This window comes from Bremerella sp. JC817 (genome assembly GCF_040718835.1).
In the GTDB taxonomy this organism is placed as follows: domain Bacteria; phylum Planctomycetota; class Planctomycetia; order Pirellulales; family Pirellulaceae; genus Bremerella.
In genome coordinates, this window is record NZ_JBFEFG010000253.1 from 1 (window position 1) to 115,343 (window position 115,343).

Annotated in this window: 94 protein-coding genes, 1 tRNA gene and 1 rRNA gene (1 of these 96 running past the window's edge); 42 read left to right on the plus strand and 54 right to left on the minus strand. The window is 56.3% G+C overall.

What is annotated here, in order from left to right:
* Nucleotides 1-104: 104 nt before the first annotated feature.
* Nucleotides 105-1,612, minus strand: a 16S ribosomal RNA gene (locus AB1L30_RS03895).
* Nucleotides 1,613-2,278: 666 nt separating this feature from the next.
* Between AB1L30_RS03895 and AB1L30_RS03900 the strand changes: the two genes are divergently transcribed.
* From AB1L30_RS03900 to AB1L30_RS03910, 3 genes are all read left to right on the plus strand, one after another.
* Nucleotides 2,279-2,653: a thioredoxin family protein gene (locus AB1L30_RS03900; protein WP_367012081.1), complete on the plus strand. Its 375-nt coding sequence runs from the start codon at nt 2,279-2,281 to the stop codon at nt 2,651-2,653.
* 171 nt (nt 2,654-2,824) lie between these two features.
* Nucleotides 2,825-3,289, plus strand: coding sequence for a DUF2314 domain-containing protein (locus AB1L30_RS03905; protein ID WP_367012083.1), 465 nt, complete (start codon nt 2,825-2,827; stop codon nt 3,287-3,289).
* A gap of 79 nt (nt 3,290-3,368) precedes the next feature.
* Nucleotides 3,369-4,352: a sugar phosphate isomerase/epimerase family protein gene (locus tag AB1L30_RS03910; protein ID WP_367012085.1), complete on the plus strand. Its 984-nt coding sequence runs from the start codon at nt 3,369-3,371 to the stop codon at nt 4,350-4,352.
* A gap of 108 nt (nt 4,353-4,460) precedes the next feature.
* Here AB1L30_RS03910 and AB1L30_RS03915 read toward each other — a convergent pair whose 3' ends face one another.
* Nucleotides 4,461-5,657, minus strand: coding sequence for a helix-turn-helix domain-containing protein (locus AB1L30_RS03915; RefSeq protein WP_367012086.1), 1,197 nt, complete (start codon nt 5,655-5,657; stop codon nt 4,461-4,463).
* 865 nt (nt 5,658-6,522) lie between these two features.
* Between AB1L30_RS03915 and AB1L30_RS03920 the strand changes: the two genes are divergently transcribed.
* Together AB1L30_RS03920 and AB1L30_RS03925 are read left to right on the plus strand one after the other, a co-directional pair.
* Nucleotides 6,523-7,452, plus strand: coding sequence for a DUF1559 domain-containing protein (locus AB1L30_RS03920; protein WP_367012088.1), 930 nt, complete (start codon nt 6,523-6,525; stop codon nt 7,450-7,452).
* A 655-nt stretch (nt 7,453-8,107) separates the two neighbouring features.
* Nucleotides 8,108-8,599 carry a DUF423 domain-containing protein gene (locus AB1L30_RS03925; protein ID WP_367012089.1) on the plus strand — a complete coding sequence of 164 codons (492 nt, stop codon included), beginning with the start codon at nt 8,108-8,110 and terminating at the stop codon, nt 8,597-8,599.
* A gap of 106 nt (nt 8,600-8,705) precedes the next feature.
* Here AB1L30_RS03925 and AB1L30_RS03930 read toward each other — a convergent pair whose 3' ends face one another.
* Nucleotides 8,706-9,323: a hypothetical protein gene (locus AB1L30_RS03930; RefSeq protein ID WP_367012090.1), complete on the minus strand. Its 618-nt coding sequence runs from the start codon at nt 9,321-9,323 to the stop codon at nt 8,706-8,708.
* Nucleotides 9,324-9,434: 111 nt separating this feature from the next.
* Nucleotides 9,435-11,300, minus strand: a complete 1,866-nt coding sequence (gene glmS / locus AB1L30_RS03935) for a glutamine--fructose-6-phosphate transaminase (isomerizing) (protein WP_367012091.1) — start codon at nt 11,298-11,300, stop codon at nt 9,435-9,437.
* Between the two features lie 203 nt (nt 11,301-11,503).
* On the opposite strand from glmS, the gene kdsB reads away from it, so the two are divergent.
* The 3 genes from kdsB (at nt 11,504) to AB1L30_RS03950 (ending at nt 14,511) form a co-directional block, all read left to right on the plus strand.
* Nucleotides 11,504-12,277, plus strand: coding sequence for a 3-deoxy-manno-octulosonate cytidylyltransferase (gene kdsB / locus AB1L30_RS03940; protein WP_367012092.1), 774 nt, complete (start codon nt 11,504-11,506; stop codon nt 12,275-12,277).
* Between the two features lie 184 nt (nt 12,278-12,461).
* Entirely contained in the window at nt 12,462-14,126 is a 1,665-nt protein-coding gene (locus tag AB1L30_RS03945; RefSeq protein ID WP_367012093.1) for a CTP synthase, read from the plus strand.
* A gap of 67 nt (nt 14,127-14,193) precedes the next feature.
* The gene (locus tag AB1L30_RS03950; RefSeq protein WP_367012094.1) at nt 14,194-14,511 is read left to right on the plus strand and encodes a DUF1844 domain-containing protein; all 318 of its coding nucleotides are present in this window, start codon (nt 14,194-14,196) and stop codon (nt 14,509-14,511) included.
* 84 nt (nt 14,512-14,595) lie between these two features.
* Here the strand turns inward: AB1L30_RS03950 and AB1L30_RS03955 are convergent, their stop codons facing one another.
* The 3 genes from AB1L30_RS03955 to AB1L30_RS03965 form a co-directional block, all read right to left on the minus strand.
* Entirely contained in the window at nt 14,596-14,727 is a 132-nt protein-coding gene (locus AB1L30_RS03955) for a hypothetical protein (RefSeq protein WP_345095013.1), read from the minus strand.
* A gap of 32 nt (nt 14,728-14,759) precedes the next feature.
* The gene (locus AB1L30_RS03960) at nt 14,760-15,827 is read right to left on the minus strand and encodes a DUF1559 domain-containing protein (protein WP_367012096.1); all 1,068 of its coding nucleotides are present in this window, start codon (nt 15,825-15,827) and stop codon (nt 14,760-14,762) included.
* 394 nt (nt 15,828-16,221) lie between these two features.
* Complete coding sequence (locus AB1L30_RS03965; RefSeq protein ID WP_345095010.1) at nt 16,222-16,704, minus strand: division/cell wall cluster transcriptional repressor MraZ; 483 nt, start codon at nt 16,702-16,704, stop codon at nt 16,222-16,224.
* A 336-nt stretch (nt 16,705-17,040) separates the two neighbouring features.
* Here AB1L30_RS03965 and AB1L30_RS03970 point away from each other — a divergent pair, with 336 nt between their 5' ends.
* Both AB1L30_RS03970 and AB1L30_RS03975 read left to right on the plus strand, forming a co-directional pair.
* Nucleotides 17,041-18,333: a beta-ketoacyl-[acyl-carrier-protein] synthase family protein gene (locus AB1L30_RS03970; protein ID WP_367012098.1), complete on the plus strand. Its 1,293-nt coding sequence runs from the start codon at nt 17,041-17,043 to the stop codon at nt 18,331-18,333.
* A gap of 111 nt (nt 18,334-18,444) precedes the next feature.
* On the plus strand, nt 18,445-18,705 hold the full coding sequence (locus tag AB1L30_RS03975) for a hypothetical protein (RefSeq protein WP_367012099.1): 261 nt from the start codon (nt 18,445-18,447) through the stop codon (nt 18,703-18,705).
* Nucleotides 18,706-18,788: 83 nt separating this feature from the next.
* Here the strand turns inward: AB1L30_RS03975 and AB1L30_RS03980 are convergent.
* Nucleotides 18,789-18,874 (minus strand) — tRNA-Leu (locus tag AB1L30_RS03980).
* A 94-nt stretch (nt 18,875-18,968) separates the two neighbouring features.
* Nucleotides 18,969-20,537 (minus strand): SpoIIE family protein phosphatase, encoded by a 1,569-nt coding sequence (locus AB1L30_RS03985; protein ID WP_367012100.1) that lies wholly within the window; start codon nt 20,535-20,537, stop codon nt 18,969-18,971.
* 349 nt (nt 20,538-20,886) lie between these two features.
* Between AB1L30_RS03985 and AB1L30_RS03990 the strand changes: the two genes are divergently transcribed.
* Nucleotides 20,887-21,387 (plus strand): hypothetical protein, encoded by a 501-nt coding sequence (locus tag AB1L30_RS03990; protein ID WP_367012101.1) that lies wholly within the window; start codon nt 20,887-20,889, stop codon nt 21,385-21,387.
* Nucleotides 21,388-21,404: 17 nt separating this feature from the next.
* Here AB1L30_RS03990 and AB1L30_RS03995 read toward each other — a convergent pair whose 3' ends face one another.
* From AB1L30_RS03995 to AB1L30_RS04005, 3 genes are all read right to left on the minus strand, one after another.
* Nucleotides 21,405-22,811, minus strand: a complete 1,407-nt coding sequence (locus AB1L30_RS03995; protein WP_367012102.1) for an NAD(P)(+) transhydrogenase (Re/Si-specific) subunit beta — start codon at nt 22,809-22,811, stop codon at nt 21,405-21,407.
* A gap of 66 nt (nt 22,812-22,877) precedes the next feature.
* The gene (locus AB1L30_RS04000; protein WP_345095076.1) at nt 22,878-23,150 is read right to left on the minus strand and encodes an NAD(P) transhydrogenase subunit alpha; all 273 of its coding nucleotides are present in this window, start codon (nt 23,148-23,150) and stop codon (nt 22,878-22,880) included.
* Between the two features lie 214 nt (nt 23,151-23,364).
* Entirely contained in the window at nt 23,365-24,582 is a 1,218-nt protein-coding gene (locus tag AB1L30_RS04005; protein ID WP_367012103.1) for an NAD(P) transhydrogenase subunit alpha, read from the minus strand.
* 573 nt (nt 24,583-25,155) lie between these two features.
* Between AB1L30_RS04005 and rplM the strand changes: the two genes are divergently transcribed.
* Together rplM and rpsI are read left to right on the plus strand one after the other, a co-directional pair.
* Nucleotides 25,156-25,617: a 50S ribosomal protein L13 gene (rplM, locus tag AB1L30_RS04010; RefSeq protein WP_367012104.1), complete on the plus strand. Its 462-nt coding sequence runs from the start codon at nt 25,156-25,158 to the stop codon at nt 25,615-25,617.
* A gap of 161 nt (nt 25,618-25,778) precedes the next feature.
* Complete coding sequence (rpsI, locus tag AB1L30_RS04015; protein ID WP_367012291.1) at nt 25,779-26,195, plus strand: 30S ribosomal protein S9; 417 nt, start codon at nt 25,779-25,781, stop codon at nt 26,193-26,195.
* Between the two features lie 141 nt (nt 26,196-26,336).
* Here rpsI and AB1L30_RS04020 read toward each other — a convergent pair whose 3' ends face one another.
* The 4 genes from AB1L30_RS04020 to AB1L30_RS04035 all read right to left on the minus strand — a co-directional run bounded on the left by AB1L30_RS04020 (nt 26,337) and on the right by AB1L30_RS04035 (nt 31,380).
* Entirely contained in the window at nt 26,337-27,404 is a 1,068-nt protein-coding gene (locus tag AB1L30_RS04020; RefSeq protein WP_367012105.1) for a DNA polymerase III subunit, read from the minus strand.
* The gene (tmk, locus tag AB1L30_RS04025; RefSeq protein WP_367012107.1) at nt 27,401-28,042 is read right to left on the minus strand and encodes a dTMP kinase; all 642 of its coding nucleotides are present in this window, start codon (nt 28,040-28,042) and stop codon (nt 27,401-27,403) included. Before tmk ends, AB1L30_RS04020 begins: the two co-directional genes overlap by 4 nt.
* Nucleotides 28,043-28,178: 136 nt before the next feature.
* Nucleotides 28,179-29,156, minus strand: coding sequence for a WYL domain-containing protein (locus AB1L30_RS04030; protein ID WP_367012108.1), 978 nt, complete (start codon nt 29,154-29,156; stop codon nt 28,179-28,181).
* Nucleotides 29,083-31,380, minus strand: coding sequence for a TolC family protein (locus AB1L30_RS04035; RefSeq protein WP_367012109.1), 2,298 nt, complete (start codon nt 31,378-31,380; stop codon nt 29,083-29,085). Before AB1L30_RS04035 ends, AB1L30_RS04030 begins: the two co-directional genes overlap by 74 nt.
* A 406-nt stretch (nt 31,381-31,786) precedes the next feature.
* Between AB1L30_RS04035 and AB1L30_RS04040 the strand changes: the two genes are divergently transcribed.
* Complete coding sequence (locus AB1L30_RS04040; RefSeq protein ID WP_367012110.1) at nt 31,787-32,071, plus strand: hypothetical protein; 285 nt, start codon at nt 31,787-31,789, stop codon at nt 32,069-32,071.
* A 107-nt stretch (nt 32,072-32,178) separates the two neighbouring features.
* Here AB1L30_RS04040 and AB1L30_RS04045 read toward each other — a convergent pair whose 3' ends face one another.
* Both AB1L30_RS04045 and AB1L30_RS04050 read right to left on the minus strand, forming a co-directional pair.
* Entirely contained in the window at nt 32,179-32,676 is a 498-nt protein-coding gene (locus tag AB1L30_RS04045; RefSeq protein ID WP_367012111.1) for a ferritin-like domain-containing protein, read from the minus strand.
* A gap of 158 nt (nt 32,677-32,834) precedes the next feature.
* Nucleotides 32,835-35,492 carry a hypothetical protein gene (locus AB1L30_RS04050; RefSeq protein ID WP_367012112.1) on the minus strand — a complete coding sequence of 886 codons (2,658 nt, stop codon included), beginning with the start codon at nt 35,490-35,492 and terminating at the stop codon, nt 32,835-32,837.
* Between the two features lie 635 nt (nt 35,493-36,127).
* On the opposite strand from AB1L30_RS04050, the gene pilM reads away from it, so the two are divergent.
* The 6 genes from pilM (at nt 36,128) to AB1L30_RS04080 (ending at nt 48,780) form a co-directional block, all read left to right on the plus strand.
* On the plus strand, nt 36,128-38,437 hold the full coding sequence (gene pilM / locus AB1L30_RS04055) for a pilus assembly protein PilM (RefSeq protein WP_367012114.1): 2,310 nt from the start codon (nt 36,128-36,130) through the stop codon (nt 38,435-38,437).
* Between the two features lie 3 nt (nt 38,438-38,440).
* Nucleotides 38,441-40,093, plus strand: a complete 1,653-nt coding sequence (locus tag AB1L30_RS04060; RefSeq protein ID WP_367012115.1) for a hypothetical protein — start codon at nt 38,441-38,443, stop codon at nt 40,091-40,093.
* A 77-nt stretch (nt 40,094-40,170) separates the two neighbouring features.
* Nucleotides 40,171-42,387 (plus strand): hypothetical protein, encoded by a 2,217-nt coding sequence (locus tag AB1L30_RS04065; RefSeq protein ID WP_367012116.1) that lies wholly within the window; start codon nt 40,171-40,173, stop codon nt 42,385-42,387.
* A gap of 464 nt (nt 42,388-42,851) precedes the next feature.
* Nucleotides 42,852-46,901 carry a hypothetical protein gene (locus AB1L30_RS04070; RefSeq protein WP_367012117.1) on the plus strand — a complete coding sequence of 1,350 codons (4,050 nt, stop codon included), beginning with the start codon at nt 42,852-42,854 and terminating at the stop codon, nt 46,899-46,901.
* A gap of 198 nt (nt 46,902-47,099) precedes the next feature.
* Nucleotides 47,100-47,576: a DUF423 domain-containing protein gene (locus AB1L30_RS04075; protein ID WP_367012118.1), complete on the plus strand. Its 477-nt coding sequence runs from the start codon at nt 47,100-47,102 to the stop codon at nt 47,574-47,576.
* 22 nt (nt 47,577-47,598) lie between these two features.
* Nucleotides 47,599-48,780, plus strand: a complete 1,182-nt coding sequence (locus AB1L30_RS04080; protein WP_367012119.1) for an AI-2E family transporter — start codon at nt 47,599-47,601, stop codon at nt 48,778-48,780.
* 148 nt (nt 48,781-48,928) lie between these two features.
* On the opposite strand, the gene AB1L30_RS04085 is transcribed toward AB1L30_RS04080, so the two are convergent.
* From AB1L30_RS04085 to AB1L30_RS04095, 3 genes are all read right to left on the minus strand, one after another.
* A complete protein-coding gene (locus AB1L30_RS04085) occupies nt 48,929-49,120 on the minus strand; it encodes a hypothetical protein (protein ID WP_367012120.1) in 192 nt (63 codons plus the stop codon).
* Between the two features lie 416 nt (nt 49,121-49,536).
* Nucleotides 49,537-50,679 (minus strand): cysteine desulfurase family protein, encoded by a 1,143-nt coding sequence (locus AB1L30_RS04090; protein WP_367012121.1) that lies wholly within the window; start codon nt 50,677-50,679, stop codon nt 49,537-49,539.
* Complete coding sequence (locus AB1L30_RS04095) at nt 50,679-50,885, minus strand: hypothetical protein (protein ID WP_367012122.1); 207 nt, start codon at nt 50,883-50,885, stop codon at nt 50,679-50,681. The genes AB1L30_RS04090 and AB1L30_RS04095 overlap by 1 nt, the downstream gene beginning before the upstream one ends.
* A 359-nt stretch (nt 50,886-51,244) precedes the next feature.
* Between AB1L30_RS04095 and AB1L30_RS04100 the strand changes: the two genes are divergently transcribed.
* Together AB1L30_RS04100 and tadA are read left to right on the plus strand one after the other, a co-directional pair.
* A complete protein-coding gene (locus AB1L30_RS04100; RefSeq protein ID WP_367012123.1) occupies nt 51,245-52,288 on the plus strand; it encodes a DUF1559 domain-containing protein in 1,044 nt (347 codons plus the stop codon).
* Nucleotides 52,289-52,398: 110 nt separating this feature from the next.
* Nucleotides 52,399-52,881: a tRNA adenosine(34) deaminase TadA gene (tadA, locus tag AB1L30_RS04105; RefSeq protein WP_345095073.1), complete on the plus strand. Its 483-nt coding sequence runs from the start codon at nt 52,399-52,401 to the stop codon at nt 52,879-52,881.
* A gap of 9 nt (nt 52,882-52,890) precedes the next feature.
* Here the strand turns inward: tadA and AB1L30_RS04110 are convergent, their stop codons facing one another.
* From AB1L30_RS04110 to AB1L30_RS04120, 3 genes are all read right to left on the minus strand, one after another.
* The gene (locus AB1L30_RS04110) at nt 52,891-54,363 is read right to left on the minus strand and encodes an FHA domain-containing protein (RefSeq protein WP_367012125.1); all 1,473 of its coding nucleotides are present in this window, start codon (nt 54,361-54,363) and stop codon (nt 52,891-52,893) included.
* Between the two features lie 217 nt (nt 54,364-54,580).
* On the minus strand, nt 54,581-56,035 hold the full coding sequence (locus AB1L30_RS04115) for an NADH:flavin oxidoreductase (protein ID WP_367012126.1): 1,455 nt from the start codon (nt 56,033-56,035) through the stop codon (nt 54,581-54,583).
* Nucleotides 56,036-56,042: 7 nt separating this feature from the next.
* The gene (locus AB1L30_RS04120) at nt 56,043-58,334 is read right to left on the minus strand and encodes a UvrD-helicase domain-containing protein (RefSeq protein ID WP_367012128.1); all 2,292 of its coding nucleotides are present in this window, start codon (nt 58,332-58,334) and stop codon (nt 56,043-56,045) included.
* Nucleotides 58,335-58,591: 257 nt separating this feature from the next.
* Here AB1L30_RS04120 and AB1L30_RS04125 point away from each other — a divergent pair, with 257 nt between their 5' ends.
* Nucleotides 58,592-58,876, plus strand: a complete 285-nt coding sequence (locus AB1L30_RS04125; RefSeq protein WP_345094961.1) for a DNA-directed RNA polymerase subunit alpha C-terminal domain-containing protein — start codon at nt 58,592-58,594, stop codon at nt 58,874-58,876.
* A gap of 52 nt (nt 58,877-58,928) precedes the next feature.
* Here the strand turns inward: AB1L30_RS04125 and AB1L30_RS04130 are convergent, their stop codons facing one another.
* Entirely contained in the window at nt 58,929-60,197 is a 1,269-nt protein-coding gene (locus AB1L30_RS04130) for a PQQ-binding-like beta-propeller repeat protein (protein WP_367012129.1), read from the minus strand.
* 162 nt (nt 60,198-60,359) lie between these two features.
* Between AB1L30_RS04130 and AB1L30_RS04135 the strand changes: the two genes are divergently transcribed.
* The 5 genes from AB1L30_RS04135 (at nt 60,360) to polX (ending at nt 65,982) form a co-directional block, all read left to right on the plus strand.
* On the plus strand, nt 60,360-61,673 hold the full coding sequence (locus AB1L30_RS04135) for a hypothetical protein (RefSeq protein WP_367012130.1): 1,314 nt from the start codon (nt 60,360-60,362) through the stop codon (nt 61,671-61,673).
* Complete coding sequence (locus AB1L30_RS04140) at nt 61,670-62,107, plus strand: hypothetical protein (protein ID WP_345094956.1); 438 nt, start codon at nt 61,670-61,672, stop codon at nt 62,105-62,107. The genes AB1L30_RS04135 and AB1L30_RS04140 overlap by 4 nt, the downstream gene beginning before the upstream one ends.
* Nucleotides 62,094-62,711, plus strand: a complete 618-nt coding sequence (locus tag AB1L30_RS04145) for a hypothetical protein (RefSeq protein WP_367012132.1) — start codon at nt 62,094-62,096, stop codon at nt 62,709-62,711. The genes AB1L30_RS04140 and AB1L30_RS04145 overlap by 14 nt, the downstream gene beginning before the upstream one ends.
* Nucleotides 62,712-62,945: 234 nt before the next feature.
* Entirely contained in the window at nt 62,946-64,103 is a 1,158-nt protein-coding gene (locus AB1L30_RS04150) for a hypothetical protein (protein WP_367012134.1), read from the plus strand.
* Between the two features lie 145 nt (nt 64,104-64,248).
* Entirely contained in the window at nt 64,249-65,982 is a 1,734-nt protein-coding gene (polX, locus tag AB1L30_RS04155; protein WP_367012135.1) for a DNA polymerase/3'-5' exonuclease PolX, read from the plus strand.
* Here the strand turns inward: polX and AB1L30_RS04160 are convergent.
* The 7 genes from AB1L30_RS04160 to AB1L30_RS04190 all read right to left on the minus strand — a co-directional run bounded on the left by AB1L30_RS04160 (nt 65,979) and on the right by AB1L30_RS04190 (nt 72,889).
* A complete protein-coding gene (locus AB1L30_RS04160; RefSeq protein WP_367012136.1) occupies nt 65,979-66,887 on the minus strand; it encodes a sugar phosphate isomerase/epimerase family protein in 909 nt (302 codons plus the stop codon). The genes polX and AB1L30_RS04160 overlap by 4 nt on opposite strands.
* A gap of 47 nt (nt 66,888-66,934) precedes the next feature.
* A complete protein-coding gene (locus AB1L30_RS04165) occupies nt 66,935-67,927 on the minus strand; it encodes a hypothetical protein (RefSeq protein WP_367012138.1) in 993 nt (330 codons plus the stop codon).
* Between the two features lie 19 nt (nt 67,928-67,946).
* The gene (locus AB1L30_RS04170) at nt 67,947-68,615 is read right to left on the minus strand and encodes a hypothetical protein (protein ID WP_367012139.1); all 669 of its coding nucleotides are present in this window, start codon (nt 68,613-68,615) and stop codon (nt 67,947-67,949) included.
* A 272-nt stretch (nt 68,616-68,887) separates the two neighbouring features.
* A complete protein-coding gene (locus AB1L30_RS04175) occupies nt 68,888-69,382 on the minus strand; it encodes a hypothetical protein (protein WP_367012141.1) in 495 nt (164 codons plus the stop codon).
* A 444-nt stretch (nt 69,383-69,826) separates the two neighbouring features.
* A complete protein-coding gene (locus tag AB1L30_RS04180) occupies nt 69,827-70,471 on the minus strand; it encodes a hypothetical protein (protein ID WP_367012142.1) in 645 nt (214 codons plus the stop codon).
* Between the two features lie 127 nt (nt 70,472-70,598).
* Nucleotides 70,599-72,098 (minus strand): hypothetical protein, encoded by a 1,500-nt coding sequence (locus AB1L30_RS04185; protein ID WP_345094943.1) that lies wholly within the window; start codon nt 72,096-72,098, stop codon nt 70,599-70,601.
* Nucleotides 72,099-72,334: 236 nt separating this feature from the next.
* Nucleotides 72,335-72,889 carry a hypothetical protein gene (locus AB1L30_RS04190; RefSeq protein WP_367012143.1) on the minus strand — a complete coding sequence of 185 codons (555 nt, stop codon included), beginning with the start codon at nt 72,887-72,889 and terminating at the stop codon, nt 72,335-72,337.
* 270 nt (nt 72,890-73,159) lie between these two features.
* Here AB1L30_RS04190 and AB1L30_RS04195 point away from each other — a divergent pair, with 270 nt between their 5' ends.
* On the plus strand, nt 73,160-73,705 hold the full coding sequence (locus tag AB1L30_RS04195) for an ATP-dependent Clp protease proteolytic subunit (RefSeq protein ID WP_367012145.1): 546 nt from the start codon (nt 73,160-73,162) through the stop codon (nt 73,703-73,705).
* Between the two features lie 65 nt (nt 73,706-73,770).
* Nucleotides 73,771-75,096, plus strand: a complete 1,326-nt coding sequence (locus AB1L30_RS04200; RefSeq protein ID WP_367012146.1) for a hypothetical protein — start codon at nt 73,771-73,773, stop codon at nt 75,094-75,096.
* A gap of 44 nt (nt 75,097-75,140) precedes the next feature.
* Here the strand turns inward: AB1L30_RS04200 and AB1L30_RS04205 are convergent, their stop codons facing one another.
* On the minus strand, nt 75,141-76,115 hold the full coding sequence (locus AB1L30_RS04205) for a cytochrome c (RefSeq protein ID WP_367012147.1): 975 nt from the start codon (nt 76,113-76,115) through the stop codon (nt 75,141-75,143).
* 110 nt (nt 76,116-76,225) lie between these two features.
* Between AB1L30_RS04205 and AB1L30_RS04210 the strand changes: the two genes are divergently transcribed.
* Nucleotides 76,226-77,317: an FAD:protein FMN transferase gene (locus AB1L30_RS04210; protein WP_367012148.1), complete on the plus strand. Its 1,092-nt coding sequence runs from the start codon at nt 76,226-76,228 to the stop codon at nt 77,315-77,317.
* Between the two features lie 14 nt (nt 77,318-77,331).
* On the opposite strand, the gene AB1L30_RS04215 is transcribed toward AB1L30_RS04210, so the two are convergent.
* A complete protein-coding gene (locus AB1L30_RS04215) occupies nt 77,332-79,038 on the minus strand; it encodes a DUF1598 domain-containing protein (protein ID WP_367012149.1) in 1,707 nt (568 codons plus the stop codon).
* Nucleotides 79,039-79,311: 273 nt separating this feature from the next.
* Entirely contained in the window at nt 79,312-79,791 is a 480-nt protein-coding gene (locus AB1L30_RS04220) for a hypothetical protein (RefSeq protein ID WP_345094931.1), read from the minus strand.
* A gap of 402 nt (nt 79,792-80,193) precedes the next feature.
* On the opposite strand from AB1L30_RS04220, the gene AB1L30_RS04225 reads away from it, so the two are divergent.
* The 3 genes from AB1L30_RS04225 to AB1L30_RS04235 all read left to right on the plus strand — a co-directional run bounded on the left by AB1L30_RS04225 (nt 80,194) and on the right by AB1L30_RS04235 (nt 82,760).
* Nucleotides 80,194-80,523, plus strand: a complete 330-nt coding sequence (locus AB1L30_RS04225; protein WP_367012150.1) for an Hpt domain-containing protein — start codon at nt 80,194-80,196, stop codon at nt 80,521-80,523.
* An 85-nt stretch (nt 80,524-80,608) separates the two neighbouring features.
* Nucleotides 80,609-81,838, plus strand: a complete 1,230-nt coding sequence (locus AB1L30_RS04230) for a hypothetical protein (protein ID WP_367012152.1) — start codon at nt 80,609-80,611, stop codon at nt 81,836-81,838.
* 22 nt (nt 81,839-81,860) lie between these two features.
* On the plus strand, nt 81,861-82,760 hold the full coding sequence (locus AB1L30_RS04235; protein ID WP_367012153.1) for a hypothetical protein: 900 nt from the start codon (nt 81,861-81,863) through the stop codon (nt 82,758-82,760).
* On the opposite strand, the gene AB1L30_RS04240 is transcribed toward AB1L30_RS04235, so the two are convergent.
* Entirely contained in the window at nt 82,757-84,433 is a 1,677-nt protein-coding gene (locus AB1L30_RS04240) for an HD-GYP domain-containing protein (RefSeq protein WP_367012154.1), read from the minus strand. The two genes, AB1L30_RS04235 and AB1L30_RS04240, sit on opposite strands and share 4 nt — an antisense overlap.
* A 371-nt stretch (nt 84,434-84,804) precedes the next feature.
* On the opposite strand from AB1L30_RS04240, the gene AB1L30_RS04245 reads away from it, so the two are divergent.
* Nucleotides 84,805-85,824, plus strand: coding sequence for a sugar nucleotide-binding protein (locus tag AB1L30_RS04245; RefSeq protein WP_367012155.1), 1,020 nt, complete (start codon nt 84,805-84,807; stop codon nt 85,822-85,824).
* Nucleotides 85,825-85,828: 4 nt separating this feature from the next.
* Here AB1L30_RS04245 and AB1L30_RS04250 read toward each other — a convergent pair whose 3' ends face one another.
* From AB1L30_RS04250 to AB1L30_RS04260, 3 genes are all read right to left on the minus strand, one after another.
* The gene (locus tag AB1L30_RS04250) at nt 85,829-86,956 is read right to left on the minus strand and encodes an aminopeptidase (RefSeq protein WP_367012156.1); all 1,128 of its coding nucleotides are present in this window, start codon (nt 86,954-86,956) and stop codon (nt 85,829-85,831) included.
* A 78-nt stretch (nt 86,957-87,034) separates the two neighbouring features.
* A complete protein-coding gene (locus AB1L30_RS04255) occupies nt 87,035-87,415 on the minus strand; it encodes a hypothetical protein (RefSeq protein WP_367012157.1) in 381 nt (126 codons plus the stop codon).
* A 199-nt stretch (nt 87,416-87,614) separates the two neighbouring features.
* Nucleotides 87,615-88,040, minus strand: a complete 426-nt coding sequence (locus AB1L30_RS04260; RefSeq protein ID WP_367012158.1) for a hypothetical protein — start codon at nt 88,038-88,040, stop codon at nt 87,615-87,617.
* Between the two features lie 410 nt (nt 88,041-88,450).
* Between AB1L30_RS04260 and AB1L30_RS04265 the strand changes: the two genes are divergently transcribed.
* The 4 genes from AB1L30_RS04265 to AB1L30_RS04280 are packed head-to-tail and all read left to right on the plus strand — an operon-like array spanning nt 88,451 to nt 92,766.
* On the plus strand, nt 88,451-89,341 hold the full coding sequence (locus AB1L30_RS04265; protein ID WP_367012159.1) for a hypothetical protein: 891 nt from the start codon (nt 88,451-88,453) through the stop codon (nt 89,339-89,341).
* Nucleotides 89,342-89,381: 40 nt separating this feature from the next.
* On the plus strand, nt 89,382-90,599 hold the full coding sequence (locus tag AB1L30_RS04270) for a formylglycine-generating enzyme family protein (protein ID WP_367012160.1): 1,218 nt from the start codon (nt 89,382-89,384) through the stop codon (nt 90,597-90,599).
* The gene (locus AB1L30_RS04275) at nt 90,596-91,501 is read left to right on the plus strand and encodes a hypothetical protein (RefSeq protein ID WP_367012161.1); all 906 of its coding nucleotides are present in this window, start codon (nt 90,596-90,598) and stop codon (nt 91,499-91,501) included. The genes AB1L30_RS04270 and AB1L30_RS04275 overlap by 4 nt, the downstream gene beginning before the upstream one ends.
* 14 nt (nt 91,502-91,515) lie before the next feature.
* On the plus strand, nt 91,516-92,766 hold the full coding sequence (locus AB1L30_RS04280; protein WP_367012162.1) for a hypothetical protein: 1,251 nt from the start codon (nt 91,516-91,518) through the stop codon (nt 92,764-92,766).
* Nucleotides 92,767-92,768: 2 nt separating this feature from the next.
* On the opposite strand, the gene fliM is transcribed toward AB1L30_RS04280, so the two are convergent.
* The 14 genes from fliM to AB1L30_RS04350 all read right to left on the minus strand — a co-directional run bounded on the left by fliM (nt 92,769) and on the right by AB1L30_RS04350 (nt 107,878).
* Nucleotides 92,769-93,797: a flagellar motor switch protein FliM gene (fliM, locus tag AB1L30_RS04285; protein ID WP_367012163.1), complete on the minus strand. Its 1,029-nt coding sequence runs from the start codon at nt 93,795-93,797 to the stop codon at nt 92,769-92,771.
* A 45-nt stretch (nt 93,798-93,842) separates the two neighbouring features.
* Entirely contained in the window at nt 93,843-95,117 is a 1,275-nt protein-coding gene (locus AB1L30_RS04290) for a glutamate-5-semialdehyde dehydrogenase (RefSeq protein WP_367012165.1), read from the minus strand.
* A gap of 251 nt (nt 95,118-95,368) precedes the next feature.
* Nucleotides 95,369-95,860: a hypothetical protein gene (locus tag AB1L30_RS04295; RefSeq protein ID WP_367012166.1), complete on the minus strand. Its 492-nt coding sequence runs from the start codon at nt 95,858-95,860 to the stop codon at nt 95,369-95,371.
* 24 nt (nt 95,861-95,884) lie between these two features.
* On the minus strand, nt 95,885-96,799 hold the full coding sequence (gene folP / locus AB1L30_RS04300; RefSeq protein ID WP_367012168.1) for a dihydropteroate synthase: 915 nt from the start codon (nt 96,797-96,799) through the stop codon (nt 95,885-95,887).
* A 48-nt stretch (nt 96,800-96,847) separates the two neighbouring features.
* Nucleotides 96,848-97,399, minus strand: a complete 552-nt coding sequence (lptE, locus tag AB1L30_RS04305) for an LPS assembly lipoprotein LptE (protein ID WP_367012169.1) — start codon at nt 97,397-97,399, stop codon at nt 96,848-96,850.
* A 24-nt stretch (nt 97,400-97,423) separates the two neighbouring features.
* Complete coding sequence (locus AB1L30_RS04310; RefSeq protein WP_367012171.1) at nt 97,424-98,707, minus strand: tetratricopeptide repeat protein; 1,284 nt, start codon at nt 98,705-98,707, stop codon at nt 97,424-97,426.
* 38 nt (nt 98,708-98,745) lie between these two features.
* Nucleotides 98,746-99,498, minus strand: coding sequence for a DNA repair protein RecO (gene recO / locus AB1L30_RS04315; protein ID WP_367012172.1), 753 nt, complete (start codon nt 99,496-99,498; stop codon nt 98,746-98,748).
* 56 nt (nt 99,499-99,554) lie between these two features.
* Nucleotides 99,555-100,844 carry a hemolysin family protein gene (locus AB1L30_RS04320; RefSeq protein ID WP_367012173.1) on the minus strand — a complete coding sequence of 430 codons (1,290 nt, stop codon included), beginning with the start codon at nt 100,842-100,844 and terminating at the stop codon, nt 99,555-99,557.
* A gap of 3 nt (nt 100,845-100,847) precedes the next feature.
* Nucleotides 100,848-101,330: an rRNA maturation RNase YbeY gene (gene ybeY, locus AB1L30_RS04325; RefSeq protein ID WP_367012174.1), complete on the minus strand. Its 483-nt coding sequence runs from the start codon at nt 101,328-101,330 to the stop codon at nt 100,848-100,850.
* A 10-nt stretch (nt 101,331-101,340) separates the two neighbouring features.
* The gene (locus AB1L30_RS04330; RefSeq protein ID WP_367012175.1) at nt 101,341-103,446 is read right to left on the minus strand and encodes an HDIG domain-containing metalloprotein; all 2,106 of its coding nucleotides are present in this window, start codon (nt 103,444-103,446) and stop codon (nt 101,341-101,343) included.
* 183 nt (nt 103,447-103,629) lie between these two features.
* The gene (locus AB1L30_RS04335) at nt 103,630-104,592 is read right to left on the minus strand and encodes a PhoH family protein (protein ID WP_367012177.1); all 963 of its coding nucleotides are present in this window, start codon (nt 104,590-104,592) and stop codon (nt 103,630-103,632) included.
* Between the two features lie 185 nt (nt 104,593-104,777).
* Nucleotides 104,778-105,695 carry a phosphatidate cytidylyltransferase gene (locus AB1L30_RS04340; RefSeq protein ID WP_367012178.1) on the minus strand — a complete coding sequence of 306 codons (918 nt, stop codon included), beginning with the start codon at nt 105,693-105,695 and terminating at the stop codon, nt 104,778-104,780.
* Entirely contained in the window at nt 105,677-106,471 is a 795-nt protein-coding gene (locus AB1L30_RS04345) for an isoprenyl transferase (protein WP_345094887.1), read from the minus strand. The genes AB1L30_RS04340 and AB1L30_RS04345 overlap by 19 nt, the downstream gene beginning before the upstream one ends.
* 96 nt (nt 106,472-106,567) lie before the next feature.
* On the minus strand, nt 106,568-107,878 hold the full coding sequence (locus AB1L30_RS04350) for an adenylosuccinate synthase (protein WP_367012180.1): 1,311 nt from the start codon (nt 107,876-107,878) through the stop codon (nt 106,568-106,570).
* A gap of 229 nt (nt 107,879-108,107) precedes the next feature.
* Here AB1L30_RS04350 and AB1L30_RS04355 point away from each other — a divergent pair, with 229 nt between their 5' ends.
* The 3 genes from AB1L30_RS04355 to AB1L30_RS04365 all read left to right on the plus strand — a co-directional run bounded on the left by AB1L30_RS04355 (nt 108,108) and on the right by AB1L30_RS04365 (nt 114,523).
* The gene (locus tag AB1L30_RS04355) at nt 108,108-109,712 is read left to right on the plus strand and encodes a C25 family cysteine peptidase (RefSeq protein WP_367012181.1); all 1,605 of its coding nucleotides are present in this window, start codon (nt 108,108-108,110) and stop codon (nt 109,710-109,712) included.
* A gap of 298 nt (nt 109,713-110,010) precedes the next feature.
* Nucleotides 110,011-113,025 (plus strand): PSD1 and planctomycete cytochrome C domain-containing protein, encoded by a 3,015-nt coding sequence (locus AB1L30_RS04360; protein WP_367012182.1) that lies wholly within the window; start codon nt 110,011-110,013, stop codon nt 113,023-113,025.
* Between the two features lie 34 nt (nt 113,026-113,059).
* Nucleotides 113,060-114,523: a DUF1501 domain-containing protein gene (locus AB1L30_RS04365; RefSeq protein WP_367012184.1), complete on the plus strand. Its 1,464-nt coding sequence runs from the start codon at nt 113,060-113,062 to the stop codon at nt 114,521-114,523.
* A 174-nt stretch (nt 114,524-114,697) separates the two neighbouring features.
* On the opposite strand, the gene AB1L30_RS04370 is transcribed toward AB1L30_RS04365, so the two are convergent.
* Nucleotides 114,698-115,343, minus strand: the 3' portion of a protein-coding gene (locus tag AB1L30_RS04370) for a hypothetical protein (RefSeq protein ID WP_367012185.1). Its footprint extends 641 nt past the window's final position; only the last 646 of its 1,287 coding nucleotides appear in the window; its start codon lies off the right edge, out of view — the gene reads right to left on this strand; the stop codon is at nt 114,698-114,700.

Below are 115,343 nucleotides of genomic sequence, written 5' to 3' on the forward strand. Positions count from 1 at the left end.
TTTCAATATAAATAAGGTAGTGACTTGCTTGAGTGATCGGTGGTCGTCCCACTTTTGGGTTCGTTGGGTTCGTGAAAACCACTTGAACCAAAAGTTTTCCTTAGAAAGGAGGTGATCCAGCCGCAGGTTCCCCTACGGCTACCTTGTTACGACTTAGTCCCAATCGCGGAGTTCACGTTCGGCGCCTGCCTCCCGAAGGTTAGCTTAGCGACTTCGCGTGCACCCCACTTTCGTGGCTTGACGGGCGGTGTGTACAAGGCTCAGGAACATATTCACCGCGGTATGCTGACCCGCGATTACTAGCGATTCCGGCTTCATGCAGGCGAGTTGCAGCCTGCAATCCGAACTGAGCAACACTTTTTGGGATTTGCTCACTCTCACGAGTTGGCTTCCCTTTGTATGTTGCATTGTAGGACGTGTGCAGCCCTAGTCATAAAGGCCATGAGGACTTGACGTCATCCCCACCTTCCTCCGGTTTAACACCGGCGGTCTCTCTAGAGTCCCCGACATTACTCGCTGGCAACTAGAGATAAGGGTTTCGCTCGTTAAGGGACTTAACCCGACATCTCACGACACGAGCTGACGACAGCCATGCAGCACCTGTGCAAAAGCTCTCCGAAGAGCACTTTCCCCTTTCAGGGAAATTCTTAAGCATGTCAAGACTAGGATAAGGTTCTTCGCGTAGCCTCGAATTAAGCCACATCCTCCACCGCTTGTGTGAGCCCCCGTCAATTCTTTTGAGTTTCAGCCTTGCGACCATACTCCCCAGGCGGAGCACTTAACACTTTCGCTACGACCGAGAAACTGTGGGAGGTCCCTCGATCCAGTGCTCATCGTTTACAGCTAGGACTACCGGGGTATCTAATCCCGTTCGCTCCCCTAGCTTTCGTGCCTCAGCGTCAGAAGAGACCCAGTGAGCCGCCTTCGCCACCGGTGTTCCTGATGATATCAACGCATTTCACCGCTCCACCATCAGTTCCGCTCACCCCTATCTCCCTCAAGTCATGCAGTTTCAAACGCAGTTCCACGGTTGAGCCGTGGGATTTCACATCTGACTTGCGTGACCGCCTACGCACCCTTTAAGCCCAGTAATTCCGAATAACGTTTGGTCGGTTCGTCTTACCGCGGCTGCTGGCACGAACTTAGCCCGACCTTCCTCTGAGGTTTGGTCAAAATTTCCTTCCCTCTGACAGCGGTTTACAACCCGAAGGCCTTCATCCCGCACGCGGCATCGCTCGGTCAGACTTGCGTCCATTGCCGAAGATTCTCGACTGCAGCCACCCGTAGGTGTCTGGGCAGTGTCTCAGTCCCAGTGAGACGGGCCACGCTCTCACGCCCGCTAACCATCGTCGCCTTGGTAAGCCATTACCTTACCAACTAGCTAATAGTGAGCAGACCCATCTCCAGGCGCCGGAGCTTTGATCCGTAGATGTTATTGGGCATTACCGCCAGTTTCCCGACGCTATTCCCAGCCTGGAGGTAGGTATCTACCTGTTACTCTCCCTTTCGCCGCTGTCCCCTTAGAAGCAAGCTTCCTTGGTTCTCGCTCGACTTGCATGCCTAATCCATGCCGCCAACGTTCATTCTGAGCCAGGATCAAACCCTTCAATTAAATATTTGCTTAACTCCAAGGCCGAAGCCTCAAAGTGTGTTAGCAAGTTAAAATCGACAGTGCTTGAACTAGCTACTAGTTTAAAAAAGAAATTGAACTAGTTTGAGTTCAAATAATGATCGCTTTCTTCAGCCAGCAAGCTGGCCTCCAAAAGCACAACCACCTTCGTTCTCAAACAGAGGTCACTACCAAATTGTCAAAGATCGTTTTGAGTGCTTTCACACTCGCAAAAGCGTTTTGCTTTTGTCCCTGCGAGCGATGTTGCCCAACTGGGAAGAGAGAAATGTACCAGATCAGGACCGGGCGTCAACGGGCTCAGTGATTTCCACGACGGAATTTCGTGGAAAGAACCATTTAACACGGGAAAACACGGGCGAAATGATTTTGGAATTCTTCCCCAGGAATGTCTCGGAAGGCCCTTTTGGCTCTTCGATCGGTCGTGATCGCGGGTGATTTTGGTGGTCGAAATCGCACTTCGCGGCGATACGAGGGGACGAGAAAGCACGTTTACGCCATGGTTCGGTTGTGCGGGATGTATGGGAGTGGGGAAGATTGACCAGCGGATTGGTCCAAGTTTCCACCAGGAAGGGGCGGTCGGCTCTCTCGGATAAGCTTTACTGGATCATAGAGATGTAATTTCGGACTGCGCTTGGGGGAGAGAAGGTAATGCAAAAAGCAGTCGTGGTGGGCGTGGCAATCCTCTGCTTCATTGCCCCGGTGATTCTTACGGTGGCCAGCTACTCAGGCGGGCCGGTGGATGATCCCAACGTTCAGCCCCGCGATCTTCCTGGAAAGATCCTGTTTTTCAGTGCCAACTGGTGCCCTGCGTGTCGTCATGCTGATCCGGCCTACCAGGAACTCCGAAATGCGGGCTACCCGATTCGGAAAGTCGATGTCGACTCGAATCCAACACTGGCCCAGCAATATGGGATCAGCAGCATTCCGCAATTTGTATATGTCGTCGACGGGATGGAGAAGCGACGAATCAGCGGAAGCACCTCGGCGTCGCGGCTCAAGCGAATGTATCGAGGCGGTTGGTAATAGCAGGCCGAGGCCTGAGTGACGCTCGATCTTGGCTGAGCGTCAGCAAAAAGCCCATTTCTAGTGCGTAATATTATACGCGGAATCAATTGCGAGCCTCCGACGGGGCCTCTATGCTGAATTTCCAGATCAGTGCTGCTGGTTTGACGTCTTTTCAGGAGTTGTTCCTTCGTGCATATCTGTCGCTTGGGATTGTGGTTTGGGTTCGTGCTTGCCGTTGCTGGCTGTGGTTCGCAGTCGGATTCGGCTTATACGGAATACGATGAAGCAGAAATGCAGGCCGCGATTGCTCAGGCGAAATCGTCGGTCAATCAGTTCATCGATACGCTACACAGCGGCAATGGCGAGAACTTCTCCGTCAAAGTCGCGATTCAAGATGGCGACGAAGTCGAGCACATGTGGTTATCGAATGTGAAATATGCCGACGGCAAATTCACCGGCACCATCGACAATGCCCCCGACATGATCAGCAACGTGCAGATGGGCCAACAATGGACGGTGCCCAAAAACGAGATCTCGGATTGGATGTTTATTCGAGATCGCAAAATGCATGGCAACTTCACGATTCGCCCATTGCTGAAGACATTTCCTGAGGACGAAGCGGCGCAGTTTCGTGCCATTCTCGCCGAGCCTTAAGTCCTGAATCGAACGCATTTCATCGGAAATTCGAGTTCCTTTTCACACGTTTACTCATCTCTGACCGGTAGGAATTCTCATGGCCTTTTCTGATTCGATCGCAAGTCGTCGAGGTTTTTTGTCTGCTGCTGCGGCAGCCGCATCGTTGATTCCCTTGAGCCAGGCTTGTGGTGCGGACGAATCCAAGCCTACGGAAGAAAACGGAGCTCGCAAGACTTCGCCAATCATCCTTTCGACCTACTCGTTGTGGCGATTCCATAACGAAGAGTTCCGCGACTTTCACAAGTGCATCGACATTGCCGATGAGTTTGGTTTCGATGGGGTCGAACTGCTGCTGTATCAATTGGAACAGAACGAATTGATCAGCCACTCGCAGATGATGTCGTATAAACGGCACGCTTTGCGATTGGGATTGCCCCTGGTCGGCCTGTCGACGCACCAAGGCTTTGTGACGCCTGACCGAGAAGAACGCCAGTTTAATATTGACCGGACGATTGGGCAGATCGAGATTGCGTACGAACTCGGAATTCCGGTGATGCGAGTGAACACCGGGCGTTGGGGAACGTCAGGCAGCTTCGACATCCTGATGGAAAACCGCGGAATCGAAAAGCCACTGGAAGGTTACACCGACGAAGATGGCTACCCATGGGTGATCGAGGCACTCGAGAAATGCTTGCCGACGGCTGAAAAGTGCGGCGTTGTTCTCGCCTTGGAAAACCACTGGGGGCTGGGGCTGACTCCGGAGGGCATCCTGAGAATCGTGAACGCAGTCGACTCGCCTTGGCTGCAGATCTGCACCGATACCGGCAACTTTCTGGAAGATCCGTACTCGCGTCTGGAAAAGATTGCTCCCAAGACCGTCTTTGTTCAGGCCAAGACCTATTACGGTGGTGGTCAATGGTACTCGCTCGATCTCGATTACCCGCGAATTGGGGAGATCCTGCGGAAGCATGACTACCGCGGTTACATCTCGCTCGAATTCGAAGGGATGGAAGACTATAAGACAGCTCTTCCACAGAGCCTGGCCTTGCTGCGTAAAGCGTTCACGCGAAGTTACAGCTAACCCGATGGGCAGATCACGAATGCGAATCGGCCTGAAGTCGAGAGATTTCAGGCCGTTTTCATGCGCTTTGGGAAACGAGCAGACGAGGAGAAGCTAACTCTCCGTAAACTAGGCTTCGCTCTGCTTGGCGGTGCTGCGATATTCATTCGGCGTTTGCCCGACTTCGCGGCGGAAGAAGTTGACGAAGTTGGCAGGCTCGGGGAAGCCACATAGTTCGGCTACTTTCGTAACGCTATGGTCCGAGTTCACCAGCATTTGCTTCGCTTGCTGCACGCGGATTGCTCGGATCTTTTTGCCTGGCGTAATGCCGTATTCCTGTTGGAAGCGGCGATTAAGCGTGTTTCTCGAGACTCCCAGGCGTCTGGCCAATTCGTCGACGTTGATTCCCTGGCAGGCCTCACGTTCGATGATCCGATTAACCTGAGCGACGACGGCATCTTTGACTAACTCGAAGCGGAACGTATCCCGTTCGATGAAATCCAGTCGTACCTGCTGCACCTGGGGGAATTCGCCATCTGGCGTTTCCAGACGCTGCCGGACCATGTTAAAGGCCTGGCGTCCGATCATCTGGCCGTGGATCTCAATCGAGGAGATCGCTGGCGAGGCGACCTTGCTAACCGTGAAGTTGCCGAAACCCATGACTGCCACGTCCTGGGGGATTCGGTACTCAAGGTCGCGGGCAACCCGGCACAAAAGGGCCGCCAGGTAATCGTCGTCGCAGAAGATCGCTGCCGGCTGGGGCAGTTCTTGCAGGAAGGTGATAATCTCGGCTTCCCGGGCAGGCTGGAACATCCGCTGACGTTCTTCGCTCGGCAGGCCAGGGGCAATAAAGAACTGCGTCGAAATATTCTGTTCGTTGAGACGCTTGGTGATCGTGTTCAGCCAATTGATCTTGAATGGATCATTTCCGAGATTGTGAGAAACAATCGCAGCGTGTTCTCGCCCCAGAGCGGTAAATTTCTCAACCAAGTCGTCCTGCAAGGCGTCCCAATCGAACGCGATGGAAGGAACTCCCTCGCGGATCCAGTTGCTGCCGCAGTTCACCACGGGGATGCCCATCTCAAGCAGTCGACGAGCCCAGGGGGAACCGCTGTAGGCCCAAATGATGGCTCCGTCGAACTCTAGACCGCTGAAATCATGGTCAAAATCGGGGTGAGTGTCGTCGTAGGGCCATTCGAGGATCGAGATATGAGGAAAATCAGCAGCGCCCATGGCAGCACCCGCCGTGATGCGCGCGGATTGCTCGTGTCCCCGGGGCAGGAACAAGGCAATAGTCTTGGTGACCAAGTTAGAGTGGTCAATCATCCGCTGACGCTCCGCATCCGGCTTTTTCGTCATGCAACAAATTGAAAATCACAAATAACGAAATTCGCAATGCTTCGTAATTCACCAGAATACACAATCGTACTTCGTATTCTACTCATCACGTATGAAGATCGCTGCCTTCTGCCAAATTCTGATCCCTACAAACGCTCCTCAGACGGGTTCTCAGGTGAACGTACCGTGGGGTTCTCTTTTTCTATCAGAATCTGACAACCGAATCCAAATGTCAATCGCGAGAAAGAGGGGGATTGCCTTGAACCCTGCTTTGCGTGGGAAATCGCTCCGTTGAGTCTGCTTCAGCGCGAGTCTTCTGCTTTTTGATGGTCTGCGGAAACCCGCACCCACCTTCGGCTATGCGGGCATTGCCTGTTGGGTGGCATGGGCTGTTGCTCGTCGCGATGCCGCTGAATTCTTGGTTGGCGTGTGACCCGGCCGAAATCTTTCCACAACACTTCCTGGTAAGCTGTTGCATTCCGCCTATGGAAGTCGTAGTTTGTTCCATGAAAGGTCTTGAAGAATACTTATCGTACTAATGAATAGTCATTTGGCTCTGCAGAGGGGCGAAGTGAGCAAAGCGTTACCGGAAAACCCGCAGTTGGCCTGCGGAACTCCTCCGAATTGATAACGTTTGCAACAAATTGAAAACTTACAAAAACGGAATTGGCAATGCATTATTGATGGATGCAGTCACAATAGTGCCTGATCGCCCACCCCAATTCATGCAACATGTGGGTCTTGCGGTAGCCTATCCCCCAGGATGCAGTCGATTCCCTACCGGCTTCGATTCGACTCCAGGTCTTCCGCCACCTTCCATCATCTTTCTTACTATGTCCTGGAGTGGATCAAAATGTCGTTGTCGAAGTCAAAGGGATTTACGCTCGTCGAACTGCTGGTGGTTATCGCCATCATTGGCGTTCTGATTGCCCTGTTGCTGCCAGCCGTGCAGCAAGCCCGCGAAGCCGCCCGTCGTATCCAGTGCACCAACAACCTGAAGCAGTTGGGTCTGGCAATGCACAATTATCACGATACCTATGGCTCGTTTCCTTACGGCCAATACAACACACAGCAGAGTGAGAACACCTCGGAGAACCCGAATCGATCAACCTGGTTTGTGGCGACGTTACCTTTTGTCGAGCAATCAGCCATGTACGACACGATTCAGCCACTGATGAGCACATCTGCTGCGAACACTTGGCCAGAAAACGTTCGTAAGACCGTGGTGGAAGGTTTTGTTTGCCCATCCGATCCAAACGGTGGAAAGATCGGCAACGACGGTTTTCAGGGGAACTATGTCGGCAATGCCAATGATAATGTGCTGAATCAGGCAGTGGCCGCGGAATCTAGCGCAATGGGTGGCTTGTTCTTCGTGAAGTCGAAAATCGGACTGCGAGACATTACCGACGGGACGAGCAACACCTTGATGTTCGGTGAAATTCGTCAGAGCCCGCAAATCGAGTGCACGCTGGGCAACTACTGGAATGGCTGGGCGATGGAATCGATGTTTACCACCGTGTTTGGTGTGAACACTCCTTTAGGAGCCGCTCCTGATTTCGTTGCTGCTGGAACCGATGTTAAGAACCCATGGCGAGATACTCAGGGCATACCTTACGCCGACGAGAACACGATGACTTGCTTCGAGTTGCGAAGTGCTCATCCAGGTGGTGTCATGACGACTCGTGCTGATGGTTCTGTGACCTTCATCCCTGAAACGGTCAACACGAACACGCTGAAATATCTCTCCCGACGCGACGATGGGAAGGTGATCGGATCTCTCTAACGAGTTTCTGATTATCTCCGCGTCTAATTCATGGTGCACAACGTGGCATGCTCAGGAGCCTGCCACGACTCGCACTGGAATAAACGCATTCATTGGATCAGGCATCGTGGTAATCGATTCTTACCACGATGCTGCATTCCCATTCATTCCTTTTTTCGTCTTCTATCGGGGTGTATCGAAATGACTCGAGTTTCATTTTCACAGCTAGCCTGCTGCCTGTTGCTTTCGTTCTCTGTGCTACTGTCGGTTGGTTGTTCAAGTGAGCCCCACAAGCTCACCGTAACCGGAACCGTCACGCTTGATGGAACGCCAGTGCACGACGGAAGCGTTATCTTTTCCCCTGCAGACGGAAACGGCGTCGCAGAGAGCGGAAAAGTCATTGAAGGAAACTACGAACTTCAGTGTGTGCCTGGAGAAAAGAGTGTGAAAATCGCTGGATACACAGCGGAAAAAAAAGTAGTTCCAGTGTCATACGTTATGGATCCAGCTCAGTTGACCGCAAACGTCACAGAAGACACGCAACTCGATTTTGAATTGTCCTCAAAGTCTACGCGGCGGCGTCGATAACTGATGGATTCCCTTTCACGATCTTAGAGAGTCAATCCTCTGGGATTGGCCTCGAGCTTTCGCCGACGTTTCATTTGGATTTCTCGACATGTTTCAATTTAACCTGATCCTGGGGGCTTTCTTTGGGATCGTGCTGGTTGTCGGCGGTCCAATTGCCGAGCCATACGCCGCACAAAAATTTGCCACGGACCTCAAGGCAAAGGCGGTCGACATGCCGGGAGATATTGGCCCCGATGGACGTCCAGGAATGCCAGTCAAAGTCATCAGCGAGGTGGACCGGCAAGAGAGTGCTCAGCGTTGGGGGAAGTACCAGGATGGATTGCGATATTTGGCAATTCACGCGGTTGCCTTGACCGTACTGGGCTTGGTCTCTGGTGGACGTTGGGGACAAGTGCTCGGCGGCATTGGGTTCAGCCTGGGGACCCTGTTTTACGGTTGTGGTATAGCCTTCAGTGCTTTACTGAATATGCCCACCTTAGCCGTGTTTGCGCCGATGGGGGCGATCTTCCTGCTGATGGGCTGGATTGGCCTAATGCTGGCCGCTTTTCAGGTCCGAAGAACTCCTACCGCTGTGGCTTAAAGCCTAAGGCCCAGATTCGAATTAGAAAAAGAGGCTCCAGTAAAGTCGCCGGAGCCTCTTTTTCGTTCGAAGCATTGATTCTTAGGTTGTGGTGCCAGGCTGCTGCTTACAGCGGGCGAACGCTCGTCGTCGGAAATTTCACGCCCCCTGGGAAGTCAGGGAAAACGCGTTTGATCGGGACCTGTTTCAGAAACTCGGCGTTGGCAAATCGCCACTGGGTCTGATCCTTCTCTTTGCAGCCCACCAGGTAGTTGTTGATATCGATTCGGCCCAGGTCGCTGTCGATGACCCCGTGCATGGCGATGACCACGAAGTGATGCTGGTCCGATTCCACGAAGGTGGGAGGATCTGGGAAGTCGAGCGTTTCCAGTCGGGCATTGTTTTGCCGGCCAACCTCAACCACTTGCTGCACCGCCTGGCGATGTTTCGCTGCCCCGCCGACGATCTCGACGCAGCGTGGATGTGTCAGTGCGAGGCCCGTTTCGATATTCCCTTCAAAACCGCATCGTTCCAGCTTCTCGACTTCCTGCTTCACACGCTCGACGTCTTGCCAGTTGTTATCGATGTTGGCCGTGGGAACTCTGGGGGCGGGGCTGCTAGATGGCGAAGCGGCCGCAGGGGCAGGGCTAGACGAAGTGGGTTGCAACTCGATGAGAGGTTCGCCTTCACAGCCGGTGAGGTAGACCGCGCATACGGCGACCAGGATCAGCTTAGAGAGGTGCATGAGATTCGAGACCTTGATGGGATGGTGGGGTAGGGACGAGTGCCCGCCAATGGTGGGGCAGGGCAGTTTTACACCACTCGGTCATCAAGTTCCAGCATCAACGGCCGAAAGTTATTCGACCGTCACGCTCTTGGCCAGGTTGCGTGGCTTGTCGACGTCGCAGCCACGAAGCAGGGCAATGTGATAGGCAATGAACTGCAGCGGAATGACCGAAACGATCGGCTGCAGGAATTCTTCTACGGTCGGGATCCGGATCACGTCGTCGGCGTAGTTGTCGATCTCGTGATCGTCTTCGCTGGCAATCGCAATGACGGGACCACCTCGCGCTTTGATCTCTTGGAGGTTGCTCATCACTTTGTCGTAAACCACGCCCTGCGGCATGATGAAGACGCTTGGCGTGTTCTCGTCGACCAGGGCGATCGGCCCATGTTTCAGTTCGGCCGCTGGATAGCCTTCGGCGTGGATGTAGCTGATTTCCTTTAGCTTCAAAGCACCTTCCAGGGCCGTAGGGAAGTTGAAATAGCGGCCAAGGTACAGGAAGTTGTTGGCCGACTGGTATTTCTCGGCGACCTTTTGGGCCTGCTCTTGGGTGTTCAGTGCGGTGCGAACGGCATCGGGCAGGGCCTGCATCGCGCGAATGATCCGATATCCCTGGTCGAAGCTCAGGTGATTCAATCTTCCGAAATAAAGCCCCAGCATTGCCAGCACGGCCAGCTGCGAGGTGTATGCCTTGGTCGAAGCGACGCCAACCTCAGGGCCGGCATGCAGGTAAATCCCACCGTTGGCTTCCTGGGCGATGCTGCTGCCGACCACGTTGCAGATGGCGAGGGTCGGGTGTCCTTTGCGTTTCATCTCGCGAAGGGCAGCCAGCGTGTCGGCCGTTTCACCGCTTTGGGTAATCCCGAAAACGAGCGTTCGTCGCGGAACAGGCGGGTTTCGATAACGCAGTTCCGAAGCGTATTCAACTTCCACCGGAATGCGAGCCATCTCTTCGATCAGGTATTCACCCACCATCGCGGCATGCCAACTCGTGCCACACGCCGTCAGCAAGATACGGTCGACGCCACGAAGTTCCTGCGGAGTCAGATTCAGCCCGCCGAAGACTGCGGTGGCATTGTCGAGATTCAGGCGGCCGCGCATCGTATTTTCCAGCGACTGCGGCTGCTCGAAGATCTCTTTGAGCATGTAATGTTCGTACTCGCCCAGTTCCACATCGCCAGACGCGATCTCGAGTTTCTCGACGTTATGCGAAACCTCGCCCAGGTCGCGGTGAGCAATCTGGAGCGAATCGGCTTTCAGCAGAGCTACCTGATGATCGGTGAGGTAGACGATTTTGTCGGTATAGCCAACCAGGGGCGAAGCATCGCTGGCCAGGAAGTGGGCATCGTCGGAAACGCCAATCACCAGCGGGCTGCCAAGTCGAGCCGCGATAATCAGGTCTGGTCGACTACGAAAGAGCACGCCAACGCCGTAGGTGCCTTGCAGCTTGGCCAGAACTTTCTGCACCAGGCCAACCAAGGCATCGTCGGTCGGGGCTTTGCCTGGGGCGATCGAAAGCTGTTTGTAACCATCTTCCAGCATGTACGCGATCACTTCCGAATCGGTATCGCTGTGGAAGACATATCCTTTTTGCTGCAGGCGTGATTTGAGGGCCGCGTAGTTTTCGATCACGCCATTATGGACGATCACCACCTCGCCTTCAGGGCCGAGGTGGGGGTGGGCGTTGGCTTCGGTCGCGGCACCATGGGTGGCCCAACGGGTATGCCCGATCCCGGTCGTTCCTACCGGCATGTCATCGGCCAGGCGGTCTGCCAGCGAGTCGATTCGGCCGGCAGTTTTCACCACATGAAACTGCTGGTGGCGATCGACAGCGGCGATGCCGGCGCTGTCGTATCCGCGGTATTCGAGGCGACGCAGTCCTTCCAACAGGAAATCTGCCGCTCGAAGATCACCAACGTATCCGACAATACCACACATAACCGACGGTCCTTCCGCGAAATTCTTACCAATCCCGATAAGCTATCGAGCAGAAGGTTAGCAAAAGTGGGGGAGGCGGTGAAAGGCCTGTTAAACCAGTTCGCAAACTGGCCTTCTGACGGTCAGGCGAAAGTTCGTATGCTGTGGGCCTCGTGCCGGGAGGAAAGGCACGTTTTCGCCCCAGAAGCATTCCATCAAACACTATGAAACCAGCCCTCGCCCTTTCGCTGACCAGTCTTGTTGTCATTCCGGCTCGTTTGCATTCGACCCGTCTGCCGCAGAAGCTGCTGCTGGCCGAGACCGGCAAGCCATTGATTCAACATACCTACGAGGCGGCCTGTCAGGCTCAGGGAACCGATGGCGTCGTGGTGGCAACCGACCATGAATCGATCGAGTCGGCGGTGATTGGTTTTGGTGGCGATGCGGTGATGACCAGCGAGTCGTGTGCTAGCGGCACCGATCGTGTTGCTGAGATCGCCCAGGTCCGACCAGACATCGATATCTTCATTAACGTCCAAGGAGACGAGCCCGAGATTTCGGCGGAGGCGATCGAAACGGTGCGGTTCCTTTTGGAGACCAACCCAGACGTCTCGATGGCGACTCTGGCGACTCCGATTCGCTGCCTCGATAAGTTGCGGGATCCCGCCTGCGTGAAGGTTACTTTTGGGGAAAACGGCAGAGCCCTCTATTTCAGCCGAAGTCCTATTCCTTTTGTTCGGGATGGCTTCGAGGGGCAGATCGATGCCGAGCCCCCCGTGTTTTTTCAGCATTTGGGCATCTATGCCTACCGGCGTGACTTCCTGCTGAAGCTCGCCACCGCGCCACCTTCCCCCCTAGAGCAGTTAGAGAAGCTTGAGCAACTGCGGGTCCTGGAGATGGGAGAAACGATTCTGGTCGGTACGATCGCCGAGCCCAGCATCGGAATTGACACGCCAGCCGACTATGCGGCGTTTGTCAGAAAGATAGGCAATTGCTAGGATAGTGGTTTCACGCTAGCGGCGTCGCTTTGGTTTCCGTTAGGTATCGTTTAATCTCCGTTGGCCGGACGTTAAATGGGCTTAATGGCTTGGATTTTTATATCCAGAGTCGGCCGAGGTTTTTCGCCCTGGCATGTCCCTCTCTGCTCCGAAGCATGGACGGTCTAAGGGCCCACGCAACTTCATGGCAAAACATATTTTTGTTACCGGCGGTGTTGTCAGTTCACTAGGAAAAGGGTTGACCAGCGCGTCAGTCGGAATGCTCCTCGAGCAGCGCGGCCTGAAGGTCAAGATGCAGAAGCTTGACCCCTATATCAATGTCGACCCAGGGACCATGAGTCCCTATCAGCACGGCGAAGTTTATGTGCTGGACGACGGCAGCGAGACCGACCTCGATCTGGGGCACTACGAGCGATTCACCAACAGCCCGCTGACGCGCGACTCGAACTACACGACCGGACAGATCTACATGTCCGTGATCAACAAAGAGCGTCGCGGGGAGTTCCTCGGCAAGACCGTTCAGGTCATTCCGCACATCACCGACGAGATCAAGTCGGTCATCCGGAAGCTGGGGGATGACGATACCGATGTGATCATCACTGAAATCGGTGGTACCGTCGGTGATATCGAAAGCCAGCCATTCCTGGAAGCGATTCGTCAGTTCCCGCAGACCGTCGGTCGCGAAAACTGCTTGTTCATTCACCTCACGCTCGTGCCGTACTTGAAGGCGGCCGGCGAGCTGAAGACCAAGCCGACTCAGCACTCGGTCGGGCAGCTTCGCGAAATCGGTATCCAGCCAGACATCCTGATCTGCCGTACCGAGCGGAACCTGAGCCGTGACGATCGCGAAAAGATCGCTCTGTTCTGTAACGTTCCGATCGAAGCGGTGATCGAGGAAAAGGACAAGGACTTCTCGATCTATGAAGTGCCGATCAGTCTGCACGATAATAACCTGGACGATCTGATTGCCGGCAAGTTGGGCCTGCCCCAGGTATCGAGTGTCGATTTGACGCCATGGCAAGAGATTTTGCACACGCTGCGTTACCCGGACCACGAAATCAGTATCGCGGTCGTCGGTAAGTATGCCGAGCATAAAGATGCCTACAAGTCGATCTACGAAGCGATCGATCACGCCGGAATCCATCACAAGTCGCAGATCCGTATCGGGCGTATCCAAAGCGAAACGCTCGAAACGGAAGGTGCCGAGCGGATGCTGGCCGGTTTCGACGGGATTCTGGTCCCTGGCGGTTTCGGCGAACGTGGTATCGAAGGCAAAGTCGAAGCGATTCGCTACGCCCGTCAGCGTGGTATTCCGTTCCTGGGGATTTGCCTCGGGATGCAGTGTGCCGCGATCGAATTCGCCCGAAACGTCGTCAATCTGGAAGGTGCCCACTCGACCGAGTTCGATAAGCACACGCCACACCCGGTGATCTGTCTGCTGGACGAGCAGAAGAATATCACCGACAAGGGTGGCACGATGCGACTCGGCACGCAGCCATGTGCCCTGGAGCCTGGCAGCAAGGCGCACGATGCCTATGCGACCGAGGAGATCTCGGAACGTCATCGTCACCGCTACGAATTCAACAACGTCTATCGGGACCAGTTCCGTAGCAACGGCATGTCGTTTGCCGGCCTGAAGCCCGACAAGTCGTTGGTGGAGATTCTGGAAATCGACGAGCATCCTTGGTTCGTCGCGGTTCAGTTCCATCCGGAGTTCAAGAGCAAGCCGATCCAGGCTCATCCGCTCTTCGCGGGTTTCGTTGGCGCTGCGATCGCTCGCCGTCGCCGCGATGCCAAGAAGGAAGCTGCCGCCAGCGATAGTGCATCGCAACAAGCAGCCGACGCCTAATCTGCGCTTTCTCGCCGTTCCCAAGGCCCTCTCCCGATTCTGAGGAGAGGGATGCAAAGTTGATGCTATGAGCGAAGATCACGATTCGGAAAAGAAGATTGTCGAAGATCAGCCGGCCGAAGGTGGATCGCCGGAGCCGATGCCGCCGGCGGACTTCACGCTGCTGATTTCGATGCTCGCTACCCAGGCCTTCTCGGCTTTGGGCCTGATGCCAGATCCGGTGACTGGGCAAACGGCTCGTCACCCGGAAGTCGCCAAGCATATGATTGACTTGCTAGGGATGCTGGAAGCGAAGACGAAAGGGAATCTCGAACCGCATGAAAGTGCAGCCCTCGAGAGCATTCTGCATCAGATCCGAATGGCCTACGTCTCGGAAACGAAGTAGTTTCGCCAGCGATCGATCATCCGACAAAAAAAGAGCCAGGCCTGATGGGGCCTGGCTCTTTTCGTTTCGAATATTCGTTGCAACTTACCGTGGTGATTCCGGGGCCGACGTCATGTTGGGGTCGGTCGTGTCCGGGTTCTCCGGCTTATCGCTGCCACCGCAACCGATGAGGGTGCCGCAGCTAAAAAGAATGGCAATGATCATCCAGATTCGCATGAGAAAGTCTCCGTTGAAAAGCGAGGGTGTGCTTAGTTATCGAGGCTGGCGATGTTGCCGTCGGCCATGCCGTTCATGCTGAGCCAGGTCCAGTAGGTAATCCCTTCGGTGATGCGACTGACTGAGGCGTCTCCCATCAGGCACATGACCACGCCGGGATGCATGCTGCTGGGGCCTTGCCAGTCGTTGTTGATGTTGCGGTACGAGATGTACGACGGCGTGAAGTGGTATGGAACGCCATCGGAAGGTTGCTTGAACCAGCCATCGGCAGTGGCCGCGGCGCCGGCCGGATCGGCATAGGGTGCTCGGCGGGCAAAACCGTAATTGGCTGTGAAGACGTAGGCAGGCCGGATGACGGCTTCATTCGAAGCGGCTCGGCGAACGCCGGTGCCGGCATTCCAGCGGTCGCCGCCATTCTTGTAGGCGGTGGCATTGGCTTCGGCGACGACGATGGTGTTCGACGTGCCATCCAGGAAGTTCGCCATATCGACCTTATTGCCAATGCAGAAAGCACCGCGCCAATCGCGGCTGGCCGATTCCGAGGGGAGTCCAGGCACGCCGAGTGTAGATGACAAATAATCCGCGCTCAGGTTGGCGGTCGACCACCAGTGGTAGCCTTCCGAGGCAGCGTAGTTGGTCACCGAGACCCCGCCGGTCTGGCTGGTATCGCGGAAGTCGCCGTCCGATGGACAGCGGAGCATCGGAGCCACCGGTGCACCTTGCAGATTGCCAAGACCACCGGGCAGGCTTTGATTCCAGGCCGGAGCCGAGAAATTGAACTGGTCGTGCAGAGCCGCTTGTTCAAACTGCGGCAGCAGCAACGAAATCCACGTGTAATGGCGAGCGGCTTGGGGGTTGCCAGAACCGTTGCCCAGGATGGCCAGAGGTGGCATCACCTTGAAGGTGTCGTGGTAATTGTGCAGGGCAATCCCGATTTGCTTAAGGTTGTTAATGCACTGAGTGCGCCGGGCAGCTTCACGGGCCTGTTGCACTGCCGGCAGTAACAGAGCGATCAGAACGCCGATGATGGCGATGACCACCAGGAGTTCGACGAGGGTAAATGCTGGGCGTGGGCGCAGCACCGATCGAGCGCATTGCATGGCGAGGCTCCTCTAGGATTCCGTTGAAAGAAGAGTTGATGGGATAAGGATCAGGATCAGGAAAGGCGGCCGAGTAGATAGTAGGCCGCTTTTTGTCTGCGGAGGGGTTCTGCGAGGTTCAATATAGGGGCGAGCTGGAGTTTGTGCAATAAAATATTTTTAGAGTGTTTGGGATTAAACACTTGAGTGTGGGCGCAAAAAAAGCCCCGCGGTTGAGTGGACTATTCTCAACCGCGGGGCCGTGGTTTGCCGGGGAATTTAAAGGTAGGCATCCATGCCTGAAAGGCCATCCCTGGTGTCTTGTGATTGATCCGAGTCGTTTACGGAACAAAACAGGGTTTAACGACGTTCGATCAATTCCCTGGCAAACTTAGTGATTCGTGATGTATGGGTGTTAGCCGCTAAGCTGATCCAGCAGAGAACGGAATTCAGGCATCTTCTCTTCGAGATTGGAGAGCCATGCTTCTGGCTTCCAGATTTCGACACAGACGGCGGCGCCGACAATTAAGACTTCGCCCCCAGCTTCCACGCCTAAGAATTCCCGAAATCCCTCCGGTATTAGTAATCTCCCTTTACCAGCCAGCGTGACGTTTCGTTGTCGTGTTGAAAGCAATCGCCCGAGCAGTTGCACGTCGGCGATGCGGTTCTCTAACTTGCCCGCCGCAATCTTGGCATGAACCAGATTCACGCCGGCGTCGAGCTTTCCCTGCCACTGAGGCCCATTCCAAAGGCTGAGGCATCCTGGTCGTTCTTTCACCAGGATCAAGTCGTCCCCATCCGGCGCGACCACATCGGTGATCTGCGTGGGAATCGAAAGCCGGAACCTGTCGTCCAGCGTTCGGCTGTATTCCCCGAGGATGAACTGGTCCGACCCCATGCGTTTTCGATTTCAAAAAGGAAAACCGGCCAAACGCCTTTTTGGGTTAGTTTCCCACTTCAGTGATAGGTTTTGGTCTCCTGTGGGTCAAATTCCCACAGCAAAGAGTTTAGCTTTCGCTGTTCGTTTGGCAACCGTTCTTGAGGGAAAATTGGCAATTCTTTCCGGATATGCGGAATTCCCCCGCGAATGTTCATGCCAGCACTCTTCAAAAAACTGAACTGGTGCCAGATTCCGTGTTTGGGTAACTTTCCCACACGATGGCCTCGAAAGCCCGATCGATAGGGAGATCGTTCGGCGAGGGTGTGTGGCACTTCAGCGGTTGGATAACGCAACGTGACCAAAGATGACGCGAAAGATCCGGTAGTAATAACCGGAATCGGATTGATCACGTCGGTCGGCCAGGATCGAGAATCGACCTGGGCGTCGATACGGCGCGGAACGTGCGGAATTCGCCGGATGACTGGGATTGCTCCGATTGAAGACAATCTGATCCTGGGAGCTCCGGTCGATCTGCCCGACGGCCTCGAGCCGCGGTTGAAGATTTTGACACTCAACGAAATCGCCGCAGCCGAAGCAATCCGAGATTCACAAATTGACATGACGGCGGTCGATCGCACGCGATTTGGCTGCGCCGTTAGTGCCGGGATGGGGGACGCGCGCTCGATCTTCGATGTGATCGATGTGCCTGGCGGAACCTGGCCGGTGGCTGGGGGGATACCGCACGAGCAGTTCTTCCCTTGTACTCCTTCTTACCACGTGGCCCATAAGTTCCAGTTGGAAGGGCCTCGTCTGTCGCATTCCACAGCGTGCGCCAGTGGCCTGGTCGAATTGGCGTGTGCGGTTCGAGCGATCCGCGATGGTCAATGCGATATCGCCTTGGCCGGCAGTGCGGAAGCGATTGATCCATTGTTTGTCGCAGGCTTCCGGAAGATGCGAGTCCTTTCAGACGACGCCGATCCGGTTCGTGCTTGTCGCCCATTCGACAAAACCCGCAATGGCTTTGTCATCGGTGAAGGGGCGGCGATGTTCGTCGTTGAACGCTTGAGTCACGCGTTGGCCCGCGGAGCGAAGATCTACGCCGAGGTTCTCGGCTGTCGGATGCTCGCTGAAGCGCATCACGTGACCGGCATTGATATGGAAAGCGACGCCTTGGAGCGTTTGCTGCGAATCACGCTGAAATCGAGCGATTTGGGTCCACGCGACATTGATTACGTCAATTGTCACGGCACCGGAACAGCCCAGAACGACGTGAACGAAGCTCGTGGTATTCGGGCCGCGTTTGGTCCGTTTGCCAGTCGCTTGTGTGCCAGTAGCATCAAGTCGATGATCGGGCACTTGCTCAACGCATCGGGGAGTGTCGAACTGGCGATGACCACGCTGGCTCTGCGAGACGGATTCGTTCCGCCAACCTCGAACCTGCGAAGCATCGATCCGGAAGTCGATATCGACTGCGTACCGCTGGTCGGGCGAGAGCTGAAGATCCAGCATGCCTTGAAGTTGTCGGTTGCGTTTGGTGGGCACCTGGTGGCAGTGGCCCTGCGGCGATGGAACGATTCGCAAAGCGGATTTGCCTATCCTGATGCGGCTCCCGAAGCCATTCCGGATGACACCCGTCGCGTTGCTTAGTCACGCTTAAAAACGAGACCCCCACGATTCTTTCTGGCTGAATTCGCCACGTGGGGATGGTACGATAGGGGGAACGTCTGATTCCCTTTATCATCCTGTCGAGTTCCGCTGATGTCTGAGTTCAAGCTTCAACCGCTGAAGAAATCGAAGAAGGGACAGGGGCCGGTCTTTACCGACACGGGACCGCTGACCAAGCGAATTGTGAAGCAAGTCGAGTCGTACTTGCCGATTATTCTGGCTCGATTTCAGGCCGGGCAAGACTTCGAGAAAGTGGTCCGCGAGATCGCCAGTCACGCCGGCGTCGAGCCCGATATGGTGGCCAAGTATGTCCAGGCCGTAATCAAGGCCGGGGCGCCGTCGCCTCTTCTCTAATACGAGGGAACTGGACGGGTGTCGTTGGGCTTCGATCGGCGCATGAAAAAAGGGCCTGCGATTGTCTCGCAAACCCTTTGAAGTGGGCCCGACTGGAGTCGAACCAGCACGTCCTAAAGCGGACACTAGGCCCTCAACCTAGCGCGTCTGCCAATTCCGCCACGAGCCCACATTTTTGGCTTTTCACCAAACGAAGCAGTTTACGCGAAAGCCTCGAAAGGTCAAGTGGGGGACACGATTGGCCCCCACAAGTTCGCTTGATCTTAGTTTTCTTCTTTTCGCTTGACCAACACCAGTGTTTTGTCGAGCGAAATCGATTCCGAGCCCCGGTTCAGGCGTTCCTGAACTGCCCGCAAAATCCTCTCAGTTGGCAGGTCGAGGTGGCGGACCACCAGGTCGCAGAACTTGGTTTTCCAGTTCTTCCCGTCGAGCGCTCGCAGGGTCTCGATCAGGCCCGACGACAACAGGGCCATCGCTTCGCCTGGCTGGAGCAGGGCAGTCGCCAGTTCCGGAGTCACTTCGGGGCCACTCCCCAGTGGCTGCGAGTTGCTCCAAAGGGGACGAACCGAGTTCTGTTTGAAAGCAAAGCCTTGGATATGTCCGCATGATCCAGCTTCCATGGTGCCGAGCATTGGGTCGAAGATCGAGTAAGCGAGCGAGGCAAAGTGGTCGCCAGCCGAGGCCGCCCAGAAGGTGCGATTCACTCGGTCGAGCATCACTTCGGCGTTGTGGGCAATCCGGCAGTTGGCTTTGACGGCCGTTGCCAGGCTGGTCGAGGTCATTACGGCGTCGAAGTTTTCGTCGATCGCGTCCCCGACAAAGATTGCCAGCTTACCATCTTCAATCACGGCCCAGTCGTGAAAGTCACCACCCAGGTCGCTCCCTTGCTGCGTCCAAGCCGAAACGTCCCAGCCTTCGACCAGGGGCTTCACATTGGGAAGCTGCGATTTCTGGCGATCGGCGATCTGGTTTCGTTGGCGAGCCAGTTTCTGGGCGCTGCGTCGTTCCGAAATCAACTGATCTCGTTCGAGGTCGACGGCGATCTTGCCCGCGATGATCTCCAGCAGGTTCGTGTCGCGATCGGTGAAGTTGCGGGTATGGTCGACGAAAACCCACAGTGTGCCTAGCGGTGTGGACGACGTGGCTACCGGTACGCAAGCTGCCGAAGGAACGTCTTCCGGGCAGTGCCAATGCGGCAACAGCTTGGTGTCTTCCAGCACAACCGCACTGCCGGCCAAGGCTTCGAGATCGGCGAGGCTGCCTTCCAGTGGGCGGGCAGGGCTTAAGTGGCGGGTTTCTGGCAGGTTAAACGAGGCCCTCAGCTTCAATTGGCTGGTGGCATCATCCAAAACGTAAAGGCCTGCGGCGGTCGCTCCGGTGACTTCGACGGCCGAGGCAAGGGCTGCCTCGAGGCGGTCGGCCAGGTGATCGACGGTCGGGCACGAAATGACCGGGACATGGGTTGCGAGTTCGGCGTCTCGTTGGCGAACGGCCACCCGCAGGCGATCAATTTCCGCCAGAAGGAATTCGAGCCCACCGGCCAGGCTGCCAATGTTTTCCAGCGTGCCGGCGTCGTCAATGGCGACGGTTTCGGCCGTGTGGGCATGCAGTTCGATGCGTGCCGACTTGCTTCCCTGGTTCACATGTTGCTGCGACATGCGCTGCCCCTTATTGGGAGAACGTTCTTCACGAAGCGCGAGTCCAAAGCCGGTCAGGCTTTGCATGGCGTGCGAAATTTGAGTCAGCCCAGGGTACGCTTCCTGCGTATTTGGCTGGCCGACTGGCGGCTCTTCGCGGTGGACTCGCAGATAGTTAGGAATCTGTCGGGGCATTGTGTGGGCCACGTACGGAAGTAGGGAGAGTTAATCTTCGTCCGTGACCATCGATGACCAACGCGGGATCATCCTCCAGGATGAATGGCGTTTGTCGTGGGCTGCATCCATTGCTGCCTATAGCTGCAATCGTCACCCTTGCCGCTACACATTAACTAGTCTTCTTAGATTCTCAGACTCCCGTACTGGATATGCGCATTGCGCAGACCTTACCGTAAGCGCGGTCCTTTTATCAGGTGGTTCTTTGCTTCAGATTTAATCGAAGCGGCAGAGACTGTGACCGAACGTGTCCCGGAGATTACTGAACATCAGAACAGTAGTTAAGAGAAGTCACTCAGGGAGAACGATCATGTTCTGGCACTACACCACCGGCAGTCGAATTGATGCCATTTTTGAGAGCGGGAAACTAGCACCTCGTAGTCCGAGTTGGGCTCCTGGCGGCGACCCAGCCGTTTGGTTTTCGACCAACGATGTTTGGGAACCGAGCGCGAACTGCGCTTTCGAGAGGCCGTCGACGCGGCATCGACTACTCGGAACCAAAGAGATGACCGATTTGTTGTGTGATGGTTTGTTTCGAATTTCGGTTCGCTCGTCGGTCGGCGTCGTGACCTGGGGACAATATTGTCACGAAATGAATCTTGCCTCGCGTAATGTCGAAGCCTGCCGTCGTGTTGCCGCGATTGAAGGATCGCACCCAGGGCGATGGTTAGCATGTCTGGGGGAAGTCAAGGCCAGCGAGTGGCTTTCCGTCGAACGCTGGTATGGCCATCACTGGGGAGTGATCGAAGGACTGACCGAGATCTTGCCCGACTGGTCGGAACCAGCCTTTCAGTTGCAAGCGGCTGGCTAACGCTGGTGAAAGCCGGGTTACAGTTCTTTCATTGCGGTGACAATATCGAGCACTGCTTTCTTGCCGTCGGAGAAGAACATCAACGTGTTTTCCGCGGCGAATAACGGATTGGGGATCTTCGCGAAGCCTGGGCTCAAACTGCGTTTGATGACAATCACCGTGCGAGCCTTCTCGACTTCGATGATCGGCATCCCCGCGATCGGACTGTTGGGGTCGGTATTGGCGAGCGGATTCACGACATCATTCGCCCCGATCACGATGGCGACATCGACCTGGTTCAAGGTTGGATTGATCTCGTCCATTTCTTTGAGCTGCTCGTAAGGCACATCGGCCTCGGCCAGCAGAACGTTCATATGGCCCGGCATACGACCTGCCACTGGGTGAATGGCGTACTCGATCTCTGTGCCGCGGTCTCGCAGAATATTCGCCAGGTCACGCACCGCATGTTGGGCCTGGGCAACCGCGAGTCCATATCCCGGAACGAAGACAACACGCTGAGCATTCTCGAGGATCATTGCAATGTCGTCCGCTGAGGTCGAACGGACGGTCGCGTAAAGTTCGTTGTCCGCCCCAGCCGGACCACTTCCGGTTTGCATCGACCCAAATAGCACGCTCAGTAGTGAGCGGTTCATCGCTTTGCACATGATCTGTGTCAGGATGATGCCTGAGGCGCCCACCAGCGATCCGGCGATAATCAGCACGTTGTTGTCGATCACGAAACCGGTCGCAGCAGCGGCCAGGCCAGAGTAACTATTCAGCAGGGCAATCACCACCGGCATGTCGGCCCCACCGATTGGCATCACCAGGGTAAAGCCCAGGACACTGGCCAGCAGGAAGATCACCAGGTAGGGCCACCCCATTCCGGTTGAAGCCATCGTGATCATCAATACGATCAACAAAACGCCCAGGACCGCATTGAATGCCTGTGGAGCGGGGATTGGCAGCGGCTTCTTGAACCAGTCGATCTCTTGCAGTTTGCCGAAGGCGACTAGGGATCCCCAAAAGGTGACCGTGCCGATGAGCCCGGAAAGTCCGGTCGCCAGCATCACGTCCGCAGTTGCTTCGGCATCGGTCAGGCCAATCAGTTCAGCACCTGCCACCAATACCGAGGCTCCGCCGCCGAGACCATTGAACAGGGCCACTAGCTGCGGCATCTGGGTCATTTCGACCTTCACCGCCAGCAGCACACCAATCACGGTGCCAACGATCAGACCGATCGCAATCAACAACCATCCAGCCCAACTGGCCGTGCCATCAGCGAAGATCAAGTAGAACGTCACAACGACGGCGATCAGCATGCCCAGGCTGCTGACCAAGTTGCCATGCACCGCTGAACGCGGGGAGGCCAACATCTTCAGGCCGAAGATGAACAACACTGCCGCTACGAGGTAGACCAGGTTCACTACGATAATAGAGTCGAACACGGTTGCTCCTTCTTGCTGCTCAATTCGGTCGTGCTGGGGTGCCGTTACAAATCGATCGCATGTCAGTTATCGCTTCTGCTGGAACATGGCGAGCATGCGATGCGTGACCATGTAACCGCCAACCACATTCACCGTTGCCAGGACAATGGCCAGCAGCCCCAGCAGCGATGCGAACCAGTGGGCCTGCAGTGCGGTGGCCAGCAACGCGCCGACAATTGAAATTCCGGAAATCGCGTTTGAGCCCGACATCAGCGGCGTGTGCAGCGTGGGAGGCACCTTGGTGATGATCTCGAACCCGACGAACACCGCCAGCACAAAGATCGTGATGCTGGCGACCAATGCCGTCCACTTGGTGTACTTGGGTGGTTCGCTCGGCACGATCGCGTCATCCTCTTGGGCCAGTACCAGGGCGTTGCCTGCCTGATCGCGTACTTCGGGCTTGGCCGCGTCGTCTTCTTCGGTTTCCGCCACCGGTGTCGCGGGTTCGTCCGCCGAAATGGCCGGGTAGCTGATCAGCCCGGCAAAGACCAAGGCCAGGCAAAGAATCGTCCAACTACGAATCATGGTGACTCTCCGGTTCGGTCGCGGTTTCAGGTTCGGCGGATTCCGTTGGCTTGGGCGGCAAGTTCAGCATCTCGCGAAGCCGTGGATGGACCACCTCGCCGTCGCTGGTTGCCAAGGTGCCTGCCACGATCTCGTCGCTGAGGTTGAGGTTCAGGGCGTTCTCTTTCACCATGTTCAGCAGAAATTTGGTGATGTTGTGCGAGTACATCTGGCTGGCATGGTTCGGGATTTCGCTGGCCAGATTGGTGGGGCCCAGGATCGTGATCCCTTCCAGGTGAATCGTTTGATCCGGCTCGCTTGCTTCAATGTTGCCCCCACGCTGAGCGGCCAGATCGATGGCGACACTGCCGGGAGCCATTCGCTTGATCCCTTCGGTCGTGATGAGCAGTGGTGACTTGCGACCTGGGATCGCGGCGGTGGTGATCACCACATCGTTGGTTGAGCAGATCTCGCCCATGAACTCGCGCTGTTTCTTGTAGAACTCGTCGCCGAGGTCTTTCGCGTAGCCCCCTTTGTCCTGCGAGCCTTCTGACTGCAGATCGAGTTGGACCGACTTCGCTCCGAGGCTTTCAATTTGTTCTTTCGCGTCGGGACGCACATCGTAAGCGGTCACGACGGCGCCAAGCCGTTTGGCGGTGGCAATCGCCTGCAGTCCGGCCACGCCTGCGCCGATCACGAAAACCTTGGCGGGGGAAAGCGTCCCGGCGGCGGTCATCAGCATCGGGTACATCTTCGGCAAGTGAATGGCAGCCAAGAGAACGGAGCGATAGCCGGCGATCGTTGCTTGCGACGAAAGAACGTCCATGCTTTGGGCACGGGTAATACGTGGGATCAGTTCTAACGCGAAGAGCTTGGCCTGTTTATTGGCAAACTCTTGGATCGCCGGAAGGTTGCCCAGCGGATCGCTCATGCCCACGACGATCTGACCTGGCTTGATCAAATCGAGATCGGCGCGACCGGCATCAGGGTTTTCACCATAGGTACGAACTTGAAAGACGACGTCGCCCTGATCGAACGCTTCGGCGCGGCTTTCGATCAGCCGGGCACCTTTGTCGACATAGTGCTGATCAAGGAAGCCAGCGGAAATACCGGCTCCTTTCTCGACCAGAACCGTCGCCCCCGCTTTGACGAGGGCCGGGACCGAGGCTGGCACGAGGGCAACGCGAAGTTCGCCAGGGAAGTTCTCGCGCACGACGGCAACATTCATGTTCGGCCTTTCCTTGGAAGCACGTGGTGTCGATCAATGGCTGCGGAGGCCAAGAGCAGGGCACCGAGGCGCCGAAGGTGGCAATCCGCAGAGGCACGAGTGACGTCGTCTCGAATTGTCCCATCTGCGGATGCCGTTGCAAACCCTTGCGGGGGAGACAGTGCGATGAAGTGCTGGTCGCTGGAATCTTTGTATCGGGGAATTGCTCGAAAGCACCCATATATAAGGAAGGAGCTTTTCAATAGAACTGCGGCCGCAGAATTGCCGTTTGGATAGGGACACCCTGGCAAAGCGGTTGCCCGGGATGCATCGGCGAGAGAAGTCGCTAAGATATTGGTCTTGGTAGTATCACCCGAGATTCGCTGGAACCAGCCCGATTTCTGCTGGCTGACCCTTGTGGGGTTCTGGGCCTCGCGGTAAGATACGTGTTTCTAATTTCCCACTTGACGCCAACTATGCATGTAAGGCCTTGCGGGAACTTAGCTTACGAAAGCCACTTGGTTTTTGTGGTTCGAGCCACCCCGCGAAGTGCAGGATGCCGGCTTGAGCCCCAGCAGTGAAATTAACAGAACGATGACGACCAAAACTTTCCAAGCCAAACCAGGACAAGTCGAGCAGAAATGGTGGCTCGTCGACGGCGAAGACCAAATCGTCGGGCGTTTGGCCAGCGACATCGCCGTGCGTCTGATGGGCAAGCATCGCCCGACTTACACCCCGCACGTCGACACCGGCGACTTCGTTGTTGTCGTCAACGCTGAAAAGGTGAAGTTCACCGGCAGCAAGTGGGAAAATAAGCGGTATACCTGGTACACCGGTTACACCCGTCAGCGTAGCGAATCGGCTTCGGAACGTCTGGAAGCACATCCAGATCAGATTCTGCGTGAAGCGGTTCGTCGTATGCTTCCCAAGAACAAGCTGGCCACCCAGATGCTGAACAAGCTGAAGATCTTTGTTGGCCCGGAACACACGCATCAGGCCCAAAAACCGGAAAAGCTGGAAGGCCTCGGTCAGGTCCGCCAGAAGAAGCGCGGTTAGTTCCCGTTGTCGCAGGTGCGGACGCCGCGGCAAGTTTTCCGATTTCCCCCGAAACAAATCTGGTCAAGAGTTAGCTAGTTATGTCGACTGCGGATCCTCAAACCGAAGCCACCGTCGTGGAATCGACCACGACCGATACGGTTGAAGCCACTCCGGCTCCGATCGCTTACGTCACGAAGACTGACCCAAAGACGGGTGAACACCTGGGTACCGGTCGTCGTAAGTCGAGCGTCGCTCGTGTCCGTCTTAAGGCTGGCAGCGGCAAGATCTCGATCAATGATCGTGAGCTGAACGAATACTTTCCGCACGAGCAAGATCAGAACGCCGTCATGGGGCCACTGCGTGACAGTGGTTACGATGGCAAAGTCGACATCCGCATCCTGGTCTCCGGTGGCGGTCCGACCGGTCAGTCGGGTGCTTGCCGCATGGGCCTCGGCCGTGCTCTGATCAGCTTCGACCCAGAAGTGGGTCACCAGCTGAAGGACAACGGTCACCTGACGCGTGACAGCCGTATGAAGGAACGTAAGAAGTACGGTCTGCACGGTGCCCGTCGTGGTACTCAGTTCTCGAAGCGTTAATCGCCGAGACACCAATACAGAACGATTGGAAAGAGCCTGCATCTTCGGATGGAGGCTCTTTTTTTATGCGCGTCACGAGCCAAAGATATCTCAGTCAGTGCAAGGAAACGCAAGGAACAAAGACAGTTGCGGCATTGGCCGTTACAGCGTTTCGACGAATCCCGAGCGGGCTGCCGTCGCCAGATCGTCAAGCCACGATTCGACCAGCGTGGCAATGTTGGCGTTCGAGTCGAGTTGGATTTCCGCTTCCGCGCATCGTTCCAGGCATGCTGCAGCTCCGTCCAGGCCAGCAGGAATTGCCAAAATCGCCGAACGAATCTCGGGGTTGGTCGAGGCTTCCTCGGTGCCGGCCTTCGTGAGATAGAGCAGTTGATTGCGATAGAAGTCGGCTGCCAGCTCCATGAGGTGCGACAACGCTTCCCGTTTTTTCGGGGCGTCGTCTCCCATCTTGGTCAAATAGTCCGACACATCTTTGCCCAACTGAACGGCATGAAAGTCACGTTTCGCCAGCGTGCTTAACAGTACGTCGGCAATTCCTTGCAGGGCTTCATCGCGAAGCTGGTCGGCCCGAGCCAGGCTTCCTTTGCTCTGCCCTGCCAGTTTCTCGGCTTCTTCCGGCGTCGAGACCCATTGCAGGTCGAGCAGCAGTTTCGAGACGATGTCGAGCGGAAGCGGAGCAAACCGCAATATCTGGCAGCGCGAGCGAATCGTCGGCAGCTGCCGCTGTTCGCTTTGGCTGATCAAGATGATGACGCTATCCGCCGGCGGTTCTTCCAGTGTTTTCAGCAGGCAGTTGGCACCTTCGACATTCAAGTCGTCGGCGTCGTCCAGAATCGCCACTTTGCGTTGCCCCCGGAAGGGACGCATGGCGATGTCGTGGCAAAGTCCCGATTCCATGCGATGTTGGCCGTCGCCAATCAGCAGTTCCACCGGAATGCGGGTCTTATCCTTGGGCCGGCTGACGGTCAGCAAGTCGGGATGCGTGTTGGCGTCGACCTGTTTGCAGTCTTCGCAATTACCGCACGGACGCATGTGATACGCCGGCACGTTCTGGCAAAGGAGCGTTTTCGCCAGCATCTGGGCGAACTTCCGTTTACCGATCGAAGCGGGACCGACAAACAGAAAGGTGCTTGCCAGGCGATTCTTCTGAAGGGCCGTCGCGAACATTTCCCGGATGCGATCGTGCCCCAGCACGTCGTCCCAGTTCATTTCGCCAACTCCTCGAGCCGCTTGGAAACAGCTCCGCGAATCGCCGATTGGATGGTTTCAATGTCTTGCGTCGCATCGATCACAGCGACATGCGGATAGACTTCAGCCTCTTTCAGGAAGCCTTCCCGAACGCGATGCATGAAGGCGACCCCTTTGGCTTCCATCCGGTCCAGGTTCTTACCCAGCCGAGGGAATGCGACATCTTCCGGCAGGTCGAGCAGGATCGTCAGGTCGGGCATCACGTGGTCGACGGTGAACTTGCCGACGCTGCGGACATCTTCCAGATCGATGCCGGAGGCATGCCCTTGGTAGGCAATATTCGCCAGCAGAAATCGATCGCAGAGGACCGTCTTGCCTGAAGCAATTGCTGGCCGAATGACGTCGTCGACCAACTGAGCTCGGGCTGCCATGTACAGCAGCATCTCGGTGCGCGGATGAAGCTCCAGCTCTTTGCGATGCAAAAGAAAGTCGCGAATGCGCTCGCCAGCCTCGGTGGTGCCCGGGTCACGGCATAGGACAACCTCGTGCCCCATGTCGGTGAGCCACTGAGTCAGCAAGTCGCGCTGGGTCGACTTTCCGGCGCCGTCGATGCCATCGAAAGAGATGAACAAGGGGCGAGCTGATTGCGTGTTGATCATGCCCCGGATTGTAAAGGAGCAGCGTTCATCGGCAAAGCATGGGGGCAATATGCCACCCGGAGCGGCTGGCTGCTTCGTGGCGTCTGGCAAGCGGTAGAACGGGCAAAATCGAATTTCTCGCTGTGTAGACGGCGTTCTACGGACTTCCGTCGTAGTTGTCGAGAATCTTTCGGGCATGATCCGCGATCAGCTTCTGCAGCGATTCTGGCTGTAGTACCTTGGCCCGGCTGCCATAACCCAGGATCCACCAACTGATCTCGCGGATTCCACTGACGGTCACCTCGAAGTCGATACTGCCATCTTCGTTCCAGTGGATCTCTTGCGTCTTATGCCACTGTACTTCGGCTACGTTCTGGGCGACCAGCGGATCGAAGCGAATGATAATGTGCTGGTCGGGACCTGGCTCAGGGATCATATGCCAGGCATTCCGCAGAAAGCGGTCGACCTGAAAGTTCTGGGGGATTTCGAAGGTATCGTCCAGGACTTCGATGTTTTCGATTCGGTTCACCTTGAAGGTGCGGACGGCGCGGTGAATCGAGCTGCGGCCAATGACGTACCAGCTATGGCGACTGAACAGCAGCTTGTAAGGGGAAAGCTTCGTCTGGATCACATCACCGTCGAAAATGCTGCGGTAATTGATCCGAACATTGTGCCGATGCCCCGAGGCGTCAACCAGTTTCTGATAGGCCGAGTGGGCCTCTTCCGGTTGGTTGACTGGGTTCAGCTTGATTTCTACTGAGCTCGAGATTTCGCGAAGCTGCTGCTTCATATGCTCGGGCAGGCTGTTTTCCAACTTGGTGGCAGCTCGGCGGGCGGACGAGTAATAGGGAAGTCCGGTGCCGTCCCCCAGTTCGTGGCAAAGCACCATCACCGAGAGGGCTTCTTCCGAGCTGAGGTTGGTGGGGGCGAGAAAGTAGGTTTCTGGGATGTGAAACCGCTGCCCATCAGAATCGAAAGCGAGCGGCACGCCGGCCGCTCGCAATGTTTCCAGGTCTCGAAAGATCGTGCGACGACTTACGCCGCACGCATCGGCCATCGAATTAACGTTTTGCGGCCTGCCACCCTGAAGTAGCTGAAGCAGTTTTAGCAGGCGTTGGATTTTGGCCAGATTCATGCGAGACCGACTTCACGACGCGGCGGGACGACGGCGCGGTGGCTGGTGTCGGCTGCGGCGAACTTTTCGTTTGACGAACTTCGGAAACCAATTCGTTCAGTCCCAGTTTATTCCAATCGAGCTCACTTTTCGATTGGGCCGAGCGGCTGGCCACCTGGGTGGCGGCCGGCGGTTCGAGCGAAACCGTATTGAGCGAGGTTGGAACCTTGGCTGGGGTTGGCGTACCGATCACTTCGCCCGATCCGGTGGCTTCATCTTCGTAGATGATCGTGCCTTCTTCCATGGTGCCGTGGCTGATCGGACCTTGTGGGACAGCTCCGCGGCTGATCACACCTGGGCGAGTGTAGCCATAGTCGAGGTAGGTGCTGGCCGAGCGGCGGCGAGCATGACCTTGGGCGTCGAAGTATGCCTTTTCTGGCCATGGGCCCTCTGCCAGGTAAACGCCGTTGTAGTCGAGCAAGCTACCCTTCCGCATGTGGACGTCCTTGATGGCGATGTTGTATTCGACCAGGGCCTGGAAGTAGACGATCTGAGCGTCGCTGCGGCGGCGTTGTGCGTCGAGCAGCAAGTCCAGTGTCACGGTACCAGCGTCGTAGGCGGCCTGAACCGAGTCGACTTCTTTGTCGGCGGCGATCAAGCGGTTGAGGTTGGTTTGAACCAGGCTGTAGTTCGAGTCGAGGTCGCGGATCGTGTCGGTCAGCAGGTGGCTGACTTCCAGTTCCATGTCTTCGATCACAGCCTTTTCGCGAGCGATCTGCAACTGCACGTTGCGGACGCCAGCCAGTTCCGAGCGGAAGCCAATCGGCATCGAGAACTGCAAGCCGAGCGTGTATTCCTGGTAGTTGCCTTCGGTCAGCACTTCCCAGGCGTAACTCCCCGGTTCGTTGAAGTTCTTGCCGTTTCGGTTGCCGGTGATCAGATCGTCACCCAAGCCAAGGAAGCGGTACAAGGCGACGGCATCCAACTGTGGCAGCAACTGGTTGCGAGCCGTGATGAGTTCCAGCTCACGCTGCTTCAATCGCCACTGTTGACGACGCAGTTCTGGGCTGCGATTCAATGCTTCCTGGTGGATATCGAACCAGTCGAAGGCAACCCAGGCGTCGGTCGGTTCCGAAGCGGGACGAATCAGGCGACCATCGGTGGCGGCCAGACCCATGAAGTAGCGAAGGCTACCTTCCGCTTTGTACAAGTCACGCAGGGCGGCTTCGGTGCGGCTACGGAATTCAAAGTATTGCTGGCGAGCCTGGGCTTCCTTTTCCGCTTCACCACCTTCGGCACCGTTGGCCATGAGGGCATGCACGCGACGCCAGGTAACCAGGGCACTGTCGCGGCCAGTCTTGGCGGCTTCCAGGTTGTGGTAAGCGAAGTAGAGCTGCCAGTAAGCTTCTTCCACGTCCGAAACCAAGTTTCGGATGTTGGTCTCGAAGTCGGCCAGGCTGACGTCTTCACGGATACGGGCGAGCATCACGTTGACGCGGTTAACCTGAACACCGCTGCCGCGAAGCAATGGATGGCGAGCTTCCATTTCAATGTTTGCCAACCACGAACTTGGATAGATCAAGCTACCGCGGTTGTTGTAATCGTACGTGGTGTTTTGTCGCATGAACCACTGGGTACCGGTGGCCGACTTCTTGGTCAGCTCGACGGTTCCGGTTGCCAGGTTCTGGCCGAACTCGGAGATGAAGAACGGGCTGCCGGTCTGGTAGTTCTGTGGGCGGTCGACACGATCCCAGTTGAACGTGGCGTTGAGCTGAGCATCGAATTCGCTCAGGGCACCTTCCACACCGAAGGTCGGATCGGATTCGACGATGGCCGGATCGTAGATCGTCGGCATGGCGTCGTTCCGGGTAACCAGATTGGTCGGGATCGCTGCCGAGGTCAGCGTGGTGCCCGGAATGACACGGAAGACCGCGTTACCGCCAGCGGTACGAATGGCCTTGCTGTTCTTCAGCGAGTCGGCCACGGCTTCCTCAAGCGTCAGGTTCCAGATCTTCGATTCGTCCATCTCGAACGGATCGGAGATCGTGTAAGGAGCCTCGGCATTCTCTACCTCGGTCAGGCGGTTGTACTCGACATCGGCATATTCGATGTCGGTCGCCTTATCCAGGTAAAGACTCAGATCGCCGGATTCTTTGAAATAGAACGGCTGAGTCGGTTGGCAGCCGGTCAAAATCACGGTGCCAACGAGCACAAGCATCCAGGCTTGATGGAACTGGGTTTTCATGGGATACCGAGTCCTGATACGCAGCGTGCACGTCCTTGTGCACGACACTTCGGAGGAAGTAGATCGCTGATAGTGTTGGACCTGTCCCGCCGAAATCATCGGCTGGCATTGGTCGATTCAATTGTTTCTCGGCCCCCCCGAGGCTGAGTTGAACTTCTCTCCCCGGCACGCGAACACACCGGAATGAGAAAACTCAGCACTAGTGTTATCGTCGGCCTAACCGTCAAACTTTGAGGGAATTCCATAACCGTCAAAGTTTTACTTCTTGGAGGTAGCAGTGCTGGCAGAATGGGCCCCTCGCTGAAGAGAGCTTGGCGAGGTAGGGTGAAGACTACGAGCCTTAGCTTTCGCCGCATTTGACTGCGGATCGAAGCGGGGTAAAGAGCGATTCATTCGGGAAAATACGATGGAAACGGCCGAGCAGTTGATGCAGCACGCCAGCGAGCTTCTCGCGATTTTAGAGCAAGGGGCACCCTTCTCACCCGACGATCTGACTGACCTGGTCAGTCACGTTGAAGTCTTCTGCGATCACTTCCCTGCTAGCGAAGAAGCCCCCCGGCCAGTGGCTCGAATGCTGACCGAACTGGTGCCAGCACTCGATGCCGTCAGTCAAAAATATGGTCCGCGAGACGCGAGTCGCATTCAAGACGCCGCCGGCGCATTGTTCGTCGTGATGCTCGAGAAGCTGTAAACCGATCGATTCGCACCGATCGCTCCGCGCACGAAGAAGCCCTCCAGACGCATGTTGCCTGGAGGGCTTCTTCTATATAGTAAACTGAATCGAATCGAAACGTTCGACTAGCTGGCGTCGGCCATGGCGGAGACGTTGATCCGCTTGGCCAGTTTGGTCAGCTTCTTGTCGGCTGTTTCTTCTTCGTTCAGGTTGTCGCCGAGTAGGCTATGGGCATTCTTATAACCAAGTAGCTTCGCCCAAGTGCAGAGGGTACCGTAGGTGGCAATCTCGTAATGCTCGACCTTTTGGGCCAAGCCAATCAGAAAGGCATCCATCACCTCGGGGTCCGCGTCTTCCTTCATGGTTTCGGTGGCCTCTTGGATCAGGCCTGCCATTGCTTCGCACTTCTTTGCTCGGGCCGCTTTGCCAGTTTCTTCGAATGCCTTTTCAACGCGTTTAACGTGTTCTTCCGTTTCCTTCAGATGTTCGCGAAATGCTTCGGCCAATTGCTCTTTGCTCGCCTTCTTTGCCATCTTGGGCAGAGCTTTCAGTAATTGCTTTTCAGCATGATAAATATCGCGAAGTTCGTCGTAAAACGCGTCGGCTAGGTGATCCAAAGACATGATTGCCTCCAAGGTTGGTGTGTTTCAAGGGAGTTCACCCCAACCAATTGCAAGCATTGTGCCAATGGCCGGCGGCACCCAGAATTGCCGCCGTTTCGTTTTAAGCATGATGGTTCCAGAACCATCGTGATAGCACGACCGCCACGTAAGCGGTGGTCTTAAGCCCAAATCACATCCAGCGGGTACCACTGACCCGGAGCCAACTGGAACAGGATCCGGTCGCCGTCGACTTCGCAGCGCGTTATCCGATTGCCATGGAAGTCGCACAAGTGCGCTTCCTTGATTTTACGGAAGCAGCGGATGGCACCTTTGGCTGGGCGGCCTTCCGTTTCCAGCATCTTGGTTTGGAAACCAATCGGCGAACCAGCATCGTCGGTCAGCGGATTCAAGCTGGTCAGCAAGACGTTCTTCGCTTCCAGGTGCAGCAGCCACGAAGACTTGCCGGCGGCTGGCATCGCGGCCGTTTCAAGCATCGGCGGGGCTTGATAAGTAAAGTCCCGAGCGACTGGCAAAGAGTAAGGAAGGTCGAGACCAATCCCAAGTCGGAACTTGCGCTGCGTCTCGCCATGCGGAATTAAAATCGAATCGAGCATATGGCCATGGTTACGCAGATGGAACGGAATCCCTCCGGTCAGCAAGGTGGTTTTGCCGTGGGACGCTTCGATCTCGACGTAGTTCGAGGCTTCGATCCGTCGCCCACTGCAGCGGGTACGAACCCATTGGACGTCGTGATAGGTCAATGCGGCTTCGTCCCCCCAGGCCAGGCGGCAGCAGTAATGCGAATCCCAAGGAAGGGATTTCGGATCAACTTTCAGGTCGAGTTCGATGTCGATTTCGAGTACCCGCGACGATCGCCAGAGTCGATACGTCTGTTTATAAGTTGCCATTACTTCGTCTTCGGCACTGACGATGCGGCCCTGGGTGTGGATCTCGCCCATCGCAGGCGAACTGGTGCCCGGATCGATCTGAGTGACAATCATCCGGCTATAAACTGCCGAAGCATCTGGTCCCAGGTAACGTTCGCCGGCTCCTTGCTTCTTCCCAGGCATGCGCAGCGATAGCTGCTGCGATAAGCGATTGCCGCGGGTCTTGTAATCGTAGATCGATTTGATCCCGCCAGTCTCGGGATGAATATGGACTTCCATGAATTCATTTCGTAGAACGTGCCCATCGAGCATGCTCTTCTGCTTCCGATCAGCTCCTCCGCGCGGGTCGCCTGCGATCCAGCCGTAGCCGCAGCCTGGTACTTCGATCGAAGCAAACTTCTGCTTGCTATCGTGTCCGGATGAAATGACCGGCGATTCGTTGACGGGCAGCTCTGGCAAGTCAGGCAGAAACACCCCACGCGTGCGGAGCGAATTCAACGTGTTGAAGCTGAGGTAGGCCTGATGCTTCGACTGATCGGAACGGGGCAGGGCAGAGGCCATTGCCTGGCATGCCGCTTGAACCGCGAACTCGTCGAGCGGTCCTTCATGTTGGGAAGGATTAGCCGGATCGTGAATTGAACGGATCGGCCCCGTTTCCTCTTTGGCGACGGAAGTGCCTGCCACCAGGTGGGCCAACGCTTCCAGCTTGCTGGCAACATCGAGCCGGGCATTGAATTGTTCGCGGGCCAAATGCTGCGAGATTGGACCTGGCTGGCGACGAACGATCGATTGTTTCAGCCACGGCGTGCGATAGTCTTCTGGTTTGAAATTGCCGTGATAAGTCGCTGTGTCGGTTTCTTCAAAGTAATGTTCGACCGTGGTGAACTCGCCCAGGCTATTGCCATAACGGGCAATTGTCTTCAGGTCTTCGTACCAGGGAGAGGTGATCTTCGGCCAGTGAGCGAATGCCAGCGTCGCGACATGTTCGCCATCCATTGCTTCGCCCAGCTTGGAGAAAAGCGACAGGAATGTTTCCGGTTTGGTCGCATCGAGCGGGAACTTGGCCAGCGTGTCGATTGTCGAGCCGTCGACACCTTCCCAGCGAGCTTTGCCTTGGTTGCTGACGGGAAGCTTGCCTTCGTCGAGCGTGGCGTGAATCGCCCCCACATAACCAAGGCCACGCAGCACCTGAGGGATGAAGGCGGTCATTCCGAAGCGGCGGCGACCGAAAACCTTGGGCGTGTAGCCGAGGGCTTTTTCGTAGGCCTTTTGTCCATGCAGCAGGTTTTCGAGGACCGTTTCGGGATCGAGCAGGTTCAGCGGACCTTCGATCCACTCGCCACCGACGATGCCGATTTGCTTGTCGACGAGCTTCTGCGAAATTGTTTCCTTCAGTTGAGGATGCTCGGCAGCGACCTTCTCGGCCAGGGCTCCAGAGATCCAAAGATTGATCGGCAGTCCCCCTTCAACCTCTGCTAGCAGCGAGTCATTCAGCGTCGACTCGGCAACTAAAACGAAGTCGAGCAGGCTGGCGTCGACCGAGTAATACTGATTGCGTTCCTCCATCAGGACATCGAAGCAGGCCTGAAGGCAACTCTTCGCTTCCTCTTCACTCCCTTCCGCAGCAGCCTTGGCCGCCTCGACCGTTTTGTTTTCGAAGTAGATCTCATCGAGACTGCTCGAATAGCGCATCTGTCGGGTCAGCAGTTCGACCTGAAGATAACAGTAGCCGAGGGCATAGAAATCAGGTGCCAGGCGGGCGGCGACTTCGTTCACCTCGGGAAGTGCCGCTAGCAGCTTGGTAACGATCTCTTGGCGGTCGGTCAGGCCTTTGACCAACACGGCCCCCGATTCCTTCGCCCGCTGACTAAAGCCAGCCGGAAGGTCAGCTTTGCAGATCGACGGAATCAGCAGTGCCAGCCCCTCTAGGCTCTCTGGGGGGGAGTCCACCCGATGCCAATGAGGATTTTTTCCCGCAGCCGCCAGGAAAGCGGGGTGCCACATGGCGGTCCAATTGGCCAACAGGCTTTGAGCATCATCCCCGGTGTGGTAGGTGGGAAAATCCTCGAAGCTGTGACAAGGAAGAAGAATCGCGATTTCCTGTAGCATCATCCGTCGGCCTGGGAGGTTTGGAGATTGGACGCAAGTGATTACCAAATAATAAGTTATAAGGTATACTAGAGAAGCGTCTGGGGGCCAGAGTTGTTTGTATTATGGTGGCTCGGGCGGGCCAAGGGGAGCCGGGAAGGGGATCTCTTTGGTCATTTATCCCATGGGTCGCCCCCGGAATCGGGGATCCGAATTTGGACTTATCTTGTTGCCAGTCAGTGGTTTACATAAAACGAGGTAAATTGCAATTTCGTTGACATTCCGGAGAAGTTCACACTAGAATGAAATCGTGCCGTGTTTGGTGAAACTGACTTCGCCAACGCGTCAAAACACCCTTCTCCTTTAGTTTGCTTGTCTTATTACCTGCGATCTGCGGAGCGTGCGTTATTCGGTGGATGGAATTGCTGGAGATTCTCTAGTGATTTTCTTTCTTATCCGCACGAAGCGCGACGCACTGATTGCTGTGAGGAACAGAGATGGCTGTTGGTAAAGCCGTATGGGGCATCGATATCGGTCAAAGTGCGCTGAAGGCTCTTAAATGCCGCATGCACGAAGACGGATTCTGGATGGTCGCCGAGGCATTCGACTTCATCGAATACCCAAGTCCTTTGAATCAGGCGGGTGCCGGTTCGGAAGGCCTCGTCAAAGATGCGCTACGTGAATTCCTTTCGCGCAATGACATCCGCAACGATACCGTTTCGATTTCGGTCCCTGGTCAGGCCGGTTTGGCTCGTTTTTTTAAAGCACCGCCGGTCGAAGCCAAACGCATCGCCGACATCGTGAAGTACGAAGCGAAGCAGCAGATTCCGTTTCCATTGGAAGACGTGATCTGGGATTACCAGCCAATGCCAGGTGCCCACGAAGAAGAAGGCATCTCGCTGGAAACGGAAATCGGGATCTTCGCGATGAAACGCGATCAGATCTTCCGTTCGCTGCAGCCTTATCTCGACACCGGTATCGACGTCGACTTCGTGCAGTTGACTCCGATCAGCTTGTACAACTTTGTCGCCAACGATCAATTGACGATCAACCCGCTCAAAGAAGAGTACGATCCAACGAATCAGCCGAATTCGTACGTGATCGTCTCGATGGGTACCGAAACAACCGACCTGGTGATCACGAATGGTTTCCGCGTCTGGCAGCGTAGCTTGCCGATCGGTGGCAACCACTTCACCAAGCAATTGACCAAAGAGCTGAAGCTGACCTTTGCCAAGGCTGAGCACCTCAAGCGACATGCGTCCGAAGCTGAGAACGCCAAGCTGGTGTTCCAGGCGATGCGTCCGGTGTTCAACGACCTGGTCACTGAAATTCAACGTTCGATCGGGTTCTTCCAGACTTTGGACCGCAAGGCCAAGATCTCGCGAATCATTCCGATCGGTAACGGCATGAAGCTGCCAGGTCTGGTGGCTTATCTCGGTAAGAACCTGGGTTACGACGTCGTCGAACTGGATGGCTATCAAAAGCTGACCGGCACCGATGTGACTTCAGCTCCGTCATTCCGCGAGAACATGCTTTCGTTCGCCACTTGCTATGGCTTGTGTCTGCAAGGTTTGAAGAAGTCGGCCCTGCGAACCAATCTGCTGCCGCAAGAGATTCTGGTTGATCGTATCGTTCGCCAGAAGAAGCCTTGGGCCGTCGCGGCGATCGCCTGTTTGCTGTTCGCTTGTGCTTTGAACTTCGGTTTCCACTGGCAAGCCTACAATTCGGCTCACATTCCAGAATTCACCCAGGCCACCTCCAAGGTGAAATCGGTCGAGCAGACCAGCAACACGCTCAAGTCGACCGACACCCAGCTGATGACCGACAAAGAAAACCTTGAAGTGATCGGCCGTTACGTGGTCGGTAACGAGGAAAATCGTCGGCTCTGGCCGGAACTGATGAAGGCGATCACGACCGCCTTGCCGAAAGACCCGGATGTTGCTCCTGGTCGCGTTTCGGAAAAGCCAATCGACCAACGCCCTGACTTGCAGATCGAATCGATCGAGTCACAGTATTTCCCCGATCTCTCGCTGTGGTACACCGAGGCGGTCCAGAAGAAATATGCGGTGACGCTCGAAAATCGAAAAGCGATCCTGCGTCGTCTTGAAGAAGGGGAAGAAGCTTCTCCTCAAATTGACGAAGCCGCGGCGGAAGAAGCTGCTGCCGAAGCCGCGGCACCAGCAGCCGCGACCGGCGAAGGCATGCCAGCAGCTGGTCCGGATGTGGTTGTGGGAACGGCAGCCGAAGAAGAAGCCAACCTCGACATCGGTGAAGTGGAAGCGGAACCAGAAGACGAACTGGCTGGACCAACCGCCGAAGAAAGTGGTTGGATCGTGCAACTCACCGGCAAGCATTATCACAATAGCCCTGCGGCCCGTGAGAACATGGGTGCCCAGTACGTGCGTAACACGATCATCGACCAACTCGATCGTGGTGAAGTCGAACTGATCAACGAGAACAGCGAACCAGAAATCGTCTCGATGAAGGAGATGGGAATCTCGCATCCGATCATCGCCGTCGACGAAGTTCCGACGTTCGAGGATATTCCGAATCCGAAGTACGAGCCGCCAGCACTGGGAATGGGTGGTGGCATGTCCGAAGATTACGGCGGCATGCAGCCGGGCAACTTCGGAACCAATCCGAACCAGCCCATTGAGCCACCGATGCTTCGCGTCAAGGTCTATCGTTTCACGGTTCAGTTCTGCTGGCGAGAATCGCCTCTCTCGAAGCGAGAGGAAGCTCGTCGTGCAGCGGAATTGGCAGAAGCAGAAGCAAACGCAGCAAATGCGGAAATGATGGAGAACTAGCACATGGATAAGATTCGTCCCGTAATTGCCGCTCTCAAGAAATATTACTTCTGGGTTTGCTTGACCATCGTGGTCTTCCTGGCGATTGCCGGTTGGTACATGTCGACGTCCAGCATCGACAAGCAGTTTGCCGAACAGAAGCAGGAAATTGAAACACGCCTGAAGTCTGCGAATCAGATTGCGATGACCTCTAACCATCCCAATCAGCAGTACGAAGAAGGCATGAAGACCTGGCTGACGAAGTATCGCGAGAACATCGATCAGGCCTGGGGAAAGAAGTGGGAAGAGCAGCAGTCGGTGCTGACCTGGCCTTCCGAACTGAACGTCGGTGGTAAGAACTTTGCCGACGCGGTCAATGGAATCCTGCTGGGGCGTCCGATCGAAGCCCTGACGGAAGAAGACAAAGAGCTTCCCGTCCGTCTCCGCGAACTCTACCGCGACTATATCAAAGAAGAATTGCCGAAAGTCGCCGACATCATCCAAGCCACCTGGGCACCAACCGCCAACGGTGGTGGTGGACGCGGCGGCATGGGTTTTGAAGGTGGCATGCCTGCGATGGGTGGTATGGGTGGTATGGGTGGCATGGGTGGCATGCCTGGAATGGAAGGGGGCGGTGGTATCGGTGGCATTCCCTTGGCGAAGCAGCCCCTAGTTCAGTGGAACCCAACCAACCAGTCCAACATCCAGTCGAAGAGCTTCGATTGGAGTGGTGGCGGCGGTGGTGGTGGTATGGGCTTCGGTGGCGCGCCTGGCATGGGGGGCGGTCAGATGGGTGGAGGCAATCGCAATTTGCCGACAACCCACGAAGTGCTGTACGCCCAGGAAAACCTGTGGGTGCTGCAGAACCTGATGAAGATCATCGCCAAGACCAACGGCGAAATCAGCAGCCCGCATCAAGCAACCATCAAAGGTATCGACTCGATCGAATTCGGTCGCGAAGTGATGCCGATCCGTTCGCGTGTCGTGATTCCACGTTCCGCCACTCCTTCGGCTGATGGGGACGGAATGGGCGGCATGGACGCGATGATGATGGAAGGCGATCCCGGCATGGGTATGGACGGGATGGGCATGGATAGCGAGATGGGCGGTGACGGCATGATGGGTGCCGACGGCGTCGAGCCTAACCCAGGCGACTACCGCTATGTCGACAAAGATTACAAGAAGCTGCTGGTCGAAGACTTGCGTCAAGCAACCACCGCTCCAACGACTGAGAACTATTACTTGTCGGTTGCCAAGCGTCTGCCGGTTCGTTTGCGTCTGTTCATGGACCAGCGCGAAATCGATAAGCTGCTGGTCGAGTGTGGTAACGCCGACCTGATGGTCGAAGTTCGCCAGGTCCGTATCAATCCAACGTCCAACGGTGCCGCTGGCGGCATGGGTGGCGGTGGTGCACCAGGGATGAACTTTGGTGGTGGTATGGCCGGCATGGGGGGTGAAGATTTCGGCATGCCTGGTGGTGGCGGCCGTGGCCAGAATGGCGACGGTGCCGAACAGAGCGAAAAGATCTTCGACGGAATGGTCGAGATCTACGGCATCATTTACATCTACAACCCGGTCAACAAAGACCTGTTGTGGCCTGAAGGTTCGCGTCCTGAAGGATCGACGACCGAAGGGGAATCGACAGAAACCGCTGGCGTCGCGACGACTAGCCGTTAGGCCGTCCTCGTCGATCCCCTCGACCTTTTCTTCTCTCACAATCGGATGGTTCGGAACAGAATAAGGATTACACCGTCATGAAGAAGCTTGATCTACAGAGCGGCGGGCTAAAAACCAAGCTGATTCTGCATGTCGAAAAGCTCGTCTTCGGATTGGCTATTCTGCTGGTGGCAGCGTTCGTTTATTTCGGAACGCAACAGAAATCGATCACCACGAAGCCAGACGATCTCGTTCAAGCGGCCGAGAAGGCGCGTAACAACATCGAAAAGCTGACCTGGGACGAAGTCGAAGGGGAACGCTGGGTGCCGCCGGAATATCGGACGGCGGCCGTGCGAGCGAGCAAGCCAATTCCGTTGGCTCCCTACGAAACGCCATCGAGCCTGCGGGTTCGCCACAAGGAAAGCATCGAAAAGCGAGCCGATCCGAAGATCATTCCGCTCGAGAAGCTGGAAGTGGTCGCAGGTTTCGCGCCTTTCGCTTACCTCAGCTCGAATCAGGCTGCCAACGGCGGTGGTTTTATGCGGGGTGAAGGTGGCGGTCCATCGATGCCAGGTGCCGGGTACGACATGTACTCGGGCATGTCAGGCGAAGGGATGGGGGGCTCCGATGCTAATTCTCCTCCGACGTTGACGCCAGAACAAATGGCGATGCTTGGTTCGCAAAAGGGTGGAACCGGTGGCGATATCGAAGGTAAGTACTTTGTTGCGATCACCGGTTTGGCTCCGCTGAAGCGTCAGTTGGACTTGTACAACGCGGCCTTCAAAGATCGTGCGAACTACATCGAATCACGCGACTATCCCAAGTACGTTCACTTCGCGGTCGAACGTCGTACCCAGAACCCTGATGGTTCGTGGGGCGAATGGGAAAAGCCATTCAACATCAAACAAGAACGCTGGATCTCGCGTTACCGCTGGGCATTCGTTCCCGACGAAATCGCACCTCCAGAATTTCTCGATCCTGTTCTGAGCTTCCCAATGCCACCGATCCTGCTGTTCGATCCGGACCGCTGGGGACGTCATTCGGAAGTGCCTGAGTTCGAGCCGATGGATCAAATGGCAATGAACGAAGGGAGCGGGATGGGTAACTTCGACGAAATGCCCATGGGCGGAATTGAAGACTTCCCTGGCGTCGATCCAGGCTTCGGCATGGGTGGCAGCGGAATGGAAGGTGGCTACGGTGGTCCTGGTGGCGGTCGTATGCCGGGCATGGGTGGCATGCCAGGGATCGGCGGAATGCCAGGCATGGGTGGTGGCCGTAATGGTTACGACTCGATGATCGCACGCCCTGGCTTCATTCGTCGTCCAACTGGAACTGCTGGTGTTGGTCCAGGCGGCATGATGGGAGGTGGTATGGAAGGTGGGCCTGGCGGCGGTAGCTTCGCGACGTCGCCATTCGATGCCGAGAACAAAATGTTCCGCTTCTACGATACGAGCGTCTCGCCACATAAGTCGTATCAGTACCGCGTGCAGTTATTCCTGGAAGATCCAAACAATCCACAGAACTACCAGGAAGCTCCGCCAGTGCGAGCTCTGGAATCTTCGGTATTAGCTCGTATCGAACCAGAACGTCAGAAGATCATGAAGGCCATGCAGCAGCAAGGCGCCGGAATGTCGCGTCCAAATGGTCAGGCCAACGCGACTGCCCCAGTGCACGAGTTCTGGCGAACGACCGAGTTCAGCGAGCCAAGCCCAACTGTGCGTGTTCCTTCCAGTGCTGATGTGTTGGCCGGTCCGGTCGATGCTGGGCGTACGATCTATCGCCAGGGGTCGCGTCGCGAAGTGATGCGTACCGCGGAACCAACGGCAACCGTTCTGGCGATGCGATGGGATCCACGCGATGTCGTGAAGGCTTTGGTCACCAAAGAACTGAAGGACGTCAAACGTGGTACCACGGTCGAATACAAGGGGGACATGTGGGTCCTCGATCCTTCGACTTACCAGTTCAAGCGACCTTGGGCTTTGGATGCCGATACGAAAGACCAGGAATACACGCTCAAGACCGGCTATACGGTTTTGGATATGCGTGGTGGTGACGACACCGCTGGTAAGTACACCGACGAGAACAACGACAAGTTGAAGACGCCGGGCGAAATCTTGATTCTGGATGATGCAGGTAACATCCATATCAAGACCGAAATTGACGAAGTGAAAGAGTTCACCAAGTTCAACTTCAGCAAGCCGGAAGTGAAACGTACGCGTCGTGAACGGGACGATCCATACTCTTCGGAAGGTGGACCTCCTGGAATGTACGACGACTACGGTGGTGGTGAAGGTGGCTCACGCCGTCGTCGCTAACGCCGCGCATAAGATGAATCCTCGAAAGGGACGTTTCTTCGGAAGCGTCCCTTTTTTTTGCGCCGCCTGATTTCGCGAGAAAAACATCTATTGAGCCGTTTCTGGCTTCCAGGTACCGTTGCTTCCCGGCGATTTTGCGCTGTTGTCCCGGCTGAAAGGCCTTGCTAGCAGAGCATTTAACTAGTTTTCCAAAAATAATCGAGCGCGCCGACAAAGCGACCTTGACCCAGTTTTGGCAAGCCGGTATTTAACCGCCTCACCTAGAAATGCAAGGATGCAGATTCACCAGTACGCGCGGCACGTGGGCGCTGGCAAACGGGCATTTATTGAGCTCGTTGGCTTGCGGTCCCTCGTCATAAACGTGTCGCCGTGAGGGGAAGGATAGGAACACCATGAATCATTCTCGGTCGATCCCAATAAACGCGGATCGCAGGCTGCCACAAGTTCAGACAAGGAGAGTCGCGTTGAATTTGGCCACGCGTGTGCTTACAGCCGGTCTCATTGCCGTGCTGTGCTTCAGCACTGGGAAAGGGGTCGTCGCAAATCCGTTGACCGAGATTGAGCTCGTCACGTCAATGTCGACGACCGGTCAACAACAGGGTTCGCTGTACGATCAGCAGAAGCAGGAAGAGGTTCTGCGGGCCGCTCGCCAGGCGATGCGGGCCCAAGACTTCCAACGTGCCGAAGCGTTGATTCAGCAGGCTCGTCAATTCCAAGTTCCGGCTGACCCAGCTTTCAGCAAGTTCAGCGACTCGCCTGAAAAGGCCGCTCGCGATCTGGCTGAGCTCAAGGCTGCCCAGAGCGATCCAGAAGTTGCCGCTCGCAAGATGCTCGGTCAGTCTCCGGACATGACTCAGCAGATGGCCGCGGAAGCACTGGCTCGTGGCAAGGCTGCCCTGGCAAGTGGTCAGACCAACGCTGCCCTGAACTATTACGAACAAGCCGCCAAGGCTGGTCCCAACTTCCAGTCGGCCGATTACTCGGTGGCTGCCTTCCGTCGCGATCTGATCGCGAGCGGAATTCAGTCGTCGGTGCTCGGTGGCGAAATGGTTTCGACCGAAGCTCCCGCAGGTGGCATGGCTCGTCTGCCCCAGGTGAACGAATCGCCTGAACCGGCAATGACCGCTAACCCATACGCTTCTTCGCAAGGCAACGCGGAAACGGCTCGCCGAATGCTCCTTCAAGCTCGTCTTGAACTGGCACGCGGCAACGTCGCTCTGGCCGAAAAGATGGTTCGCCAGGTCCAAGCCCTGGGGCTCGTCTATCCGGCTCACCAGGACTCGCCTGAGAATGTCGACTATCTGATCCGCAAGCTGAATCAGGTCTCTGCCTCGCCGGTTGGTCCTCAGTCGGCTTTCATGTTTGGTGAAGTGCTGCTGCAACAGGCTGAAGGCTTGATGCTGTATGGCAAGTATGACATTGCCGAGCAGATGACTCGCCAGGTTCAGTCGATGAACCTCGACTTCCAACGTGCTCGTGTTACGCCTGATCGACTGCTGACGGAAATCAGCCGACGTCGAAGCGGTGACGCAGGTGGTTCGGCCGCATCGCCAGCCGCGGCTCAAACTGCTGGTGGCGACGCCCGCTCGCAGGAACAAGCAATCCTGGTGCAAGCCAAGGCCGCCCTCGATCGTGGTGACATCGGCACTGCCGAAGCCTTCACGGTGCAAGCCGCCAACATTGGCAACCGCAACTATCAGCAAGGTGACGTTCGCCCTGACATCATGATGCTGGAAATCAGCCGAGCCAAGGCTTCCAGCCCGGTTCGTCAGGCCAGCGGAACCGAAGGCCCGATGGGTGCCGGTTTCCCGGTTGCTCAAGGTATCTACAATCCAGCCATGGACAGCACTCGCAACATGCCTGCTTCGGCACAGCAAGGTGCGACCGGTCAGGCTGGCATGCGTTACCTGCACGAAGGTGAACAAGCTCTGAGCTCCGGCGACAAGCTGAAGGCTCGCAAGTTGTTCGAGGAAGCCTGGAAGTACGAAGGCCAACTCGATCCAACCTCGCGTCAGCGTCTGCAGGACTACCTCCAGTACCAGACCACTCCAGTTACCAACGGTGTTGCTCAGACCAGCAATCCTTCGCCTCTCAGCGAAATCGATGCTCGTCAGAAGGTGATGCTGACCCAGTTGACCGCCGAGATCACTCGCGAACAGTCGCAAGCCGACGCCATCCGCGAACTCGATCCGAAGGGTGCCTTGGATAAGCTGAAGAAGGTTCGCGTAACGGTTGACGAATCGTCGATCGACGCGGTTGCCAAGAAGCAGCTGTTGGCTCGTGTCGATCGTAGCATCGAATCGATGGAAAGCTACATCGACGTTAACAAGGCTCAGATCGAACTGAACGAGCAGAACGCTGCCGTCAGTGCCGCTGTGAAGCGTGATCGTGACCTCGATCTGGAAGTCAACAACAAGTTGGCCCAGATGACCGAACAGTTCAACGAACTGATGGACCAGCAACGTTGGCAGGAAGCGGAAGTGATCGCTCGCCAGGCTCGCGAAATGGATCCGGAAAATCCGATCGTCCAAACGCTGATCTGGAAAGCAAAGTTCGCTCGCCGCACCTATCAAAACCTGGCTCTGCAGGATGATAAAGAAACGGCCGTCTGGCAGTCGCTGATGAATGTCGACCTCGCGTCGATTCCATTCGACGACAACAATCCCATGGCCTTCGGCGATCCGAAGGAATGGAAAGACATGACCGAGCGTCGCCGACGCTGGTTGGCTGAGAACTCGCAGATCTCGGAAGACGAAGTCGAGATTCGCAAGGCTCTGAAGACCAAGGTCGACGTCAAGTTCAACCGCCAGTCGCTGCAAAGCGTGATGGAAACTCTGGGCAACATGGTCGGCATCAACGTGATGCTGGATCCACGCGGCCTGGCAGCAGAAGGTATTACCTACGACACCGAAATCACCATCAACATGCAGCAGGCTGTTCGTCTGGACAGTGCTTTGAACCACATCCTTCAGCCACTGCGGTTGAGCTATGTGATTCGTGACGAGGCCCTGGTCATCACCAGCGAATCGTTCCGAAGCCGCAATGTTTATCAGAAGGTGTACAACGTCGCCGACCTGGTGCTGCCGATTCCGAACTTTGTGCCAAGCTACAACATGGGTCTTCCTGGTGCCATTAAGGCTGCCTACGAAAGCCAAGGCTTGACCGGTTCGCCAATGGGCACCCTCGGTGGTACGAGCCCAACCTCGTTGTTCGCTCAGAACCAAGACATCAACAGCAACTCGGCTCTCGCCCAGGTTCCTAACGGCTTCATCCCAGGCATGGGAAGTGGTCAGACGGTTTCGGGGCAGCCTCAAGGCAACATGGGCTTCGGTCCTGGTGGCGGTGTCGGTGGTCCTGGCGGCTTCGGTGGTGGTGTTCAGCCTGACTTCGATCAGCTGATCGAACTGATCACGACGACCGTCGAACCAGAATCTTGGGAAGAACTGGGTGGTCCAGGTTCGATCGCTCCATTCAGCACCAACTTGAGCCTGGTGGTTAGCCAGACTCAGGAAGTGCACGATCGTCTGGCCGACCTGTTGACTCAGCTCCGCCGTCTGCAGGACTTGCAGGTGACCATCGAAGTTCGCTTCATCACCTTGAACGACAACTTCTTTGAACGCGTCGGTGTGGACTTCAACTTCGAGATCCAAGACAACACCGATGGCAACCTGTCGGGTTCGCCTAGTGTGACGGTCGGTTACGACCCGAACACCGATACCGGGTTCACCTCGGACCTGGACTTGCAGTTCAACCAGGCATTGTTCCAGAACACGATTCCATCGGTTGGTGGTTTGATTGCCCCGGCTGGTGCGACCTTCGGGTTCGCGATGCTCTCCGATATCGAAGCCTACTTCTTCATGCAGGCCGCCCAGGGTGACTTGCGATCGAATGTTATGCAGGCTCCGAAGGTGACCTTGTTCAACGGTCAAACGGCCTTCGTCTCCGACACGACCCAAACCCCATTCGTTACGAGTGTGGTGCCAGTGGTCGGTGACTTTGCCGCTGCCCAGCAACCAGTCATCGTGGTTCTGAACGAAGGTACCTCGCTGAGTGTCCAAGCGGTTGTCTCGCCAGACCGTCGCTTTGTCCGCCTGACGCTGGTACCGTTCTTCAGCCGAATCGGCGACGTCGAAGAGTTCACCTTCGAGGGAACCACGACCAGCAGCACCGACTCGTCGGTCGTGGATCCTGACGATCCGAATGGTGGTTCGACCAGTGACTCGGAAGAAGAAACGACTTCGGGTACGACGATCCAGCTGCCACAGTTCTCCTTCGTGACCGTGAGCACGACGGTGAGTGTGCCGGACGGTGGTACGGTGCTTCTGGGTGGTATTAAGCGTCTAAGCGAAGAACGTCGCGAACGCGGTATTCCAGTCTTCAGCAAGCTGCCTTACATCAACCGACTGTTCAAGAACGTTGGTATCGGCCGCGAAACGCAAAGCCTGATGATGATGGTCACACCACGAATCATCATCCAAGAGGAAGAAGAAGCGAAACTCGGCTTCCCTGAGTAAGCTTTCCTCGACAACTCGATTATGACCTCCTGCCGCCGTGAACAGTCTTCGGACTCTCACGGCGGTACTTTTTTGCGCCGTGGGTAAATTTGGAATACAATATCGTCTTTCCTGGTACGAAGCGTCTAAAAGGGAGCGGTCCGGCGAAGTCGATGACGCGCCGCTCGTTTTCTCTCTCCAGATCGAAAGGCCCCACGCGTGGCAAAGTTTGTGCTATTGGTCGGGGTATTGTTCGGAATGACCGCCGTTGTGGCTGGGGCATTCGAACATGCCGTCCGCAAGATGATTATTGAAGATACAACCGGGGCCGCCGAAGTCGCTGGTGACGAGCTTTCCGATCCGGCACCCAATGCCGAAGCCGCGAAACGCCTCTCGCAGTACGAGACCGGCGTGAAATATCAGATGTACCATGGCCTGGCGATGATTGCCCTGGGGCTGGTCATGGCGTTTTCGAGCCGCGGCCAGGTGTTGGGTCTGATTACCTGCCTTGCGCTGGTGGTCGGGGTGAAGCTATTCAGCGGAACGCTCTACCTGATTTCAGCATTCGGGATGACTCAACTCGTGATGTTGGTTCCGATCGGGGGTACCATCATGATTCTGGGATGGATTCTGTTCCTGATTACCGTTCTATTGTTTGATCCATTGATCGACAAAGAAGATCTCGAAACGACGTGATTCACCAACTGCGAAAGTTCTCATGAGCCGCTTTGCCAGAATCGAACGCGAGATGCGTGGCCAGACTATTTGTTTGGCCATTGGGGTTGGTTGTCTGGCACTGTGGAGTCTGTACTGGCTGAGCGCAGTGTTGATTCCGTTTGTGTTGGCGATCTTTATCGTCAGTGGCCTGACGCCACTTCTTTCCAGTATTGAGTCACGCTTGTCGGCATCGCGATTAGTCGCAGTGCTGATCGCGTCGCTCTTGGGATTCGGTCTGGTCGTGGTGCTTTGGAGTATCATCTGGGTTTCCGTCGCCGAACTGAAAGAAGACGCCCCGAAGTATGTCCAAGGGGCACAAGCGTGGAGCGATTGGTTTCCGGCCTGGGTACGCAATCCCGACCAGATGTTCGAGGGCTGGGCTTTCAACTCCCCGGCAGAAGAACCCCCCGCCGAAATTGCTGATGCCGCCACGCCGGTTGCTGGTTCGCTGGAACAACAGACAGGCAAGAACCACTACTTCTCGCAACTGTTCGACAACGTCATCAAAGCAAAGCTCGACGAAATCGCCGCGTCGCTTGGCTATGTCTTTCAAACCGGAACGATGGTAGTGATCTTTGTGTTCTTCCTGCTGCTGGGAAGTTCGCAGGCCTCGCTGCCGATGGAAACCTGGAAAGAGATCGACTCGAAGATTCGCGAATACATCATTACCAAGTCGCTGATTTCATTCTTCACAGCGCTCGCGTTCGGTTTCGTGCTATGGATCTTCGGAATCCCCCTGGCTGCCGTGTTTGCGTTGTTGGCATTCCTGTTTAACTTCATCCCTAATATCGGTCCAATCATTGCCTGCTTGTTGCCGATTCCGTTGATCGTTTTCGATCCAGACTTGGCCGTCTGGAAGATGGTGACGGTAACCTTTCTGGCTTCTACGGTTCAGGTGGTCAGCGGTAATGTGATTGAACCGCGCATGATGGGTGAATCATTCGACGTCCATCCCATCGCGGTGCTGCTGGCGTTGATGTTCTGGTCGTTGATCTGGGGCATGATCGGAATGTTCTTGGCGGTGCCGATGACGGCCGTGATGAAGATTCTGTTCGCCAAGTTCGAGATGACCAAACCTCTGGCCGATTTGTTGGCAGGCAGAATCGATGGGCTGAGCTTTAAGAATTTCGGCTTCAGCGCGTCGATGGATACGGGAGAAGAAGGCGAAGGCAAGAAGGCCTAAAAAAGAACGAGGTTCGAGGTGCGTTGCTACTTTACCAGATTCCAAAAGCAAATCTGGCAGAGGGGCTAGACCTGAACCACGATCATTTGGCGGATCTGCTTACCCGCAGAATCATATGCCAACAAGATGTCTGAGATCAGGCGAGTGATTATTCCTCGCCATCGAGTCGATAAGCGACTTCGTCATCTTCTTCCAGATGACAGCCACATTTCTCACAACTCACATGCCCCAGGATATCTTTCGAGCCCTGGACAATACCGGCGCAGTGGGTGCAGCGGTACATCAGTGCATAACAAATCGAATCAGTGTCGATTTGAACGCCATTCAATTTCACAATCATTGGGAAGCCTCATTTCGTTACTGGCAGGCGAAGGGGCCTCAATTGCCGAGCCTGGATTACTTGATAGACGATTCGCTCGGAATGAAGGTTTCTTGGAGACAACTTTTGACAACGTTAGGTGAAATTTGCGGATTCGTACAGGAACGCTACCAGAACGCTATCGCCTGACCGTTAAAGAGCCCTCACCGGGGTGGCAATAGCGAACAGACAAGTGCCAGACCCGCATTCGTTTCCCCACGAAGATGGTAGGCCGTTTGCTGCCGTCACGTTTCGCTGGGCAGCAAGTTAGCTGCATATGTCGTAACGCGCCGAAAGGTTTTACTTCTTCTGGTGAGAAAAACGGAGAATCTTCAAGTGCCGAGCAGTCAGGAAGAGAGATGGACGCCACGCGACGAGATGGGAGCGAGTCGATCGATTTAGTGGTGAAGCGATTCCCACGCATGGATTAACAATTCAGCGGCGCGGTCGACTTCTTCTTCCGAAGTATACCACCCTAAACTTAGGCGAATCGTGCCTTCTTTGTCTTCGTCTGGCACTCCCATCGCCTGAAGCACCGGCGAACAATTGGTGCCGCCGACCGATCCACTGGCGGACGTTGCCGCACAAATTTCAGGGACGCGCCGCAGAAGTTGCTGGGCGGAAACGTGGGGAAAGTTAATGCAGAGCGTGTTCGGGATTCGCTGGACCGCGGCACCGTGAACGATCACGCGATCTGATATCGATGTCATTAATTTCTGTGTCAACTGTTTGCACAGCGATGATAATTTTTCAGCCGATGCATCCAGACTTCGGCCAACCAGGTTGGCGGCCTTGCCCATACCGACCCAGGCCATGACATTCTCGCAGCCAGATCGCAGACCGTGTTCTCCTCCGGAACCATGGATCAAAGGATTGAGCGTGACCCCTTCGCCCACAAAAAGAGCTGCCGCTCCCTTCGGCCCATAGAACTTGTGCGCTGACAAGCTCAAGAGATCGACGCCCAGTTGGTTGGGGTTTACTGGAATCTTGCCTGCTGCCTGGCATGCATCGGTATGCAGCAGAACATCTTTCTGCTGGCAGACTTCGGCCAACTGGCTGATCGGTTGAATCACGCCAGTTTCGTCGTTGGCCAGCATGATCGAAACCAGGCGTGTCTCGGGACGAAGGACTCTCGCCAGCTCTTCGGGGTTCACGACTCCATGTCGATCGACATCGACCACACTCACTTCACAGCCCAGCGTACGGCAGAACTGAGCCGTTTGAGCCACGGCGGGATGCTCGACAGCGGATACCACGATGTGACATGGTTTCTCTTGCTGCAGATAAGTCGCCGCGACCCCTTTGATGGCGAGGTTGCAGCTTTCGGTGCCTGATCCGCAGAAGACGATTTCGTCGGAAGTTACCCCCAGAAGATGGGCGACCTGCCCGCGTGCATCTTCAAGCGATTCCTCGATGGCCCGACTCTGGGCATACAAACCGTCCGGCCCAGCGAAGAATTCTGCCATGAAGGGAAGCATCGCTTCCTGGACACTGGGAGCGATGGGCGTTGTCGAGTTGTAATCGAGAAAGATCGACTTCATTACACTTTGGGGAGGGTGCCCTGGAACCCAAACTCGGTATACGCCTTCGGAAGGACGATCGCGGTGATCTTGATATAGCTGATGGACGCAAATGGAATGATCGCCTGGCGAGCCCCGATCGCGTCTGGTGTTTGTCGCTGGACAACCATCATGGCATCGTCGTAAACGAAGCCGACGAAAGGAATTGACTCATTCAACACCGTCATCACGACCCCCTTTTGCGGCATATCTTTTGGCCATCGCTGAAGGAGATCGAGCCAGATATTTTTCGCGGGTTCCAAGAATGCACCTCAGCAAAAGGGCGTGGGTTTGGGACGAATCGAGACGCCTGTGTAGCTAAATGTCGGAGGGTTAAAGATTACGTTTGCAATAAACTTTCCGCTGCCCTTCAATCCGAAATGGTTGGAGAATCCTGTAAAACCGTTAATTGAAGAGGGTTTGCGTCGCAGGCCCTGTGGCGACAAAGTACTCGACATTCGCCTTTAAATGGGTGATACTAGACATTGGCCATGCACCTGAAAAATACTCTCGTCAGTGACTTCTCACGCTTTAAGGATTTCCGGACATGATCATCCGCCGACACGGCTTCACGCTGGTGGAATTGCTAGTCGTGATTGCCATTATTGGCATCTTGGCAGGTTTGTTGTTGCCAGCCGTTCAAATGGCTCGGGAATCTGCCCGGCGAACTCAGTGCATGAACAACCTGCGGCAGATCGCCACCGCAACCGTCAACCGCGCCACGAAGCATCCTCGAACCGAGATGCCACCAAGCATGGCTTGGAATCGTTCGGTTCCGACTAGCTCTCGTAGTGGTTATGCCGCAGGCAACATCATGAATTGGCCCGTTGGCATGTTGGATGAACTTGGTCAGGGTGGTTTGAAGGAAGCCTATCAGGCAGGCACGGTCACTGGTACTTCCTACAACCCAGCGGAACTGTCGGGCAAGGTTATCTCGACGTTTGTCTGCCCAAGCGACCCGGTTGATCCTGCCGAGTTGAACCCTGTCAGCTACTATCCCAACGGCGGCTATCACAATGTTTACACCGCTTCGCCACGTGACTTGCCGGCCAATGGTGCCTGGAGCGATAAGTCGAACCTGTCAGGTCAGCCAGAGGTAGGCGTGAATTATGGCAACATTAAAGATGGTGCCTCACAGACCATACTGATGACGGAACGCATACGTATCCCTGCATTCGGTGGTGCGGGTACCAACTGGCACGTTGTCGAAGTGATTGCCGCCGACTTGCTGAATGAAAACGGCGCCTCTTCGCTATGGAATGGCTCGATGTCCTCCAGCAGTCCGATTTCGACGGTCCAGCCGATAGATCTGGTCATCTACGACTACGGTGGTGCTGGGCGCACGGAAGGTGCTTATCTTCCGTCCAGCAACCACGGCGACTCGTTCCTTGTTTCGTACATCGACGGATCTGTTGTGACGATGTCGAACGAAATGGCTCAGAACGTTTATGCCCGTCTGCTCACCAGCGATGGCAACGATGCCCGTCTTGCCGGTGATGGTGCGCCATACTACAGCCACGGCAACGCATCCTGCAAGCCAGCAGGTAATTTCCAGGCGACCCCGCTCAGCGGAACCGACTACAACTTCTAGTCGAATCGGCCAGACGCCAGTCCAAGTCAAATCGTTCCAAGAGATCCTTCCCATGCGGAGGGATCTCTTTTTCTTTTAAGGAAAGCAAGAGCGTGATCGATCCGGAACTGATGGAGCAATTTGACCTGCCCGCCTTTCATCAGATGTACATGCAAATGGCCCTCCAACAGGCCGATATGGCGGCGCGGGCAGAAGAAGTTCCTGTCGGCGCGGTGATCATCCGCGAAGGCTCGGTGATCGCCGCCGCTCATAATCAACGCGAGATGCTTCGCGATCCAACGGCACATGCCGAGATGATCGCTATTACCCAGGCCGCCGAAGCCGTCGGAGGTTGGCGGCTGGAAGATTGCATTCTTTACGTCACACTCGAACCCTGTCCGATGTGCGCAGGGGCGATCGTTCAGGCTCGCATTCCGGTCGTCGTGTATGGGGCCCGCGATCAGAAGGCAGGGGCGGTCGATTCGCTATATAACCTGCTGAACGACAACCGATTGAATCACCGTTGCGAGGTCGTTTCTGGTGTACTGCAAGAACGCTGCGGCCAGGTCCTGACCGACTTCTTCCGAAAACGCCGGGCCGAAGGAAAGAAGTAACGCCTGGCTTTATGCCTGCGGCTTGTTCTGTTCCAGGTCGTCCAGCAGCGAAGGCCGCGACGGAAGATACCCGAGCCGGTTCAACTGCGTGATGAAGTTCGTCCGGCACAAGATTCGCCAACGTGTCGGGTCTGGGTGCTGAACCAAGACTGCGTCGATGTCAGGCATTCGCTCGGCAATCTGATCAGGACGATCGCACAGCCAAAGAACCCAGTCACCCGCTTTGCCCAAGTTCGACGACCCGCGTGGACGACCCTGCTGATAGATCCCCAGCGAGTTGGCAATTTCAGAAAGGCTGACCTCGACCCCATCTTGCGGGAAGAGAACGGCCATCGCATCTTGGCCCCAGACCTCGTGGACGTTGCCGACGAGCTTCTCGATGTCGGCGACATGCAGTACCTTGGCCCGCGATGCTTCGTGCGAGAATTCGCCCTGGCAGTGGCTTTCCCAGGTCTCCATGGCAACACGCGAAGAATCGAGAACGATCCCCACGTCGCGATGCCGCGCAAGTCTTCGGAGCAGCTCTGTCGGCGAAGGAACGTTGCCGACCGCATCAACCAGGTGATAAGCGTCACCAATCTCTTGGGCATAGAACGTGGCGAACTTCCGTCGAACCAGATCTTCAAACACCCATGTTCGCAAGGGCGCGTCGGGGGCGTCGCTTCCGCCTTCGATGGATACACGGAACTGCGTTTTTCCGGCAACAAAGGTATCGCCGTCATAGATGGTGGCGTACGGAACGTTCACACCGTTCAAGTGCGATCCATTCTGACTGTGCAGATCGCGAAGCGTGCATTTCTTGTCGGCGCATTCGAGCGAAAAATGAACACCCGAAATGAAAGCGTCACCAACAACGGTGACGTCGGTCATTTGATTGCGTCCGACAATCACTGTTTGCCCCGGCAGCAGCCAAACTTGTCGCTGGCCGGTCGCATCGTGGAACGTCACGTTCAGTCGATGGATATGAATCGATTCATTGCCAGGTGTCACTTCAACTGGACGAGGCCGATACGACGCGACTTCGTGCTGAGTAACATGCGCGATCGATTCGGTCTTCTCGTATTCTTCCGCCGGGGCCACGGGCGGTTCCTCTTCCACGCGATCGAGCGACTTGGGACTCGACGATTCGGGATCAGACGGAACCCGAGCATGCCGCAGCGGGTCGACGACCGTGGTATGAATTTCACCGTCGAAGCGGATTTGAAATTCAGAGCTGCCGGCGCGGATAATATCGCGGTCGTGCAGTTCGACCAGGTTCGCCCGGATACCGTTGACGTAGGTGCCATTGGTGCTGTTCAAATCTCGCAAGCGGCATCGATCTTGATCGCAAAGAATTGCGAAGTGCAAGCCCGACATCGTGCGGTCGAGCGGGATCGATAGGTCAGCGTTCGCCTGGCGGCCAACACGCACGACGGAGCCTTCCGTTGCCGTTGTTACCTCTCCCTGAGCAGGACCTTGCTGCACGGTCAGATAGGCTCGCATGGCGGAATGAACTCTCTCGCAGATTGTCTTGGGATCACCAACGTTTCCTGGCGAACTGATCGTCCTCGAAGCTCGAAACGCCGGGATTTCAGCAAACCGGCATCCGATTCTGAGAGTATAGCTACGAGAGCCTTCTGACTACACCTTCGGCCGGGTTGAAACCACGAAAAAGACGAGGCCGTGAAGGGAGACCTCGTGCAAGTTTGCTTGGGGTGGCTTATTTCGCCGCAGCCGACTTCGCTTCTTTTAGCTGCTGGGCTTCGGGCATCTGCTTATAGAACGGATCGAGCGGGTAGCATCCCGAGACGATCCCGTTACGTGGTGCCGATGTGCAATCGCTAAACGTGCGACAGATCTTTTTGCGGGCCATGGTGCCTTCTTCCAGCGTTGCCTGGGGAAGCTCCGGCAGCGACAACACCATGCGTCCCAAGCCAACACTGTCGACCCAGCCTGCGCGAACGACGGCCTGAGAAACGTGCGGAAGGTATTCCTGCAGATAGGTATATCCGGTACCAACTATCATCATTTCCGGCACGGCCCTCTTCACGTCGCGAACCGCTTCGATCTGACGAACGACACCGACCAATGGATCTTCCGGTGGTGGATAGCCGTCGCTTGGCGGGAAGATCGCCGGGCGTTGGATGTGGGGATTGTAGTAGGGACTGCCTGCTGAAAGATTCACCGAGAAGACGCCTGCGTCGTGCAGCAAGCGGATCAAGCGAATCGGTTCGTCGAGATCCATTTCCAGCGGGTTCTCGGGATTCACCCCGAACCCAAACTGATACGGCAGCAGGTCATCGAAGTTGACCGGCTCGCCTGCTTCTAGGCCCGCATGGAAAGGAATCATGTCGAACACACTCAGGCGAACGCCAATCTGCAGGCCAGGGCATTCCTGCTGAATGCGACGAATGATCGTCAGCAGAAGTCGCGTGCGTCCTTCAAAGTCGCCGCCGAACTCACCTTCGCGAGTACGGGCACTCAAAAACTCGTGCAGCAAATAGCCGTGGCAGCTCTTCACGTCGACGAAGTGGAAGCCGAGCTGCTGGGCGATCTTGGCCGACTGAACGTAGTTATCGATCAGTTCGTGAAGCTGTTCGTCGGTCCAAATCGCACTGTCATCGTCGGCATCGATTCCGACACGGCTGTCAAGGATTGGATGGTGGAAGGCGATCCGCGGCTCGGCAACCGTTTTCACATTCGGTCGGCTGAAACGGCCAGAGTGTGTTAGTTGCAGGCCGATCATCAAATCGGAAGGCTCGCCGATTTCATCGCGATGCGTGTTGACTAACGCGTCGTACAGCTTCTCAAGGCCGAAGCGATTCGACTCGGTACCCAGGGTTTGATTCGGATTGGCTCGACCATCGGCCTGAACGGCAGCTGCTTCGCCACCCCAGATCAGCTTCGCACCACTGCGACCGAAGTTCTCCCAGCGGCGGATTGTCAGTTCGGAAGGGGAGCCATCCCGATTTGCGTCCCAGCCTTCCATCGGGTGAATACACCAGCGGTTGCCCATGGTGAATCCGCCAGCTTCCAGCGATTCGGCCATCGGCGAACCAGCTTCCCGGGTGAGGATCTCGTCATCGCAGGGCAAACTCAAACCCAGCTCGGACAGGCGGTCTCGGAACGTTTCGACCGTTTTCAACTGGGCGACTTTAACGAAGCGATTACTCATTCAATACTCACGAGGTAGAGGCAGGACGAAGCTCGGAAAAGGCAAGGACGAATTTCTTTTGTTCGCCGGTAACAAACTGAACGGTCGCGGTGCGTTTCGCCCCTTCGCCGCTCATCGAAACGATCTTGCCCAATCCGTAAGTCGGATGCAGTACCGCCATCGATTGATGAAATTTGTCGGGGTTCAGCTTAGGGCGAGCCGACCCAGGGCCTTTCACCATATCGGCCGCGGTCATCAGCATTTTAGACGGAAGCGAGTCTGGTACGCTTGGCACGTCTTCCGAAAAATCGCCCGATTCGCAAGTCTGGTCAAAGTCGTCCTCAGGAATCTCGTGGACATCTTCCCAGTCTTGGGTGGGGGGCGTGTACCGGCCAAGGGCAGCCTGGAAGTCCATCTCCTCGCGAGGCAACTCGAACAGAAACTTGCTGGGGACTGTCATCATGCGGCGACCTCGGAAGTCGCGTTGGTTCGCCGTGCTCAGCTCGAGTTCTTCCTGGGCTCGCGTAATGCCGACGAACATCAAGCGGCGTTCTTCTTCCAGTTGCGCGTCGGAATCTTTCGAGCGTTCATGCGGGAGTAGTCCCTCTTCGATCGCCACCATGAAGACCCACGGAAACTCGAGGCCTTTCGCCGCGTGCAGCGTCATCATTGTGACTCGGTCGAGTTCCGTATCGAACTGGTCGGTTTCGTTAACGAGTGCTTTGTCTTCAAGATAACGCTCGAGCGTGCCATCTTCGGGATGTTGGTAGTCGAATTCCCGAGCCGACGAAAGAAGTTCGTCGATGTTTTCCAATCGCGACACATCCTCTTCATCGTCCGAGTTTTCGTACTGAGCCCGATAACCCGTTTCGGTGAGCACCGCTCCGAGAATGTCTTCAACCGGTTCGTTGATCTTCAGCGAGATTCGATCGAACAAGGCGACAAACTTGGCGACCGCCACGGCGGCTCGCTTGTTCAGCGAATCGATCATGCCTGCTTCACGGGCCGCGTCCATCATCGAGATGCCATGGTCCAACGCATGGACCTGAAGCTTGAGGATCGTCGATTTACCTATGCCGCGTGTCGGCGTGTTCACCACTCGCGTGAAGGCCACATCGTCGCGCGGATTGTTGATCAGCATGGCGTAGGCAAGCACGTCCTTGATTTCTTTTCGTTGATAGAACTCGACCCCGCTCACGATCATGTACGGAATGCCTTGCTGTCGCAGAGCCTCTTCGTAAGAACGTGAAAGAGCGTTCACTCGATAGAAGATCGCGAAATCTCGCGGGCGTCGTTTGCCCTGGGCAACCTGGGTGGCGATTCGCGTGGCGATCGCGTGCGATTCTTCGTGACTGTTGGTATACGTCAGCAAGCGGACCGGTTGGCCTGCGGGGCGTTCGGTAAAAAGCGACTTCTTCTTCCGGCGTTTGTTGTGTTCGATCAAGTGATCGGCGACCGTCAGAATGTTCGGTGTACTACGGAAGTTCTGTTCCAGCCGCACGACTTTGACATGCTCAAAGTCTTTCTCGAATCCGAGGATGTTGTTGAGGTTCGCCCCACGCCAGCCATAGATCGATTGGTCAGGGTCGCCCGTCACACCGAGGTTGGGATATTGCTGCGAGAGCGATCGAACCAACAGATACTGGACCAGGTTCGTGTCCTGGTATTCGTCGACCAGGATATAGCGGAAACGCTCATCGAGGGCCGCGCGAAGTTCGGGATTCTCTTGCAACATCTGGGCGACCAGCATCAGCATGTCGTCGAAGTCGACGGCATTGGCAGCACGGAGTTGCCGTTGATATTCCGGGTAGACGTCGCGCACGATCGAACTGATCGCGTTGGCGGAATTCGCTTCGTACCGCTCGGGCAGAATCATGTTGTTCTTCGCCCAACTGATCGCTTTGGCAATCTTCTCTGGCGTGGCGTGCGAAGTCGAAATCTCTTCCTTCTGCAGCGATCGTTTCAAGATCTGGATCGAGTCCGAGGTGTCGTAGATCGTGTAGTTTGGTTCGAGCCCGACGAGGTTCGAGTAGGCCCGTAGCAAGCGTGCGCAGAAGCGGTGAAACGTACTGACCCAGACGGTACTGTCCGGATTTAAACGCTCGACCCGCGACCGCATTTCTTCGGCGGCTTTGTTCGTGAACGTGAGCGCGACGATCTGTGATGAATAGACCCCGTTTCGCAGCATATTGGCAATGCGATGCGTCACAACACGGGTCTTACCACTGCCAGGGCCAGCGAGAACGAGAAGGGGCCCGTCGATGTGGGCCACGGCCTCGCGCTGAGGAGCCGTCAGGCCATCAAAAAGGTAATCGGTCATCCATCAACCTGTGAAACGCGATGCTAGCGAGACGCCTTAATTTAGGTTCGCTAGCACCGTTGGCGTAGTTTCCGTAAATTTTTCCGAAACTGGTATTCAATTCTAAAGAAATGAGTATAGTAAACCCCACGGCGAAACGAGACCCTCGGCGCAGACCCTGAAATGAGATTCGGGGGTCGAGGCTTCGCTGACCAACGCAGCTCTAGGGACGAGCAGCGAACACTTCACTTTTACATCTTGCGATAGGGAGGGAACCCATGCCACGTATTCCTCTGAATGCGGCGGACCAACAACACGATGACCTGTTGGCAAAGCTGGAAATGAGTACTGCGGAAATCGGTCTGACCGTCCGTACTACAAATTGCCTTGAGGAAAAGGGCATCTTCACCGTTCGCGATCTGCTTAATTGCACACCCGCCGATCTGTTGAGTATCTCCAACTTCGGCGAAAAGACCCTCGACGAGGTCTACGCGGCGCTGGAAGGCGTCGGGTTCTATCGTCATACCCGTCAACTGGCTCGCGCAACGGCCGCTGCTGTTTAACGAGTACCTACCTGGTTGCCTCCTTGGGCAACATGGCACTTCCGCCTGGCGCTTAGGGCTCGGAAGGCTTGCCAATCTGAAAACAGCGAACGGGTCCCCCCCGCGTTCCCGTTTCGCGAACCAGCAAATATCCACCGCTCAGCGCGGGCAACGCCCGAACGATGTCGTTGCTCGCGCGAAAGCGGCTGATCTCGCTGAACTTCTTCGGCTCGGGACGAAACAGGATCGCAGTTCCTTCGTTCGTCACCGCAATCAGTTTGCCATCGGCATACAGCAAATGGGCTGTGCCTAGATTGCTCTCTTGCCACATCACCTTGCCGGTCGCCAGTTCGACGCAGCGGAGTTCCGGCCGACCGAGGTCTTCTCGGCCATGGATTCCATACAAGTAACCATCGACCAGGACCGGTGTGTTATACTGGCTCGAAAGTGTGTCGTCGTTTTCCCAGATCGGTTTGAACTGGTTCTTGTCCAGCTCGACTAACTTCGCACCGACGCCATAGCTGGAAGTCACGAACAGTTTGTCGCCACTGACGATCGGTGTCGCGGCGTTCACGGTCGGTCCCCGGGCACCAAATGGAAAGCCATACAAAACGCTGCCCGTAAACGGATCGACCACAACTGTTTGCATCCGCGTGACAAAAACGGCATAAGGTCGACCTGCGATCGACGCCATGACCGGTGACGAATAGCTGGCCGCATCGTCGGTTGCTCTCCATTGGAACTGGCCATCGGCAAGTCTCACCGCGACAATCCCGGCACCATTACGGCCGCCGACATTTACCATCACGGTTTTATCATAAACGATCGGCGTACTGCCAAAGCCAAAGTAACCATCCGGAGCTCCGAACTGCCCGGCCAGGTCGACTTCCCACTTCAGTTTGCCCGATTGACGATCAACGCTCCGCAAGATGCCTGCCGCACCAAACACGATGACTGAATCTTCCGTCACGACAGGCACACAGCGTGGTCCATCGTCCGGATTGATCGAAGGCTGATACGAGGCCCGCATATCGCGAGCCCAGATTTTCTTGCCCGTTTTCAGTTCGACCGCTTCCAGTAATTCCGAGGCCGCCTCGCGATGAAAAAGGTAAACCACACCATCTGAGATTGCCGGTCCAGCGTAGCCGGTGCCTAGATTGCGTTTCCAAACCTCTTGCGGACCACGATCGGGCCATTCGTCTAGCAGGCTTTCGTCCTGGGCGTGACCATTTCGGTCAGGGCCTAGAATTTGCGGCCAATCCCCCGCGCGAGCGACATCTGCCAGGGGAAGCAGGCAAAGGATGGTGCTCAGAAGTTTCCAACAGAATCGAGGGGTTTTCATGAGAGAATCCTGGGGGGCGTTGGTGCCGCGAAGTGCCGAATTCATTTATATTTAGCATGGTATCGCGCCAGCCCGGTCGAGGCCAATCGGCCGGGATCGAGGGGAAGTGCATTTTTGGTTGGTTGGAATCGTCCTTTGCGGCGGATAGTCTGAAAACGCTGTATGCCACGCTGGTTTCGCATCTGGGAAAAGAAACGCGGTTCGCGCCGTACGGTCTCGCGCGTCGTCGCGACCGTGGGCGAGACGTTTTTCTTTTCGGCGCTCTTCTTTTTCGGCGTGATCTTCACGGCGATGACGGTGGCGTCGACGGTGCTGCAAACCTGGCCGATCCGCTCGATGTTCCCGGAAGTCGCTTACGTCGAAGGGGAATGCACCATTCTGGAAACCCGCGTCGTGGTGACCGGAACCGACGAGTACCCACACTACGAACCAGAAGCCCTCGTTCAGTTGGAACTGCCTGATCGCCAGTTCCGGGCATGGACACTGCGTCGCTCCCCAATCAGCTACACCACGCAGCAAGCAGGCTGGGACCGACTCAACGGCTACGAGCCTGGCTGGATCTATCCTTGCTGGTACGATCCCGACAGCCCAGGACAAAGCCTGGTGCTTGAGCGAACGCCTGCCTACGGCTTGTGGGTCATCTTCCTGGTGCTTAACTCATTCATCGTGATTGGCGGGATCGGTTTGATTTATACGCTGCTGTTGATGGGGACTTCGGTCGAACGTCGCAGCGCGATTGCCAATAAAGCGAAGACGATCGAACTGCTGAAGGACTCGATGCCTTCCGCCAACTTTCCATCGATCCCCAACGATGCAAACCTGACTAACAGCCCTGGGGTGCGATTGGCGTTTCGCTTGCCGATTGAAGTCTCACCAGGTTGGTGGCTGCTGGCGACGTTGATCTTCAGTCTGCTTTGGAGCGGCATGGCAGGCGTCTTTTTTATCGCCGCGCTGGGCAAGCACCTTTCCGGGAAGCCGGATTGGCTGCTGACCATAATCTCACTTCCGACCATCGGTATTGCATTGGCGGCAATCTATCAGTTTCTGCATGAGGTCACCGCGCACACACGAGTTGGCCCGACCGGTTTGGAAATTTCGAGCCATCCCCTTTATCCTGGTAAAGAGTACCGCGTCTTCGTGACGCAAGCCGGAAAGATGAAGGTCAAGCGTTTGCGGATCATGTTGATCTGCGAAGAAGCCGCGACCTTCCTGCAGGGGACGGACGTCCGTAGCGAGTCGCGACGAGTGATCGACCAGATGGTTGCCACCGCGCGCGGATTTGAGATTAAACCAGGGATGCCTTTCGAGGCGGACTATCAGCTGAAAGTCCCGGAAGGTTCAATGCATAGCTTCAAGTCGGATCACAACGCGATTCATTGGAAGCTGCTCGTGCAGATCGATGCCGAGCAGATGCCTCAATTGACGCGCAGTTTTCCGATTGTCGTTTACCCGGCAGAATTGGAGCTGGCCCGATGACCGAACCGAAAATCGAAATCACGCTCGATCGGCCCAGTCGTGCTTACTTGCCGGACGAGGAACTGGTGGCCAGCTTCGAGATCAGTGGCATTCGACCTGCGGATGTGCAAGCGATCGAAGCGTCGGTGCTTTGGTACACCGAAGGAACCGGCGAAGAAGATCTCGCCACGCACGACTTCCGTCGCCTGCTTCCACTTGATCGGAACGACGCCGACCTGACCAAGAAGCGAAAGTTTCAGACACGCTTGCCGCGCAGCCCGCTTTCGTATCAAGGGCTGATCGTCAAGATTCGCTGGGCGATTCGGGTCCGCGTTTTCATGCAGCAGGGAAGGGAATACATGGCAGAAGTTCCCTTCCGTTTGGGCGAACTCGAACCGGTCGTCCCGGCTCAAACGCAGCGATCTGGAAGGAACCGTGCCGATGATGCAGCGTAATCCGTTTTCAACGCGATTCACTCGCCCCGGCAGCCTGCCGTTTCTGTTTCCCAAGGGAAGCTCGATCGATCGATTGGTGGCTCGATTTGAAGCGACCGGGTACCAAGGAGCAATCGTCGGTCCACATGGCAGCGGCAAGTCGACCCTGCTCGAAACGCTGCATTTGCGGTGGTCGAAAATGGGCATCACCGAGCAACGTGTCCGACTGACAGCATCGCAAAAGTGCCAGACGATCGAATGGAATACGCTTGGGCCTGATTCGATCCTGGTGATCGATGGCTTCGAGCAGCTATCGTTCTGGCGGCAACGATGGATCCGCTGGCGCTGTCGGCGACAACGTTCGCGATTGCTGGTGACATGCCACGCACCCTGTGGGATTTCGGTCGTACTGCGTACGCAAGCCGATTGGGAACTGGCTCGAACGCTGGCAGGCGTACTACTGGAAAGGGACGCAACGGCTTACGAAAACGAGTTGCGCAAGATCTGGGACGAGCAGCCCGGCGATATTCGGGCCTATTTCTTCCGGTTGTATCACTGGTGCGAGTCACAACGAATCTATCAGCCGATGGGCGATAGCTATCCCCCGCAAAGTTTGCCTGTCTGAAACGGATTGGCTGATCGCTATCTGCTTCGTGCTTGCGATTTCTTCGCCAGATAATCCCGAAGGCGACCTCTCGTGTCGAACTTGGGTAAATCTACTGGATTTTTCCTGTTCTGGCTCATGGCTGTGATCTATTCTTCACCGTCCCATTTAGTCAACACGAGGCAGGAAGCCCGAATTTGGAGGATCGACGGACCGACGACCTGATGCGTTTCCAACCGGAAGGATCGTTCCCGGATGACTGCTTCGCCACTCAAAACCGTATTCACCTGGCTGGTATGCGGGCTGCTTGCCTTCAATAACCCTGGCACCGTCCAAGCTTGCTGGCTGACCGACTGGATGTGGGGCACGAGCGAGGAATATCCTGTCGCTCCACCGGTCATCACGACGAACTACCCGGTTTATCCAGCAACCGTTCAGGCCAACTACCAGCCATCGGTCGTTGGTTCGTGCCCGCCACCTGCTGGCGTGACCACGGCCGGTTATGCACCGCAAATGAACTACAACTCGCAGTATCTGCGGGTTCCTACGACCGTCTATCGCCCGGTTCCTGTTTATCAAAACAACTCGGCCGGTGTGCCAGTTGTTGGATATCAGGGCTGCACCACGACTCGCTACCAGGTCCAACGCACGCCAGCTCCTGGCTATGCTGCTGCCCCGGTCGGTTCAAGCTGTGGTTGTGCTTCGGCAGGCTATAACGCTCCGGTTGCTCCGGCACCGGGCGCGACGATCACCCAGCCAGCTCCAGGCAACTGGGTGCCACGCACCGATCAGCAGGTTCCGCAAACTTACGCTCCGCCGCAGACCTACCAGCCGCAACCGCAGCCTCAGGTCATCCAGCAGCCTGCTCCAACGACTCCGTCGTATGGTGCTGGCGGTTCGCTCTACTCGGAGCCGCCTCCGTCGACGGTTCCTGGTCCTTCGCGTTTCAACTTGGGTCCTACGACTCAGCCACAAACGACCGATCCGGCCAACAATCGGCCTTCGCTGCGACCTGAAATGGAAGGTCCGGCACTGAACAGCTCGAGCGGTGCTTCGTATCAGGCTCCGGCAACTACCATGCCGCCGGTCAACCGCTACATTCCTCAGGGAGTCACCAGCCAGCGGCCAACCGCGACGACGGCAACACCTTCGTCGACGGCCCCGGCAGGCAGCGGTAACTATCAGGTGACTCCAGTGACACCGATTCCAGACCCACAGTTCTCGACTTCCGGACCAAGCAACGAGGCACCTCGCCTGCTTGATCCTCGCGACAAGACGGCTGGTCTCGATCTGCGTGGTACGATCATCCCGGTCGGTTACGAAATGGCTTCGCAGCCTCCACGTAACTCGTATCGTCTGCCAACCGCTTCGATCCAGTCGAACAACGACGGCTGGCACTCGAAGGGCAAATAACGCCGTGCGATGACGAACAGTCTCGCATGTGAGGGGCCTCGAATGAGGCCCCTTTTTTTATGCGCTAGTCGGGGGAGTTGATCGAAACGAATGGCAACCGGTACGCTGGAAGCGGACACCCGTTTATCTTCGAGTCGCAATCGCCATGAACAATGCACAAATCGCCGCCAAGTTTGAAATGTTGGCGGACCTGTTGGAATTCCAGGGAGCCAACTCCTTTCGTATTCGAGCCTACCGCAATGCGGCTCGCACGATTGAAAGCCTCTCGCAGCAGATCAGCGACATCATCGAAGATGGTTCGCAGAAACTGACCGACCTGGAAGGCATTGGCAAAGATCTCGCCGAGAAGTGCCAGGGGTTGGTCGAGACCGGCAAGCTTCCGCAGCTGGAAGAATTGCAAAAGAAGATTCCTCAGTCGGTGCTCGCCATGCTGCGGATCCCAGGGCTGGGGCCGAAGAAGGCGGCGGTTATCTACAAAGAACTCGGTATCGCTACGCTCGACGAACTCAAGCAGGCCTGCATCGAAGAGCGAGTCCGCGCGTTAAAAGGCTTCGGAGCGAAGACCGAGCAGACGATCCTCAATGGCATCGACCTCGCCGCGACCGCCGAAGACCGCGTCTTCTGGGCTCGCGCCGATCAACTCGTACAAAGACTGCGAAAGCACTTGGAAAGTGTGGACGGGGTCGAGCAGCTAAGCTTCGCCGGAAGTTATCGTCGTGGTAAAGAGACCGTCGGCGATATCGATATTCTGACGGTCGCTGACTCGCCGACTGCGGCGATGGATCGACTGGGCGAGTTCCCTGATCTCGACGAAGTGATTGCCCGCGGCGAAACGAAGATGTCGATCCGCCTGGTCAATAACATGCAGGTCGATCTGCGTGTGGTACCAGCCAAGAGCTATGGTGCCGCACTGCAGTACTTCACCGGATCGAAAGAACACAACGTCAAAGTGCGTGGCATTGCCAAGCAGTTGGGGATGAAGATCAACGAGTACGGCGTCTTCAAAATTGAAGAGGACGGCAGCGAGACCTACCTGGCTGGCGAAACTGAGAAAGACGTTTACGCCGCGCTTGACTTGCCTTGGTTTCCGCCGGAACTACGAGAGAACCGCGAAGAATTTAAGCTGGCTGAGACAGGCTTTCCAGAATTGATCACCGTGGAAGACATCGTCGGCGATATGCATATGCATACCGACGCAACTGACGGGCTAAACACCCTGGAAGAGATGATCGAGGCCGCGATCGCCAAGGGGTACCAGTACATCGCGATCACCGATCACTCGAAACGTGTCAGCATGGCGAATGGTTTGGACGCCGAGCGCCTTTTAGCCCAGTGGAAAGAAATCGACAAGCTACGCAGCAAGTACGAAGGGAAGATCGAAGTCCTCAAAGGGCTGGAATGCGACATCCTCGAACAGGGCGGCATGGATTTGCCAGATGAAGTGCTGGAGCAGGGGGATTGGATCATCGCCAGCGTCCACTATGGCCAGAACCAGCCAAAGCAGCAGATTACCGATCGGATTATCGGGGCTCTCGAAAATCCCAATATTGCCATCGTCGCTCATCCGACCGGACGTCTGATCAACAAACGCGAAGCGTACGAAGTGGATCTCGAGGCGGTGTTCCAATGCGCGAAAGAGAATCGCAAGTTCGTTGAGCTGAACGCGAACCCGGCCCGGCTCGATCTGAACGATATTCAATGCCACGCCGCCAAATTGCGTGGCATCCCGATCGGTATCAATAGCGACGCGCACAAGATCGACGGACTCGACGTGATGCGTTATGGAATGATGCAGGCACGTCGAGCAGGATTGACCAAGCAAGATGTGGTGAACACCAAGCCTTGGAAAGAGATCCGTAAGCTTCTGGGACGCGACTAAGCCATCGCTTCCCGCAGGACCTTGATGAACTCGGGACAGGCCTCGCGTGGGTTTTCGTCTTCTTCGTATTCGAGGACAACGAACCCTCGATAGTTGGCGGCCGAGAGGATCTCGAAGACGCGGCGGAAGTCGGTCGGCACTTTCTTTTTGTCAGGCCCCGACACGACCACTTTGATCTGGGCATTCAAGGCGTAAGGAGCGACCTGAGCGAGTTCGCCGTAGATGTCGTCACTGTGGAAATTGCCCGAGTCGAGGTTCACGCCAAACCAGGGACTATCGACCGCGTTGACCAACTTCAGCAAGCCTTCCGCGGTGGCGGTTGGTCCGCCGTGGTTTTCCAGGGCGAGAAACACGCCGTGCTGGCCAGCGTATTCGCAAACTTCCGTCAGGCCTTCCACCATCAGGTCGTGTGTTTCTTCCGCCGAAACGCCTTTCTTCTGATGGCCTGCGAAGACACGAATTACCGGGGCGGTCAGCTTGGCGGCATTTTCGATCCAGGTCTTGGTCAACGCGATCTGTTCGTCTCGCTTCTCACCGGGAGGATGACCAAAATCATTCCCGATCGCCGTGCCAGAGACCGTCAGACCTTGGCGAAAAGCGTGAGCCTTCAGGTCGTACAAATAGTCGGCAGTCACATCCTTGGGGAAGTAGTACGAAGTCAGCTCGGTCCCGTCGAGCTGCATCTTGGCACAGTCGTCGATGAACGTCTTGAGGGTGACGCCGGAGTTCGGATCCTGCAGCAGCTTGCGATAGCTGTACGCGGCCAGGCTGAGCTTGAACTTTGGAGCCGAGCGATTCGGGATGGGCTCGGCGGCGGTGGCCTGATGCCCCAGCATGCCTGCGGCGGCAAGACTCGATGTCGCGGCAAGCCAGTGACGGCGCGTGAGGGTACGGTCGTTTTCCATCGACGAGGCTCCTGGCAGGTTGTTTGAGCAGGGGAGGGGAAGGGACGCTAAACGCCAGCCTGGGCAGGTTTCGGCGTCGCTTGTGTTTTCGCGGTCACCTCGGCAGGCTCGGTCGCAGGCGTCAAAACTTCCCACGGAGCGAATGCCAGGCTGAGGCCAATCATCAGGATAGCAAATTCCCAGTGCCCAGTAACTAGTCCCAGCCCCAGCCAGTGCAGGGTCGCCAAAACCGTCAAAAGGGGCCGCCAGATCTTAAACCAGATCAGCAGTCCAAAGGCGAGTTCGAAGAACACCACCAGATGGGTCCAGCCGAACACGAACATTCGCAGGTTCTTGTCACGCAGGAAGGTGAGATCGATCAGCCGCGTATCAGGCTGGGCAATCATCCACCACATCGCTTCGCCGTTCCACCAGACCATTCCGCCGAGCTTGCTCAGACCCATCATCAGGTAGAAGGCCGAAACGTGGATCTGAATCAAGCGGATCGCAATGTTTGCGGCGTACGAAAGTGGAATCGGCTGCGTGTCTCCTTTGCGGCGACGAAGCCAGGCATCGACCGAGTAATACGCACCGCACGGAGCCAGGCACAAATACAACATCACCGGGCAGAGCAGTGGCTCGATCAACCCGGTTAGCATTGGGGCCCGTTCGGCATACGACAGGACGAAGATGGTCGCCACGATCGTCGAGATGCGCGTTTGAAAACCAGTTAAGAACGCCACAATCGACAGCAAACCAATCGCATGCAGCACATACAGATGCAGCGGCGTATGGGCCAGGTAGAACAGCGACCAATGGCGAACCGCGGCGGAAGGATCGTCGGCACCGGTCAGGCGATAGGTGCGATCGATGGGCAGCACGCCACCGTCGGAAAACCAGATTGCCAGTTCCGAAGTGAACGACAACGCATAGATCAACGCGACCGCGCCGACCACGATACGGACAACGCTGACCGTTTGCGGACTGTCAGGACGAAACCAGAATCGATCCCAACCGCCGGTGACCGATTCGCAAAGTCGATTGAAGTAGGCGCCAACCACGCGTTGAATTCCTGAAGGGTTACTCGACGGGAGCGACGTGTTCGGTCGCCATCTCTTTAATCACCTGAAACGCACCTTCGGAGTCGACCAGCACGGTGGCCCGGTACAGCACGTTTTCGTAAGACGCATCACGCGGATCGGCCGCGAATTGTTGGCCGTCGATTTCCAGTTCCATCGGCTGAGGTCGTCGTCGCACGCATTCGATCAAAACCTTGCCGCCGCCCGCTTGTCGCAGGAAGTACTGCCCAATCCCTTTCGAGATCTCGGCAGGGATGGTGGGATCGTCGACTTCCGCTTGCACGCCGACGATCTTGGCAAGTCGTTCGTAGCGATAAGGATCTTTCAAACCCGAACCAAGCTCGGGACCAGGGATCGTGTAGGTTTGAACTTCGCCAGCCGGGTTGGTGACTTCAACTCGGAAAAAGTGTTCGTAATCGGCCGGCGTGCCGGAGTACAAATTGTAAGGCGAGGCCCGGACTTCAAGGTTCAACGGTTCCGTGTAAAGCTGAAACAAGTTCAGCAGTTTCTCGTGAAGCTGCGACGAGTAGGCACCACCGAGCGAACTGGAAACCACGACCCACATGCCAAACAGGTAGACAAACAACAGCAGCGAGAAAATGCTGCGCGTCGTTGGGCTAAGACCTTGCTCGTCGGTGGGACCAACGTTGGGGGATTGGTTGGCGGGCATGAACCGATTTCTTCTTTTAAAGCATCCGGAAGGGCTGGAACTTCAATTGTAGTTCGTAGACCGACAGGATCGACCTGTTTCCGTAAAATGTGCAAACTGCGTAAGATTGCGAGAGCGAACAAAAAAAGACCCGGCGTTCCTAAGGCGGAAAACCGGGTCTTTTTGTTGAATCTTCTGACAGCGGGCGGGCAACAGGGCAAATCCCGCAACACCATCAGCCGAACTCCTCAAGCGACCGCAGGCCAGGTCGATCTTGAGAAGCGATTCCAGAACTAGGCTTCAGCTGGTGGAGCTGGAGGAGCCTGTTCCGATGGGGATTCTTCAGCAGCCGGAGCTGGTGCAGCTTCTGGAGCGGCACAAGTTGGTTCCGGAGCAGCACAGGTTGGCTCTGGAGCACAAGCAACTGGTTCTGGAGCGCAGCAGGTTGGCTCTGGAGCACAGCAAGTTGGTTCCGGAGCACAGCAGCTGTGGCGAGCCTTCAGGCGAGCGAACAGACCGCAGCAATGCTTCTTCTTGCCGCAGCAAGCTGGTTCAGGAGCGCAGCAGGTCGGTTCCGGTGCACAAGCAACCGGTTCCGGAGCACAGCAGCTAGGTTCTGGAGCACAGCACGAAGCCTTACGGTGATGGCTGAACAAGCCACCGCAATGCTTCTTACCAACACAACCATGGCAACCAAAACCGGCGTCAGCTTGACGTTCGCCGCCGATCAGGGCCATACCAACAACCGCGAAAAAGATCGCGATACCGAGAGTGAAAACACGATTCATTTGAGAATCCTCCAAACTACTTCACTTACCGAAGCGCAAGGGAGTAAAACACGAAGACGCCGTCCGACGTGATCCCCCGACCACGACGGCAAAACGTCGGAGGACTGATTCCGGTGACTTGTTGGGACACCGGAAATCCCGCGAACCAACTCAGCTTACCCTGTTGTGAAACTGTGGTGATTACGCGGAATTTATGCGTTACATAGCATAGGCCGTAAAATTACCAAGCCTGAAAGCCAAGTCAAGCAGTGCGAAGGGGATTTGGAGCGTTTAGAGAAGATTTTCCAAAATGGACTCAAGTCCAGAATTGTGCCTTGCTTGACCTAAATCTGAAGTCGGCTACCCGCAAAAAGTGCATGTGGCGCATGGAAAAAGCCTCGTAACAAGGTGACTGAAATCACCCTTACGAGGCTTTATGTCTTTATCAGTGCCGCTATCAGATGGTTAGCGGTTGAGAGTCGAGGAGTGTGATGCTGGCATCACTTGCGGGCTTCCGGCAGCCGCGTTTCCACGACGGGTCAGTTCGAGTTCGGCCCGTTGCTGCTGAGCCAGCATGTCCAGTGGGTCTTCAAAATTCATGACCAAAGGGGGTTCTCCGGAAAATAATTCGGTCGCCATGCCAGCAACCGCCCAGCCGAAGGATTCCCTGCGAAGGATCCAGACAATCTCGTACGTCTGGCGTCGGCCGGCGTCGTCGACGTCGGTCCAGTTCGATTCAACGTGGCAGATGTCACGGGTTTCGGTGGTATAGATCGTTTGGCCCACGACAAACTTGGCGGTAGCACTGCCCGGAGGCTGCACGGTCAAGTCATGCTTGGCGGTTTCGGTGCGAGCCTTCGTGGTCAGCAGTCGGCTGGTTGTGTTGGCATCGCCCTGACGAAGCGAGACGAGGAACAATTCGACGACCGCTTTCGGATCGCGAACTGCCTTCTGGACTTCATCGTTGACCTTCTCGACGACCAGTTGCTCGTCGGTAGGCTGACCGGCATCGGAACCGCTCTGAGCGGTGTTCGATGGATCGTTAGATTGATTGCAACCGAAGAAAACGATCGCGATCAGCAACAGCCACGCGTGCTTGCTTCCCTGCATGACGCTCTTTCCTTACTGAGATTTCGCGCCGGAGCATTCCGATCTCGTCCGGCTTGGATAGAAGACCAGACGGGAATCTCGCAAAAGCCTCCGTTGCTGTCAACGTCGGTTTTTTCGGGGCGGAAGGTTAGCCTGCCCCGAGGCCTCGGTCGAAGGCATCCTGCTCGCGCAGATAGACTGCTAGCGTCGACTCGAACGTCTGGCTCGAGATCTTGTAGCTAGGGTCTTGATCGGTGTAGTTGTTGCAGTGGGCAACCAGCAAGCGATACAGGAACTTGAACAAGTGCCGCGGCACGCGGAGTTGACGGAATGCCTCGAAGATACGCTGCTTCGAGATCGTTTCGTCGAACATGCTTTGCAGCGAAGGGGCCTCGCCGTTGGAGACCGCCTGAATACGGGCACTGGCCACGTCGTACAGCGCTTCACTCGTCCATTGCAGCGAAGGAATCATATTCTGCTTGTCGAGTCGAGCCCGTTGATAGAACTCTTTGTTCTCGCGTTCGACGAACTGCTGCAGTTCGATCGGCAGCAACAGTTTGACGCCGATCCCGGTCTGCTTGAGGAACTTGTTGTCCAGCATCGGCCAGAGCAGCAGACGCATCAGTTCGGGCGAACCGTTGATCAGGTGCGGCTCGTCTACGCGGTCGACGATCACAATGATGCCGGTCACGTCCAAGGAACGCAGGATGCCGGCAAACTTGTTCAGCATCGCATAGCGGTCGTCGGTCCGGTGGTGCATTGGCAGCGGCTGCGAGGCAAGTTCCCCAAGCGGGAAGTCCATCAGCGTGCGGGCCAGAGGCAGGCGTTCGTGATTGCCCACTTTCACATTGCGATAGATCGCGTGTGCTTTCCAGAGGGCTCGCGTCGCCTTGGTCAGCCAAGGCATCCAGCCGCCGATGAAGCCGATCAGGTACAGCCACCAGGGGGCGAAAATATCACCAGGGCCCAGCAGCAAGGCGGTTAGAATGCCAGCCAAAGCGACCGAGACGCCGACGCCCAGTGAGAACGAGGCCCACGACTGGAACGACCAGACGTGCAGCTTCTTTCGCAGGGCTTTCCAGCGGGATTTGAAAGTTTCGGTGGTCGATTCGTCGTAACAGGCGGCCAGAAGCAGCAGGTCGCGGGCCTGGTTCTGGTCGAGCTTCGAGACGGCCGAATCGTTGATATCGCAGCCGGGGGTCGCCATGCTGTTGCGTGTTGTCAGGATGCGATCGATCAGGCTCGTGACGCCAATCATCAGGATGGCGTCCATGTGATCCCACAGCTTCCAACGTTTCAGCGTGCGGTCTGGGCGACGTCCGCGCCCCATCTGATGTTCGCGAAAGCGATCGAGGTACGGATTGAAGTCGTCGTACTCGATGACGTAGATCTGCTGCGTCGGGTTTTCTCGGTTGTAGCGGGCAATGTGCTCGACGATCTGCAGACGCATGGCCGTTTTGCCGGCACCCTTTTCACCGAAGACGATCGACGTCGAGGGCTCTGCTGGGTCGCCATAGACCTTTTGCCAGGCCGGATGGTAAGTGGTGTCGATACAACCACTTTTGAATACGGTGTCGGTCTGGGCGTCTTCTACGGCGAAAGGGTTGGACTGGATGCCGTAGTGTTCGAGGAACTGGTGAATCTTCATGGATGTGCACGTCGGGGAAGAATCGACAAACTCGTTACCATCGACGAAACCCCGAAAACCGATCGAGTTTCCGCCCTCTACATCACACTAATATAGCCCTGGCCCGAGGCGCGGACGATCAGGCTCGGGAAAAGTAGAAGATTCAGGCAAGTTGTTGCCGGTTGCGCAAGAAAAAAGGGAGTTGAAACCACGATTTCAACTCCCTTATCTTTGCCTTAGGGCCTGACGGTGACCAGCTATTTGATTTTGAAGCTGTTGACCATTTCCATGAACTTTTCTTTGTTCTTCTCGACGGTGTCGGAAGGGCCGTAGAACTTCAGGTAGTACTCACCCTGCTTTTCGGTGGTGAAAATTGCACCCAGCATGGTGTAACCCTCTTTGACTTCCGCCGGAGCGAAAGGACCGCGCTGGTCTTTGAAGTCCCCGGTCAGTTCGACGATGTGAACGGGCGTGTTCGAGATTGTTTCTTCTTTTTCGACGGCGTCCTTGGACATCTTGGTGAACTGGCCCTTCCAACGAAGGACGTTCGCTTCGACACCGCCCGAGGCACCCATCATGGTCACGCGGCCGGAATCTTCGTCGCCGTTGGCACCAGGAACGCGGAATTCGTGCTCGATGATGTTCACGCGAGGCTTGATGGTCTTCCAGCCTTCCGGAACGGTCATTTCCAGCTGGCCTTCGCTGAAGGTGATGGTAGCCGGCTTCTTTTCTTCGGCAGTCTTCTCTTCAGCCAGGGCCGAAAAGGCAGTCATAACGATAAGGCCGAGACACAGCGGCGCGAAACGTTTCATCACAAAAAGCTCCTGAAATGGGGCAAAATCTTCCGGGGGAGAATTCACCCATGATATCGCTAAAGTTCAATCAGATCATCCATATTGCCTGGAGGGCAGGCGAAGTCTGAGAAATTTTACGTCGCACCTGGCGGCTGTGTTCAGAATTTTGCGGAAGAACCATGCCCCAGATGAGGCCGGCTGATTGGTAGAGTCGGTTGCGGTATCATAAACGGAACCCAGCCGAACGGCAGATCGCCTTAAAGCGAAGTCTACAACAAGGATATCACCATGAAGAAGCCCCAGAAGTCGGCCGGTCCCAGCGAAGAGCAGGAAGAAGAATCGGGCCCCTTGGAGATCGTGATTTCCGGAGAGTTCGGCGAGTCTTGTACCGAGATCTACGAAAAGATCCTCGAAGTACCACCCGGTGGCGAATGCACACTTTATTTCGATTCCCCCGGCGGAAGCTCGTACGCGGCGATCGGCCTGGTCAGCTTGCTCAAGCTGCGGAAGATTGAAGCGACCGGGTATGTGATCGGCGAGTGTTCCTCGGCCGCGATTTGGCCCTTTGCTGCCTGTAAGAAACGGTATGTGACGCCCTGGAGTGTGCTGCTGTTTCATCCAATGCGATGGCAAAGCGAAGAGAACATTCCGGTGACTGAAGCAGCGGAATGGGTTCGTCACTATGCCCATCTCAATTCCGAGATGGACGAGATGCTGGCCGGTTTGTTTAAAGCGAAGCCAGAACTCATTGCCCAGTGGACGCATCCGGGCCGCTTCGTAACCGGGACCGAGCTGGCCGATACAGGCTTGGCCGAGTTAATCGAGCTTTTCTGATCGTGAAACAGCGCAGTACCATACGGGCGTTCTTTGGCCCACGGTTCCGACCTGAAAGACCCCCCATGACTTGTCGCTCGGTATTCTTTATCGCGTTCGCGCTGCTGGCTTTCTCGCTGGGGTGTGGTAGTGGCAAGCCAGCCGATCCATATGGTCCCGATGCGACGGCAGAAGACTTTGCCGAGCTGCGGCTGTCGCTCACGGTGAACGATCCCCGCGTGAAAGACGAACTCGAGCGGCTTCAAAATAAGCAGGAACTTCCGGTCCAGTTGGCCGAAGCGTACCGAGCTCGTACGGAACCAACCAGCGGCGAACAGATCGTCAAGTTCCTGCGGGGACGTGACCCGGACTACGTCGACGCTGCTTTGACTGAAACGGCACACTGGTGGGATATCAAGTCGCCAGGGCGAGAACTGTTGATCGATGCCCAGGGTCAAGACTTCCTGAAGAAGTGGAACGTCCAGCGAACGGCCGCTCGGGCAGTTCTATTGCAGCCGAGGGCTCGCTTTCCGATCGAGATGGAACAAGGAACCTTTGCCGATCCAACCTGGATCGGAACGATGCATTGCCTGGCTCGTGCGGAACTGCTGGAAGCCGCCAGTCAGGCCAGCCAGAACAACATGAGCGAAGCGGTAACCGCGGCGGCATATGCCTTGGCGTACGCCGATCAGTTGAATCAGGCACCGTCGCTCGCAGCACGCAATGCAGCCGTTGCGATTCGCGAAGAGACATTCGTGACCCTGCGTGCCTTGATGCGTCACCCGCAGTTCTCCGGCGATTCGCAGCGGACGTTGGAAACGGTGCTGCAGCAAACCGTGCAAGCATGGCCTAGCGACGCCGAGCTTTGGAAAGCGGATAGGGCGTTCGGGCTACACTTTCTGGAAGTGATCCGTTCCGGGAATTTCGCCTCGGTTCTGACGCGTGAAGAGTACGACGCCATGATGGCCAGCGGCGAGTTCGGCATGCTGCAAAGCAAGATCATGCGTAGTTTGACGATGGATCAGGCCTTCTACCTGGATGCGATGCGCGACGTCGTTGAGTCGTCGGAGAAGCCGTATCACGAGCGAGCCGCAGGGCTGTTCGCGATTTCGGATGCTTTGAATCAGGCTGAGAGTTCCGGCAGCTTTCCGACGATCTCTGGCGAGTTTCTCCTGAGCGAGATCCATGCTCGCTCGGCAGAGTTCTCAAAGGACAAGACCCGCACGGTCATCTGGCTAACGGCGCTACAAACGGCGAATGGGCATCCACCAGCTGTGATGCCGATTAGCGACTTCTCCGGCAAGCCGATCGTGATTCAAGAAGAACCGGGACGTGTAATCGCATCATTTGAAGGACTGCCTGGCGAAATACCGAACCTGGAAGTCCGCAAGCTACCGCTCAACGAGATGTAGCGGCAGCCAGGTGTCGCCTGGCTGGTTTCGCAAAGCGATCCGGTTTAACGATAACTTTCGTGGCACGAGCTGCATGATTGGCCGACATCGCCGGCAGCCGTTCGGGCCGCGTCGGCATTGTTGTCCTTGACCGCCTTCACGACATTCAAAGCCGCTTCCTGCATCTGCTGGCAGAAGCCGAGGTAGTCTTCGTCGTCGTGGTACTCGAAGCCTTCTTTCTGCATCGCATGGGCAATCGCGGCGATCACTTCCGCTTCGTGCAGAATCTCTTCGATGTTCGATTTGAACTCCGACTCGCTGGCGGTCATCGGTTTCAGCTTCTTTTGATAGCCAATTTCGAGTCGCTGCATCAGCGGTGGACGGTCGGCGATCGCGTCCCAGGTTGCCTTCGGATCGGCTTCGCGGGTATCGATCGTACCGCCACGGACCAGTTGCTGTAAGTCTTCGGCTCGCAGCTTGGCTTCTTTGAAGGAGTTGTCGGTCCCGACCTTCGAGTTGAAGCCGGCGCGGGCAAAGCCATCACGGGCCGTCAACGCAAACTCTTTCCAGCGAACGTCGCCGTCATGTTCTGCGATAATCTCGAACAGCATGGCCAGTTCCGTGAAGTCACGGCGGGCTTCCTCGAAACCGCCACCGTTGAATTTACGGACGTTCTCGACGGTTGTCGTCAGCTGATTGTTGAGCTTCTTCACTTCGTCTTGAATGGTGGTGGGGGAGATAATGTCGGCCCATTCCCCAGCGGCACCTCCACCAGAAGCAGCCGGCGCGGCACCACCACCGCCACTCATGCCGCCGCCGGCAGGACCGGCGATCATTTGCTGGCGATTCTCGCTTAGAACCGCAGGACGTTCCCCGGACAAGCCTTCGGCGAAAACATCTTTGAAAAAGAAGATGCTGGTCGCGGTGTTATCGAAGGTAGGAGGCGTGGCTCTTTTTTCCGTCGATTGAGCCATCAAGGCCGATTCGCAAGCGATCGTTCCAAGAATGCCAACGGTAAGAACCAGACTCAATTGTCGCATCGATAGTTGCCTCCAGGGGATTTGCGTTCACAATTAGTATAACCCTGAAGTCGAATCAGGGACAGAATTTCGGTCAATCCGCCCCTCTCCTGGAAAAACAAAGACAAATCGTGACGTCTGAAGAGGAAAGACGAGCCAGCCGCCGCAGTTTTTTGCGGGGAAAGATCTTCGCTCCCCAGGAAGAGGTGGGCGAAGAAGAACCGGAAACCGGTCCGATTGCCGAGTCGTCGGTTGCCCCAGGAGCCTACCTGATCCAGCTTTCACGGAAGGCGATGGCCTGTCAGTTCGAGGTTTACTTGAACGCTTTGGGGCCTGGCACCGAAACGGAAGCCGGGATCGCTGCCCTCGACATCGTGACCGAGCTCGAAGCCCAGCTTTCCGCGTACCGCTACGACAGCGAGATCTGCCGCCTGGGAGTGACTGCCTATCTCCGGCCTCAGGTCGTCGAGCCGCAATTGTTCAAGCTGCTCGAGCTATGTGTTCAGCTTCATCGCGATACCCGTGGGGCCTTCGACATCACCGCTGGCCCATTGAGCAAGGTGTGGGGCTTCTTCGACCGCGATGGCAAAGTACCGGCGGAAACCGATCTGGCCGAAGCGATGCAGCTTGTCGGCAGCAATCAACTGGTGCTCGATCACGATCAACGCACGGTCTTCTTTACCCAGGAAGGTGTCGAACTGAACCTTGGCAGCATCGGGAAAGGGTACGCCCTCGATCGTTGCCGCGACTCGCTGTTGGAAGCAGAGGTTGCCGACTTCCTGATTCATGGTGGAACGAGCAGCGTCATTGCCCAGGGAATTCGCAAGGACGGCGTCGAACGAGACGGCTGGGAGGTCGGCGTTCCTCATCCATTGCGGCCTGATCGCCGGATTGGCACCGTCCATCTGAAGAACGAAGCTTTGGGAACTTCCGGGGCGGCCTTTCAGGCGTTCATCCATCAAGGGAAGAAGTACGGCCACGTACTCGATCCTCGTTCTGGACGGCCGGCGACAAGTGTGCTTTCCGCCACGGTGATCGCCCCGAATGCGACCTTGGCCGATGCCCTGGCGACCGCGTGCTACGTGATGGGACCGCAGGGAACCGAAGAACTGCTGCCGAAATACCCGGGCGTCTCGGTATTGATGGTCCAAGAAGGCAAACGCCGAGGATCGGTCGAAACGATCATGCTCGGCGAAATGGAGCAGCGTTTAACACTCTGTTAAACGCCAAGGAGAACCTAGTCCCACCACCAGCCATGATGCTTGATGGTCTTGGGAAGGGTGCTCGCCTTGCGATCCGACTTCATGAGACCATAGTCGTCGACCTTCAATTGATCGTCGGCCAGAGCCTTGGCGGGATCGAAGTACACGCCACCGCTGACGCCAGCGATGATGTGGCTGTTGTTGATGACCCGCATGTTCATGATCGAGTCGACATCGGTCGGTGCACTGGAGGTCGCCACTTCGTAGCCACCCTTGGGACCGAAGTGCGTCATGTTCCAATGGGCCACATCGGCCAGGCGTTCTTTCTCGATCAACGAGCAGATCATCGCCATGTCGAAGATGTTCTTCATTTCGGCGTAGATCGGATACTTTGCCGACAGCTTGTCGTAATGCTGCGAGAAGTTGTGGGCGAACGTTTCGTTGAGGGTGGAACTGGTGTTGGTGTGAACCCGTTGACCTTGCTCGTCCAGCAATTCGTTCTCGCTAAGGACCTGAACGCCAGGGCCGGCCAGTTCAAACGCATTGCGTTCTTCGGTCAAATTCACACTGCGGTAATCGAGCGCGAACCACCAACGCAGCACGTCCATCGGCGGAGGCGATCCGCCAGGGGGGATGGTGACCATTTCCAGGTAGCTCGGAACGCCGGCCGTGCCATCTTCCAGTCCCATTCCGACCCGCTTCATGTGGTAGTCCGCTTCTACGATGACCTGACCGACGCGGGTATCGGGCGAAACGCCATGCACCGTGATGTCTTGTCGGCCAACTGCGGTGCGAAGGCCCTCCAGCCATGAATCTCGCTGACGAGGATGCAGCGGCTTCTTCGAGGTCTGGGTGATATATTCCTGGGCCGCTTTCAGACCGGCTTGGGTTGGAGTGATCGAGCAGCCGAACTTGCCCTTTTCTTCCATGGCATTTCGCATCAGCACGACCAGGTCGTCTAGCTGCAGCACCGGGCGGCCGGTGGCAATGTTCACATGGCGACCTTCGCCGTCGACCTTCCAAGGTCCGGCTGGTCCCGCCAGGACAACTTCGCCTTGCTCTGGATAGACGAGCAGATACTTGATCTCGTAAATCCCGGCCATGTTGCTCATCTCGTCGGTAGGTACGCGACCGACTGCCCAGAGCAGTTGGGTTTCCTTTTCTAGACGAGTAAGCGAGACCTTTCGCAGGGCCGATTCATTCGACAGATCCTGGTCGGCCAACGCGACCTTCGAGGCGTCGTGAATCTTAGTGAGTAGCGAATCTCGAGTTTGCTGCGTGACGCGGTGCAGGGTTCCTTGCGAGTCGACATAAACGCCAGTCGAAAAAGGAGCCACCGAACCAGGGCCACCCAGTTCTTCCCACGATTCTGGATCGACGGTCGTCGTGATCAGGTCGATCAATTGGTCGAAGTCGGGGGTAATACCACCACCACGACCTGCGGGAACTTTACTTCGTGCTTCCGAGGCGGCATTCAGCAGGTCGGAACGCTGCATGTCGTCTTCGATGTACGAAGAGGTTTCGACGGCGGCACGGATCAGGCCGGCTTTCATCTGGCTGCGAGCGATGGCAGTGTGCCCTTGGTCGCGCAGCTTGGGATCTTCGATTTTGTTGATTTGTTCGAACGCACGCGTGAATTCACCAACGCGGCTATAAGACTCGACGCTTTCCAAGGTCGCTTGCGGAGTGGAAGCATCGTCGCCCAGGGCAGGGCGGAGCGAGATCGAATAAGTGGACAACACGAGCGTAAGGCTCGCAAAAATCCCAGCCCGGAAAAGGTTGAGCACGGGAAGGTCTCCAAGATTAGGACTTCTCTGTTCTTTGAAGGAGAAGTTTAGATTCCCCTGTTTCCAGGAGTTCGTCAAGCGATTGGTAAGGCAGGGTGGAAAAATCGACACCATTTAGGTGGGAGCTGCCGCAAGAAAATAAAAACAGCCAGGATTCTGCTTGAGAATGGCCTGGCTGTCTTGAGTTTTAGCTAGGTAGGAGAACCATTGGGATCTCCTGAAACCGGACTAGCCGCAGCAAGTTGGCTCTGGAGCACAGCAGGTTGGCTCTGGAGCACAGCACTTTGGCTTGCAGCAGTTGTGCAGCTTGTGCTTCAGGTGGTGGAACAGGCCACACTTCTTGGCACATGGATCGCAGCACGATGGCTCTGGAGCACAGCAAGTTGGCTCTGGAGCGCAGCAGGTTGGTTCCGGTGCACAGCAGGTTGGTTCCGGAGCGCAGCAGGTTGGCTCTGGAGCACAGCACTTTGGCTTGCAGCAGCTGTGCAGCTTGTGCTTCAGGTGGTGGAACAGGCCACACTTCTTGGCACAAGGATCGCAGCACGAAGGTTCCGGAGCACAGCAGGTTGGCTCTGGAGCACAACAGCTAGGTTCAGGAGCACAGCCACAGCCGTGCGAGTGGCCGAAAAAACCGGCCTGGGCGGTGGAGGTAGCGGCGAAGAACAAACCGACAACCAACAACGCAGGGAGAGCAAAACGGGCATTCATCGAGAGGACTCCAACTTGACTCATTAACCACCAGAAAAAACAACTCTTACGGATCGAGCACCTTGCACACACTGGGCAACAAATCCCAGATTCGGGCGCGTGACCTCGCAAGTAACTATCCTTGGTAAGGAACTATCACTCGCTATCGACTACCCAAAACGGAACCCTCTAGCAAAATACCCAAATTGTCTATCCGGAGTATCTTTACAGTTCAGGTCGTAACGGATGCCCCGGATATGCTTGCATCCGGGGGGATTGGTGGTCATTTTGCACTCTCCCACACCTGACGGAGCCACTTTCATACCCCACGGTTAAGTACCGACACATCTTGTGTTTCCAATGGAATTAGGCCGTTTGTCCTCAGATCCAATGAATGGATACCGGCCGCATGGGGCAAATGAAATGACTGTGACGAATCAGCAACCGCTGATCTATTCCGAATTCGGTGACGACGAAGATCTCGGCGAACTGGTCGAAATGTTCGTGGACGAGATTCCTGACCGCGTGCAGAGCATGCTCGACGCCGCAGATACCTCGAACTGGGAACAGTTAGGTCGAATCGCTCACCAGATGAAAGGTGCCGCGGGAAGCTACGGCTTTGGCGAAGTGACCTGCGTGGCAGCTGTTTTGGAAACAGCTTGTCGCGAAAGCGCACCTTCGGAAACGATTCAACGAGGTCTTCAAGACCTGGTCAGCATGTGCTTGCGAATGCGATCGGGCGTGCCTGGTTAAGGCCGCGTCTGGTTGACCGCGCATTGTCGATCCACCTATGATTCGGGAATCGTTTCACGACGTTTCTCGAATCATACAGGTATCGATGCCTCGATCGACTCCGTTCGGCGACAATGCAGCTTCTCAGTGCGATCTCGCACCGGAACTGGTCCTCGCCGACCTTCAATCTGACGCTCTGGCTACCGCCGATCTTGCTCTGGCTGTTTCTGCAGCCCTCAGCCAACCGCGCGATTTCCCCACCCTGGCCGATGCCACCGTCCCTGAGGACGTGGTTTTGTTCGCCTTAGGGAAGAACGTGACCGCGGTGGAAGAGGTCATCCAAGGGATTGTCCTCTATATCCAAGAGGCGAAGCTCACCGACCGAACCTTCCAGTTTCTTTTGCCGCCCGGTGTATTACCGGGGCAATTGACCCAACTGCAAGAGTTGGTTGCGCCGCTGGGGGAAGGGACCGAAGTGGTCGTCCATCAGCCCCAGGATCAGAAGGCCAATTCGTTCCTGACATCCACCCAGGACAGTCGTGCCATCATTTTGAATCGCCATTTGTGCGATGCCGACATGGTGGTGCCGATCGATGTGGCTCGCAGCGAAGGTGGGTTTAGCTACTTCGGCCCGTTCTCGTCGATCTATCCGACCTTTTCCGATATCGACTCGATCAAGCGCTGGAACTCGCCCTTGTTCGTGACCCGAGTCCAGCGTCGCAAACGACGTGTGGCAGACGTGGAAGAAGTGCGATCGCTGCTGGGCATCATCGTGAATATGCTGCTGCTGCCTGCATCCGGTGGTGGATACCATTCGGCGATCTTCGGAGAAGCTGCCAGCGTAGAAACGGCTGCTGCTTCGCAAATGATCGAACATTGGGAACCGAATGTCCCATCGTTAGCCGGCGCTGTAATCGCTTTGGTGACTGGCGGCCGGATGGGGCAGACCTGGGAAAATGCCGCTCGGGCACTCGCCAATGTCGAGAACCTCGTTCGTCCCGGAGGCGCGATCATTCTGGCGACCGAAATTCGAGAGCGTCCCGGAGCCGCGATGGCCCAGATGGCCGAGTCGTTGGAATTCACCGACTTTGAAACCGAGATGCGGAAATCGCGTCACGCCGACGCCGCAATCGCCTTGCAATTCGCCAAGACCCTCTCGCAGTGCAAGATCTACTTCCGCAGCTTGTTGTCGGAAGAGATCCTCGATCAACTCGACTTAATCCCGGTTGAGTCGGATGAAGAGTGCCGCAAGATCTGCGAGCATTACCAAGAGGTGGTCGTTGTGCACGACGCCCAAAGTATGTCGGTCCAGGTTGCCGATACGAGCGTTGCCTAGCAACTTCGCGAAAGAGACTTTCATGAGTGATTCTATTTCCTGGGCACCTTCGCCACTCACCAGCCGCATTGAAGTGAATGGCCCGAGCCATGACCGTTTCCTGCAGGGGCTTTGCTCGAACGACGTCGTCGCAATGGAAATTGGTGCGGCCTGTGAAGCGTACGTGCCGACCGTTCAAGGAAAGGTGCTGGCGCATGGCTATCTGCTGAAAGAGGAGAGCCGAGTCGTCTTCGCCGGGCTGGGTACGCAGTCGACCGATCTGCTGCCGCACCTGCAGAAATACGCGATGATCGAAGATGTCGAAGTCATCGACCACGGCACTAAGGTGCCGGCCATTCTGGTCTGGGGCAGTGAAGCAGCGGCTTGGGTCGCTCAGCAGATCGGGCAAACCGACCTACCGGCGCCGCTTCGCCACGCATCGTTCGAGTTCGACGGCGAAACTGTCGAACTCTTCCGGACGACCCTGCTGGAAGCCGATTCGTTTGAACTCCGGGGCCCAGGCGTTTTGAAACTGGTCGAAGGCATCCCTTCGTCTGCGGAGAGTTGGGATACGCTTCGAATTTTGAACGGCTTTCCGCTGCATGGCGTCGACATCTCGGCCGAACACCTGGCCCAGGAAGTCAACCGCGACAACCAGGCCATCAGCTTTAAGAAGGGCTGCTATCTCGGTCAGGAAACGGTCGCGCGGATCGACGCCATGGGACACGTGAATAAGAAGCTGGTTTCCATCATCATGGAACCTTCCGGCGAGATGCCAGCGTTGCCGGCAACCCTGGTCGTGCAAGGAAAAGAAGTGGGCCGGATCACGTCGCTTTGCCTGGCAGAGGGCAAATGGAGAGGGCTAGGTATGATCCGACGCGGCATGAATGCAGCAGGATCGAAGCTGACGTGTGATCTGGGAACCGTGGAAATCGTCGCTTAGGCTTCCTGGAGTGACTTGATCCAACCGTTGACATCGAAGCCGATTCCGGCTCGTTCTTCTCGCATGATCAATTCAATATCTTCGCGGGCCGAGAAGAACGCCTCGACCACATCGGGATCCCATTGGGTGCCAGAACCCTCGAGGAAGATCTGGTTGACCTTTTCGATCGGCATGCCTTTGCGGTAAGGACGATCGCTCGACATCGCGTCGTAAGCATCGGCCACGGCTGTGATGCGGGCCAGAAGTGGAATCGATTCGCCCGAGAGCCGGTGCGGATAGCCTTGGCCATCCCACTGTTCGTGATGATGCAGCACCACCGGCAACACATCTTCCAGTTCCTTCAAACCAGACAAAATGTTACAGCCCAGTTCTGGGTGCAGCTTGATGTGTTCGTATTCTTCGTCGGTCAGTCGGCCTGGCTTTCGAAGGACGCTATCGTCGATGCCAATCTTGCCGACGTCGTGCAGCAAACCAGCCATGTACAACAGGTTCAGCGTTTCGGTATCCAGGTTCAGCTCTTGTGCCAGGCGCACGGCCAGTCGAGCCACGCGATCGCTGTGACCGCAAGTGTAGGGGTCTTTCGCGTCGATGGCGGAAGTGAGTGCCCGGACAACGCTGGTAACGAATTCCGACTGGCGGCGGTACAACTCGATGTTGCCGCTATGAATTCCAAGGATCGTACCGACACTGCTCAGCAGGCTGGCTTCCACGGTGCCGAAGCCTTTGTCTTCCGTGTGATTGATCGCAAATAACCAGCCGAAGATGTTATCGCTTTCGACCAGCGGAACGGCGATCACCTGACGGATCTCGCTAAGCGGCCAATCGGCACGCTCGGTGATTCGTTGGTTGGCGACAAATGCCGAACGTTTTTCGTTCAGGTGAAACTGATCGACCAGTTTCGAGAGCATGCGGGCATCGACCGGGCACTCGCCGGCCATCAGCATGCTCGATTCGAGTGTTGGCGAAGTTCCGTGGTGACATTTCGGTTGTTGATACAGGATCGACAAGCCGCGACACGGGATGACTTCCAGCAACCAGTTCAAGGCGAGGTCGCCCAGTTGCGAGTCACTGCTCGAAATGCGGAGATTTTGGGTCAAACCATACAGCAGGCTGATTTCTTCGTAGGTCGAAGACAGGCTGTCCGAAACCTTGTCGATCTCTTCGGTCAGACGCCCAATTTCCAGATCGGACGCCATCTTTTCGATGACGACGGACGCCATCCGCTCGAGCGAGGTGATCGTCCATTCAGTCTGAGCGTGATACCAGCGTTTGGCATCCTTCGTCGTGGTCCCCAGCAAATGTGCGATGCGAGTAAAGTTGGGGGACGATGACGTGGTCGCCTGCAGTCGGAACGGAGCCATGGCCACAAAGTCTTGCGAACCATCCTTTAAAGGAATGGCCAGCCAGGCGCAACCGACTTCTTCCACGACAATCGCAGGCGTTGCTTCACGGCGAATGCCGGAACAAACTGGCGCCAGGATGGCATCGTCTCCGGTGCAGTGACCTTCCGAAACAAGAATCACTTCCCCAGAGTGTCCGTCGCGCATGCAAAATGAGGCACCGAAGTAGCTACGCAACTCCGAGCTCATCTGCTTCAACCGGTGACGTACCGCAGGTACAAACGTACTCACGGCGTTTCCGGTTTGCGGAAGGGAAATGGGGGGAACAGACATACAGGCTTTCCTGACTTGATCGAACGGGGAATCCTTCAGACGGTTCGGAGCCCGCCTTCAATAAACTTAGGTCACTCCCGGATCGGCGGATTGCCATCACAAACGACAATTGCTGCTGAAAATGGGGTTCGACGAAGGGTTATGCCGAGGGATTGATGCAATTCGGGCACTCGGAAGGTCACACACCCCAAACCTGGGCTATCGCCGCGATCGAAAATTCTTACGATGCGGATTATGCCGCTTGTTGGACATCGACCAATTCGAAAAAGGTTGACCGATCGATTGTGATGCCTTGCGGTAAGTCGCGGGTAAGTCCTCGGTTTCAACGAGATCCCCGCTACGTGTTTCGCGCAAGTTAGTCGTTTTACATCATGTCTCTCCCCCTTCCACTGCTCATTACTGGTGTTCCCGGCGTTCCGGGATACAACGCGCTGTATCACTTTGGCCACAAGTTCCCCGGCCAAGTTGTTGGACTGCGACCGACCGACAACTGGCGACTGGAAGGTGAGCACATCGTGGCGTGCGACATGGAGGATGTCGACTCGCTGAAACGCTTATTCGACGAGCATCAATTCAAAAGCGTTCTGCACTGTGCCGGTAGCTGTGCCTTGAAGTCGTGCGAACTCGACCCAGCCATGGCGTGGCGGATCAATCTGGAAGGAACGCGGAATCTACTGCATATCCTGGAGGGAACCGATACGCGGCTGATCCATCTTTCGATCGACCTGGTCTTCAGTGGGGCCTCGGGCAAAGGGAACATGCTCGAGACCGATTCGACCGATCCGGTCACCGTCTATGGGAAGACGATGGCGGCCGCGGAAAGCCTGGTGACGTTGATGCGCCCCGATGCCTCGATCCTGCGAATTTCGCTGCCGATGGGGGTCAGCTTTAATGGACACGCCGGAGCGATCGACTGGATTCAGTCGCGGTTCAAGAAGCAGCGGCCGGCCACGCTCTACTTCGATGAAGTCCGCACGCCGACCTATACCGACTGCATGAATCTGGCGTTTGAAGAAGTGCTGCAGCGGTCGATGCCAGGCATCTATCATGCCGGCGGACCTACGCGGCTGAGCTTGTACGAGATCGCCCAGGTCATCAACCTGGTCGGTGGTTATGAGCCAGACCTGTTGATGGGCTGCATGCGTCTCGAAGCAGGCCCGATTCCACCTCGGGCAGGCAATGTGGCGATGAACTCGGAGAAGCTCTCCGATCATCTCGGCTTCGAGCCCTTCCATAGCTGGCCGTACGACTCGCGATACATTCCGACGCATCGCGAGTGGCACTACGAGCGGTCCGGCTTCGAGCCCGGCTCCGCCGAATTGCTGGAGCAGATCTTGTATTGCAATCCGCTCCGGGCGAATGGGACAGTCCGACCACCCTTCAAGGGATAGCGAATCAGGTGAGCGGCTGCGGGAACTCTGGGTTCAAGAAGCGACCATTCTCGCTGATCAGTTCGCCATCGGCAAAGATCTGCCCCCCTTCACGCAGGTCGCAAACCATGTCCCAGTGGAGGCCTGATTCATTGGTACCACCCGATTCGGGATAAGCCGCACCTACGGCAGCATGGAACGTTCCGCCGATCTTCTCGTCGAAGAGGGTGTTCTTGCTGTACTGCTGAATAGCGTAGTTCGTGCCGATCGCGATTTCCCCCAGGACACGCGCACCGGCATCCTGGTCGAGCATCGCCAACAGGAACTCTTCCCCTTTGCTCGCTTTCGCATCGACGACTCGGCCGGCCTCGAAGGTCAGCTCGATGCCATCCGACTCGCGGCCACCATGAACGGCGGGGAAGCTGTACTTCACGACGCCCTGGGTAGCCGTTTCGACAGGACCCGTGAAGACTTCGCCATCGGGGAAGTTCTCGTGCCCATCGCAGTTGATCCACTTACGACCGTCGATACCGAGGGTCAGGTCGGTGCCTTGCGGCGTGACGAAGCGAATTTCTTTCTTCGTCATCAGAAAGTCAGCCAGCTTTTGCTGCTGCACGCTCAGCTTCTTCCACATGGCAACCGGATCGTCTTCGTAGAGAAAGCCGGAACGGAAGACGAACTCTTCGTATTCGCTCAGCGACATTTCGGCATCCTGGGCAGACGATTCGCACGGATACTGGGTGCCGACCCAGTTCAGCGTTCCTTCGGCAGCACGACCGAGGAAGCGGCTGAAATACTTCTTGCGGCCCTGACTGACGAGCGCACTCTTTTGTGGCGGAACGGTCGACAACGCCTTCGAGTTCTTCTGACCCCACATCGAGATCGCACAGTCAATCGCTTCAACCGCTTGTAGTTGAAGGGGATTTTCGTAGGCGAGTTGTTCGTCGTTCGCTTCGTCGAGGAAAATTCGTTTGCATTCGTCCGGAGTCATCACCACGTCGGCATGGGCACCTGCTTTGATCACTTCGCGATAGATGGCAATCAGCAGCGGTTCGCAAACGGTCGAACCAGCGATACGAACCAGGTGACCTGGCTTCACTCTGCCAGAATATTGAACGAGAACTTGAGCGAGCTTTTGGTACCGCGGGTCCATACAGACCTTTCCTTTCGCAGAGCAGGGCCAGGTAGACAACAACGAGACGAATCCCGAAGAGAGGGCCCTATTTTGAAATCAAATGCGACCGACGACAAATGCAAGTAAAAACCAAGGAGATAAAGCAATTGCCACAGCGGCCAGTATCAGAGACTTGGGGGCCCGGCGCTTGCGGCGTGACTGCATGATGGGAGTCAACAGCCCGCCGATACTACCGGAGATGATCGACGCGAATAGCAACAATGTCGAGAAGCCCGTCATCGCGTTGTAAGGGCCTTCTTCCCACTGACCAGCCGCCGCGATACCTCGAAGCACGACAACCAACACGACCATTAGCAGGGTCGAGAAGATGCACAAACTCCAGAAGACCGTTAGCGATTCAATCGCTCGCGATTCGCCCGAAGCAGGGGGAGCTTCGTGGCGGGTCAGCTTTTTGGGGCTCCGCCGTTTTTTCGACACGATATGGCCTGGGACGAGCTGAAGGGATGATAGGGTTTCGCCCAGTATGAGGGGAGCCGCCTGATTGGTCAACGATGTTTGCCCTGCTCGACGGGGCAGGGGACCAAAAGAAAAGGACGCCCCGAGGGACGTCCTTCGTAAATCGTTCTTGCCAGATGCGAATTTGTCACCGGCATGCTCGGTCGAAAGTTCTTACCGACTACAGGCCGTAGTAGTGAACATCGACGTTGCCGCACTTCTTAAAGACCATTTTGATCTTGAAGCCACAGCACCATTCGTACTCGACGATGCCACGATTGAACATGCCGCAACGGCTGTCAATGCAAGGGACGCCAGTGCAGCAGCTTGGCAGGCAAACCGGAACATCAACAAAACAGTTACAGCGTGGATCGACGACCTGCAGGATTGCTTCGGTTGGTGGGCAGCAATCGAAAGGGCAAGCCTTCTTGGTGAACAGACGATGATTCTTGTAGGTGAAGCATGGCTCGTAGCAGCATGGCTTCGGTGGTTCCGGAGCACAGCAGGTCGGTTCGACGTGCTTGGCTGCGGCGGATGTTTGACCCGCCATGGTCAACAGAACGGCAACTGCGAACAGTGCGGAGAGTGGCTTGGCGAGGCTGATCATGTGGGTGACTCCAAAGTCTTCAGGGGGAAATGCGAGAATCCTTCTCTCGCAAGATCGCTTGCATTCCCAGCAAGCGCAAACACTTCTTTCAGCCTATCATCTCTGCCCGCAGGGGCAACTGGGGAGCTTAAATCCAGGTTTTCGGTTACTGGAACTGAGTAAAAGGCGCAGTTGACAGGATATGGGGAGGTATTTTCTGGGGATTCTTTTGCCACCGGGGCGGTTTCGACCTACTTTTTCAATGGCAGTTGGTAAACCAGCCAGCTTACCTCCTCATTTTTAGCGGGAAACGGTCTCCGTTTTCCCTTCCCTACTTATTCGATTTGGCCCCGACTCCGAGGCGTCCCGTGAAAGGACCATAGGTTTATGGCCGAAATCTTCCCAACTGACTGGCGGAAGGCAGGGTTGACGTGAATGCTCACGCAATGGCTCCGGAATTGAGCCCCGACTATACGCCGCTCGAACAGGCACTCAATCAGCTTCGCCACCACAATAGCGAACTCGAGGGCTTTATTGATCAGCTTCTCAGCGAGATTGCCAACCTCGGGCAAGAGGTAGAGTCACGCGCAACAGAACTACTTAGGGCTCGACAAGACCTGGACCGCTCTTCGGAAGTTTCGATGCAGTCCGCGGAGGAAAACCTGCGTCTTTCGCGGCAAGTGCATGAAAAACAGGAAGAGCTGAAAAAAGCGAACGACGAGATCGCTCAACTGCGGTTGCAACTCACCACCGCGCAGCACTCGTCCGTCGCAGATCCAGGCAGCCAGCAGCGTATCGCTGATTTGGAACGCCAACTGCGTGAACGTCCAGCCGCCGGCGCACCCGATGCGCAGCTTCTGGCCGAAGTCGAGCATTTACGGCGGGATTTGGCAGCGACCAAGCTGGAACTGATGCGACGCGATCAGGAGCCGGTCGGCGGGCAAGCCGACGACAATCTCGATTCGCTCGTCGAAAAGAACCAGGCCTTGGAGGGCGAATTGCATCAGGCCCGTGGGCACGCGATGCGTTTGACGGAAACGATCGACCAACAGCGACGCGAACTCAATCAGCAGCGCAGTGCCTGGAGCGAAGAGCTTCAGACGATGCGAACCGCTCTCGAGCGTCGTGGTAGTTCTACGCCAGAGACCGCAGCTCCTCAGCATTCCTTCGCCGATACGTCCGTGATTTCCGATACGGCAACCGTTTGTCGGGACGAGATTGAATATCGTGCCAACAACAACAACACGGTAGTGGATTCGGTGATGGCTCAGTTCGCCAAATTGCAGCGGGATGTGAACAAACGTCGTAGCCAGCGCAGTTAGTTCACAGACTTTTCCTTATTTCCTATTCAGGACTCATCCGATGAATCGCTATGTAGTAGGGGTAGCTGGCGTAGCCGGTGTCGCCGTATTGGCGGTAGGCTGGCTCTGCGGTATTTTCTTCATGGCTTTAGCAACTCTTTTGCTTCTTCTGGCCCTCGGCGGTGGATATCTCGGATTTCGGCAGTACTCGCTGAAATTTCCCGCCTCGCATGTTTCCGGCGGTGCTCGATCGGAAGGATCGACTCCTATCAACTCAACACGCACATCAACTAAGCGTACCGCCGAAGACTCGCAGTCGTTGGCCAGGCAGATGCTCGATCAGGGACGCTATTCGTTGCTGCTGCGTCCTCAGATCGCACAGAGCATTCCACCTAAATTCCTGCAGCAGGCCCAAGATCTCCTCGACGAAGAAATGACCCTGGTCCCAGGCGGCGAAACGATTCTGGGACGTGGCGTGAGCACGTCGACTGAAACGCCGGAGTATCTGGATGGCCGCGTGGTTCAAGTCGAAGGCTTTTACCTCGATCGTTACCAGGTCAGCAACGAACAGTTTCATCGCTTCGTCGAAGGTGGTGGCTACGAACAGATCTCGCTGTGGGATCCAGAAATCGTTCCCGCGTTGCTCGAATTCGTCGATCAAACGGGCGAGCCAGGTCCACGCTATTGGATGAATGGCAAATATGCCCATGGTCAAGGCAAGCATCCGGTGGTGGGTGTTTGCTGGTACGAAGCGGCCGCGTACGCACGCTGGGTTGGTAAACGCTTGCCAACCGACCCGGAATGGGTAAAGTCTGGAAGCTGGCCGGTACCGCTGCCGGGCGCGCGACCGATTCAACGAAAGTTTCCCTGGGGCGATGCCTTCGATCAGAACAGATGTAACTTGTGGGGCAGTGGTCGTGGTGCCACGGTGCCGGTCGATCAGTTCCAGGACGGCATGAGTGTCGGCGGTGCCCATCAATTGATTGGCAATGTCTGGGAGTGGACTTCCAGCCGCTTCGGTGCCTGGCAGTCAGGCTCGACGCCACTGGTGCTCGACGCTTCGATGCGCAGTTTGCGTGGTGGTGCCTTCGACACCTACTTTGAAACCCAATCGACGTGCGATTTCCAGAGCGGCGATAAGGCGATCGCCCGGAAGCGAAATGTTGGCTTCCGCTGTGCGATTGGAATTTGCGATTTGATCCCTGACGAGTCGATGCAAGCCGAGGAGGCTCCGGCCCAGGTCGAGTCCTATGAAGAACTTGCAGAGGTGACCTCATGACCAAACGCGTATTGGTAGCTATGGACTCGTATCGCCTCGCTGAGTGTGCGGTACCGGTATCCTGTTATATCTGTGGCGTCGATAACAACTACAACACCGAGCTTTGCCGCCATTGTGCCGCTCCGTTGGCACTTTCGCACCAGGCTCGGACCCAGGGGCTACGTCCGCAAATGGTCGCCGTGCTGGGAACAGCCGCGGCCGGCAAGACGGTTTACCTGGGCATGTTGCTCGACATGCTGACACGTCAAAACGGTCGCGTTCAGGTGCTTGCGCGAGGTGCGTTTTCGATCACCTTGCAGCAGCGCACCATGATGGCGCTGTCGAACTGCCGCTTCCCAGAAAAGACGCCGAACGAGCCTGATCGCTGGAATTGGGTGCATTGCCAGGCCAAGATCAACTCGAAGAAGAACCCAATGGAATTGATCATGCCTGACATGGCTGGGGAAGCGATCCTGGAAGAGATCGACCACCCCAATGCCTATCCGGCAATCCACTCGTTCCTGGAAAAATGTTCCGCCGTAATTTTGTTGGCCGATACCGATCGGATTGAACGAGGTGGCGCCGAACAGAATTACTTCCTGATGAAGCTGATCACCTATCTCAGCGAACAGGACAACCGCAAGGTACGCGGTAAAAGTACGCGTCCCGTCGCGATTGTGTACTCGAAGGCAGATCGTTGCGAGCCTTGCTTCGACGATCCAGAATTGTATGCCCGCGAGAAAACTCCGAATCTTTGGCAGCAGGTGCAGCAGCGTTTTACGAACTACGGCTTCTTCGCCTCGGGCGTAGCCGGTTCGGTCGGCTTCCGGGATGCCCCCGGCGAAGGTCCGACCGCCGTACCGCTGCGAATCGAGCCGCGCGGAATCGTCGAACCGTTCGAATGGCTCGTCCGCAAAATCTGACCTGGTAACCTTGTATGGCTACGCTCTCGCCCAAAGATCTCCACCTATCCGTATCCAAGTCGCAAGACACTGCCGGCACGGTTGCCGTCGAACAGGCGATCTTCACGTCGGCTCGTACGTCGAACAAAGATGGCTATCAACTGGTCGCGTGGAGCCCCGGCATCAGTGCCGAAGACGCGCGACTGTTGGCGGTATGGGGACCGGCTCACGACTCGATGATCGTGTCTGACCCGAGCGATGTAAGTTTGAACTTTCATCCCCTCGGACAAGGCAAGTTCTGCGTCTCGCGAACGATGCTCGGCACTGCCGAGTACAGCGGGCGAGGTGGCCGCCAGGTTTACACCCACTGCTTCATTCTCAGCACGGAAGGGTTCACTCGATTCCAGAACGATCCGTTTCGGGTGGTATCGGCGGCGCTTGCCATTCGAGATTTACGACCTGGTTCCGAACTGCCCACCGATCTGCCGACACTGAAGATGCTGCCGTCGGGCCCCCCGGTCGAGCCTGCGATGATTCGGCTGTTCGATGCTCCGCTACAACAGCAGATGCTGGTGTCGTGGACGCACATGGCCCTGACGACGAACAAGCTGACCTTCACCGGCAGCTACAACGATCGCTTCCTGGCGGTCTTTTTCAATCTCTTGCCGGTATCGGTGCGACCGCAGTTTTCATTCTCGACGCGACTTCGCTACTCACCACGCCGCGACTTTCGATTGATCGGTTTGGGAAGCGACATAGAGGAACAAAAGAAGGCATCGCGTCAGGAAGGGTGCAGCGTCTTTCAATTTGATGCCCCAGCTCGCAGTCCTGAGATGTCGCGTCACCCCTGGGCGACTTGGGTTCAAGTGGCACTTTGCCACCGAGAACATGACGAAGCGGCACGGATGATTGGTGAGGTCCCGCTGTCGGCACGCCTGGAAGATCTACCTTCAATTGGCAATCGCTTTCGTGTGGCGATGTCTGGTCGACGGATGCGAGAAGCGGCGGCCAGTCCTGCACCAGTCGAATCGGTTGTCGTTCCGGAAACGAACGCTGATCGCGACGAACTGCTGACGCTGGTCGAGCGGGCACTGGAAGGCGATGTCGCGGCGCTCGAACGGCTTAACTCGACCTGGTGTGCTCAGCCCGATCGTCAGATGGAATCGCTGCGGGAAGAATGTGCCCGGCACTTTGTAAAGCTGGCCCAGGAACGTACGATCGAGCCTGGAACGAAGGCTTCCGTCGCGATCGAGATTCTTAGCTTGATCTTGCGAACAAGCATCTAACGCTACGGCGTAGCTGTTTTGCGTTCGTAGCTACGTTCGATCTGAATCGCTTTGCGTCCTTTGAATGCCCCGGCAAAGGCCTGGAACGTTGGCGTGCCGTTCACGTTGACCTGCAACGCGGTCCGCGAATCTTTCTCGGTGGTAATCACATCACCCACGCGCAGGTCGAGCAACTCTTCCATGGTGATCGTCGTTTCGGCCAACACGACGTCGAGATTAACTGGGGCCTGATCGAGGTGGATCCCGATCGCCGCCTTCGACTGCGGTGTCGCTTCGGTGCTGCCATAGGCGAACCACGAGTTGGCCGTCAGCTTGTTGCTGATGCGTTCGATCGAATTGAACGGGATACATAAGTTGATCATCCCGCGGACATCGCCGATCGCCAACTCGAAGCTGACCAGCACGACCACTTCGTTCGGCGGCACGATCTGAACCAACTGCGGATTACTTTCGACGCGAACCACTTTCAAGTCGAGCGGCAGGACGTTTTCCCACGCATCTTTCAGTTCGACCAGGAACAAGTCCGAGATCCGCGAGACGAGCGTCAGTTCAATTTCTGTCAGCGGACGTCGTGTGGCTGGGGTGCTCTCTTTTCCGCCACCCAGCAGGCGATCGATGATCGGGTAGAGGATCGACGGATTGATGTCGAGGATCAGGTTCCCTTCCAGGGGATCAGCGGTCAGCAAGTTGAAGCAGCTGGGGTTTTCGAGACTGAAAACGAATTCGCTGTAGGTCAACTGATCGACGCTGGTCAGCTTCACCTCGACGATCGAGCGAAGCAGGGCCGAGAGAGCCGCACCGAAGTTGCGGCTGAACCCTTCGTGCATCGACTGCAGGGCCCGCATCTGATCTTTACCGACGCGTTCAGGCCGTTTGAAGTCGTACGGCGTGATCTTCTCGCGACCACGCACGGCACGTTGCGTGGGGGTCTCCGGTGGAGCCGCAACGGTAGCCTTGGACGGCTCGCTGCCGGTTTCCATTGCATTGAGAAGGCTTTCGACTTCTGCCTGGCTTAGAACGTTGTCTGCCATGAATCATTCCCTCGATTCACGAAAACAGGGACTCCGTCGTCTCGACTACTTACGGACGTGTCCCTCTCCCATGACGATGTACTTGTAGCTGGTCAGGGCATCGATGCCGCATGGACCGCGTGCATGAAACTTGTCGGTGCTGATTCCGATTTCTGCACCCAGGCCAAACTCGCCACCATCGTTAAACCGCGTGCTGGCGTTGACCATCACGGCTGAACTATCGATCTGAGCCGTAAACTTGCGGCTCGCCGACAGGCTCTCGGTAACGATCGATTCGGTATGACCTGAGCTGTATTGATTGATGTGGGCGATCGCCTCGTCGATGTCGTCGACGATCTTCACCGAAATGATCGGACCGAGATACTCGGTGCCGAAGTCTTCTTCGGTGGCGGCAACGGCCGATGGCAAGATCGCACAAGTTCGTTCATCCCCACGGATTTCAACCGATTCGGGAGCGAACGCTTCCGCCATCTTCGGCAGAAACTTCTCCGCGACTGCCTGGTGGACGACCAGCGATTCCGCCGCATTACAAACGCCGTAACGATGGCACTTGCTGTTGAACGTGATCTGAACGGCCATGTCCAAGTCAGCTGCCTGATCGACGTAAACGTGGCAGTTGCCGGCAAAGTGCTTGATGACCGGCATCGTGGCTTCTTCGCTGACGCGACGAATCAAACCTTCGCCACCGCGTGGGATGGCCACGTCGATCAATTGATTCAATTTCAAAAAGTGGCCGACCGCGGCTCGGTCGGTGGTCGATACCAACTGCAAGGCGTCAGCCGGAATACCAAACTCGACCGCCTTCTCTTGCAGGATCGAAACGATCGCTTGCGACGAGTGGATCGCTTCTTTGCCACCACGCAGGATGACTGCGTTGCCACTCTTCACGCAGATCGCCGCGGCGTCGGCGGTGACGTTCGGTCGCGATTCGTAGATGAAGAACACAACGCCCAGCGGAACGCGAACCTTGTTGATCACCAAACCGTTGGGGCGAACCGACGACTCGATGGTGGCACCGATCGGGTCGGTGAACATCGCGATCTCTTCCAACGCGGAGGCAATGCCGTCGACACGTTGTTGGGTGAGTCGCAGGCGATCGATCGCGGCGTCGGTCAAACCATACTGCGGAGCGTTAGCCAGGTCTTGTTCGTTGGCCTGAGCGATGGTCTCGAAGTTCTCGCGCAGGGCAGCAGCCGAGGCCTTAAGCCAGTCGTTTTTGGCCTGACCCGAAACAGTGGCCAGCACCCGTGAAGCCGCTTTGGCTCGCTGGGCCGTTTCCAGGCAGTAGGTGGTTAAGTCGAGATCGTCAGCAATCGCCATTCTTCAAACCTTGCGAAATCATTGGTCCAACGTGCGATTATCCCTGGAACAGGACATGGGGTCAATGCGAAAGGTTCGTACGGTGATTGCTTGGATATCACCGTAAGTGCTATCGTGAATAAGGTTTATGGCGATCGTGAGTGCGGCGGCAGCTGGACACAGGTGAATGGTTGGCAGTCGTTTTCTAACCGAAATAACGTTTTCAAGGGCAGGCTCCCCGGAGAGGCAAGAGAGCAAAGCCGCTATGCGAACTACGGATTAGCCTGAGACTGTCGCCAAATCGATGCCAGATGAAACCAACTTGCGATCCCGGAGCCGATGGTCAAGCCCGCCGCGTAAAGCCAAGGAACCCACTTGTCTGGTTCCGAAGGAAAATCGACCTGAAGTATTAAGACGATGGCAATTGTCGCGGCGGACATCAGCAGCATGGATAGTAGGATCGTTATCGCTGCGACGAATACCGATGGATTCGTGCCGAAAGACCGCGACAAAAGCACGGCGATCAGGGACGAAACTACCCCAGTGAACAGGCCAATCGCGGCACCGATTGCCATCATCATCCCCAAACTCATCAACAGTTCAGGTGGCTGCAGAAACAATGACGGAGTCGAGATTACCAGGGCAATCAGCAGAGCAAAGCCCATCGACATTCCGCCATAAACTGTGTGCAGCAGAAGCCCTCGCTTCCAGGACCACCAGGCATCGAAACTTGCCGTTGTCGCGGAATCGTCAGGGTGCGACATGGTGGAGAGCCTTGGGGTAAAAGGTTAAATCGGAAGTTCGGCCGAAATGCCATCGATTCCGCCCGTAGCGATGAAGGCGTCGAGAGCCTCTTTATTCGCTTTGACGTCATGAACGCGAATGATCTGCACGCCTAAACGAGCCAGGGTCAGCGTTGACCCCACAGTGGAAAGTGTACGGTCTTTATCTTTGTCCCCCAGGATTTTGGCGAGAAATCCTTTTCGCGAGTGGCCGACCAACAGAGGACAGCCGAGCGAATGGAACTCGTCGCACTTCGCCATCAGGTCGAGGTTATGTTGGTGTGACTTGCCGAACCCGATGCCAGGATCGAGGCAGATCTTGGCCCGGTCGATCCCTTCGTAACGAAGCTGGCGATAGCGGTTCTGCAAGTAATCGAAGATATCGAGCACGACATCGTCGTAGGTGGGATCGTCCTGCATTGTTTGCGGAGTCCCTTGCATGTGCATGGCACACACCCCGACGCCTGTTTCGATCGCCAACGGAATCATCGCGGCATCTGCTTCCATGCCGCTGATATCGTTGATGATTTCCGCCCCGGCGGCGATCGCTTCTTTGGCGACGGCGGCCTTGGTGGTGTCGATCGAGATTGGAATCGAGACTTGTTCGGCGATCCCTTGAATCACCGGAATGACTCGCATCAGTTCTTCCGCCGGATCGACAGGTTCCGAGTAAGGACGTGTGCTCTCGCCACCAATATCGAGGATCTCGGCTCCGTCAGCTTGCAACTGCAAAGCATGATCGATGGCGGCGTTCTTATCGAACCACTTGCCCCCGTCCGAGAAGCTGTCAGGCGTGACATTGACGATCCCCATCAGCATCGGAGTTCGCGAGAAGCGAAGCGTCTGGGTACGAAGCTGCCACGAGACTGCGCGGTACGGATATCGTTGGGCCAGAGTGGTGCTGTGTGGGATTGGTCTCATGCCAACATTTTAGCAAACTTTGACACGAGAAGAGGAGTAGGGAGGCGCCTACCAGGGTGCTTCCATGCTCCGAACCACTTCCTGGGCAAACTGTTCGATTGCATCCTGCTGAGCGGTGACCATCGATTGACCAGGTTCCGGATAAAGCAGCCCGTTGGCGGTAATCGTCTGGCTGCGAAGGACCGGGGCGAGATCGAGTGTGGCAGGCTGGCGAATCAACTGACCGCGCTGGTCGAGCCATTCGTAGCGAATCTGGAAACTCTCTTGCAGAATCCGCGGTTCGTCCAGCGTGTTAAGTCCCTGAACGATCTTTTCGTCAACCACTAGCGTTCCGCGAAGGACCGTATCGGCCGAGGCTTCGTCGGTGACCTTGTAGATGGTGACCGCCTCGATTTCTTTGATGACCGCTTCGGTGATCTTTTCGCCGAGCTCGGTTCGGAACGAGTTCGATTTGAAGACCGGAACGTAGACGGTTCGAATGTCAGGACGATAAAGACTACGATTGCCAAACTGATAGTGCACACAGCCCACCGTGCTGCCCGCTACGACCAGTAGCAAGGCAGTCAAGATCCGTCGGTAGTGTGCATTCAGGTTGGGCATATCGTCGGTTCGCCAGGGAAGGCGTTATCGCGAAGTCGTATCGTTTTCAGGTTTCGTGGCCAGGCTTTCGATCGGCTGAGGAGCGGCCTGGGGCAGATCCTTCTTGCGTTCAAGCCAGCTATACAGAAACTCGGCTGGAGGCGTTGGCGTGGCAGGCCGATCCTGGACCTCGGCAATTCGCTTCTTGGCTTCGTCCGCCATGTTCGATGATGGGAACTTCTCGATGATTTGTTGATAGTAATGACGTGCCCCAGCGTATTCGCGGCGGCGATCGTAGAACGTCGCTTTGAACCAGAGGCGTTCGGCCTGAGAGGCACGGATATCGAAGTCGAGTTTCTCGATAACCTGCATGTTCTCTTGAGTCTTATCAGGGAACTGACGCTTCAAGCGAGTCAGCAAGGTTTCGGCATCATTCAAAGGCTTCCCGTCATATTCGGCCCCTTGATAAACCTTCAGTTTCGTCACCACTCCCAAGTAGTGAGCATTGAACTGGTGCTCGCTGGTAGGGAAGTTTTCGCGAAGGTCGGAATAGAAGCGGTCGGCTGCCTCGAAGTTGCCTTCACGGAAATGAGCGTTCGCTGCGGCCAGCGTCGCGTCGTCGGCCAGGTCGCCACTTGGATCGTCCAGCCGAATCAGGTCGAACAGTTTGACCGCGTTACCGAAGCGATCGAACAGCGGCAGTTGCGAGTCGGTCAGGTTCGGCTGCAACGCCCACGTGCGTTCGGTCGTATGACGATCGAGCCAATAGCGGGCCAACTTGAAGCGGCGCGTTCCGATCACGTCGAGATGTTTGGTGTTGGGATACTTCTTCACCAGGTTGTCGTACTGCTTGGTCGCGTCGGGATAGTTGTCGACGAAGAAGTAGCATTCACCGGCATACATCAACGCGTCTTCTTCCAACGTCGAGTTCTGGTGATAGAGCCCAGCGCGAAGGAACAAGCCAGCGGCCTGGTTCAGCTTGGCGGCTCGTTGGGCACCCTCTTGTGCCATCCCTTGTTCGTAGATGCTCTCGGCCTGAGCGAACAGCTTCTTGGCCAAGGCTCGATTTTCAGAGGTGTTGCCGGTTGCTTCTAGCGTTTTGGCACCGACCCCCGTCGGATCCCACCATGCCGCTTCTTTGGCAGGCTCGGCTTCCGGCGATTGGCCTCGCTGAACTTCTTCTTCGTAGCTGACCTGGGCGACAGCACCATCCGACGGGTTAAAGACCGTGGACGGTGGTACCGGGTCTCGCTGGCCGAAGTTCATGCAACCTGGCGCGCAAAGAGCCGGCAGAATGCCAAGGGAGACGATCCATGTTGTTTTCATCATCGAGGACTTCCTTGCCCTTCTCGTGGTCCATCCCGAAATCAGATCGCCAGAATTCTTAGGTATTCTCGCAATCTGGGTGTCTTGCCCAGGGTATGGCTAAGGTATCTGTTGACGAGTGCCCGGACCTCCATGGCCAGACGTGATGGAATCTCAGTCGATTGCCACCGCTCGTCCTCCGCGGCATACGTCGCTAACAAGTGCAATGTTTCAATCGCCACGTCGATGACCTGACGATGTCCACTGCGGGCTCTTCGCGAAAGCACGCCACCAGCGAGCAGTCCAAAAGGAGTACGCCCCCGCTCGGCAATCGGTTCACCTGTTTCGACACAATGGGTCAACTCAGGCAACTGGCCAAGGTAGCGGAGCAGCATCATTTCAAACCGCAACACTAAGCGAGCAACCTCTTCCAACCGGTTCAACCGCGAAAGGATATCGTCGGCCAAATGAAACAGTTCCGGGTGCGGATCGGAGCGATCGGTCATCTCGGCTAACAACTCGGCCACATAGTAACCGGCGTAAAGATGTTCGGTGCTCTTCTGCCCACCACGAAAACGTCGTTCGACTTTCGCTTCCGTAAGCAAGTCGAGGCTGTCGCTTTTTTTGTGGAGGAAGACTATTCGACTTACAGTCAGCAGGTCAAGGCCAGACTCGAAGGGGCTCTTGGGACGCTTGCATCCCTTCGCTAGTGCCGAGATCTTGCCGAATTCCTCGGTAAATAGCGTGATGATGCCCGAGGTCTCGCTGAAGTCGACGGTTCGAATAACGATTGCTAGCGTCTTTTCCGCCGACATAAGATGTAGATTTTCTGAGAGATTCCGCGTTCAAGCTACCATGCCCGATCTAGTAGCTATGCTGGCTGGGGCTTGTTTTGCCGAGTTCGGATGAGTCGCAACTGGTGAATCCGACGTCGATCCGAGGCAGTGACCAGGATCTCGACGTCGCCGACCTGCAGCTTCTCGCCTGGCTTGGGAATCCGTTTCATCTCGTGGATCACCAGCCCGCCGATCGTATCGTAATCGTCATCTTCAGGGAGTTCCATGCCCAGGACTTCGTTGATGTCCTCGACGTGGGCCTTCGCGGTAACATCCGCTTCTTCGTTCGAGATCTGGACGATTCCGTTATCGGTTTCGTCGAGATCGTGTTCGTCGACAATCTCGCCGACGATTTCTTCCAGCACGTCTTCGATGGTGACCAGGCCGGTGACGGCATGGTATTCGTCAACCACCAAAGCCAGGTGGGTGCGTTTGCGAAGGAAGTACTTCAGCAATTCACTCACCGTCATGCTTTGCGGGACATGGATGACCGGACGCGAAAGTTCCAGCAGTGACTTGCGGGTCGACTCAGGACGAGCTAACTCGGGAAGCAGGTCTTTCACGTATAAGAGGCCTGCGAAGTTGTCGCGGCTGCCATCCCAGATCGGGATTCGTGTGCGACCAGTCTTCGAGATAAACTCGACCGTTTCCCACCACTGCGTCGTCGCGGCCAGGGCGTCGATCTCGCTGCGAGGGGTCATGATGCTGGCGGTTTCGGTATCGTCGAGGTCCATCACCCCTTCGATCATTTCGCGGGCATCTTCTTCGATATGACCTTCGCGGATTGCTTCGGTCACGATCGTGCGGATCTCTTCTTCGAAGTCTTCTTCTTCATCGGTCGGTTCGTCTTCGATCCCAGCGGCACGCTTCAACAGTCCGCCCAGCAGGTCGACGCCGAAGGTAACCGGGTAAAGAACCGTGCTGACCATCGACCAGACGGGCCAGGTGTAGTAGATGAAGGCGGGGCCAAAATGTTCGGCAATGGCCCACGGCAGCCAGACCATCGACACCATCAAAACGGCCGTCACGCCGACGACGTCGCCGGTGAACGTGAGTGGATCGAGGAGCGACTCTTCCCGAAACAGCCAGGCCTGGCTCGAAATCAGGAACAAGGCCAGCGAGAGCACTTGAAGGGCCTGGGCAGCCAGGGCGGCAAGTTCGTGGTGCTCGTGAATGGTACTGAAGAGTCGGGGGCGGTTTCGCTTTTCGCAAAACTCTTCCAGGTCGTGCCACAACATGTCAGGCAGAATCGTGGCGGCGATCGACGACAGGATCAGAATCAACAGACTGGATGTGGACAGCCAGACGAATAACGTGGGTCCCATCGCTTAAGTCGCTCCTTGATTCGGGGTACCGGTCGCTGGGGACTGGCCGTTGTATTGAATGCCAAGCTTGGCCAGATAGTGCTGCTCGAGCCGACGCATCTCGAGGCGATCGTCGTCTTCGTGATCGTCGTAGCCGGTCAGGTGCAAGCAGCCATGGACGACGTAAAGAGTCATTTCTTCTTCCACCGACCAGCCATGCTGCTGGGCCTCATCGGCAGCGTATTGAGCACTCAACATGATCTCGCCAGACAGAAAGCCATCTTCGTCGTCCATCGGAAACGTGATGACATCGGTCGGGTAATCGTGTTGGAGAAAGCGAACGTTGAAGTCGTGGATCTCCTGGTTGTCCACGATGGCGATACCGACTTCGCCCCGTGGGTATCCTTCCCCAGAGAAGACTTGAGAGACAGCCTGGACGAATAACGCCTCGGGAACGTTAAATTCCTCTTGGCGGTTAGATAAATTGACTTCGTAGTCGGAGGACATCGGTCTCGCTTTAAGCAGGCTGCGAACTGGGGTACTTCACACGACCATGATAAACGGCGGTGAGGCTTTTGGTCACACTGGATTGAATTTGACGCAGTTCGCGTAGCGTCAGACCACATTCGTCGAACTGGCCATCGAGTAATCGTTTCATGGACAGTTCTTCGACGAGGGCACTGATGCGGGCCGAAGTTGGCTCGACCAGCGTCCGGCAGGCACTTTCCACCGCGTCGCAAATCATCAGCACCGCGGCTTCCTTGGTTTGTGGTTTCGGACCTGGATAGCGGTAGATGGTTTCGTCTACTTCCCGTTCGTCTGGGTTCGCTTCGACCTTGGCGCTGGCGACACGGTAGAAGTACTCGACCAGAGTCGTACCGTGATGCTGTTCGATGAAGTCGATAAGCGCGCGCGGCAACCGGTGCTGCCGCGCCAAGTCGGCTCCATCTTTCACGTGAGCGATAATCACCAGCGTGCTAATCGCCGGGTTCAAGCCATCGTGACGATTGTCGGATGCATTCTGGTTTTCGACAAAGTATTCCGGCTTCATCATCTTGCCGATGTCGTGGAAATAAGCACCCACGCGAACTAGAAGGCCGTTGGCGCCAATCGATTCAGCGGCTGACTCCGCGATCGAAGCGACCGTGATCGAGTGGTTATAAGTACCTGGGGCTCGCTGAGCTAGTTTCTGTAGCAACGGATCAGCGGCATCGCCCAGTTCCAGCAAGCTGATGTCGGTGAGCACACCGTACGCCTTTTCGATAAACGGCAGCAGCCCTGTCATCACGAAGCCGGCACCGATGGCGAAGCCACCTTGCCAGGCCGCCGATTGCAGCAGCGACATCGTGACGGGCTGTCCAGAGACGATGCTGACACCATACTTCGTGCAGAAGGCGACTACGCCAGCCCATAAGCCAACGAAGATCAGCTTGTTGCGGCTGCGGATGCGATTCATCGAAAGCGTCGCGGCGCTGCAGGTCGCAGTAATCGTAACAAACGCGATCAGTCCGCTGCCGGTTGTCAGCACGATGGCCAGACTCACGCACGCGGTCACCAGCAAGGCGAACTCCTGGCGATAGACGATCGAGATCGTCATGGCCAACAGCATTGTCGGGATGATCTCGGCCTGCCAGCGATCGTCGAACCAATAACCAAGCGCGACTGTCGCACAAACCGGAACCAAGAACAGCAGGTATTCGTTCAGATCTCGCAGAATGGTCGGGCACTTAAAGACCAGGTAAATCGCACACAACGTTCCCAAGGCGTAATACATCCCCAGGATCGCCAGCGAATAGATCGTTTTCGAGAAGAAGCTTCGCTGCTGGCAATAGGCGTCGTGCTCGGCATGCAAAAGATCGATGTCGATGTCGTTGAGCGGTTTGCCAGCGATAACGACGGCGTCTTTCGTCGAATAGATATGCATGACCGGTTCGACTGCGGCGACTGCTTTCTCACGTTCTTTCGCAGTTGCAACGGGATCGATTTTCAGCGTGCCGGGCAGGTTCTTTTCGACCCAGAAGTCGACTGCGCGAACAAAGAACTTGATGTCTTCGTCTTTGACTAGTTCTTCCAGTTCCAACTGCAAGCTGCGGCGAATCTTTTCCAGGACCTGAGCCTTCAGAACATCGTTCTGCGAAATGATCTGCTGATTCGGATTCGGACCGGCCGAGACCACAATGATGCTCGCGGCCTGACCTTGCTTCTGTTCCAACTGGTCTGGTGCCAGGATACCGCGGGAAGCGTAAGGCTTCATCGCCGCTTCGATCCGCTGCTGAAAGGCATTGAGCATGCCATCGCGACCAAGCAAAGCTTTCAACTGGGTGAACTGCGCTTCGCGTTCTTTCGGATCGAGCGGAGCGACGTTGTCGTCTGCGATCGGGAAGAACTCGTTCCAGAGACGTTCGACTTCGGCGTCGAACTGCTTCGCGCTTTGCAGCCGGGCAATCGTGGTCTGCAGTTCGGTCCGCATGTTATCGAGTCGAGACGGGTCGTTGATGTAGACCGACATCGACTCATTTTCCGCATCGCGCTGCGCCTTGGCGGTCGCCAGTGGATCGGGAACGGAGAATTGAACCCGGGGATGGATCTCGGCTGGCGGAACGTAACCCAGGCGATAGTCCATCGCAGGATTCCATGCCCCGGTAACCAACCAGAGAGCAACCGCCGCAAAGAGGGCGCATGCCAGGTAAAGGAGTTTGTCTGGGTGCGAGAGTTCCGATACGAACCGCCGAAACGTTCCCGGAGGAAGTTCCAAAGAGGCGACGTGTTTGGCTCGTTTTCTCGACTTACCGGGTTGCGCCATGATTTAGCCGCCTTCGCTACCGAGTTCGTTTTCTGAACTCGTTTCGTAGGCATCCACAATCTTTTGCACCAGCGGATGACGCTGGATATCTGCGTTGCTTAACTCGACGCGGGCAATTCCATCAATGTTGCGAAGCCGATACAAGGCATCGGTCAAACCACTTCGTACTCGAGGCGGAAGGTCGTTCTGGGTGATGTCCCCACTGATGACCATTCGCGAGTCCTTACCCATCCGGGTCAGGAACATCTTCATTTGGGCCGATGTCGTATTCTGGGCTTCGTCCAGAATGATGAAGGCATTCTTCAGTGTCCGCCCGCGCATGAAGGCCAGGGGAACGACTTCGATAACATCGGTCGCCATATACTGCGTGATGAGATTCGGCTCCATCATTTCCGAAAGCGAGTCTAACATCGGTCGCAGGTAGGGGTTGATCTTCTCATACAACGTCCCGGGAAGGAAGCCAAGTTGTTCGCCAGCTTCCACGGCAGGACGGACAAGAACAATCTTGCCGATACGGTTTTCTAGTAACGCTTCGACCGCCAGGGCTACGGCCAGGTAAGTTTTGCCTGTACCGGCAGGTCCCAGGGCGAAGACCATGTTGTAATTGCGGATCGCCTCGACATAGGCGACCTGGCCGGGGGTCCGTGGTTTGACCCCGCCACCTTTCTGGAATGTGGCAATAGGTATCGTTCGACGAATGGTCGGTTCGCCGTTGACTTCGCCCAGGGCCTCGTCCAGGTCTTCTTTGTCGAGCGTTCCGTTGCGTTCCAAGCGGTGGCGCAGATCTTCCACGACACGAATCGCCTTGGCGACGGCGCGTTCTTCGCCTGAGATGCTCACGCGTTCGTCGCGATGGGTGATCGAGACGTTCAGCGAATCGCGGATACGTCGAAGATGTTGGTCGCGACTACCGAAAAGTTGGAGGACCGAGGCATGGTCCAAAAATTTGATCGTTGCTTCGTACATCGATTTAGGCAGGGCCTATCGCCTTATGCCGGAAAGGAAGAATTCCTACGTCAAAATATAGACAATGTTTCAGTCGTGGGAATGAGCGCTGTTGGCGCCTTGGTTGTAACCCTAGTATCAGAATAGGGTTAGGCGTGTATGGCAATTCGTTGGCGAATGGGATAATTGTGCTTAATCGGCACAACTTACCAGCCGGGACCGACAATACCGAGTTCCCAGCACAGCAAGGCGACCGGTGCCCCCAGCAGCATCGAATCGAGAACATCGAGCACGCCGCCGAGGCCGACGAGCCATTTGCTGGAGTCTTTTGTCTCCATGTCGCGCTTGAACATCGACTCGGCCAGATCTCCGATCATGCCAGCTGGCGAGACCAACAAAGCAAAGAGAAGCCAACCTAGCGGCATCGATGGGATCGGTGCCCCGGCGATCCACGGGCCAATCAGCTGAAAGACCAGGTAGCTTCCGAGACACGCCGTGGCCAATCCGCCGAGCGTACCTTCCAGTGTTTTTCCAGGACTTAGCCTGGGGACAAGTTTGGTGCGACCAAAGTTCGAACCAATAAAATAAGCGCCGATATCTGAAATCTTCACGACGACGATCATCGAGAGTAACGCGACCATGCCGTAGGCGTTCCCTTGTGGGGTGCCTTGCTCGACCAGACGTAGGCGAACGACAAAACTCAGCAGCCCTCCCACGTAGAAGATCGCGAAGATCGTGAGCCCGAGGTGAATCATCGAAGCGCCCGGTTTTTCGTACCGGCGCATTTCTCCTACGATCGCCAGGATGGCCCCGAAGGCCAGCGCGTATAGGACCCATTCCGATTGAACGGCTTGCGAGGGAATCTGCGAGCTAGGCCACCAGATCGGAAGGCTTGCCGTAAGCATGACCGTCAGCGTACCGAGGTGACACGACCAGCCAATCGGTCGAAGCTGTTTCGCCCGGAGCAGGTCCAATACTTCTTCCGCGGCAAGAACCGCCAGCAGGATGACCAGCGGCAACAGCCACAATCCGGGCCGGCCAAAGTTCTGGTTGAAGTCGAGCCAACAAAGTCCGCAAAGAGGCAGAATTATGGCAATCGATCCAATCAATCGCCACTTGAGCACGCGTCAACTCCTGAGGGGCCTTGGTTGGTAAGGCCACCAAAACGACGATCTCGCGAGGCGAAGTTTTCAATCGCATCTCGCAAGGTTTCTTCGCGAAACTCTGGCCAGCAAAGATCGGTAACCCACAGTTCGGAATAGCTGATCTGCCAGAGCAGGAAGTTGCTGATCCGCATCTCGCCGGCTGTGCGAATCATCAGATCGGGGTCAGGCATACCGCGGGTATAAAGATGCTGGGCGATCGTTTCTTCGGTGATCTCTTCGGTGGTGAGCCTTCCCTCTTTCACCCCTTCCGCGATGCAACGAACCGCGTCGACCATCTCGGCCCGGCCGCCATAATTGATTGCCAGACAAAGCGTGGTGCCGGTGTTGTTGGCACTCATCTCGATGGTCTTGTCCATCTCGCGCTGGACTTGCTCGGGGATACCATCACGGCGACCGATGATCTGGACGCGGACGTTTTGCTTCATGATCGTCGAGCGTTCTTCGATCATGTATTGCTCGAGCAGATGCATCAGGAAGTCGAGCTCGTGCTGGGGTCGCTTCCAGTTCTCGCTGGACAAACAGTACAGCGTCAACTGACCGATCTTCAGGCGTGCACATTCCTCGACGGTGCAGCGGACCGAAGTCACGCCGCGCCGATGTCCTTCAATACGAGGCAATCCCTGGCGTTGAGCCCAACGACCGTTGCCATCCATGATAACCGCGATGTGATTCGGAAAGCGGTCGCGAGGAAGGTCCTCGATCGGATGTCGCGCTGTCGTCGCCGTTTTAGACACGTCGCTTCGTGGGCCAATAAAAGGAACGAAAACCAGGGAACGTTAAATCTCGATACCTATTATGACAGTTCCCTGGGTTCGATTTCAACGCGGGATTTAGGTTACCGCCAGCTTCAGAACGTCTTTGGTGAAAATGGTTTGCTTGCGGTCTGGGCCAACCGAGACCACACCCACCGGGAAGCCAACCAGTTCTTCAATCCGTCGGACGTAGGCCAGTGCGTTGGCTGGCAAGTCGTCCAGGCTGCGAGCACCGGTGATTTCTTCGGCCCAGCCTGGCATCGTTTCGTAAATAGGCTTCAGATTGCGGATGTCGTCGACATGCGATGGGAAGCGGGTAATTTGCTCGCCATTGAGTTCATAGGAGGTGCAAATCTTGATTTCGTCGAACGTCGACAGCACGTCCAGCATCATCAGCGAGAGGACGTCGATACCGCTCACACGGGCTGTGTAGCGAACGGCGACGGCATCAAACCAGCCGGTACGTCGTGGACGGCCGGTGGTCGTGCCATATTCATTACCACGCTTGCGAATCTTTTCGCCTGTTTCGTCGTGCAGCTCGGTGGGGAAGGGGCCTCCACCAACGCGGGTGCTGTAGGCTTTGGCGACACCAATTACCTGATCGATGTGCTTGGCGGGGACACCGGCACCTGCCGAGGCGCCAACGCCGGAGCTATTGCTGCTGGTCACGAACGGGTAGGTCCCGTGGTCAACGTCGAGCAAAGCGCCTTGGGCACCTTCAAAGAGAATGGTCTTCTGTTCGTCGACAGCGTTGAGCAGCAAGTCGGTCGAATCGCAGACGAACGGACGGAGTCGTTCGGCGTAGGCTGCGAATTCTTCGTAGATCTTATCGGGATCGAGCGGTTCGAACTGGCCGTCTTCGTACATGCTGGCGATCGTGCGATTCTTCTTCTCGCAGATCATGTAGACCTTGTCTTTGAAGTTCGGTCGCATCATGTCGCCGAGGCGGATCGCATAGCTGCGGCCCACTTTGTCGCGGTAGCAAGGGCCGATACCACGCAACGTGGTGCCGATGTTCTCGCCGTCGGCGGTTCCCTGGTTCATCGCACGGTCTTCGGCAATGTGCCAAGGGAAGATGATGTGCGAGCGATCGCTGAGACGCAAATTGTCGATGGAAACGCCGCGCTCGGTCAGGGCGTCCATTTCACCAAGCAGGATGGGTGGATTGATGACCACCCCGGCGGTGATGACGTTCAGCACTTCACTGCGCAAGATACCACTCGGGATATGGTGCAGCTTGTAGACGTTCTCGCCGTCGACGACGGTGTGACCGGCATTCGCTCCGCCCAGAAAACGGGCCACGATATCGTGCTGCTGGGTCAAAAGATCGACGAGCTTACCTTTAGCCTCGTCACCCCACTGCAAACCAATAACACACGAACCAGCCACAAACCTTCTCCAGTGATAGCAATCAATTCAGGACGAACCCACCTAGTGTAGCGCGAATCGGGGGAGGTGGTCAACGAGGCGAACCACCCCGGAAACGCCAATCTGGGGGAATTAACCTTCATTCCAACAGGCCAAACCGATACACTTCCCGATACCGGGAGCCTGCTCTCGAATTCCCGAAATTCTGGTCATTTATCACAATTTGCAACCTTCTTCACTCGCTGCTGCCATGAATTCGCTGCTTGTCCTGGCACTTCTGATGGCCACTCCGGAAGCCCCGGCAAACCAAGGCTTCGATACGCTGGTGGTCTGTCCGCAGCCCTACGTTGCCGCCATGCAGCCCTGGTTTGACTACCGAATGAAGCAGGGACACCGGATCGGGGTGGTCACCGATACGTCCTCGAAAGAAGCAATCCGAACGACCATTCGCGAAGCGGCCGAGGCAGGTCCTCTCCAACAGGTGCTGTTAGTGGGGGACGCGATCGCCGATCAATCGGACGCCATCGGCGTGCCGGTTCATTACCAGAAGGCGGTCGTGAATGTCTTGTTTGGCTCGGAGCCTGAAATTCCGACCGACAACTTCTATGCGGACCTGAACGACGACCAGATCCCGGACATCGCGGTCGGGCGGTTTTCGGTAAGCAGTGAAGAAGAATTGAAGACGATCGTGGCCAAGACGTTGGCTTACGAAACCAAGCTTCCTTCCGGCGACTGGCAACGGCGATTGCACTTTGTGGCAGGCCTCGGTGGCTTTGGTTCGGTGGTCGATACCTTGATGGAATCGGTTACCAAGAAATTTCTGACCGACGAAATTCCGGCCCACTTCGATGCCGTCGTGGCCCAGGGAAGCTGGCAAAGTATCTACTGCCCCGACCCTCGCGAGTTCCGCGATGAAGTCCTGAAGCAGCTCAACGATGGTGGATTGTTCTGGGTGTATATGGGGCATGGGCATGTCGAGCACCTCGACTATGTTCGAGTACCCAATGATGCCTTCCCGATTTTCTCGAACAACGATGCCCTGGCTCTACGCAACGAGCGCTCGAACCCGATCGCAATCTTTCTGGCCTGTTACACAGGGGCTTTCGATGCCCCACGAGACTGCCTGGCGGAGCGACTCCACCGAGCAAAAGGTGGGCCGGTCGCGGTTTATGCCGGATCGCGTGTGACGATGCCTTACGCCATGGGTGTCATGGGCACGGAGATGCTGCAGCAGTATTTCGTCGAGAAACAACCAACGCTGGGGCAACTGATTCTGCATGCCAAGCAGGAAACCATTCGCCAGAGTGGCAAGTCAGGCAATCGCAAGATGCTCGACACAATGGCCAGCCTCGTCAGTCCCAAGCCGAAACTGCTGCGGGAAGAACGGCTTGAACATATGGCTTTGTTCAACCTGCTTGGCGACCCGCTGCTGAAGCTACCGCATGCTTCGCCGGTCGAGATTGAGGCACCCAAAGTAGCCGAGCCAGGGCAGACGATCGAAATCGCGGGCACCACCGAAATAGCGGGTAAGGTCCATGTGGAGTTGGTCTGTCGACGCGATGGATGTGTCGAAACGCTCGCTAAGCGGGCACTCTACGATGCCCGTCACGATCAACTGGCGAGCTACAACCAGACCTACCAATCAGCCAACGATCGCTGTTGGGAATCGGTCGAGGTGCTGCCGGTCGACGGCAACTTCACCACCCGTTTGTTGGTGCCAGAGGCCTGCGAGGGGCCATGTCATGTCCGAGTTTGGGTGGAAGGTGCTTCGCAAGTCGGGTTAGGTTCGCACGATATCGAGATCCGATCACGCCCTGCGAAGCCGCAAACCGAAGGGGAACTGGCCGGCCAGTAGCCACTCGATCGGTCACGGAATTGCGAGAAGATCGCCACTAAGTTGCTTTTCGGGAATTTCTCTCCCGAGAACGCTTGATTCATGCTGTAGGATCAAGGTAGAGTAAATTGCAAATCGGGCGTTGCTCGCCCGGATTCCTAAGGGTCGGCACTTGCTCCGAAGATGTCAGCCGACCTCCCGCCTGAACTACCAACCTTCCGCAGAACGGGACGTTCTTATGAGATCGCGGCTACTTCGTGGCAATTGGCGCTGGATAGCTTTCAGCGTTTGCTTGGTAACCTTGGCCGGTTCGGCCCAGATGGCCAACGCCGAAGGTACCGACGAGATTGACTTCAACCGCGATATCCGTCCGCTGCTGTCTGATCGATGCTACGCCTGCCATGGCCCTGACGAAAATCACCGGGCTGGGGGGATTCGTTTCGATCAGGCCGAAAGTGCCTACGGCGAAGCGGACTCTGGTGAGATCGCCATCGTGCCTGGCAAGCCAGACGAGAGCGAACTGATCGCTCGAATTGTCAGTCAGGACGAATCAATCCAGATGCCTCCACCAGACTCGAACAAGAAGTTGAGTCCGGAGGAGATCGAGACCTTGCGACGTTGGATCGCTCAGGGAGCCAAATACCAGTCGCACTGGTCGTTTGAAGTTCCCCATAAAAGCGATCCACCACAAACCACGCTCGCCGGCTGGGATCAAACCGAGATCGATCGTTTTCTGGCGGCTCGTCTCGAAAAAGAGAAGCTGACTCCATCGGCCGAAGCGGACAAGCGAACGTTGATTCGCCGCGTGACCTTCACGCTGACCGGCATGCCACCCACGATCGAAGAGGTCGATGCCTTCCTGGCCGATGAATCGCCTGATGCCTACGAGAAAGTGGTCGACCGTCTCTTGGCGTCGCCCAAGTATGGCGAACACATGGCTCGGCATTGGCTCGATGCGGCCCGCTTCGCCGATACGCACGGCTTGCACCTGGACAACTTCCGCGAGATGTGGATGTACCGTGACTGGGTCATTCAGGCCTTGAACGACAACAAGCCTTACGACGTCTTTCTGACCGAGCAGTTGGCAGGCGATCTGTTGCCCAATCCATCGTGGGAACAGAAGGTGGCCTCTGGCTTCAATCGTTGCAACGTGACGACCAACGAAGGTGGTTCGATCACGGAAGAAGTCAAAATGCGAAACGTCAACGATCGCGTGGTTACCACCGGCACCGTCTTCATGGGGCTGACCATGGACTGCACGCGTTGCCACGACCATAAGTACGACCCGCTGAAGCAAAAAGACTTTTACGCGATGTACGCGTTCTTCAACAGCATCGACGGCAGCCCGATGGATGGCAACGTGAAAGATCACGCTCCGTCCATCTACTCGAAAGAGGCGGTCGAGCAGATCGCATCGTTCGATCAGCAAATCAAAGCGAAGAAAGAAGAAACTCAAGCGACCCTCGCCAAGATCGAATACCAGGACCCAGGTCCCGGCGTCGACAATCCGGAAGTCAAAGCGGAAGAAGTGGTCTGGATCGAAGATGCTCCGCCGGAAGGTGGCGTGGTCAGTGGCAACTACAACTGGGTTGCCGCACCGGAGCCTGTCTTCAGTGGCGAGAAGTCTGCCAAGCGAACTTCGACCGGCAACGATCAGGTCTTCTTCACCGGGGCGAAGACTCCTTTGACGATCTTCAAAGGGGACGTGATGTTCGGTTACGTCTACCTCGATCCGAAGAACCCGCCGCGTGAAATCATGTTCCAGTGGAACGACGGCGACTGGGATCAACGGGCCTATTGGGGCGAAGACCTCATCCCTTACGGCAACAACGGTTCGACCAAGCATCGCCTCGGAGATCTACCGGAAGCGGGCAAATGGGTTCGTCTCGAGATCCCGATCGACAAGGTCAAACTGAAGGAAGGTGCCAAGATCAACGGATGGGCATTCACGCAGTTTGACGGGACCGTGTATTGGGACAAGGCAGGCGTCGTGACGAAGTACGGCAAGTCGCCGCAGTTCAAGTCGATGGTGGCCTGGACCGAATACGCCGCGAAGAATCTCGATACGGTCATTCCTGAAAACAAGCAGGTTACCGAAATCCTGAAGAAGGCAGCTGATCAACGCAACGAAGAAGAGGCTAAGAAACTGCAGCGATACTTCCTCGAGTTTGTCTGTGCTGACACGCAGGAAACCTTCGACAAGCTACGTGCCGATCTGAAGTCGCTGGCCGACCAGCGCAGCAGCGTGGTTAAGGATTCCCCCACGACATTGATCTACAAGGAAGCGGCCAAGCCGGTAAAGGCCTTCATCCTGGAACGTGGCGAGTACGATCAAATAGGGGAAGAAGTGACTCGCGATGTCCCATCGTTCCTGCCGCCGATGACCGAAGAGATGCCACGCGATCGTTTGGGCCTGGCCATGTGGCTGTTGGCTCCGAACCATCCGCTGACCGCCCGCGTTGCGGTGAATCGTTACTGGCAGCATGTTTTCGGAACGGGCCTGGTGAAGACGTCGGAAGACTTCGGTTCCCAAGGAAGTGTCCCCAGCCATCCGCAACTGCTGGATAACCTGGCGGTCGAGTTCCGCGAGAATGGTTGGGACATCAAGCGATTGATGAAACGGATGGTGATGACGGCCGCCTATCGCCAATCGTCCGATGTCTCGCCTGAGATGGCCAAGCGTGATCCTGAGAATCGTCTGCTGGCTCGCGGACCTCGCTTCCGTCTGGATGCCGAGTCGCTCCGAGATCAAGCTTTGGCTGTGAGCGGACTGCTAGTGGAAACCATCGGCGGTCCGTCGGTGAAGCCTCCCCAGCCCGATGGGCTTTGGAAGGCAGTCGGTTACTCTGGCAGTAACACCGTGCAGTTCAAGGCGGACGAAGGTCACGAGAAGATCCATCGCCGAACGCTCTACACGTTCATCAAGCGAACCGCGTTGGCTCCGCAGCTTAGTACGTTCGACGCGCCCAATCGCGAGTCATGTACCGTCCGTCGCGAACGAACTAATACGCCGCTTCAAGCATTGCTGCTGCTGAACGATCCACAGTACGTCGAAGCGGCTGTCGCTTTGGCAGGCCGGACGATGGACACCGGCGGTGCCGATCCAGTCTCGAAGATTGACTATCTGATTTCGCTCTGCCTGCTCGATCCCGAGAACCAGGTTCTGCGAAAAGAACTCGAATCGCTCTACTTCGATAGCTTGACCTACTTCCAGGAAAACCCGGAAGCCGCGAGCAAGCTGGTTGGTAAAGACGAGAACCCGGCCGAACTGGCTGCCTGGGCGATTGTCTGCAACACGATTTTGAACCTCGATGAAGTAGTTACGCTGCGTTAATCGCAGGGCCCCAGAACATTCAAAGGACCAAGTGATGGATCCTCGCCAAGAATATTTTCGTGCGATCACGCGTCGGCACTTCTTTCAGCAAGGAGCACTCGGGCTCGGCGCCGCGGCGTTGGCTTCGATGACCGGCGATTCGGCTGAAGCTGCCAAGTTGCCCAGTTCTGGCATTGGCGGTCTGCCAACGTTGCCACATTTCGCCCCGAAAGCGAAACGGGCGATCTACTTGTTCATGGCGGGCGCTCCGTGCCAGATGGACTTGTTTGACTACAAGCCGCAAATGAACGAGTGGTACGACAAGGACTTGCCCGAATCGGTTCGTCAGGGACAACGTCTCACCACGATGACCTCTGGCCAGTCGCGGTTCCCGATCGCACCTTCGAAGTTCAAGTTTTCGCCCCACGGCGAGAACGGCACGATGGTCAGCGAATTGTTGCCATACCACGCCAAGATGGTCGACGACATCGCGATCGTGAAGTCGGTCCATACCGAAGCGATCAATCACGATCCGGCCATCACCTACATCTGCACCGGCAATCAGTTGCCTGGTCGTCCGAGCCTTGGCTCGTGGCTGAGCTATGGGTTGGGTTCGATGAACGCCAATCTGCCAACTTTCGTGGTGATGACTCCCAACTGGAGTGGTCGCCAGCAAGCTCAGGCACTTTACAACCGCCTTTGGGGAGCAGGATTTCTGCCCTCGAAGCATTCCGCGGTTACCCTTCGCAAGTCGGGTGATCCGATCTTGTTCCTTTCCAACCCGGAAGGGATCGATGGTTCGCTCCGTCGGCGAATGCTCGACAGTGTTTCTCGCATCAACGAAGAAACGTATCGATTGTCGGGAGACCCGGAAACGCAGTCGCGTATCGCGCAGTACGAAATGGCTTTCCGAATGCAGTCTTCGGTGCCAGAACTGGTCGATCTGCGTCATGAATCACAAGCCACGCTCGACATGTATGGCCCCGATGTCTCGAAACCAGGCACCTTCGCGGCAAGCTGTTTGTTAGCTCGCCGAATGGTTGAGCGGGATGTGCGGTTTGTGCAGATCTTTCACCGTGGTTGGGATCAGCATGGCAACGTTGCTGGCGACTTGCCGGCCCAGGCCAAAGATGTCGACCAGGGAGCATGGGCTTTAATCCAAGACCTGAAAATGCGTGGCATGCTGGACGACACGCTGGTGGTCTGGGGGGGCGAGTTCGGGCGTACGATCTATAGCCAAGGTGGCTTGTCGAAGCAGAACTATGGTCGCGACCATCATCCTCGCTGCTTTACGGTTTGGATGGCTGGTGGCGGTATCAAGCCAGGTCTTGTGCATGGCGAGACCGACGATTTCAGCTACAACATCGTGAAAGATCCGGTTCATATTTCGGATATGAACGCGACCATCTTGCATTGCCTGGGAATCGATCATCGCAAGCTTTCGATTCCATTCCAGGGGCTCGATGTCCGTCTCACCGGGGTCGAAGAGCGACACCCGGTCAAAGAACTTCTGATTTAGCCTTCGATCGATGGATCCGACTTCGATCGAAGCCGCCGACGATATTTCCTGTTTGGGATCTCGCTCGCCAGAAGAGGAGAGCCACGGTTTGCCACGGGGGGCAAGCGAATCCCAAAGTTTTAGCCACGGTTCGTCGGCGGCAAGGGCAATGAGGGGGCGATTTCCATCGCCGAACTACTTGGTAGCCCGGCTGATGTAAGCAGGAATCTGCAGGTCTTCCTTGGAAGGCTTGATCATGGCACGAGCACGATCTTTGGCACTAACCAGGGTTCCCGATTCCTGCGGCGAGGTCAGCGAGCGGAACTGCGAGGCCAACTGCTGCACTGCCGGTTGCATCAGCACGATTTCAGCCAGTTGCGAGCGAAGGTCCGCCGAGCTTCCCAGGACTGCGACCAGCGTTTCGTTCAAACCTTTGACCAGGTCGACGTTTTCTACCAGGGCGGGGACGCACTGGTCGAGGCGGGCAACCTGTTCTTCGATTTGATCGATCTTCTGCAGATTGTTCTGAGCAGTCGCGATCTTTTCTTCCTGCGAGTTCAAGTAGTCAACCAACCAGGCCATTTCGTCCAGATTCTTCGAGGCGGTGGTGGATTGCTGGTGAACGTCCAGGATACGCGAGTTCAAGCTGATCGCGTCGTAAGACAACTGCGTTGCCGAATCGAGCGTGTCGGCCAGCTTTTGAACCTGCAGATCCATCGACTTCTGGTCTTCCAGCAAGGCTTGGACATTGCCCAGAACAACGTTGGATTCTTCCGTGTTCACGGCCAGTTGCTGCACGCGGTCCTGGTGCTTGGCAAGCATGTCGAGAGCACGACGCGTT

Bases quoted from the DNA above. Each gene is read 5' to 3' on its own strand.
- AB1L30_RS04040 (WP_367012110.1), top strand. From the start codon at position 31,787: ATGGAAACGGCCGAGCAGTTGATGCAGCACGCCAGCGAGCTTCTCGCG.
- kdsB (WP_367012092.1), top strand. From the start codon at position 11,504: ATGAAACCAGCCCTCGCCCTTTCGCTGACCAGTCTTGTTGTCATTCCG.
- AB1L30_RS04195 (WP_367012145.1), top strand. From the start codon at position 73,160: ATGAAGAAGCCCCAGAAGTCGGCCGGTCCCAGCGAAGAGCAGGAAGAA.
- AB1L30_RS04335 (WP_367012177.1), bottom strand. From the start codon at position 104,592: ATGTACGAAGCAACGATCAAATTTTTGGACCATGCCTCGGTCCTCCAA.
- pilM (WP_367012114.1), top strand. From the start codon at position 36,128: ATGGCTGTTGGTAAAGCCGTATGGGGCATCGATATCGGTCAAAGTGCG.
- AB1L30_RS04280 (WP_367012162.1), top strand. From the start codon at position 91,516: ATGGCTACGCTCTCGCCCAAAGATCTCCACCTATCCGTATCCAAGTCG.
- AB1L30_RS04190 (WP_367012143.1), bottom strand. From the start codon at position 72,889: ATGAAACGTTTCGCGCCGCTGTGTCTCGGCCTTATCGTTATGACTGCC.
- ybeY (WP_367012174.1), bottom strand. From the start codon at position 101,330: ATGTCCTCCGACTACGAAGTCAATTTATCTAACCGCCAAGAGGAATTT.
- folP (WP_367012168.1), bottom strand. From the start codon at position 96,799: ATGAGACCAATCCCACACAGCACCACTCTGGCCCAACGATATCCGTAC.
- AB1L30_RS04150 (WP_367012134.1), top strand. From the start codon at position 62,946: ATGACTGCTTCGCCACTCAAAACCGTATTCACCTGGCTGGTATGCGGG.
- AB1L30_RS03955 (WP_345095013.1), bottom strand. From the start codon at position 14,727: ATGCGAATCTGGATGATCATTGCCATTCTTTTTAGCTGCGGCACCCTC.
- AB1L30_RS04020 (WP_367012105.1), bottom strand. From the start codon at position 27,404: ATGAACTGGGACGACGTGCTGGGGCACGATCGCATCCGGGAAATGTTC.
- AB1L30_RS04130 (WP_367012129.1), bottom strand. From the start codon at position 60,197: ATGAAAACCCCTCGATTCTGTTGGAAACTTCTGAGCACCATCCTTTGC.
- AB1L30_RS04330 (WP_367012175.1), bottom strand. From the start codon at position 103,446: ATGGACTATCGCCTGGGTTACGTTCCGCCAGCCGAGATCCATCCCCGG.
- AB1L30_RS04295 (WP_367012166.1), bottom strand. From the start codon at position 95,860: ATGTCGCACCCTGACGATTCCGCGACAACGGCAAGTTTCGATGCCTGG.
- AB1L30_RS03900 (WP_367012081.1), top strand. From the start codon at position 2,279: ATGCAAAAAGCAGTCGTGGTGGGCGTGGCAATCCTCTGCTTCATTGCC.
- AB1L30_RS04275 (WP_367012161.1), top strand. From the start codon at position 90,596: ATGACCAAACGCGTATTGGTAGCTATGGACTCGTATCGCCTCGCTGAG.
- AB1L30_RS03985 (WP_367012100.1), bottom strand. From the start codon at position 20,537: ATGCCCCGACAGATTCCTAACTATCTGCGAGTCCACCGCGAAGAGCCG.
- AB1L30_RS04095 (WP_367012122.1), bottom strand. From the start codon at position 50,885: ATGACGGTGTTGAATGAGTCAATTCCTTTCGTCGGCTTCGTTTACGAC.
- AB1L30_RS04320 (WP_367012173.1), bottom strand. From the start codon at position 100,844: ATGGGACCCACGTTATTCGTCTGGCTGTCCACATCCAGTCTGTTGATT.
- AB1L30_RS03920 (WP_367012088.1), top strand. From the start codon at position 6,523: ATGTCGTTGTCGAAGTCAAAGGGATTTACGCTCGTCGAACTGCTGGTG.
- recO (WP_367012172.1), bottom strand. From the start codon at position 99,498: ATGTCGGCGGAAAAGACGCTAGCAATCGTTATTCGAACCGTCGACTTC.
- AB1L30_RS03960 (WP_367012096.1), bottom strand. From the start codon at position 15,827: ATGCAATGCGCTCGATCGGTGCTGCGCCCACGCCCAGCATTTACCCTC.
- AB1L30_RS04260 (WP_367012158.1), bottom strand. From the start codon at position 88,040: ATGATCAGCCTCGCCAAGCCACTCTCCGCACTGTTCGCAGTTGCCGTT.
- lptE (WP_367012169.1), bottom strand. From the start codon at position 97,399: ATGCCCAACCTGAATGCACACTACCGACGGATCTTGACTGCCTTGCTA.
- AB1L30_RS04085 (WP_367012120.1), bottom strand. From the start codon at position 49,120: ATGATTGTGAAATTGAATGGCGTTCAAATCGACACTGATTCGATTTGT.
- AB1L30_RS04170 (WP_367012139.1), bottom strand. From the start codon at position 68,615: ATGCCCGCCAACCAATCCCCCAACGTTGGTCCCACCGACGAGCAAGGT.
- AB1L30_RS04250 (WP_367012156.1), bottom strand. From the start codon at position 86,956: ATGGACCCGCGGTACCAAAAGCTCGCTCAAGTTCTCGTTCAATATTCT.
- AB1L30_RS04360 (WP_367012182.1), top strand. From the start codon at position 110,011: ATGGCCAACGCCGAAGGTACCGACGAGATTGACTTCAACCGCGATATC.
- AB1L30_RS04270 (WP_367012160.1), top strand. From the start codon at position 89,382: ATGAATCGCTATGTAGTAGGGGTAGCTGGCGTAGCCGGTGTCGCCGTA.
- AB1L30_RS04080 (WP_367012119.1), top strand. From the start codon at position 47,599: ATGAGCCGCTTTGCCAGAATCGAACGCGAGATGCGTGGCCAGACTATT.
- rplM (WP_367012104.1), top strand. From the start codon at position 25,156: ATGACGACCAAAACTTTCCAAGCCAAACCAGGACAAGTCGAGCAGAAA.
- tadA (WP_345095073.1), top strand. From the start codon at position 52,399: ATGGAGCAATTTGACCTGCCCGCCTTTCATCAGATGTACATGCAAATG.
- AB1L30_RS04220 (WP_345094931.1), bottom strand. From the start codon at position 79,791: ATGAATGCCCGTTTTGCTCTCCCTGCGTTGTTGGTTGTCGGTTTGTTC.
- AB1L30_RS03965 (WP_345095010.1), bottom strand. From the start codon at position 16,704: ATGGGGTCGGACCAGTTCATCCTCGGGGAATACAGCCGAACGCTGGAC.
- AB1L30_RS04355 (WP_367012181.1), top strand. From the start codon at position 108,108: ATGAATTCGCTGCTTGTCCTGGCACTTCTGATGGCCACTCCGGAAGCC.
- AB1L30_RS04090 (WP_367012121.1), bottom strand. From the start codon at position 50,679: ATGAAGTCGATCTTTCTCGATTACAACTCGACAACGCCCATCGCTCCC.
- AB1L30_RS03915 (WP_367012086.1), bottom strand. From the start codon at position 5,657: ATGATTGACCACTCTAACTTGGTCACCAAGACTATTGCCTTGTTCCTG.
- AB1L30_RS04035 (WP_367012109.1), bottom strand. From the start codon at position 31,380: ATGAAAACCCAGTTCCATCAAGCCTGGATGCTTGTGCTCGTTGGCACC.
- AB1L30_RS03950 (WP_367012094.1), top strand. From the start codon at position 14,194: ATGAGCGAAGATCACGATTCGGAAAAGAAGATTGTCGAAGATCAGCCG.
- AB1L30_RS03990 (WP_367012101.1), top strand. From the start codon at position 20,887: ATGTTCTGGCACTACACCACCGGCAGTCGAATTGATGCCATTTTTGAG.
- fliM (WP_367012163.1), bottom strand. From the start codon at position 93,797: ATGGCAGACAACGTTCTAAGCCAGGCAGAAGTCGAAAGCCTTCTCAAT.
- AB1L30_RS04120 (WP_367012128.1), bottom strand. From the start codon at position 58,334: ATGACCGATTACCTTTTTGATGGCCTGACGGCTCCTCAGCGCGAGGCC.
- AB1L30_RS04065 (WP_367012116.1), top strand. From the start codon at position 40,171: ATGAAGAAGCTTGATCTACAGAGCGGCGGGCTAAAAACCAAGCTGATT.
- AB1L30_RS04235 (WP_367012153.1), top strand. From the start codon at position 81,861: ATGAGTGATTCTATTTCCTGGGCACCTTCGCCACTCACCAGCCGCATT.
- AB1L30_RS04140 (WP_345094956.1), top strand. From the start codon at position 61,670: ATGACCGAACCGAAAATCGAAATCACGCTCGATCGGCCCAGTCGTGCT.
- AB1L30_RS04125 (WP_345094961.1), top strand. From the start codon at position 58,592: ATGCCACGTATTCCTCTGAATGCGGCGGACCAACAACACGATGACCTG.
- AB1L30_RS04030 (WP_367012108.1), bottom strand. From the start codon at position 29,156: ATGAATCTGGCCAAAATCCAACGCCTGCTAAAACTGCTTCAGCTACTT.
- AB1L30_RS04230 (WP_367012152.1), top strand. From the start codon at position 80,609: ATGCCTCGATCGACTCCGTTCGGCGACAATGCAGCTTCTCAGTGCGAT.
- AB1L30_RS04115 (WP_367012126.1), bottom strand. From the start codon at position 56,035: ATGAGTAATCGCTTCGTTAAAGTCGCCCAGTTGAAAACGGTCGAAACG.
- AB1L30_RS04160 (WP_367012136.1), bottom strand. From the start codon at position 66,887: ATGGAAAACGACCGTACCCTCACGCGCCGTCACTGGCTTGCCGCGACA.
- AB1L30_RS04185 (WP_345094943.1), bottom strand. From the start codon at position 72,098: ATGAAGATTCACCAGTTCCTCGAACACTACGGCATCCAGTCCAACCCT.
- AB1L30_RS03945 (WP_367012093.1), top strand. From the start codon at position 12,462: ATGGCAAAACATATTTTTGTTACCGGCGGTGTTGTCAGTTCACTAGGA.
- AB1L30_RS04110 (WP_367012125.1), bottom strand. From the start codon at position 54,363: ATGCGAGCCTATCTGACCGTGCAGCAAGGTCCTGCTCAGGGAGAGGTA.
- AB1L30_RS03930 (WP_367012090.1), bottom strand. From the start codon at position 9,323: ATGCACCTCTCTAAGCTGATCCTGGTCGCCGTATGCGCGGTCTACCTC.
- AB1L30_RS04180 (WP_367012142.1), bottom strand. From the start codon at position 70,471: ATGCAGGGAAGCAAGCACGCGTGGCTGTTGCTGATCGCGATCGTTTTC.
- AB1L30_RS04205 (WP_367012147.1), bottom strand. From the start codon at position 76,115: ATGCGACAATTGAGTCTGGTTCTTACCGTTGGCATTCTTGGAACGATC.
- AB1L30_RS04240 (WP_367012154.1), bottom strand. From the start codon at position 84,433: ATGTCTGTTCCCCCCATTTCCCTTCCGCAAACCGGAAACGCCGTGAGT.
- AB1L30_RS04175 (WP_367012141.1), bottom strand. From the start codon at position 69,382: ATGAATCGTGTTTTCACTCTCGGTATCGCGATCTTTTTCGCGGTTGTT.
- polX (WP_367012135.1), top strand. From the start codon at position 64,249: ATGAACAATGCACAAATCGCCGCCAAGTTTGAAATGTTGGCGGACCTG.
- tmk (WP_367012107.1), bottom strand. From the start codon at position 28,042: ATGATCAACACGCAATCAGCTCGCCCCTTGTTCATCTCTTTCGATGGC.
- AB1L30_RS04200 (WP_367012146.1), top strand. From the start codon at position 73,771: ATGACTTGTCGCTCGGTATTCTTTATCGCGTTCGCGCTGCTGGCTTTC.
- AB1L30_RS04060 (WP_367012115.1), top strand. From the start codon at position 38,441: ATGGATAAGATTCGTCCCGTAATTGCCGCTCTCAAGAAATATTACTTC.
- AB1L30_RS04145 (WP_367012132.1), top strand. From the start codon at position 62,094: ATGATGCAGCGTAATCCGTTTTCAACGCGATTCACTCGCCCCGGCAGC.
- AB1L30_RS03975 (WP_367012099.1), top strand. From the start codon at position 18,445: ATGTCTGAGTTCAAGCTTCAACCGCTGAAGAAATCGAAGAAGGGACAG.
- AB1L30_RS04365 (WP_367012184.1), top strand. From the start codon at position 113,060: ATGGATCCTCGCCAAGAATATTTTCGTGCGATCACGCGTCGGCACTTC.
- AB1L30_RS04290 (WP_367012165.1), bottom strand. From the start codon at position 95,117: ATGGCGATTGCTGACGATCTCGACTTAACCACCTACTGCCTGGAAACG.
- AB1L30_RS03925 (WP_367012089.1), top strand. From the start codon at position 8,108: ATGTTTCAATTTAACCTGATCCTGGGGGCTTTCTTTGGGATCGTGCTG.
- AB1L30_RS04245 (WP_367012155.1), top strand. From the start codon at position 84,805: ATGTCTCTCCCCCTTCCACTGCTCATTACTGGTGTTCCCGGCGTTCCG.
- AB1L30_RS04005 (WP_367012103.1), bottom strand. From the start codon at position 24,582: ATGAATGTTGCCGTCGTGCGCGAGAACTTCCCTGGCGAACTTCGCGTT.
- AB1L30_RS04135 (WP_367012130.1), top strand. From the start codon at position 60,360: ATGCCACGCTGGTTTCGCATCTGGGAAAAGAAACGCGGTTCGCGCCGT.
- AB1L30_RS04100 (WP_367012123.1), top strand. From the start codon at position 51,245: ATGATCATCCGCCGACACGGCTTCACGCTGGTGGAATTGCTAGTCGTG.
- AB1L30_RS04310 (WP_367012171.1), bottom strand. From the start codon at position 98,707: ATGATGAAAACAACATGGATCGTCTCCCTTGGCATTCTGCCGGCTCTT.
- AB1L30_RS03910 (WP_367012085.1), top strand. From the start codon at position 3,369: ATGGCCTTTTCTGATTCGATCGCAAGTCGTCGAGGTTTTTTGTCTGCT.
- AB1L30_RS04225 (WP_367012150.1), top strand. From the start codon at position 80,194: ATGACTGTGACGAATCAGCAACCGCTGATCTATTCCGAATTCGGTGAC.
- AB1L30_RS04045 (WP_367012111.1), bottom strand. From the start codon at position 32,676: ATGTCTTTGGATCACCTAGCCGACGCGTTTTACGACGAACTTCGCGAT.
- glmS (WP_367012091.1), bottom strand. From the start codon at position 11,300: ATGTGTGGTATTGTCGGATACGTTGGTGATCTTCGAGCGGCAGATTTC.